Source organism: Streptomyces sp. NPDC033165, assembly GCF_055577965.1.
This window is the reverse complement of sequence record NZ_JBVIPK010000002.1, coordinates 222,105-333,959: the sequence shown is the minus strand read 5'-3', so window position 1 is coordinate 333,959 and position 111,855 is coordinate 222,105. Positions and strand designations below refer to the sequence as shown.

At 69.8% G+C, this 111,855-nt stretch carries 114 protein-coding genes and 4 tRNA genes (2 of these 118 running past the window's edge); 31 read left to right on the top strand and 87 right to left on the bottom strand.

The features are described from left to right. Positions 1-186, top strand: the 3' portion of a protein-coding gene (locus ACZ5WC_RS05915) for a PIN domain-containing protein (protein ID WP_468539649.1). The gene continues 225 nt to the left of window position 1, outside the view; only the last 186 of its 411 coding nucleotides appear in the window; the start codon falls outside the window, past its left edge; its stop codon occupies positions 184-186. 56 nt (positions 187-242) lie between these two features. Here the strand turns inward: ACZ5WC_RS05915 and ACZ5WC_RS05910 are convergent, their stop codons facing one another. Then, positions 243-1,610, bottom strand: coding sequence for a M14 family metallopeptidase (locus ACZ5WC_RS05910; RefSeq protein ID WP_468539648.1), 1,368 nt, complete (start codon positions 1,608-1,610; stop codon positions 243-245). A 270-nt stretch (positions 1,611-1,880) separates the two neighbouring features. Here ACZ5WC_RS05910 and ACZ5WC_RS05905 point away from each other — a divergent pair, with 270 nt between their 5' ends. After that, positions 1,881-2,333: a DUF5707 domain-containing protein gene (locus ACZ5WC_RS05905; RefSeq protein ID WP_468539647.1), complete on the top strand. Its 453-nt coding sequence runs from the start codon at positions 1,881-1,883 to the stop codon at positions 2,331-2,333. A gap of 315 nt (positions 2,334-2,648) precedes the next feature. On the opposite strand, the gene ACZ5WC_RS05900 is transcribed toward ACZ5WC_RS05905, so the two are convergent. The 3 genes from ACZ5WC_RS05900 to ACZ5WC_RS05890 all read right to left on the bottom strand — a co-directional run bounded on the left by ACZ5WC_RS05900 (position 2,649) and on the right by ACZ5WC_RS05890 (position 5,749). Next, positions 2,649-3,938 (bottom strand): RNA polymerase sigma factor, encoded by a 1,290-nt coding sequence (locus ACZ5WC_RS05900; RefSeq protein ID WP_468539957.1) that lies wholly within the window; start codon positions 3,936-3,938, stop codon positions 2,649-2,651. 137 nt (positions 3,939-4,075) lie between these two features. Continuing rightward, positions 4,076-4,426, bottom strand: a complete 351-nt coding sequence (locus ACZ5WC_RS05895) for a YciI family protein (RefSeq protein ID WP_096630585.1) — start codon at positions 4,424-4,426, stop codon at positions 4,076-4,078. 378 nt (positions 4,427-4,804) lie between these two features. Then, a complete protein-coding gene (locus tag ACZ5WC_RS05890; protein WP_468539646.1) occupies positions 4,805-5,749 on the bottom strand; it encodes an ArsR family transcriptional regulator in 945 nt (314 codons plus the stop codon). A gap of 199 nt (positions 5,750-5,948) precedes the next feature. Here ACZ5WC_RS05890 and ACZ5WC_RS05885 point away from each other — a divergent pair, with 199 nt between their 5' ends. Together ACZ5WC_RS05885 and ACZ5WC_RS05880 are read left to right on the top strand one after the other, a co-directional pair. After that, positions 5,949-6,890 (top strand): hypothetical protein, encoded by a 942-nt coding sequence (locus ACZ5WC_RS05885; protein ID WP_468539645.1) that lies wholly within the window; start codon positions 5,949-5,951, stop codon positions 6,888-6,890. Between the two features lie 99 nt (positions 6,891-6,989). Beyond that, positions 6,990-7,445: a hypothetical protein gene (locus tag ACZ5WC_RS05880; protein WP_468539644.1), complete on the top strand. Its 456-nt coding sequence runs from the start codon at positions 6,990-6,992 to the stop codon at positions 7,443-7,445. A 102-nt stretch (positions 7,446-7,547) separates the two neighbouring features. Here the strand turns inward: ACZ5WC_RS05880 and ACZ5WC_RS05875 are convergent, their stop codons facing one another. After that, entirely contained in the window at positions 7,548-8,552 is a 1,005-nt protein-coding gene (locus tag ACZ5WC_RS05875) for a hypothetical protein (protein WP_468539643.1), read from the bottom strand. 329 nt (positions 8,553-8,881) lie between these two features. Beyond that, the gene (locus ACZ5WC_RS05870) at positions 8,882-9,301 is read right to left on the bottom strand and encodes an ATP-binding protein (protein WP_468539642.1); all 420 of its coding nucleotides are present in this window, start codon (positions 9,299-9,301) and stop codon (positions 8,882-8,884) included. A gap of 138 nt (positions 9,302-9,439) precedes the next feature. Here ACZ5WC_RS05870 and ACZ5WC_RS05865 point away from each other — a divergent pair, with 138 nt between their 5' ends. The 5 genes from ACZ5WC_RS05865 to coaA all read left to right on the top strand — a co-directional run bounded on the left by ACZ5WC_RS05865 (position 9,440) and on the right by coaA (position 13,500). Beyond that, positions 9,440-10,282, top strand: coding sequence for a helix-turn-helix domain-containing protein (locus tag ACZ5WC_RS05865; RefSeq protein ID WP_468539641.1), 843 nt, complete (start codon positions 9,440-9,442; stop codon positions 10,280-10,282). Further along, positions 10,279-10,470, top strand: a complete 192-nt coding sequence (locus ACZ5WC_RS05860; RefSeq protein ID WP_468539640.1) for a DUF397 domain-containing protein — start codon at positions 10,279-10,281, stop codon at positions 10,468-10,470. Before ACZ5WC_RS05865 ends, ACZ5WC_RS05860 begins: the two co-directional genes overlap by 4 nt. 143 nt (positions 10,471-10,613) lie before the next feature. Beyond that, positions 10,614-11,249 carry an RNA polymerase sigma factor gene (locus ACZ5WC_RS05855; protein WP_468539639.1) on the top strand — a complete coding sequence of 212 codons (636 nt, stop codon included), beginning with the start codon at positions 10,614-10,616 and terminating at the stop codon, positions 11,247-11,249. Then, complete coding sequence (locus ACZ5WC_RS05850) at positions 11,237-12,244, top strand: CU044_5270 family protein (protein WP_468539638.1); 1,008 nt, start codon at positions 11,237-11,239, stop codon at positions 12,242-12,244. Before ACZ5WC_RS05855 ends, ACZ5WC_RS05850 begins: the two co-directional genes overlap by 13 nt. Before the next feature lie 260 nt (positions 12,245-12,504). After that, the gene (gene coaA, locus ACZ5WC_RS05845) at positions 12,505-13,500 is read left to right on the top strand and encodes a type I pantothenate kinase (protein WP_468539637.1); all 996 of its coding nucleotides are present in this window, start codon (positions 12,505-12,507) and stop codon (positions 13,498-13,500) included. A gap of 79 nt (positions 13,501-13,579) precedes the next feature. Here coaA and ACZ5WC_RS05840 read toward each other — a convergent pair whose 3' ends face one another. The 7 genes from ACZ5WC_RS05840 to ACZ5WC_RS05810 form a co-directional block, all read right to left on the bottom strand. After that, positions 13,580-15,787: a bifunctional serine/threonine-protein kinase/ABC transporter substrate-binding protein gene (locus ACZ5WC_RS05840; RefSeq protein WP_468539636.1), complete on the bottom strand. Its 2,208-nt coding sequence runs from the start codon at positions 15,785-15,787 to the stop codon at positions 13,580-13,582. Between the two features lie 29 nt (positions 15,788-15,816). Then, positions 15,817-18,126 carry a bifunctional serine/threonine-protein kinase/ABC transporter substrate-binding protein gene (locus ACZ5WC_RS05835; protein WP_468539635.1) on the bottom strand — a complete coding sequence of 770 codons (2,310 nt, stop codon included), beginning with the start codon at positions 18,124-18,126 and terminating at the stop codon, positions 15,817-15,819. Positions 18,127-18,259: 133 nt separating this feature from the next. Beyond that, entirely contained in the window at positions 18,260-19,078 is an 819-nt protein-coding gene (locus ACZ5WC_RS05830) for a hypothetical protein (RefSeq protein WP_468539634.1), read from the bottom strand. A gap of 311 nt (positions 19,079-19,389) precedes the next feature. Next, positions 19,390-20,748, bottom strand: coding sequence for a phosphoglucosamine mutase (gene glmM / locus ACZ5WC_RS05825; RefSeq protein WP_468539633.1), 1,359 nt, complete (start codon positions 20,746-20,748; stop codon positions 19,390-19,392). A gap of 263 nt (positions 20,749-21,011) precedes the next feature. Further along, on the bottom strand, positions 21,012-21,548 hold the full coding sequence (gene rpsI / locus ACZ5WC_RS05820) for a 30S ribosomal protein S9 (RefSeq protein WP_398863346.1): 537 nt from the start codon (positions 21,546-21,548) through the stop codon (positions 21,012-21,014). 44 nt (positions 21,549-21,592) lie between these two features. Beyond that, positions 21,593-22,036, bottom strand: a complete 444-nt coding sequence (rplM, locus tag ACZ5WC_RS05815; RefSeq protein ID WP_096625076.1) for a 50S ribosomal protein L13 — start codon at positions 22,034-22,036, stop codon at positions 21,593-21,595. A 232-nt stretch (positions 22,037-22,268) separates the two neighbouring features. Then, the gene (locus ACZ5WC_RS05810; RefSeq protein WP_468539632.1) at positions 22,269-23,888 is read right to left on the bottom strand and encodes an ABC-F family ATP-binding cassette domain-containing protein; all 1,620 of its coding nucleotides are present in this window, start codon (positions 23,886-23,888) and stop codon (positions 22,269-22,271) included. 66 nt (positions 23,889-23,954) lie between these two features. On the opposite strand from ACZ5WC_RS05810, the gene ACZ5WC_RS05805 reads away from it, so the two are divergent. Further along, complete coding sequence (locus tag ACZ5WC_RS05805; RefSeq protein WP_468539631.1) at positions 23,955-24,806, top strand: hypothetical protein; 852 nt, start codon at positions 23,955-23,957, stop codon at positions 24,804-24,806. A 70-nt stretch (positions 24,807-24,876) separates the two neighbouring features. Here the strand turns inward: ACZ5WC_RS05805 and truA are convergent, their stop codons facing one another. The 31 genes from truA to rpsJ form a co-directional block, all read right to left on the bottom strand. Continuing rightward, a complete protein-coding gene (truA, locus tag ACZ5WC_RS05800) occupies positions 24,877-25,731 on the bottom strand; it encodes a tRNA pseudouridine(38-40) synthase TruA (protein ID WP_468539630.1) in 855 nt (284 codons plus the stop codon). A gap of 88 nt (positions 25,732-25,819) precedes the next feature. Then, positions 25,820-26,323 (bottom strand): 50S ribosomal protein L17, encoded by a 504-nt coding sequence (rplQ, locus tag ACZ5WC_RS05795; RefSeq protein ID WP_030578028.1) that lies wholly within the window; start codon positions 26,321-26,323, stop codon positions 25,820-25,822. 189 nt (positions 26,324-26,512) lie between these two features. Next, a complete protein-coding gene (locus ACZ5WC_RS05790; RefSeq protein ID WP_003966937.1) occupies positions 26,513-27,535 on the bottom strand; it encodes a DNA-directed RNA polymerase subunit alpha in 1,023 nt (340 codons plus the stop codon). 137 nt (positions 27,536-27,672) lie between these two features. Beyond that, positions 27,673-28,077, bottom strand: coding sequence for a 30S ribosomal protein S11 (gene rpsK, locus ACZ5WC_RS05785; RefSeq protein ID WP_003956432.1), 405 nt, complete (start codon positions 28,075-28,077; stop codon positions 27,673-27,675). 104 nt (positions 28,078-28,181) lie between these two features. Further along, positions 28,182-28,562, bottom strand: a complete 381-nt coding sequence (rpsM, locus tag ACZ5WC_RS05780; protein ID WP_003966938.1) for a 30S ribosomal protein S13 — start codon at positions 28,560-28,562, stop codon at positions 28,182-28,184. A gap of 196 nt (positions 28,563-28,758) precedes the next feature. After that, complete coding sequence (gene rpmJ, locus ACZ5WC_RS05775; protein ID WP_003956441.1) at positions 28,759-28,872, bottom strand: 50S ribosomal protein L36; 114 nt, start codon at positions 28,870-28,872, stop codon at positions 28,759-28,761. 59 nt (positions 28,873-28,931) lie between these two features. Further along, positions 28,932-29,153, bottom strand: a complete 222-nt coding sequence (gene infA / locus ACZ5WC_RS05770) for a translation initiation factor IF-1 (RefSeq protein ID WP_003956442.1) — start codon at positions 29,151-29,153, stop codon at positions 28,932-28,934. Positions 29,154-29,344: 191 nt separating this feature from the next. Continuing rightward, complete coding sequence (map, locus tag ACZ5WC_RS05765) at positions 29,345-30,181, bottom strand: type I methionyl aminopeptidase (RefSeq protein ID WP_096625066.1); 837 nt, start codon at positions 30,179-30,181, stop codon at positions 29,345-29,347. Between the two features lie 137 nt (positions 30,182-30,318). After that, positions 30,319-30,978 (bottom strand): adenylate kinase, encoded by a 660-nt coding sequence (locus tag ACZ5WC_RS05760; RefSeq protein WP_311121055.1) that lies wholly within the window; start codon positions 30,976-30,978, stop codon positions 30,319-30,321. Then, complete coding sequence (gene secY / locus ACZ5WC_RS05755; protein WP_468539629.1) at positions 30,978-32,291, bottom strand: preprotein translocase subunit SecY; 1,314 nt, start codon at positions 32,289-32,291, stop codon at positions 30,978-30,980. Before secY ends, ACZ5WC_RS05760 begins: the two co-directional genes overlap by 1 nt. Before the next feature lie 391 nt (positions 32,292-32,682). Further along, entirely contained in the window at positions 32,683-33,138 is a 456-nt protein-coding gene (gene rplO / locus ACZ5WC_RS05750) for a 50S ribosomal protein L15 (protein ID WP_003966942.1), read from the bottom strand. A gap of 1 nt (position 33,139) precedes the next feature. Beyond that, the gene (rpmD, locus tag ACZ5WC_RS05745; protein WP_003966943.1) at positions 33,140-33,322 is read right to left on the bottom strand and encodes a 50S ribosomal protein L30; all 183 of its coding nucleotides are present in this window, start codon (positions 33,320-33,322) and stop codon (positions 33,140-33,142) included. Continuing rightward, entirely contained in the window at positions 33,322-33,927 is a 606-nt protein-coding gene (gene rpsE, locus ACZ5WC_RS05740) for a 30S ribosomal protein S5 (RefSeq protein ID WP_096625060.1), read from the bottom strand. Before rpsE ends, rpmD begins: the two co-directional genes overlap by 1 nt. A 47-nt stretch (positions 33,928-33,974) precedes the next feature. Then, a complete protein-coding gene (gene rplR / locus ACZ5WC_RS05735; RefSeq protein WP_015610732.1) occupies positions 33,975-34,358 on the bottom strand; it encodes a 50S ribosomal protein L18 in 384 nt (127 codons plus the stop codon). A gap of 2 nt (positions 34,359-34,360) precedes the next feature. Next, positions 34,361-34,900, bottom strand: coding sequence for a 50S ribosomal protein L6 (gene rplF, locus ACZ5WC_RS05730; protein WP_096625058.1), 540 nt, complete (start codon positions 34,898-34,900; stop codon positions 34,361-34,363). A 21-nt stretch (positions 34,901-34,921) separates the two neighbouring features. Next, entirely contained in the window at positions 34,922-35,320 is a 399-nt protein-coding gene (gene rpsH / locus ACZ5WC_RS05725; RefSeq protein WP_003966947.1) for a 30S ribosomal protein S8, read from the bottom strand. A 224-nt stretch (positions 35,321-35,544) separates the two neighbouring features. Next, positions 35,545-35,730, bottom strand: coding sequence for a type Z 30S ribosomal protein S14 (locus ACZ5WC_RS05720; protein WP_003948630.1), 186 nt, complete (start codon positions 35,728-35,730; stop codon positions 35,545-35,547). 2 nt (positions 35,731-35,732) lie between these two features. Then, the gene (gene rplE, locus ACZ5WC_RS05715) at positions 35,733-36,290 is read right to left on the bottom strand and encodes a 50S ribosomal protein L5 (protein WP_006126888.1); all 558 of its coding nucleotides are present in this window, start codon (positions 36,288-36,290) and stop codon (positions 35,733-35,735) included. Next, positions 36,290-36,613, bottom strand: coding sequence for a 50S ribosomal protein L24 (gene rplX / locus ACZ5WC_RS05710; RefSeq protein ID WP_003966949.1), 324 nt, complete (start codon positions 36,611-36,613; stop codon positions 36,290-36,292). Before rplX ends, rplE begins: the two co-directional genes overlap by 1 nt. A 2-nt stretch (positions 36,614-36,615) precedes the next feature. After that, on the bottom strand, positions 36,616-36,984 hold the full coding sequence (gene rplN / locus ACZ5WC_RS05705) for a 50S ribosomal protein L14 (protein ID WP_003966950.1): 369 nt from the start codon (positions 36,982-36,984) through the stop codon (positions 36,616-36,618). 105 nt (positions 36,985-37,089) lie between these two features. After that, positions 37,090-37,377, bottom strand: coding sequence for a 30S ribosomal protein S17 (gene rpsQ, locus ACZ5WC_RS05700; RefSeq protein WP_096625056.1), 288 nt, complete (start codon positions 37,375-37,377; stop codon positions 37,090-37,092). After that, positions 37,377-37,601, bottom strand: coding sequence for a 50S ribosomal protein L29 (rpmC, locus tag ACZ5WC_RS05695; protein ID WP_003966952.1), 225 nt, complete (start codon positions 37,599-37,601; stop codon positions 37,377-37,379). Before rpmC ends, rpsQ begins: the two co-directional genes overlap by 1 nt. Continuing rightward, positions 37,601-38,020 (bottom strand): 50S ribosomal protein L16, encoded by a 420-nt coding sequence (gene rplP / locus ACZ5WC_RS05690; RefSeq protein ID WP_003966953.1) that lies wholly within the window; start codon positions 38,018-38,020, stop codon positions 37,601-37,603. Before rplP ends, rpmC begins: the two co-directional genes overlap by 1 nt. A gap of 5 nt (positions 38,021-38,025) precedes the next feature. Next, a complete protein-coding gene (gene rpsC / locus ACZ5WC_RS05685) occupies positions 38,026-38,862 on the bottom strand; it encodes a 30S ribosomal protein S3 (protein WP_096625054.1) in 837 nt (278 codons plus the stop codon). Beyond that, positions 38,862-39,209, bottom strand: coding sequence for a 50S ribosomal protein L22 (gene rplV, locus ACZ5WC_RS05680; RefSeq protein ID WP_004571827.1), 348 nt, complete (start codon positions 39,207-39,209; stop codon positions 38,862-38,864). Before rplV ends, rpsC begins: the two co-directional genes overlap by 1 nt. A gap of 42 nt (positions 39,210-39,251) precedes the next feature. Beyond that, the gene (gene rpsS / locus ACZ5WC_RS05675; RefSeq protein ID WP_387853870.1) at positions 39,252-39,533 is read right to left on the bottom strand and encodes a 30S ribosomal protein S19; all 282 of its coding nucleotides are present in this window, start codon (positions 39,531-39,533) and stop codon (positions 39,252-39,254) included. 12 nt (positions 39,534-39,545) lie between these two features. Continuing rightward, complete coding sequence (rplB, locus tag ACZ5WC_RS05670) at positions 39,546-40,382, bottom strand: 50S ribosomal protein L2 (RefSeq protein ID WP_003966957.1); 837 nt, start codon at positions 40,380-40,382, stop codon at positions 39,546-39,548. Between the two features lie 38 nt (positions 40,383-40,420). After that, complete coding sequence (gene rplW / locus ACZ5WC_RS05665) at positions 40,421-40,744, bottom strand: 50S ribosomal protein L23 (protein ID WP_014154589.1); 324 nt, start codon at positions 40,742-40,744, stop codon at positions 40,421-40,423. Continuing rightward, positions 40,744-41,394, bottom strand: coding sequence for a 50S ribosomal protein L4 (gene rplD / locus ACZ5WC_RS05660; protein ID WP_096625052.1), 651 nt, complete (start codon positions 41,392-41,394; stop codon positions 40,744-40,746). The genes rplW and rplD overlap by 1 nt, the downstream gene beginning before the upstream one ends. A gap of 4 nt (positions 41,395-41,398) precedes the next feature. Further along, the gene (gene rplC, locus ACZ5WC_RS05655; protein WP_003966960.1) at positions 41,399-42,043 is read right to left on the bottom strand and encodes a 50S ribosomal protein L3; all 645 of its coding nucleotides are present in this window, start codon (positions 42,041-42,043) and stop codon (positions 41,399-41,401) included. A 14-nt stretch (positions 42,044-42,057) separates the two neighbouring features. Next, positions 42,058-42,366, bottom strand: coding sequence for a 30S ribosomal protein S10 (gene rpsJ, locus ACZ5WC_RS05650; protein WP_003948644.1), 309 nt, complete (start codon positions 42,364-42,366; stop codon positions 42,058-42,060). A gap of 576 nt (positions 42,367-42,942) precedes the next feature. Between rpsJ and ACZ5WC_RS05645 the strand changes: the two genes are divergently transcribed. The 4 genes from ACZ5WC_RS05645 (at position 42,943) to ACZ5WC_RS05630 (ending at position 47,722) form a co-directional block, all read left to right on the top strand. Then, complete coding sequence (locus ACZ5WC_RS05645) at positions 42,943-43,410, top strand: peptidoglycan-binding domain-containing protein (protein WP_468539628.1); 468 nt, start codon at positions 42,943-42,945, stop codon at positions 43,408-43,410. Positions 43,411-43,611: 201 nt separating this feature from the next. Then, positions 43,612-44,622, top strand: a complete 1,011-nt coding sequence (locus ACZ5WC_RS05640; protein WP_468539627.1) for an ArsR/SmtB family transcription factor — start codon at positions 43,612-43,614, stop codon at positions 44,620-44,622. A 168-nt stretch (positions 44,623-44,790) separates the two neighbouring features. Beyond that, positions 44,791-46,851: a PIG-L family deacetylase gene (locus tag ACZ5WC_RS05635; RefSeq protein WP_468539626.1), complete on the top strand. Its 2,061-nt coding sequence runs from the start codon at positions 44,791-44,793 to the stop codon at positions 46,849-46,851. Positions 46,852-46,996: 145 nt separating this feature from the next. Further along, positions 46,997-47,722, top strand: a complete 726-nt coding sequence (locus tag ACZ5WC_RS05630; RefSeq protein ID WP_096625044.1) for a S1 family peptidase — start codon at positions 46,997-46,999, stop codon at positions 47,720-47,722. Between the two features lie 87 nt (positions 47,723-47,809). On the opposite strand, the gene ACZ5WC_RS05625 is transcribed toward ACZ5WC_RS05630, so the two are convergent. The 4 genes from ACZ5WC_RS05625 to ACZ5WC_RS05610 all read right to left on the bottom strand — a co-directional run bounded on the left by ACZ5WC_RS05625 (position 47,810) and on the right by ACZ5WC_RS05610 (position 55,489). Next, on the bottom strand, positions 47,810-48,409 hold the full coding sequence (locus ACZ5WC_RS05625) for a response regulator transcription factor (protein WP_468539625.1): 600 nt from the start codon (positions 48,407-48,409) through the stop codon (positions 47,810-47,812). Further along, positions 48,406-48,621 carry a hypothetical protein gene (locus ACZ5WC_RS05620; protein WP_468539624.1) on the bottom strand — a complete coding sequence of 72 codons (216 nt, stop codon included), beginning with the start codon at positions 48,619-48,621 and terminating at the stop codon, positions 48,406-48,408. The genes ACZ5WC_RS05625 and ACZ5WC_RS05620 overlap by 4 nt, the downstream gene beginning before the upstream one ends. 143 nt (positions 48,622-48,764) lie before the next feature. Continuing rightward, complete coding sequence (locus ACZ5WC_RS05615; RefSeq protein ID WP_468539623.1) at positions 48,765-49,277, bottom strand: hypothetical protein; 513 nt, start codon at positions 49,275-49,277, stop codon at positions 48,765-48,767. Between the two features lie 2 nt (positions 49,278-49,279). Further along, the gene (locus tag ACZ5WC_RS05610; protein WP_468539956.1) at positions 49,280-55,489 is read right to left on the bottom strand and encodes a DNRLRE domain-containing protein; all 6,210 of its coding nucleotides are present in this window, start codon (positions 55,487-55,489) and stop codon (positions 49,280-49,282) included. 261 nt (positions 55,490-55,750) lie between these two features. On the opposite strand from ACZ5WC_RS05610, the gene ACZ5WC_RS05605 reads away from it, so the two are divergent. Continuing rightward, positions 55,751-56,959 (top strand): sensor histidine kinase, encoded by a 1,209-nt coding sequence (locus ACZ5WC_RS05605; RefSeq protein WP_468539622.1) that lies wholly within the window; start codon positions 55,751-55,753, stop codon positions 56,957-56,959. Positions 56,960-57,072: 113 nt separating this feature from the next. Here the strand turns inward: ACZ5WC_RS05605 and tuf are convergent, their stop codons facing one another. The 4 genes from tuf to rpsL form a co-directional block, all read right to left on the bottom strand. After that, positions 57,073-58,266, bottom strand: a complete 1,194-nt coding sequence (tuf, locus tag ACZ5WC_RS05600; RefSeq protein ID WP_311121050.1) for an elongation factor Tu — start codon at positions 58,264-58,266, stop codon at positions 57,073-57,075. 160 nt (positions 58,267-58,426) lie between these two features. Beyond that, positions 58,427-60,556 carry an elongation factor G gene (fusA, locus tag ACZ5WC_RS05595; protein ID WP_468539621.1) on the bottom strand — a complete coding sequence of 710 codons (2,130 nt, stop codon included), beginning with the start codon at positions 60,554-60,556 and terminating at the stop codon, positions 58,427-58,429. A gap of 38 nt (positions 60,557-60,594) precedes the next feature. Then, positions 60,595-61,065 (bottom strand): 30S ribosomal protein S7, encoded by a 471-nt coding sequence (gene rpsG, locus ACZ5WC_RS05590; RefSeq protein WP_003966970.1) that lies wholly within the window; start codon positions 61,063-61,065, stop codon positions 60,595-60,597. Positions 61,066-61,067: 2 nt separating this feature from the next. After that, the gene (gene rpsL, locus ACZ5WC_RS05585; protein ID WP_003948652.1) at positions 61,068-61,439 is read right to left on the bottom strand and encodes a 30S ribosomal protein S12; all 372 of its coding nucleotides are present in this window, start codon (positions 61,437-61,439) and stop codon (positions 61,068-61,070) included. Positions 61,440-61,904: 465 nt separating this feature from the next. Here rpsL and ACZ5WC_RS05580 point away from each other — a divergent pair, with 465 nt between their 5' ends. Then, positions 61,905-62,174 carry a hypothetical protein gene (locus ACZ5WC_RS05580; protein WP_468539620.1) on the top strand — a complete coding sequence of 90 codons (270 nt, stop codon included), beginning with the start codon at positions 61,905-61,907 and terminating at the stop codon, positions 62,172-62,174. A gap of 103 nt (positions 62,175-62,277) precedes the next feature. On the opposite strand, the gene ACZ5WC_RS05575 is transcribed toward ACZ5WC_RS05580, so the two are convergent. From ACZ5WC_RS05575 to ACZ5WC_RS05530, 10 genes are all read right to left on the bottom strand, one after another. Next, a complete protein-coding gene (locus ACZ5WC_RS05575; protein WP_096625030.1) occupies positions 62,278-66,177 on the bottom strand; it encodes a DNA-directed RNA polymerase subunit beta' in 3,900 nt (1,299 codons plus the stop codon). 98 nt (positions 66,178-66,275) lie between these two features. Beyond that, the gene (rpoB, locus tag ACZ5WC_RS05570; RefSeq protein WP_311121049.1) at positions 66,276-69,761 is read right to left on the bottom strand and encodes a DNA-directed RNA polymerase subunit beta; all 3,486 of its coding nucleotides are present in this window, start codon (positions 69,759-69,761) and stop codon (positions 66,276-66,278) included. 618 nt (positions 69,762-70,379) lie between these two features. Beyond that, positions 70,380-70,763, bottom strand: coding sequence for a 50S ribosomal protein L7/L12 (rplL, locus tag ACZ5WC_RS05565; RefSeq protein ID WP_468539619.1), 384 nt, complete (start codon positions 70,761-70,763; stop codon positions 70,380-70,382). An 84-nt stretch (positions 70,764-70,847) separates the two neighbouring features. After that, complete coding sequence (gene rplJ, locus ACZ5WC_RS05560; RefSeq protein WP_096625024.1) at positions 70,848-71,405, bottom strand: 50S ribosomal protein L10; 558 nt, start codon at positions 71,403-71,405, stop codon at positions 70,848-70,850. A 286-nt stretch (positions 71,406-71,691) separates the two neighbouring features. Next, entirely contained in the window at positions 71,692-72,609 is a 918-nt protein-coding gene (locus ACZ5WC_RS05555; RefSeq protein ID WP_468539618.1) for an SCO4651 family lipoprotein, read from the bottom strand. A 173-nt stretch (positions 72,610-72,782) separates the two neighbouring features. After that, complete coding sequence (gene rplA / locus ACZ5WC_RS05550) at positions 72,783-73,505, bottom strand: 50S ribosomal protein L1 (protein WP_096625020.1); 723 nt, start codon at positions 73,503-73,505, stop codon at positions 72,783-72,785. Positions 73,506-73,585: 80 nt separating this feature from the next. Then, the gene (rplK, locus tag ACZ5WC_RS05545) at positions 73,586-74,020 is read right to left on the bottom strand and encodes a 50S ribosomal protein L11 (RefSeq protein WP_003967000.1); all 435 of its coding nucleotides are present in this window, start codon (positions 74,018-74,020) and stop codon (positions 73,586-73,588) included. Between the two features lie 176 nt (positions 74,021-74,196). Next, positions 74,197-75,051 carry a transcription termination/antitermination protein NusG gene (gene nusG / locus ACZ5WC_RS05540; RefSeq protein WP_468539617.1) on the bottom strand — a complete coding sequence of 285 codons (855 nt, stop codon included), beginning with the start codon at positions 75,049-75,051 and terminating at the stop codon, positions 74,197-74,199. Positions 75,052-75,124: 73 nt separating this feature from the next. Next, positions 75,125-75,412: a preprotein translocase subunit SecE gene (gene secE / locus ACZ5WC_RS05535; protein WP_468539616.1), complete on the bottom strand. Its 288-nt coding sequence runs from the start codon at positions 75,410-75,412 to the stop codon at positions 75,125-75,127. 106 nt (positions 75,413-75,518) lie between these two features. Further along, positions 75,519-75,591 (bottom strand) — tRNA-Trp (locus tag ACZ5WC_RS05530). A gap of 212 nt (positions 75,592-75,803) precedes the next feature. Here ACZ5WC_RS05530 and ACZ5WC_RS05525 point away from each other — a divergent pair. Both ACZ5WC_RS05525 and ACZ5WC_RS05520 read left to right on the top strand, forming a co-directional pair. Then, entirely contained in the window at positions 75,804-77,030 is a 1,227-nt protein-coding gene (locus ACZ5WC_RS05525) for a pyridoxal phosphate-dependent aminotransferase (RefSeq protein ID WP_468539615.1), read from the top strand. Positions 77,031-77,164: 134 nt separating this feature from the next. Then, positions 77,165-78,178: an adenosine deaminase gene (locus ACZ5WC_RS05520; RefSeq protein ID WP_468539614.1), complete on the top strand. Its 1,014-nt coding sequence runs from the start codon at positions 77,165-77,167 to the stop codon at positions 78,176-78,178. Here the strand turns inward: ACZ5WC_RS05520 and ACZ5WC_RS05515 are convergent. Continuing rightward, positions 78,171-78,761, bottom strand: coding sequence for a TetR/AcrR family transcriptional regulator (locus ACZ5WC_RS05515; RefSeq protein WP_468539613.1), 591 nt, complete (start codon positions 78,759-78,761; stop codon positions 78,171-78,173). The two genes, ACZ5WC_RS05520 and ACZ5WC_RS05515, sit on opposite strands and share 8 nt — an antisense overlap. 99 nt (positions 78,762-78,860) lie before the next feature. Here ACZ5WC_RS05515 and ACZ5WC_RS05510 point away from each other — a divergent pair, with 99 nt between their 5' ends. Then, positions 78,861-79,496 carry an NAD(P)-dependent oxidoreductase gene (locus ACZ5WC_RS05510; RefSeq protein WP_468539612.1) on the top strand — a complete coding sequence of 212 codons (636 nt, stop codon included), beginning with the start codon at positions 78,861-78,863 and terminating at the stop codon, positions 79,494-79,496. A 22-nt stretch (positions 79,497-79,518) separates the two neighbouring features. Here the strand turns inward: ACZ5WC_RS05510 and ACZ5WC_RS05505 are convergent, their stop codons facing one another. The 8 genes from ACZ5WC_RS05505 to ACZ5WC_RS05470 all read right to left on the bottom strand — a co-directional run bounded on the left by ACZ5WC_RS05505 (position 79,519) and on the right by ACZ5WC_RS05470 (position 84,337). Further along, positions 79,519-80,574: a UDP-N-acetylmuramate dehydrogenase gene (locus ACZ5WC_RS05505; protein ID WP_468539611.1), complete on the bottom strand. Its 1,056-nt coding sequence runs from the start codon at positions 80,572-80,574 to the stop codon at positions 79,519-79,521. 71 nt (positions 80,575-80,645) lie between these two features. After that, the gene (locus ACZ5WC_RS05500) at positions 80,646-82,094 is read right to left on the bottom strand and encodes an MFS transporter (protein ID WP_468539610.1); all 1,449 of its coding nucleotides are present in this window, start codon (positions 82,092-82,094) and stop codon (positions 80,646-80,648) included. Between the two features lie 100 nt (positions 82,095-82,194). After that, complete coding sequence (locus ACZ5WC_RS05495; protein WP_468539955.1) at positions 82,195-82,743, bottom strand: TetR/AcrR family transcriptional regulator; 549 nt, start codon at positions 82,741-82,743, stop codon at positions 82,195-82,197. A gap of 143 nt (positions 82,744-82,886) precedes the next feature. Then, positions 82,887-83,315 carry a MaoC family dehydratase gene (locus ACZ5WC_RS05490; RefSeq protein ID WP_468539609.1) on the bottom strand — a complete coding sequence of 143 codons (429 nt, stop codon included), beginning with the start codon at positions 83,313-83,315 and terminating at the stop codon, positions 82,887-82,889. Beyond that, the gene (locus ACZ5WC_RS05485) at positions 83,315-83,767 is read right to left on the bottom strand and encodes an FAS1-like dehydratase domain-containing protein (RefSeq protein ID WP_468539608.1); all 453 of its coding nucleotides are present in this window, start codon (positions 83,765-83,767) and stop codon (positions 83,315-83,317) included. The genes ACZ5WC_RS05490 and ACZ5WC_RS05485 overlap by 1 nt, the downstream gene beginning before the upstream one ends. Positions 83,768-83,892: 125 nt before the next feature. Beyond that, positions 83,893-84,057 carry a 50S ribosomal protein L33 gene (gene rpmG / locus ACZ5WC_RS05480; protein ID WP_003956487.1) on the bottom strand — a complete coding sequence of 55 codons (165 nt, stop codon included), beginning with the start codon at positions 84,055-84,057 and terminating at the stop codon, positions 83,893-83,895. Between the two features lie 89 nt (positions 84,058-84,146). Further along, a tRNA-Met gene (locus tag ACZ5WC_RS05475) sits at positions 84,147-84,219 on the bottom strand. Between the two features lie 45 nt (positions 84,220-84,264). Then, positions 84,265-84,337 (bottom strand) — tRNA-Thr (locus ACZ5WC_RS05470). A gap of 368 nt (positions 84,338-84,705) precedes the next feature. Between ACZ5WC_RS05470 and ACZ5WC_RS05465 the strand changes: the two genes are divergently transcribed. Both ACZ5WC_RS05465 and ACZ5WC_RS05460 read left to right on the top strand, forming a co-directional pair. Further along, entirely contained in the window at positions 84,706-86,004 is a 1,299-nt protein-coding gene (locus ACZ5WC_RS05465) for an amidohydrolase family protein (protein ID WP_468539607.1), read from the top strand. A 34-nt stretch (positions 86,005-86,038) separates the two neighbouring features. Next, the gene (locus tag ACZ5WC_RS05460) at positions 86,039-86,695 is read left to right on the top strand and encodes an NAD(P)H-binding protein (protein ID WP_468539606.1); all 657 of its coding nucleotides are present in this window, start codon (positions 86,039-86,041) and stop codon (positions 86,693-86,695) included. Between the two features lie 116 nt (positions 86,696-86,811). On the opposite strand, the gene ACZ5WC_RS05455 is transcribed toward ACZ5WC_RS05460, so the two are convergent. After that, a tRNA-Tyr gene (locus ACZ5WC_RS05455) sits at positions 86,812-86,893 on the bottom strand. Positions 86,894-87,125: 232 nt separating this feature from the next. Between ACZ5WC_RS05455 and ACZ5WC_RS05450 the strand changes: the two genes are divergently transcribed. The 3 genes from ACZ5WC_RS05450 to ACZ5WC_RS05440 all read left to right on the top strand — a co-directional run bounded on the left by ACZ5WC_RS05450 (position 87,126) and on the right by ACZ5WC_RS05440 (position 88,979). Beyond that, positions 87,126-87,614, top strand: a complete 489-nt coding sequence (locus ACZ5WC_RS05450; RefSeq protein WP_468539605.1) for a YajQ family cyclic di-GMP-binding protein — start codon at positions 87,126-87,128, stop codon at positions 87,612-87,614. A 162-nt stretch (positions 87,615-87,776) separates the two neighbouring features. Beyond that, on the top strand, positions 87,777-88,295 hold the full coding sequence (locus ACZ5WC_RS05445; RefSeq protein WP_468539604.1) for a methylated-DNA--[protein]-cysteine S-methyltransferase: 519 nt from the start codon (positions 87,777-87,779) through the stop codon (positions 88,293-88,295). Positions 88,296-88,298: 3 nt separating this feature from the next. After that, positions 88,299-88,979, top strand: a complete 681-nt coding sequence (locus tag ACZ5WC_RS05440) for an alpha-ketoglutarate-dependent dioxygenase AlkB family protein (protein WP_468539603.1) — start codon at positions 88,299-88,301, stop codon at positions 88,977-88,979. A gap of 42 nt (positions 88,980-89,021) precedes the next feature. On the opposite strand, the gene ACZ5WC_RS05435 is transcribed toward ACZ5WC_RS05440, so the two are convergent. The 14 genes from ACZ5WC_RS05435 to ACZ5WC_RS05370 all read right to left on the bottom strand — a co-directional run bounded on the left by ACZ5WC_RS05435 (position 89,022) and on the right by ACZ5WC_RS05370 (position 102,077). Then, positions 89,022-89,294: a GlsB/YeaQ/YmgE family stress response membrane protein gene (locus ACZ5WC_RS05435; RefSeq protein ID WP_096624990.1), complete on the bottom strand. Its 273-nt coding sequence runs from the start codon at positions 89,292-89,294 to the stop codon at positions 89,022-89,024. Positions 89,295-89,629: 335 nt separating this feature from the next. Beyond that, entirely contained in the window at positions 89,630-90,022 is a 393-nt protein-coding gene (locus ACZ5WC_RS05430) for a YccF domain-containing protein (protein ID WP_468539602.1), read from the bottom strand. After that, the gene (gene htpX / locus ACZ5WC_RS05425; protein ID WP_468539601.1) at positions 90,019-90,882 is read right to left on the bottom strand and encodes a zinc metalloprotease HtpX; all 864 of its coding nucleotides are present in this window, start codon (positions 90,880-90,882) and stop codon (positions 90,019-90,021) included. The genes ACZ5WC_RS05430 and htpX overlap by 4 nt, the downstream gene beginning before the upstream one ends. Before the next feature lie 230 nt (positions 90,883-91,112). Continuing rightward, a complete protein-coding gene (gene mscL, locus ACZ5WC_RS05420) occupies positions 91,113-91,580 on the bottom strand; it encodes a large conductance mechanosensitive channel protein MscL (protein ID WP_468539600.1) in 468 nt (155 codons plus the stop codon). Positions 91,581-91,685: 105 nt separating this feature from the next. Beyond that, on the bottom strand, positions 91,686-93,275 hold the full coding sequence (locus ACZ5WC_RS05415) for an NADH-quinone oxidoreductase subunit N (protein ID WP_468539599.1): 1,590 nt from the start codon (positions 93,273-93,275) through the stop codon (positions 91,686-91,688). Further along, positions 93,272-94,936: an NADH-quinone oxidoreductase subunit M gene (locus ACZ5WC_RS05410; protein WP_468539598.1), complete on the bottom strand. Its 1,665-nt coding sequence runs from the start codon at positions 94,934-94,936 to the stop codon at positions 93,272-93,274. Before ACZ5WC_RS05410 ends, ACZ5WC_RS05415 begins: the two co-directional genes overlap by 4 nt. Next, a complete protein-coding gene (locus ACZ5WC_RS05405; protein WP_468539597.1) occupies positions 94,933-96,933 on the bottom strand; it encodes an NADH-quinone oxidoreductase subunit 5 family protein in 2,001 nt (666 codons plus the stop codon). Before ACZ5WC_RS05405 ends, ACZ5WC_RS05410 begins: the two co-directional genes overlap by 4 nt. After that, a complete protein-coding gene (nuoK, locus tag ACZ5WC_RS05400) occupies positions 96,930-97,304 on the bottom strand; it encodes an NADH-quinone oxidoreductase subunit NuoK (RefSeq protein ID WP_096624978.1) in 375 nt (124 codons plus the stop codon). Before nuoK ends, ACZ5WC_RS05405 begins: the two co-directional genes overlap by 4 nt. Then, entirely contained in the window at positions 97,304-97,990 is a 687-nt protein-coding gene (locus ACZ5WC_RS05395) for an NADH-quinone oxidoreductase subunit J family protein (RefSeq protein ID WP_468539596.1), read from the bottom strand. Before ACZ5WC_RS05395 ends, nuoK begins: the two co-directional genes overlap by 1 nt. Further along, positions 97,987-98,574: a NuoI/complex I 23 kDa subunit family protein gene (locus tag ACZ5WC_RS05390; RefSeq protein ID WP_468539595.1), complete on the bottom strand. Its 588-nt coding sequence runs from the start codon at positions 98,572-98,574 to the stop codon at positions 97,987-97,989. The genes ACZ5WC_RS05395 and ACZ5WC_RS05390 overlap by 4 nt, the downstream gene beginning before the upstream one ends. Beyond that, positions 98,571-99,542 carry a complex I subunit 1/NuoH family protein gene (locus tag ACZ5WC_RS05385; RefSeq protein ID WP_096624974.1) on the bottom strand — a complete coding sequence of 324 codons (972 nt, stop codon included), beginning with the start codon at positions 99,540-99,542 and terminating at the stop codon, positions 98,571-98,573. Before ACZ5WC_RS05385 ends, ACZ5WC_RS05390 begins: the two co-directional genes overlap by 4 nt. Beyond that, positions 99,539-100,924, bottom strand: coding sequence for an NADH-quinone oxidoreductase subunit C (locus ACZ5WC_RS05380; RefSeq protein ID WP_468539594.1), 1,386 nt, complete (start codon positions 100,922-100,924; stop codon positions 99,539-99,541). Before ACZ5WC_RS05380 ends, ACZ5WC_RS05385 begins: the two co-directional genes overlap by 4 nt. After that, positions 100,921-101,670, bottom strand: a complete 750-nt coding sequence (locus ACZ5WC_RS05375) for an NADH-quinone oxidoreductase subunit B (RefSeq protein WP_468539593.1) — start codon at positions 101,668-101,670, stop codon at positions 100,921-100,923. The genes ACZ5WC_RS05380 and ACZ5WC_RS05375 overlap by 4 nt, the downstream gene beginning before the upstream one ends. Continuing rightward, the gene (locus tag ACZ5WC_RS05370; protein WP_468539954.1) at positions 101,661-102,077 is read right to left on the bottom strand and encodes an NADH-quinone oxidoreductase subunit A; all 417 of its coding nucleotides are present in this window, start codon (positions 102,075-102,077) and stop codon (positions 101,661-101,663) included. The genes ACZ5WC_RS05375 and ACZ5WC_RS05370 overlap by 10 nt, the downstream gene beginning before the upstream one ends. 195 nt (positions 102,078-102,272) lie before the next feature. Here ACZ5WC_RS05370 and ACZ5WC_RS05365 point away from each other — a divergent pair, with 195 nt between their 5' ends. From ACZ5WC_RS05365 to ACZ5WC_RS05345, 5 genes are all read left to right on the top strand, one after another. Beyond that, positions 102,273-103,445: a sensor histidine kinase gene (locus ACZ5WC_RS05365; RefSeq protein ID WP_468539592.1), complete on the top strand. Its 1,173-nt coding sequence runs from the start codon at positions 102,273-102,275 to the stop codon at positions 103,443-103,445. Between the two features lie 230 nt (positions 103,446-103,675). Beyond that, positions 103,676-105,037, top strand: a complete 1,362-nt coding sequence (locus ACZ5WC_RS05360; protein WP_468539591.1) for a sensor histidine kinase — start codon at positions 103,676-103,678, stop codon at positions 105,035-105,037. A gap of 536 nt (positions 105,038-105,573) precedes the next feature. Beyond that, a complete protein-coding gene (locus tag ACZ5WC_RS05355) occupies positions 105,574-106,233 on the top strand; it encodes a LuxR C-terminal-related transcriptional regulator (RefSeq protein WP_468539953.1) in 660 nt (219 codons plus the stop codon). A 428-nt stretch (positions 106,234-106,661) separates the two neighbouring features. Then, a complete protein-coding gene (locus ACZ5WC_RS05350; protein WP_468539590.1) occupies positions 106,662-108,626 on the top strand; it encodes a 2-oxoacid:acceptor oxidoreductase subunit alpha in 1,965 nt (654 codons plus the stop codon). Next, positions 108,619-109,692, top strand: a complete 1,074-nt coding sequence (locus tag ACZ5WC_RS05345) for a 2-oxoacid:ferredoxin oxidoreductase subunit beta (protein WP_468539589.1) — start codon at positions 108,619-108,621, stop codon at positions 109,690-109,692. The genes ACZ5WC_RS05350 and ACZ5WC_RS05345 overlap by 8 nt, the downstream gene beginning before the upstream one ends. 70 nt (positions 109,693-109,762) lie before the next feature. Here ACZ5WC_RS05345 and ACZ5WC_RS05340 read toward each other — a convergent pair whose 3' ends face one another. Beyond that, positions 109,763-110,098 (bottom strand): winged helix-turn-helix transcriptional regulator, encoded by a 336-nt coding sequence (locus tag ACZ5WC_RS05340; RefSeq protein WP_468539952.1) that lies wholly within the window; start codon positions 110,096-110,098, stop codon positions 109,763-109,765. 235 nt (positions 110,099-110,333) lie between these two features. Here ACZ5WC_RS05340 and ACZ5WC_RS05335 point away from each other — a divergent pair, with 235 nt between their 5' ends. Both ACZ5WC_RS05335 and rarD read left to right on the top strand, forming a co-directional pair. Next, positions 110,334-111,194, top strand: coding sequence for an SDR family oxidoreductase (locus ACZ5WC_RS05335; RefSeq protein ID WP_468539588.1), 861 nt, complete (start codon positions 110,334-110,336; stop codon positions 111,192-111,194). 225 nt (positions 111,195-111,419) lie between these two features. Continuing rightward, a protein-coding gene (gene rarD / locus ACZ5WC_RS05330) for an EamA family transporter RarD (RefSeq protein ID WP_468539587.1) crosses the window boundary here: on the top strand, positions 111,420-111,855 show its beginning. It continues 569 nt past the right edge of the window; 436 of the gene's 1,005 nt are visible here — the first part of the coding sequence; the start codon lies at positions 111,420-111,422; its stop codon lies beyond the right edge, outside the window.

The window sequence follows — 111,855 nt, the reverse complement described above, 5'->3', positions numbered from 1 at the left end:
ATCGCCTCGGTCCAGCACCGCATGGCGCGCGCCGGGCAGCACCGCAGCGCCTCCGCCGTGGACCTCGTCATCGCGGCCACGGCGGCCCATCACGGCCTGACGGTCCTTCATGACGACCTCGGCTACCGCACGGTCGCCCGGCACGCCCCGGACCTCGGCGAGCACAGCGTTCACGACGTGGCCTGAGACTCCGGCGCGGGCACGTGCCGGGCCCGCACCGGAGCAGGGCCGACTGCGGCCCGTCACGTGCAGTACTGCGCCTCCTTGCCGATCGACCGGTACATGCAGTCAGCGTTCTCGATCAGTTGCAGCACCGCGTCCCGGTTGCGGGAGGTCTCGCGCTCGATGACCTCGTCGGGCGGGTAGAAGCCGCCGCTCCACGAGGAGCGCGGGTACATCTCGAAGGTGTAGCCGAAGATCCGCTGCGAGCCCCACAGCCAGTCGTCGATCGAGCCGTCGGTGATGTAGAGGTCGCTGGACTGCTCGGCGGTGTACCCGTTGCTCGCCGCCATCTTGCGGCCCACCGCGGCGAACGCGTTGCGGTCGTCGGCGGTCATGCCGGGGGCCGTGTCGGCGTAGGTGTAGCCGTACGGCCAGAGCACCAGCTCGCTGTACGTGTGGAAGTCGATGGCCGCCGTGATCTGCTGCTTGCCGCCGACCACGCGACTCCGTACGAAGTCCGACACGACCCTCGTCTCCGGCGCGGACTCGGGGCCCGTACCCCGGTACGTCGCCGAGGAGGGGCTGGAGGAGGAGCCGCCGCAGCAGCCCCACTTGTAGGCCCAGTTGCGGTTGAGGTCGGTACCGACCGCGCTGGAGCCGGCGTTGGGCTGCCGGTTCTTGCGCCAGCTGCGGTACGAGCCGGTGGCGATGTCGTACTCGCCGCCGTCCGGGTTCATGTCCGGGATGATCCACAGCTCGCGCCCGTCGACGGCCCGGGTGATCCGGGAGTCGGAGCCGTAGCCCTCGGCGAACTCGCGGAGCAGGTAGAGGGCCATCTCGACGGTCAGGTGCTCGCGGGCGTGCTGGTGGGCGGTGAACAGCACCTCGGGCTCGGCCTCGTCGGTGCCGACGTTGTCGCTGATCTTGATCGCGACGATGTCCCGGCCCTGGTAGGTCTTCCCGATGACGCGCTTGCTCATGATCGAGGGGTTGGCGGCGACGCGCGCGTCGATCGCCGCGGTCATCTCGGCGTAGTTGTGGTAGCGGGAGTCGGCGGGCGGGAAGTCCCGGACCCCGGCGCCGTCCGCCGCGTGCGCCCCGGCGCCCGGGGCGGGCAGGGCCTCCAGTACGTGACCGAGCGCCCGGAGCTTCCCGGCCTGGGCGGTGTCCGCGGTGATGACGATGCCGTGGTCGTGCACCTCGTCGATGGAGACGCCCGTGCGGGCGATCCCGGTGCGGGCGGCGGGGGTGACGCGCCCGGTGATCTCGTACTGGAGCGTCCGCTCGTCGGCGGCGACGGCGGCGTTCGGTGCGGGGGTCTCGGCGGTGGCGACAGCGGTCGCCGGGGCGGCGAGGGCGAGGGCGAGCAGGACGGCGAGGGCGGCGTTGCGCCGGGTTTTCGTCGGCCGGGTTCTCGGCCGGGATGCCCGTGTGGTGACGAGTCGCATGCGGCAGTCTCCTGAGTCCGTCGGGGTGGGGGGTGGAGCTGTGCGACGGGCACAGGATGAGGGCCATGTCATGGACGGGTCAAGACTCGCATTCCGGCCATGATTCCCCCGCCCCCACCGAACACACCCTCATACGGTCATACGGTCGTACGAGCCACTGAGTACGACGAATGAGTACGTGCGCTCACGCCCCAGGCGCCCCTGCCGCACCACCATGGGCTCAGCGCCACCGACCACGGCGCCGACCGGACCACCGTCGAAGGAGCCCCCATGCCGAAGCGTGCCGTCACCATCTCCGCCCTCGCCGGTGTCACCCTGCTCGCGGGGGCGGGCGCCTACGCCTTCGCCGCCGAGGCCAGGAGCACCGGCCCCGAGGTGACGCGAGCCTCCGTCGCGTACGTCGCGCCCGGCGCGGGCCGGGACGGCTCGCTCACCTTCACCGCCGAGGTGGCCGACGACTCCGGCGTCCGGGACCTGAAGGTGCTGGCCTGGCCCGCGAGCGTGGCGCCCGCCCCGAGCGCCGAGGAGATGGCCCACGTGGAGTCGGCCACCTGCGAGCCGGCCGGCGCCGAGACCGCACGCTGCACGTACACCGCGAAGGTCACCGCCGCCGACGCGGCCGAGTCCCCGAAGGGCGCCTGGAACGTGGCGGTCCTGGCCTCCGCCAAGGACGGCGGCAGGACGTTCGCCCCGAAGGCGGCGGACTTCACGGTCGAGGGCTGAGCCGCGCGGTACGCGGTTGGGGTTACGGCGACGAGCGCGAACCCGCCGGGCCAAGGCAAGCGCGGACCCACCGGGCCAAGGCAAGCGCGGACCCACCGGGCCAAGGCAAGCGCGGACCCACCGGGCCAAGGCAAGCGCGGACCCACCGGGCCAAGACAGGCGCGGACCCGCCGCCCAGAAAGGCGCGGCCCCGCCGACCCAGACAGGGCGCGGCCCCACCGCCCCAGACAGGCGCGGCCACGACCCGAGATCCGCGCGGGCCCACCCACCCGAGCAAGTACAGCCACCGCCTCAGGCCCGCGCGGGCCCACCCGCTCAAGCAGGCGCGGGCCCGTCCCGCCCCTCCCCCAGCTTCCGCCTCAGTGCCGCCCGCTCCGGCTCGGTGCCCGCCAGCTCCAGCGCCTCCCGGTACGCCACAGCCGCCTCTCCACCCCGCCCCAGGCGGCCCAGCAGGTCACCCCGCGCCACCACGTACGGCGAGTACGCCCGCAGCCTGGGCTCCCCCGCCAGCGCGTCCAGCAACGCGAGACCGGCCCCCGGCCCGTCGCGCATCGCCACCGCGACGGCGCGGTTCACCGCCACCACGGGAGACGGGGTGAGGGTGAGCAGCACGTCGTACAGGGCCACGACCTGCGCCCAGTCCGTGGACTCCACGTCCGTCGCCTCGTCGTGCAGGGCGGCGATCGCGGCCTGCACCCCGTACGGCCCGGCCGGCCCCCCGGTCAGCGCCCGCACCACCAGCGCCCGCCCCTCCTCGATCATCGCCCGGTCCCAGAGCCCCCGGTCCTGGTCCTCCAGGAGCACCGGCTCCCCCTCCGGACCGGTCCGCGCCCCGCGCCGGGCGTGGACGAGGAGCAACAGTGCGAGGAGCCCGGCGCTCTCCCGTTCGGCGGGGAGCAGGCGGCGCAGTATCCGGGCCAGCCGGATCGCCTCCTCGGCCAGGTCCAGCCGCTGGAGCCGGGGGCCGGAGCTGGCCGCGTACCCCTCCGTGAAGACCGAGTAGACGACCTGGAGCACCCCGGGCAGCCGGTCCGGCAGTTCGTCGGGGCCGGGCACCCGGAACGGAATCCGGGCCTCGCGGATCTTCTTCTTCGCCCGCACGATCCGCTGGGCCATGGTCGCCGTCGGTACGAGGAAGGCCCGCGCCACCTCGGGGGTGGTGAGCCCGGCCAGGCAGCGCAGGGTGAGGGCGGTACGGTCCTCGGCGGCGAGGGCGGGGTGGGCACAGGTGAAGAACAACTGGAGCCGCTCGTCCGGCAGTTCACCGAGCCCGGTCGGGGCTGCGACGGCCTCCGCCCGGTCCGCGTCGGCCTGGAGGACGGCGAGCCGGGCGGCGTACGCCCGGTCCCGCCGCAGCCGGTCCACGGCCCTGCGCCGCGCGGTCGTCAGCAGCCAGGCCCCGGGCCGGGCGGGGACGCCCTCGGCCGGCCAGTGGCGCAGGGCCGCCTCGATGGCCTCGGAGGTCACCTCCTCGGCCAGATCGAGATCCCCGAACCGGCGCACGAGGGAGGCGAGCAACAGCCCGCGCTCCTCCCGGAAGACCGCCTCGACGGCAACCCTGGCCTCAACGCCCTCAGCCTCCTCCCGGGAACCCCGGGCACCCAGGGAATCCTGGTACCCCTGGGGACCTCGGGAGTCCTGGGTATCCCGGGCACCTTGGGCACCCCGGGCATCCCCAGCCGCCCGGGCATCCCCAGCCGCCCGGCCCTCTCCCGGAACCGCGTCCTGGCCCGCCACCGTTCTCAGCCCCCGAAGTCCGCGACCGGCCGGACGACGACCGAGCCGCCGTCCCGCGCACCGGGACAGCGGGCGGCCCAGTCGAGGGCGGCATCCAGGTCCGGCACATCGATGACGAGGAACCCGCCCAGCAGCTCCCGCGTCTCCGCGAACGGCCCGTCCGTCACGGTCCGCTCCCCGGTCGGCGAGACCCGCACGGTGGTCGCGGTCACGAGGTCGGCCAGCGACTCCCCGGAGACGAGAATCCCCGCGTCGCGTACGTCCTTGTCGTACGCCATCCAGTCCTCCACGGTGCACTGCGGCGCCCCGCCCTGCTCGTCGACGGCCCCGCTGTGGATCAGCAGCATGTACTTCATGGTCCGACTCCTGTCGCCTGTGTGTCGCGTGTGCCGCGCCCGCCGTGCGGGTCGCCCTACACGATGACGACGAACGGGACCGGGCCCGATCGACACGCCGCCAGGATGTTTTTCAGGCCTCCGGATCGCGACGGGATTCGGAGGCCCTCCGCTCAGCCCTTCCCTTGGCAGACCCGGACGGTGAGGTGGCGGGGGTCGGCGAGCGGGGGCGGTTCGGCGGCCACGCGCTCGTGCCGCCCCAGCGTGAGAAGGAGCCTGACACACTCGCCTGCCGCCGACAGCCGCAGCGCGGCGAGCGGCCGGCCGCTCCGGCCGCGTAGGCCCTGTTGTCGCACCGGGTGGCGACGTAGTGGCGGTTGCGGCGTGAGTAGCCGGCAGTCACTGCCGTGCGGAGCCGCCTCGGGCCGCCCGAGTCGCGGCACGCAGCACGGCTGCCCCCGCAGGCGTCAGGCAGTGGAGCACGTTCGCCCCGTTCCGGCTGCTGGTGACGAGCCCCGCGTCGCGCAGTGCCGTGGCGTGCCTGCTGGCCGACGAGGCGGACACGCCCGCCGCGCGAGCGATCTCCCCGGTCGTGGCGCCGACCGCGGCGGCGACCAGAGCGACGGCACGAGCGCGGCCCAGTAACGCGGTCAGCGACGCCGTACCGGACAGGTCCGCGAATTCCGGTCCCGCCGCGGAGGCGGGCGGCTCGTAGCACACCGGATAGCAGACGACCGGTGGCAGGTCCGGAGACGCGAGGCTGATCGGGTTGTTCCAGGAGAAGTACGAGGGGGCCAGGGTCAGCCCGCGGCCGCCGAGATGCAGGTCGCGGTCCTCGGCGGGATAGTCGAGGTGCAGGACGGGGCTGCTCCAGCGCATTGTGGACCCGAGCCTGCTGAGCATGCCCTCGGTTCCGCCGTCCAAGAGGTCACGGCCGCGTGCGGTTCGCTCGGCCTCGACGCCGGCCCGCACCTCCTCCTCGTACGGAGCGATGACCGCTTCGTGATACGCCTTCAGGATTCCGGCGAATTCCCTGCGTGCCGTCGGCTCGGCCAGCCGCGGGGCCCAGGATGGCGCTCCGACGGTCCTGTCGAGGATGGCCACCTCACTCAGCACCTGCCGGGGCGAGGTGGCGAGGATCGCCTCCAGCCCCGCGTCCAGCCCTCCGCCGGATGCGGCCGGAGTCAGAAAGTCCGGGAAGTAGACGCCCTTGGGAAACATCGGCAGGAGCACGGTGCGCAGGGTGCTCTCCAGCCCCTTGTCCTGCAGCCGGTGGCGTGCGGTGCGGTACCAATGTGCGTACGCCCAGCGACCCCGTCGCGTCTGGAATCGCTGCAGGCTCATCGCGATCTCCCACAGCGGATCGGGCCCGCTGGTGAACCGTGTCCTGGCGAGGTCAGCATCGCCGAAATGAATGCGGAGCAATTCATTCCCCCCGGATGAGCTCAGTATTTGCGGTCCACTGCAAGAGCGTGGCCAACCGCGCATCTCTGGGCAATCGTAGAACGCGCAGGGCACCGGAGGCATCGGGGAGAGTTCCGAAATGAAGCGAGCGTCAGCAGCCGCATGCACGGCCGCATTGATCGTGGTGGGTGCGGTGGCAGGCTGCACCACAAACGGGAACGACCCTTCTGCGCACGACGGTTCACAGCAGGACATCGCGTCCACGAACGCCACGGGCGAGGCCAGGGAGCTGACGGACGCCGAGCAGATCCTGGTCCAGCGTGCGGAGCAGCTCCTCGTCAAGAAGTGCATGGAGAACGAGGGCTTCCGTTACTGGGTGGGGCCGATGCCGACCGTCGACGACCTCAAAGGCGGCGGGTACATGGTGACCGACGTCGCCTGGGCGAAGAAGCACGGATACGGCAGCCGACTTCAGGAGAAGGTGCAGGAAGCCCAGCGGAACGACCCCAACCACAGCTACGCCAACGCGCTCCCCGAAAAGGACCGCATCCGGTACGGCGAGACCCTGGAAGGCACCCCGTCGAGCGGCATGCTGACCGCCGAACTACCCGGGGGCGGCACCGTCAGAACACCCGATGCCAGCTGCCAGGTCGACGCCAAGCAGCAGCTCTACGGGGACTTCGCGACCTGGTTCCGGGCCGAGAAGACAGCCACCAACCTGTCCGGCCTGTACGTGCCGGACCTCCTCGACGACAAGCGCTTCGTGAGTGCGGTCGAGAAGTGGTCGACATGCATGGCCAAGGCGGGCCACGCATACGCCGACCCGCCGGCGATCCGCGAGGAACTGCCCGAACTCGCCGAAGGCCAGGACCCGGACGAGGCGTTCGCCATCGAGGTTGACCTGGCGGTCGCCGAAGCCACCTGTGCCACCAGCTCGTCCCTGTCCGAGACTGCCCGCACGCTCGAAGCCGAGTACCGCGACAGGAAACTCGGGCGCTACAGCGAGGACATCGCCGCGTACCAGCACATGAGCCTCACCGCACTGGCCCGGGCCGAGGACATCACGGACTCGACGGCCTGACACCGCCCCGGCCCGACCGGCCCGGGCCCACCGCCTTCCGCGGCACCCTGCCGCGGGACACCCGCCCAGCACACACCACCGCACAAGGAGTGATTCACCATGCGCAAAATCCTGGCCACCGCCGCCACCCTCAGCCTCGCGGGCCTCGGCGCGATCGTCCCCGCGACCAGCGCTCAGGCGGCGTCCGCGGCGTGCGACACCGCCTGGCGGAACGGGGGATCTGGTTACGTCTTCGCCTACAACTTCACCAACTGCAGCGGCTACTTCGGCAAGGCCAGCGGCAACGACTCGAACTGGGGCGACTCCGCCGGCGGATTCCAGGGCTCCGACAACAACAAGGCATCGTCGATCGTGCACAAGGGCACGTCCGGGATGGCCGTGAAGGTCTACAGCGGAACGGGCTACTCCGGCGGGCACACCTGCCTCAAGAAGTCCGAGTACTACATGAGCAGCCTCATCGGTCACACGTACAACAACGGCGTATCCGTAAACAACACCATCAGCTCCCACCAGTGGGTGTGGGAGTCCTCCTGCAGCAAGTTCCTGGACTCCTGACCCGACCGTCCTTCCGCGCGGCTGACCTCGCGCGCCCCCTCCATGGCCTGCCGGCCTACCGTCGGCAGGCCATGGGAACCGGCCCGGCGATCCCAAGGAACGTCATACGCCGATGAGAGACCTTTCGGAGGCGCACGCACGGGCCTCGCGGCATTCCCCGCAGCACCCCGGCGTCTGCGACCGGAACGCCCGGTCACAGGCGTCGCAGGTCTGGAGGGGCACGATCGGCGCGGCTACGGGCAGGGGCGGCGGGAGGAGCGCGGTCAGCCGGTGGCGCAGCAGCTTCGCCGGGTACCTGAGCGGTACGGGCGGATCGTCGGTGAGCGCCTCCCGTACCGCATCGGGCCGCATCCCCCGCTCCAGCCAGGCCGCGACCCCGGGAACGAGCCGCCGGACATCCTCCTCGGAGAGGACGAACAGCGGCGCGGTACGCCGGAGCCCGGCCAGCAGGTCGGCCGCCGCCGCGTTCAAGGCCTCGGTGGGGCGGCACGGACCGGGCAGCGGCGGCCGCTGCTGCCGGGGCGCGGTGGGCGGCGGCACGAGCCGGGGCGCGGGAGCGGGGACAGGCTCCTCCGGTACGGGCGCGGGCCCAGGGGCATGTACGGGCCCGGACCCGGCCCCGGGATCAGGCACCGGTACGAGAACGGGCACCGGCTCACGTACGGGCACGGGTTCCAGCTCACCCACCGGCCCACGCGCCGGTACGGCTTCGGGCTCCGGCTCCCCCGCCCGCGCGGGCGCGGCCCCCACTGCTCCCCGGTCCGCCGCGTCCGGGTGGTTGTAGAACACCGTGCGCGTGGCCAGCCTGCCGCCCTTGACACGTTCCAGGACGCGGCTGAGGAATCCGTGCTGTTCCAGCTCGCGCAGGGCGGCGGCGATGCGGGTCTCGCTCTCCGGGAAGATCGCGGCGAGTGCCTTGATGCCGACCCGCCACCCGTCCGGCAGCGACTGGATGTGGGCGCCGAGGCCGATCGCCACCAGGGACAGGCCCCGGTGCTGGGAGAGCCGGTTGGAGACGATCGTGTATCCGTCGGTCAGGCGGATGTTGAAGTGGACGACGCCGGAGTACGGGGCGCGCGAGGGCGCGCTAATCTGCTGGGTACCCATCAGGAAGCTCCTACTTCCTCGGTGGTCAGGCCTTCGGTCGGGATGCCAGTCCCGGCCGGGGGCCGTCTCATGTCTGCGGTTGTGGTCAGCGCGAGCATATGCCCGCCAACAGGGCGAAAATCCAGCCCGGTTGGCACACTTCACCCGTGTGAGTGAGACGCCTCGCGCGTACTGACGCGGGCCCACACAGGGTTGGGTCGGGTTATTTCTCCCGTACTCAAAGACGGGTACTTAAAAGCTTTTACGTCGTGGGCCACCGGGACGCGGTCCACCGCGACCCGGTCACCCCCGCCCCGGCACCCCCACCCCGTCCCACCGGGTCGGGGCTGTCACGATCCGGTGAGCGCCACCTCCGCCCAGACCGTCTTGCGCGGGAACGGCCCGTGCTCCGTACCCCACCGCACCGACAACGCCTCCACGAGCAACAGCCCGCGCCCGCCCTCGGAATCGCCGGACGGCTCCCGCTGCACCGGGTCCCGGTCACCCCGGGTGTCGGCGACCTCGATCCGCAACACGTCGCCGTACACGCTCAGCAGGATGCGGAAGTCCCGCCCGGGGACGTACCCGTGCAGCGCCGCGTTGTTCGCCAGCTCCCCGATGACGAGGCTCGCGTCCTCCAACGGCAGGCCCCATGAGCGCAGTTGCTCGGTCGCCAGCAGACGGGCGAGCCGGGCGCCCCGGCGGGTGGCGGAGAGCTGGACGGCGAACTGTCCGGTGCGCGCCCTCGGGTGGGTGATTTCTTGGTTCATGTCACTCAGCGTGGCCGCGCGAATCTACTCTGAGAAGTATTGGCACGGGTACGGACTGTCACTGTCCCTGGTGTGTACAGCCCCGTCCCGTTCGTACGGTGTCCGCGCGCGGACACACGGCTGGAAGCGGGTCGGCAGATGGCTGACGGAAACGAAGAGGACCAGGAGTTCGGCCTGGAGGACGACTCGGGCGCGGTCATCGCGGCGGTCGGCCGGCAGGTCAAGCTGTGGCGCGAGGCGGCCGGCCTGCGCGCCGCCGAACTGGGCACGGCCATCGGGTACAGCGAGAACCTCGTCTTCAAGGTCGAGGGCGGGCGGCGCATCCCGAAGCCGGAGTTCCTGGACCGGACGGACGACGTCGTGGGTGCGGGCGGCAAGATCGCGGCGATGAAGAAGGACGTGGAGGAGGCCCGGTATCCGAGGAAGGTCCGCGACCTGGCGAAGCTGGAGGCGGAGGCGGTCGAGTTCGGCTCGTACGCGAATGGCGTGATCGACGGGCTGCTCCAGACCGAGGAGTACGCACGCGCTCTGTACGCGCAGCGGCGGCCCGCGTACAGCGAGGACGACATCGAGCGCCTGGTGGCCGCGCGCATGGCTCGGCAGGTGGCCTTCGACCGGCGGCCCGCACCCCTGCTCACCTTTGTCCAGGAGGAGTCGACCCTCCGGAGGCGCACCGGGGGCAGAATGGTCCTGCGACGCCAGCTCGAACACCTGCTTGACCTGAGCCAGTTGCGGCATGTCGAGATCCAGGTCATGCCGATGGAGGCGGAGGAGCACGCGGGTCTCGGCGGTTCGCACCGCATCCTTAAGCTCAGGGACGGAAAGACCGTCGGGCTCAACGAGGTTCAGCTCATCAGCGGGCTGATCGCCGATCCGAGGCAGGTGCAGATCCTGGAGATGCGCTACAACCTGATCCGGTCGCAGGCCCTCACGCCCCGGCTGTCGCGGGAATTCATCGAGAAACTGCTGGGAGAGACATGAGCGCCACCGAGCTGAACTGGTTCAAGAGCAGCTACAGCACCAACGACGGCCCCTCCTGCGTCGAGGTCGCCACCGCCCCCGCCACCATCCACGTACGCGACTCCAAGCAGCTCCCCACCGGCGGCCCGCACCTCGGCTTCGGCCAGGCCGCCTGGGCGGACTTCGTCACGTACGCGGCGGAGCGCTGAACCACCTCCGTACCGGCCACGTCGGTGGGGCGTGGCCGGGCAACGGGTGAAAGATCAAGAAGTACCGCCAAGCGTGAACCTTTCCGGCCGCCGCGGGCAACAGGGGTGACAGCCACACCGACCGACACACCCCTGGAGGCGCAGTGACCGGACCACCTCCGGCACGCCCCACCCACGGTGCCGACGACGCCGACGTCATCGCCCAGTCCCTCGACCAGCCCGAGCTGTTCGCCGGGCTCTACGACCGGCACGCCCCGGACATCCACCGCTACGCCGCCCGTCGGCTCGGTGAGGGCCCGGCGGACGACATCACGGCGGAGACGTTCCTCATCGCGTTCCGCACCCGGGACCGCTACGACACGGCCCACCGGCTGGCCCGGCCCTGGCTGTACGGCATCGCCGCCAACCTGATCGGCAAGCACCGGCGTACCGAGGTCCGCGCGCTGAAGGCGCTGGCCCGGACGGGCCACGACCCGGTGGCCGCGTCCTGGAGCGACCGCGCCGACGACCGGATCGCGGTGCAGGCCCCCCTCGCCGGGGCGCTGGCCAAGCTCTCTCCCGGCGACCGACACGTCCTGCTGCTCGTCGCCTGGGCGGACCTCGGCTACCAGGAGGTCGCCGAGGCGCTCCGGATACCGCTCGGCACGGTCAGGTCCCGGCTGAACCGGGCCCGCCGCAAGGTCCGCGAGGCTCTGAGCACCGATCCCGCGTTCACCTCGGCGCTCGACCCGTCGCCCATCACGACCGGACAGGAGCTGAACCCGTCATGGACGAAATGACCCAGCTGCGGGAGCTGCGCGCCGACGCCCCCGTACCCGACCGGGCCACCCTCGCCCCCGGCCGTCAGCGCCTGGCCGACACCGTCGCGGGCAGGGGCCGCCGAACCCTCGCCCAGCGGCTGCGGGGCGACTGGCGGATCGCCTCGCTCGGCACGGTCGTGGCGATCACCGCGGCGGCCCTGTTCCACACCCAGGTCGTGGACACCTCGGCCCCCCGCCCCGCCGGTCCGGCGACCGTCGCGGGCGACCTCGATCTGTCGAGCCCGGCCGCCGCCCTGAACCGGGCGGCCGACTACCTGGAGCAGCAGGAGGTGCCTCCGGAGCCGCGCGACGACCAGTGGATCTACACCCGCGTGGTGGACGGCAATTCCCAGACCTCGGAGGCGCTGGAAGAGATGCCGGAGGAGGTCGCCGGTCGGCTGGCCGAGCAGTTCGGCCCCGACCAGTGGGTCCCGTACGACGACAAGGCCGCCGAGAACGACGAGTCCGACACCGACCACCGCACCGCCCGCGAGTCCTACCGGATCGCCGCCGCACTGCCGGAGGACCCCAAGGCACTGCTCGCGAAGCTCCGCGAGACGTTCCCCTCCTGGGACGCGTCCGGGGGAGCGCCCGAGACCGAGGACGCACACAGCTTCCGCGCTCTGTCCGTCCTGCTGGGGTCGTACCCGCTCCCGCCCGACGCGCTGGCCCGGATCTACCGGGCGATGGCCACGGTCGGCGGCGTCGAAGTCACCGGCCACCTGATCCGGGACGCCTCCGACCGCGAGGTCATCGCCGTGACCCGTGAGTACGAAGGGGGCAACAGCCAGCGCGAGATCCTCATCGACCCCGTGGACTACAGCTACGCGGGAGAACGCGATGTCGTCACCAGGACGCACAGGATTCCCGGGCCCAACGGCCTCGAACCCACGGTCCAGAAGCGCGGCGACGTCCTGATCGACATCGCGAGGACCAAGGCCGCCGTCGTCGACGCCAAGGGCCAGAAGCCCTGACCGTGCGACGTACACCCCCGGCCCCGGGCCCGGTGTCCGCCGCAGGGGAGCGGATACCGGGGCCGTGAGGGGCTGGGGGCCTCCCGAGCTTGGCGCGCGGCACGCGGGGCGCGGGGCACTGGGCACTGGGCACGGGGCACGGGGCACGGGGCACCAGGCACTGGGCACGGGGCCTGCATGCCCGTCCCGGGGCACGGGCCCGACACCCACGTGACCGACCCCACCCCCCGCTCCGTTCAGACTCCCGCAACAATGAACGTGTGATCACTTCACCCGCACGGAGCCCGCAGCGCCGCACCGAGCATGCGCCGACCCCCTACGTCGACCTCTCGCGCGACGAGTGGAGCGCCCTGCGGGACAAGACCCCGCTGCCGCTGACCGCCGACGAGGTGGAGCGGCTGCGGGGGCTCGGTGACGTCATCGACCTGGACGAGGTGCGGGACGTCTACCTGCCGCTCTCCCGGCTCCTCAACCTGTACGTCCAGGCCACCTCCGGGCTGCGCGGCGCGCTGAACACCTTCCTCGGGGACGCCGGGAACGGGCACGGGGAGCAGCGCGGCACCCCGTTCGTCATAGGGGTCGCGGGCAGTGTCGCCGTCGGCAAGTCCACCAGCGCCCGTATCCTCCAGGCGCTGCTGGCCCGCTGGCCGGAACACCCGCGCGTGGAGCTGGTGACCACGGACGGGTTCCTGCTGCCGATGAAGGAGCTGCGGGCGCGCGGGCTGACCTCGCGCAAAGGGTTCCCGGAGTCGTACGACCGGCGGGCGCTGACCCGGTTCGTCGCGGACATCAAGGCGGGCAAGGACGAGGTGACCGCGCCCGTCTACTCGCACCTGATCTACGACATCGTCCCCGGTGAGCGGCTCACCGTCCGCCGCCCGGACATCCTCATCGTGGAGGGGCTCAACGTCCTCCAGCCCGCCCTGCCGGGCCGGGACGGGCGCACCAGGGTCGGGCTGGCGGACTACTTCGACTTCAGCGTGTACGTGGACGCGCGCGCCGACGACATCGAGACCTGGTACCTCAGCCGCTTCCGCAAGCTGCGCGCCACGGCGTTCCAGGACCCGTCCTCGTACTTCCGCAAGTACACCCAGGTCTCCGAGGAGGAGGCGCTGGAGTACGCGCGCACCATGTGGCGGACCATCAACAAGCCGAACCTGCTGGAGAACGTGGCTCCGACGCGCGGCCGCGCCACCCTGGTCCTCCGCAAGGGGCCGGACCACAAGGTCCAGAGGCTCTCCCTGCGCAAGCTCTGACAGGCTCGCGTACACCGACCGGGTCACGTACACCGACCGGGGCACGGCCTGACGCGCCGCGGCGGAGCACCGGACGTGCTCAGCTGTCCCCGAGTCCTCCGAGGTAGCGGAAGCGGCCGTCCTCCACGCGGATGAGGAACGCGTTGTCCTCCTGCACCGGCGCCGCAGAACCTTCCCGGAAGGTGAACGTCTTCGACACGCCACGGTGGGAGGTCCGGGGCAGCCGGCGGGCCAGGGCGCGGCGCTCGGCGTTCTGCTCGCCAAGTGCGCGCACGGCCTCAGTGATCAGGTGAACCGTGTCGAACGCCTCTGCGGCGTAAGGGGCGGGCGGATCGCCGTAGCGCTTTCGGTGAGCTGCGGTGAAGGCCCTGGCCTCGGGCTTGCCGGTCGCGTCGACGACGGCCGAGCTCAGCACCCATCCCTCGGCGGCCGCTCCGGCCTGCTCGGGGAACCCGGGGTCGAGCAGCGCCTGTGTGCCGAGCCTGGCCCCGGTGAATCCCCGCTGCCGCAGCGCGCGGGCGAACCGGGCGCCCCTGGCACCACGGCCGCCGAACACCAGTGCGTCAACCTCGTCGTCGAGGAGCTTCCCGGCCAAGGGCCCGAAGTCCTCGGTGCTCGTCTCGGCGGTGTGCCGCACCAGTCCGTGTCCGCCGGACTCCATACCTCGCTGGATGCCCTGGAGGACGTCCCAGGAGTGGTCACCCTCGGCCTCGTCGTGAACCAGTGCGGTCCGCCGGGCGCCGACCTCGCCGACCAGGTGGGCGATCAGCACCAGTGCCGCCTCCGCGTCCGTGGCGCGGGTCCGCAGATAGGCGGTGTGCTCGGTGGACGACACCTCTGAGGTGCCCACCGAGACGGATACCAGGGGGAGCTGGGCGGCGCTGTAGGTGCCGACGGCCGCTTTGCAGGTGGTGCCGGTGGTCGGGCCGACCACGGCGAGGACCGAGCGGGCGGCGGTCAGCTCCTCGGCCACCTCCACGGCCCGCGCGGGGTCTCCGGCATCGTCACGGACGGTCAGCGCCAGAGTGAAGGGGCGGTCGGGGCCCGCGTTGAACTGCTCGACGGCGAGCCGGGCGCCCCGTTCCTGAGCCTTGCCGGTGGCGGCGTCCGGCCCGGAGAGGTCGGCGTGCACGGCGATCGTGTGGCGCGGGACCCGCGACGGCCCAGGGCCGGTGTCGCGCTGGTCCACGAGGCCGCGCCAGAGGGCGAATCCCCCGGCCGCCAGCACCGCGCCGCCCGCCGAGGCGACGGTCAGGAAGCGCCGGCGGGTCGGGGTGGCGGGGTCGGGCCGCTCCGGCGGGGCGGGGTGTTCGGGGACGGAGTGTTCGGGGGCGGCGGCCGGGCCGGGCGGGGGGTCTCCCGGCTGCGGCGTCCCGGTGGCGGTGGGGTCGTCCTTCTTCGGCCGGGATATCTCCGTCGGCGGGATTCCCGGAAGGTCGAGCATCGCCGCCGCACGGGCGGTGACCAGGCGGAGAACCGGCTCCGGGAGCCATCCGGGGCCCGGAGCCGTCGCCTCGCCCGGGAGGAGACGACTCCGCAGCCCGGCGGCGTCGGGGCGCCGCTCGGGGTCCTTGGCCAGGCACTCCTCCAGTAGGGGGCGCAGCTCCTGCGGCACTCCGTCGAGGTCCGGCGCGTCATGCACCGTGCGGTACAGCAGCACTGCCGGGGGGCCCGAGCCGAAGGGACGCCGTCCGGTCGCCGCGAAGGCCAGGACGCAGCCCAGCGAGAAGATGTCACTGGGCGGGCCGATCCGCGGGCCCTGGGCACGCGCCTGCTCGGGGGAGAGGAAGCCCGGCGACCCGACCACCACGTTGTGGGCCGTCAGCGCGGTGTCGTCGAGCGCACGGGCGATACCGAAATCGATCAACCGCGGCCCGTCCAACGCCAACAGAATGTTCGCCGGCTTCACATCACGATGCACCAACCCCGCACCATGCACCGCCACCAACGCCTCCGCGACCATCCCCCCCAACGCCGACACCGCACCCACCGGCAACGCCCCACACCCCACCACCGCCTCCTGCAACGACGGACCCGCCACGAACGGCGTCACCAACCACGGCCGCATCGCCCCCACATCCGCATCCGTCACCGCCACAGCCCACCGACTCACCACCCGACGAGCCGCCCCCACCTCCCGCACAAAACGCTCACGAAACCCCACATCACCCGCACACTCTGCCCGAACAACCTTCAACGCAACCAAACCACCACCAACAGAACGCCCCAAATACACCACCCCCATCCCACCCGCACCCAACCGCCCCAACAACCGATAACCCCCCACCCACACGGGATCACCCACACCCAGGGGCTTCACAGCTGCCCGATCACGCCGACCACGTCACCGAGGAACCTGAACCCGCCGCCCTCGACGCGGTGGAGGAACATCCCGCTGTTCTCCCGGGTGATGTGGAACCGTCCGGTCTTCTCGTCGATCTCCAGGCGTTTGGTGATGCCGGGGCGGTCGGCCCTGCGCAGCCGCTCCAGCAGGCGTTCCCGGTCGATGGCGGTGTCACCGGACGAAGCACGCGGGGAGGGCCTGCCGCTGGGCGAAGCGGCCGGGGAGCCGCCGCCACCGGCGATGTCGCGCAGGCTGTCCGCCACCAGGCCGACGACGTCGTAGGCCTCCGCCGCGTACGGGGCGGGCGGCGCGCCGAAGCGCCTGCGGTGGGCTGCTGCGAACGTCGCCGCCTCGCCCTTCGCTGTCGCGTCAATCGTGGCGGACGTGATCAGCCACCCCTCGGCCGCATCGCCCGCCCGCTCCAGGAAGCGTGGGTCGAGGGCGAGTTCGGTCGCGATGCGCGGGCCGGTGAATCGCCGCCTGCGCAGCTCCTTCGCCGCGCTCGCGGCCGCGGCCCAGGACCCGGTGAACACCACCGAGTCCACCTTCTCCGCCAGCATGTGAGCGACCACGGGAGCGAAGTCCTCGGTACCGGCGGGCACCACGCGCGGAACCACCTCCTGCTTCTTCCGCAGGGCGGTGAGCGCGATCTGGGTGATCTGCTGGCTGTAGAGGTCGACGGTCCGGTCGGTGATCACACCGGTTCGGCCGATGTCGGGCGCCGCCTCGCCGTAGAGGCCGATCGCCCACCCCTGACCGCCGGTGGTGGGGCGGGTGTGCAGATAGGTCGCGTGCGGGGTGACGCTGGAGAAGTTCACCTGGGCGGAGACGGAGAGCAACGGCAGCAGCGCCTCGTCGTACACCCCGACGACCGCGCTGACGGCCTCGTCCGTGGTCGGCCCGATCACGGCGAGCACAGAACGGTCGGCGGCGAACTCCTCCGCCACACGCACCGACCGTTCCGGGCCGTCGGCGTCGTCGAGAGCCCTGACCTTCAGCCGGAACGGCTGACCTTCACGAGCGTTGAACTCGGCTACGGCCAGCTCCACGCCGCGCTGCTGTGCACGCCCTGCCCGGCGGTGCTCGCCGGTCAGGGCGGCCTGCACCCCGATCGTGTACGTGCGTGGGGCAACGCCGTCCGCGCCCGTGGCGGCGCCGGGCGACCGCAGCAGCCTCCACGCGCCCAGCCCGCCCCCGGCGGCCAGCACCGCGCCACCCGAGACGACGGTCAGAAAGCGGCGACGGCTGGGCCCGGCGGGGGTCGGGCCGTCCACGCCCCTGGTGGTCTCGGCCGCCTGCGCCGCCCGTTCGGCCGCGGCCCGCTCATTCCCTCCGGGCGTCACGCCGCCGTCGACGGGCGCCGCCGGGTCGACGGTGGTGCGCTCGACGTCGGGCAGGGCGAGCATGGCGGCGGCCCGCTCCGCGACCAGCTGGGTCACCTGCTCCGGCAGCCAGGCCGCCACCTCGCCCTGTGGCGTGTCCTGTGCCCACTCGGTGACGATGTCCGCCGGGCGGGGCCGGGCCTCCGGAGCCTTGGCCAGGCATCGTTCCAGCAGGGGGCGTAACTCCTGCGGCACCCCGTCGAGGTCCGGCGCGTCATGCACCGTGCGGTACAGCATGGCCTCGGGAGCTCCGCTGCCGAACGGGGGTCGCCCGGTCGCCGCGTAGGCCAGGACGCAGCCCAGCGAGAAGACATCACTGGGCGGGCCGATCACGTCGGCGTCCGCCCGCGCCTGCTCGGGGGAGAGGAAGCCCGGTGACCCGACCACCACATCGGTCGAGGTGAGCGCGGTGTCGTCGGGGGCTCGGGCGATACCGAAATCGATCAACCGCGGCCCGTCCAACGCCAACAGAATGTTCGCCGGCTTCACATCACGATGCACCAACCCCGCACCATGCACCGCCACCAACGCCTCCGCGACCATCCCCCCCAACGCCGACACCGCACCCACCGGCAACGCCCCACACCCCACCACCGCCTCCTGCAACGACGGACCCGCCACGAACGGCGTCACCAACCACGGCCGCACCGCCCCCACATCCGCATCCGTCACCGCCACAGCCCACCGACTCACCACCCGACGAGCCGCCCCCACCTCCCGCACAAAACGCTCACGAAACCCCACATCACCCGCACACTCCGCCCGAACAACCTTCAACGCAACCAAACCACCACCAACAGAACGCCCCAAATACACCACCCCCATCCCACCCGCACCCAACCGCCCCAACAACCGATAACCCCCCACCCACGCCGGATCCCCCACACCCAACGGCTCCATCACAGACTCCCCGTCGTCATCGTCCCGGCTGTCCCGGCCCCGCCTGCCCCTACGGCCGCCGACGCGTCCACCTGCGCGGGCGTGGCACCGGGCCGGACCGCCCCCGCCCGTAAGTCCGTCGTCGCCCGCGCGGTCATCGCAGCTCCCTCCGGACATCGGTGAGCATGCTGCCCAGCGCCTTGGAGCCGGTGGCGCTGACGGTCTTCGCGTCGTAGCCGTCGGCGCCCTTGACCGATACCGCGAACACCACCGATCCGACGCGGTTCGCCGCCCAGAGGTAGGGGTGTGGGCCGCCGTGTTCGGCACCTGTGTACTGGCCGACCTCGAAGACGGAGTCCTCGGCGTCGTGGAAGACCGGTTTCTCCCCCAGCGACATGAGCGAGGTGACGCGTTCGCCACGGCGGGGCCGCTGGTCGGGGCACCGCAGCGCGTCCTCCAGAAACGTCGCCATCGCCGCGTCGGCATGCGCGGAGGTCCGGTAGACGGTGACATGAGCGGTCACCCGCAGCGGGCCCCCGCCGGAAACCTCGCCGGGCACTTCACTCGACCGCGACAGCCCGGCCAGTACCTCGTGCGGCAAGGCCTCGCGCTGCCAGCGGCAGGACCGGTCCAGCACCGGCACGGTCCGCGGTGCGCTCTCGTAGGGTTTCTGCCGGACGAAGTCGGCGCCGAGCACGTCGGGTTCGGCGGCAACGGCACGCGCGAGCGCCAGGGCCTCCTCGAAGGTGCCCGGCAGGCGTTCAGGGGCGGGCGGCTCCGCCGACCCCGACGGTTGCGGACCCTTGCTCCCGGGCGACGGCACGGAAGTCCCCGAGTCGACCCCCGCCCCGGCGGCGGGTGCCGCCGCTTCCCCGTCGTCCGGCCTGTCCGCCCCACCGGACGAGCACCCCACCACCAGCGTGATCACGGCCACCGCTGCACAGGCGCAGCGGGCCCCCCGTCGACGAGCCACCGTCGCTCCTCCCGATGCGCAACTGAGGCAGACGCTCTCCCCGCCTCGCCATCGTCCCACTGAGAAGCACGCGTTGAGGGCGGAACGCGGTTCCCGCGGCTCCGTCCGGTGGCGTCGGCGCTCTGCCGTACGGATCGGCCCCGCGGGTGCCCGTGTGCGGGCCATCGCCCTCCGCGGACCGCGGGCGACCCCACGCGGGCGACCCGCTCATCCGCACACGGGCAACCCCACGCGGGGCAACCGTCGGCCATGTGTGCCCGCCCCGCCGGCCGGCCCGCCCCGCGCCGGCCGGTGGTCGTCGGCTCGGAGGCTCAGCCGAGCGCCGACTTCACCACATCGGCCAGCCGGCCCGCCACCGCGCGCGCCTGCTCGATGTCGGCGGCCTCGACCATGACCCGTACCAGCGGCTCCGTACCCGACTGGCGCAGCAGTACGCGCCCGGAGGAGCCCAGCTCGCGCTCCGCCTCGACGACCGCCGCGGCCAGTTCGGGCGAGGTGGTCACCCGGGACTTGTCGACGTCCGGGACGTTGATGAGCACCTGCGGGAGGCGCTGCATGACCCCGGCCAGTTCGGCGAGGCTGCGGCCGGTGGCGGCGACCCGGGCCGCCAGCATCAGGCCGGTCAGCGTGCCGTCGCCGGTCGTGGCGTGGTCCAGGACGATGACGTGGCCGGACTGCTCGCCGCCCAGCGCGAAGCCCTCGGCCTTCATCGACTCCAGGACGTACCGGTCCCCGACCGCCGTCTGGACGAGCCGGATGCCCTCGCGCTCCATGGCGATCTTGAAGCCGAGGTTCGACATCACGGTGCCGACAACGGTGTCCTTGCGCAGCTGCCCGGCCTCCCGCATCGCGAGGGCCAGAACGGCGAGGATCTGGTCGCCGTCGACCTCCTCGCCGGTGGCGTCCACGGCGAGGCAGCGGTCGGCGTCGCCGTCGTGCGCGATGCCGAGGTCGGCGCCGTGCTCGACGACGGCGGCGCGCAGGAGGTCCAGGTGGGTCGAGCCGCAGCCGTCGTTGATGTTCAGGCCGTCCGGGTCGGCCCCGATGGTGACGACCTCGGCACCGGCCCGCGCGAACGCCTCGGGCGAGACCCGGGCGGCGGCGCCGTGCGCCTCGTCCAGGACGACCTTCAGTCCGTCGAGCCGGTTGGGAAGGACGCCGATGAGGTGGGCGATATACCGGTCGAAGCCCTCCGTGTAGTCGGTGACCCGGCCCACGCCCGCGCCGGTCGGACGGCTCCACGGCTCACCGGTGCGGTGCTGCTCGTAGACCGTCTCGATCCGGTCCTCCAGCTCGTCGGCCAGCTTGTGGCCGCCGCGCGCGAAGAACTTGACGCCGTTGTCCGGCATCGCGTTGTGGCTGGCGGAGAGCATGACGCCGATGTCCGCGCCGAGCGCGCCGGTGAGATGCGCCACGGCGGGGGTCGGCAGCACGCCGACGCGCAGCACGTCCACCCCGGCGCTGGCCAGGCCCGCCACGACGGCGGCCTCCAGGAACTCCCCGGACGCCCGCGGATCCCTTCCGACCACGGCGGTCGGGCGATGGCCCGCGAAGGTTCCCGCCTCGGCGAGTACGTGCGCCGCGGCGACCGACAGCCCGAGCGCGAGCTCAGCTGTCAGATCGGCGTTGGCGACACCGCGTACTCCGTCCGTACCGAAGAGTCGTCCCACTGGTGTCCTCCGAAAGTGCTCCGAAACCACAAACCACAGCAAAGCAAAGCAAATGAATGCCACGAAGAATGCAAAAAGGCAGGTCGGATGCCGTGACGCGGCCGACCTGAGAGAGGTGCGCGGCGGCGTTCACCGGCCTGCCGTCCCGTGCGGGCAGATGAACGTCTCATGCCGTTATACGCCCGCAAGGGCCGATAAACGAACGCCCCAGCAGCACGGAGTGTGCCGCCGGGGCGAACGTGACAGTCGAGCAGGCGCGATGTTTAGCGCTTGCTGTACTGCGGGGCCTTACGGGCCTTCTTGAGACCGGCCTTCTTGCGCTCGACCGCACGGTCGTCGCGGGAGAGGAAGCCGGCCTTCTTCAGCGTGGCGCGGTTGTTGTCCACGTCCGCCTCGTTCAGCGCGCGGGCCACGCCGAGGCGCAGGGCACCGGCCTGACCGGAGACGCCGCCACCCGAGATGCGGGCGATGACGTCGTAGCGGCCGTCGAGCTCAAGCACCTTGAAGGGCTCGTTGACTTCCTGCTGGTGCACCTTGTTGGGGAAGTAGTCCTCAAGGGTGCGACCGTTGATCTTCCACTTGCCGGTGCCCGGAACGATCCGGACGCGGGCGATGGCGTTCTTGCGGCGGCCCAGGCCGGCCGCGGGCTGCGGGTCACCGAAGCGGCCCGCGAGGGACTCGCTGGTGTACTCGCCCTCGACGGGAACCTCCGACTCGAAGGTGGTCACCTCGGCGAAGGTCTCTTCGCCCTCGGTGCCCACCGTGTCGCCGGTGGTCGTCTCAACAGTGGTCTCGGCCACGATTCTCCTCAGATCTTTCTGTATGTCTTAGGGGGTGGCCGGAACTACTGCGCGACCTGGGTGATCTCGAACGGGACCGGCTGCTGAGCAGCGTGCGGGTGCTGGTCGCCCGCGTAGACCTTGAGCTTCGAGAGCATCTGACGGCCCAGGCTGTTCTTGGGGATCATGCCCTTGATGGCCTTCTCGACGGCCTTCTCGGGGTTCTTCGAGAGGAGCTCGTCGTAGCGCACCGAACGGAGACCGCCCGGGAAGCCCGAGTGGCGGTACGCCATCTTCTGGGTCTTCTTGTTGCCGGAGAGGTGAACCTTCTCGGCGTTGATGATGATGACGAAGTCGCCCATGTCCATGTGGGGGGCGTAGATCGCCTTGTGCTTGCCTCGGAGGAGGTTCGCGGCCGTGGTGGCCAGACGGCCCAGGACGATGTCCTGAGCGTCAATGATGTGCCACTGGCGAGTGACATCGCCGGGCTTGGGGCTGTACGTACGCACTTCGTAGCCTTCGCTTCTTCAGTGGATGGGGTCCATACACACGACACCTCTGAAGCGATCATGCAGCTGGGGCACACAATGCCGGGAACACTGCCCGTATGCGAGCCACTGGTAACTGCTCCAGAGAACCTACGCAATGGCCTCGCATGAGAGCGACGCAGCCAACACGTATAACAATCGTCGACACTACCCGCCCCGCCCCGGATGGGTCAAAACGCGCCGACCGCCGAGGTCACCGCGCCCGCTGCACCCTCCGCTCGTCCCACACCGGCTCCGCCGTCTCCCGGACCACCCCGTCCGAGCCGAAGACCAGATACCGGTCGAAGGACTTCGCGAACCACCGGTCGTGCGTGACGGCCATCACCGTGCCGTCGTACACCTCCAGGCCGTCCTGCAACGCCTCCGCCGACTCCAGGTCCAGGTTGTCCGTCGGCTCGTCCAGGAGCAGCGCGGTGGTGCCCGCCAGCTCCAGGAGCAGGATCTGGAACCGCGCCTGCTGCCCGCCGGACAGCCGCTCGAAGGCCTGGTCGCCCTGCCGCTCCAGCTCGTACCGGCGCAGCACCCCCATCGCCCCGCCCCGGTCCTTGGCATGCTCCGACCAGAGGATCTCCACCAGCGTCTTGCCCAGCAGCTCCGGGTGCGCGTGCGTCTGGGCGAAGTGGCCCGGCACGACCCGCGCCCCGAGCTTCCACTCCCCCGTGTGCGCCACCGGCTCCCCCGCCAGCAGCCGCAGGAAGTGCGACTTGCCCGACCCGTTGGAGCCGAGGACCGCGACCCGCTCCCCGTAGTAGATCTCCAGGTCGAACGGCTTCATCAGGCCGGTCAGCTCCAGGCCCTCGCAGGTCACCGCCCGCACCCCGGTCCGCCCGCCGCGCAGCCGCATCCTGATGTCCTGCTCGCGCGGCGGCTCGGGCGGCGGGCCCGCCTCCTCGAACTTCTTGAAGCGGGTCTGCATCGCGTGGTAGCGGTTGGCCATGTCGGGGCTGTTCGCCGCCTGCTGCCGCATCCGCAGGACGAGCGCCTTCAGCCGGGCGTGCTCCTCCTGCCAGCGCCGCAGCAGCTCCTCGAACCGCGCGAACCGCTCCTTGCGCGCCTGGTGGTAGGTGGCGAAGCCGCCACCGTGCACCCATACGTCGCTGCCCGCCGCGCTCGGCTCGACGCTGACGATCTTCTCGGCGGCCCGGGAGAGCAGCTCCCGGTCGTGGGAGACGAAGAGGACCGTCTTACGGGTCTCCTTCAGCTTCTCCTCCAGCCACCGCTTGCCCGGCACGTCCAGATAGTTGTCCGGCTCGTCGAGCAGCAGCACCTCGTCGGGCCCGCGCAGCAGCGCCTCCAGCACCAGCCGCTTCTGCTCACCGCCGCTGAGCGTACGCACCTCGCGCCACTGCGCCTTCTCGTACGGCACGCCCAGCGCGGCCATGGTGCACATGTCCCAGACGGTCTCGGCCTCGTAGCCGCGCGCCTCGGCCCAGTCGCTGAGCGCCTGCGCGTACGCCATCTGCGCGGCCTCGTCGTCGACGGTGAGGATCTTCTCCTCGGCCGCGTCGACCGCCTTCGCCGCCTCCCGGATGCGTGGCTGGGAGACGGAGACCAGGAGGTCCCGTACGGTCCGCTCGTCCCGCACCGAGCCCACGAACTGCGGCATCACACCCAGCCCGCCGCTCACCGAGACCGTGCCGCCGTGCGGCTGGAGCTCCCCCGCCAGCAGCCGCAGCAGCGTCGTCTTGCCCGCCCCGTTCGCCCCGACGAGGGCGACGACGGCTCCGTCGGCCACCCGGAACGAGGCGTCGCCGAGCAGCACCCGCCCGTCCGGTAGGTAGTACTCCAGGTGGCCCGCTTCGAGATGTCCCATACCGAGCATTGTCACGGTCGGCGAAGCCCTGGCCCAACCGGATTATCCAAGCCCTAAACTGCGCGCATGAGCTTTGGGCAAGGGGGGGCCTCCTGGGGGCCCGGGGGCGGCGGGACTCCGGACTGGGCGGCGCTGGCGGAGGAGTCCGCGGCGCGCTCCCGCCGCAGGAAACTGATGATGATCGGCGGCGGCGTGGTCGCCACCGTGGCGATCGGCGCGATCGTGACGACGGCCGTCGTCACCACGAACGGCGGCGGCAAGGGCGACTCCGACAGGAGCGCGAGCCAACTGCCCGCCCCCGCCGAGCTCCCCGAGGACACCTCGGCGCCCGCGCCCTCCTTCTCCTCGGTCGCACCGCCGCCCCCGCCGGACCCCAAGGACTACATATCCAGCGCCGCCAAGGACAAGGCGCCGATCACCGTCGAGGGCTTCTTCCCCGGCAAGAAGCTCACCATGGGCGACCGCGTCCACCTCAAGGGCGCGACGAACCGCACCACGAACTGCGCGTCGGGCACCCAGGGCGCCCTCGGCGCGATCCTCACGAACAACGGCTGCCGGCAGCTCATCCGCGCCACCTACCGCAAGGACGGGGTGGCCGTCACCGTCGGCATCGCCGTCTTCGACACGGAGGCCCGCGCGAAGAAGACCGTCGACCAGGCCGAGGGCGGCCTCGCCTCGCTCAGCGGCGGAGGCATCGACACCTTCTGCCGGGGCGGCACGGTCTGCCGGCGCACCACCAACTCCTACGGCCGGTACGCCTACTTCACCGTCGGCGGCTTCCTCGACGGCAAGCGGGTCACCACCGCGGACAAGAACGTGTTCGCGGTCGGCGACGACCTCACGGACTTCACCTTCCGCCAGATCCACCGCCGGGGCCAGCTCCAGGCCTCCCAGGCGGCCGCGGACCCCAACGGCTGACCGCCCCGCCCGCGGAAGAACGCCGACTCCCGGGCCCGCGCCCGGGAGTTCACCGCTCAGCAGCAGCCGCTCAGCAGCACCCCGCCCCCGGCAACGTCCGCACGTTCCGCGCCTCTTCGGCCCGGGCCGCCAGCAAATCGTCCGCCGGGTACGCCACTTCCTCCAGCGTCAGCCCGTGCGGCCGCACCACGTGCACCCCGGGGTCGCGCACCTTCGCCGCGAGCACCTCGGCGGGCCAGTGGGCCGGACGCCGCCCGTCGCCCACGAACAGCGCCGCCCCGATCAGCGCCCGCACCATGTTGTGGCAGAACGCGTCCGCCTGCACGGTCGCGGTCAGGACCCCGGAAGCCTCCTCCCGTACCCAGCTGAACTTCTGGAGCGTACGGATGGTGGTCGCCCCCTCGCGCTTCTTGCAGTACGCCGCGAAGTCGTGCTCCCCCACCATCGGCGCGGCCGCCTCGTTCATCGCGTCCACGTCCAACGGCCGCTCGTGCCACAGCACATGGCCCCGGAGCAGCGGATCGACCCCGCCGGGCCGGTCGCCGACCCGGTAGGCGTAACGCCGCCAGAGCGCGGAGAAGCGGGCGTTGAACCCTGCCGAGGCCGGGGCCGCCCGCCAGATCCGTACGTCCCGGGGCAGCCGCCCCGCCAGCCGCCGCAGCAGCTTCTCCTCGTGCTCGGCCCACACCTCCTCCGGCAGGTCCACGTGGGCCACCTGGCCGCGCGCGTGCACCCCGGCGTCCGTGCGGCCCGCCACCGTCAGGTCGTACGTCACGGCGGAGCGGGTCACGGTCCGCAGCGCATCCTCGATCTCCCCCTGCACCGTGCGCCGGCCGGTCTGCTTCGCCCAGCCGGAGAAGTCCTTGCCGTCGTAGGACAGGTCCAGCCGCACCCGTACGAAACCGGGCTCCGCCTCGTCACTCACCGCGTCATCCTCTCAACTCCCCTGGTCAGCAGAACGGGCCCGCACCGCCCCGAAGGGTGATGCGGGCCCGTCCCGTGGTCGCCAGGGCTCAGGCGTCCTTCGACTCCGCGTCGTCGGCCGGCTTGGCGTCCTCAACGGACTCGGCCGCGGGGGCCTCGTCCTTCTTGAGGGCGTCTTCCTTGACCGCGCGCTTCGTGGCGGCCTCGGCCTCACCGGTGGCCTGCTGGGCCACGGTCAGCGCCTCGACCAGCTCGATGACCGCCATCGGAGCGTTGTCGCCACGACGGTTGCCGATCTTGGTGATACGGGTGTAACCACCGGGGCGGTTCTCGTACCGGGGAGCGATCTCGGTGAAGAGCGTGTGGACGACGCTCTTGTCCGTGATCGTCTGGAGCACCAGGCGACGGTTGTGGATGTCGCCCTTCTTCGCCTTGGTGACGAGGCGCTCGGCAACCGGACGCAGGCGGCGGGCCTTGGCCTCGGTCGTCGTGATGCGGCCGTGCTCGAACAGCGACTTCGCCAGGTTGGCGAGGAGCAGACGCTCGTGCGCGGCGCTGCCGCCCAGACGGGCACCCTTTGCGGGACGCGGCATGGTGATTCTCCTTGTGTGCTGCACCGGCCGTATCAGGTACCGGTGTCAGTTCCCGTGAGGCGGACGCCTCCCGGAAGTCGTACGCGCCGGCGGGCTCGGTGTTTCGAGCCCGCCCGGCGATTGAGGACGAAGCCTCAGCCCCGGCCCGGAGGCACCCTCAAAAACCGGGCGCCCCCAGCCGGGAGGCGATCAGTACTGCTCGGTCTCCACGAAACCGGCGTCCGCGTCGTCGTCGGCGCCGAAGGCGTCGGCGGCGGCGGTCGGGTCGAAGCCGGGAGGCGAGTCCTTCAGCGCGAGGCCCATACCGGCCAGCTTCGCCTTGACCTCGTCGATCGACTTCGCACCGAAGTTGCGGATGTCGAGCAGGTCCGCCTCGGAACGGGCCACGAGCTCACCCACGGAGTGGATGCCCTCGCGCTTGAGGCAGTTGTACGAACGGACCGTGAGCTCCAGCTCCTCGATCGGCAGAGCCAGATCGGCGGCGAGCGCGGCGTCCGTCGGGGACGGGCCCATGTCGATGCCCTCGGCGTCGATGTTGAGCTCGCGCGCCAGACCGAACAGCTCGACCAGGGTCTTACCGGCCGACGCCATGGCGTCACGGGGACGCATGGCCTGCTTGGTCTCGACGTCGACGATCAGCTTGTCGAAGTCGGTACGCTGCTCGACACGGGTCGCCTCGACCTTGTACGTGACCTTGAGCACCGGCGAGTAGATGGAGTCGACCGGAATCCGGCCGATCTCCTGGCCGACCTGCTTGTTCTGGACGGCGGAGACGTAGCCGCGACCGCGCTCGACGGTCAGCTCCATCTCCAGCTTGCCCTTGCCGTTGAGCGTGGCGAGAACGAGGTCGGGGTTGTGCACCTCGACACCGGCCGGGGGCGCGATGTCGGCGGCGGTGACCAGACCCGGGCCCTGCTTGCGCAGGTACATCACGACCGGCTCGTCGTGCTCCGAGGAGACGACCAGCTGCTTGATGTTGAGGATGAGGTCGGTGACGTCCTCCTTGACGCCCGGCACGGTGGTGAACTCGTGCAGGACACCGTCGATCCGGATGCTGGTGACAGCGGCACCGGGGATCGAGGAGAGGAGCGTACGGCGGAGGGAGTTGCCGAGGGTGTAACCGAAGCCCGGCTCCAGCGGCTCGATCACGAACCGGGAGCGGAACTCGTCGACGACCTCTTCGGTCAGCGACGGACGCTGAGCGATAAGCATGTGGTGATCCTTCAGTCGTGGGCACCCACTATTTGATGCCCGACAGATGTAACAAGGGTACGGGCGGTGCGCCCCCTATGAGGCGCACCGCCCGGACCCGGCGCTACTGACGCACGGCCGTCACCGGCCGTCGCGGATCAGACGCGGCGACGCTTCGGCGGACGGCAGCCGTTGTGCGGCGTCGGGGTGACGTCCTGGATCGAACCGACCTCCAGGCCGGTGGCCTGGAGCGAGCGGATCGCGGTCTCACGGCCGGAGCCGGGACCCTTGACGAAGACGTCGACCTTGCGCATGCCGTGCTCCTGCGCGCGGCGGGCGGCCGACTCGGCGGCCATCTGCGCGGCGAAGGGGGTGGACTTGCGCGAGCCCTTGAAGCCGACGTGGCCGGCGGAGGCCCAGGAGATCACGTTGCCCGAGGGGTCCGTGATCGAGACGATGGTGTTGTTGAACGTGCTCTTGATGTGCGCGTGGCCGTGAGCGACGTTCTTCTTTTCCTTGCGACGCACCTTCTTGGCTGCGCCCTGACGACCCTTGGGGGGCATGTCTTGACTCCAGATGGAGAGGGGAGGTGATCGGTCCTACAGCGAAGACCGCTGGTTGCTGCGGTGGTCCGGCGAACCGGATTACGCAGTGCGTCCGCTGAGGACTACTTCTTGCCCGGCTTCTTCTTACCGGCGATGGCGCGACGCGGGCCCTTGCGGGTACGCGCGTTCGTGCTGGTGCGCTGACCGTGGACGGGCAGACCACGACGGTGGCGAATGCCCTGGTAGCAGCCGATCTCGACCTTGCGGCGGATGTTCGCCTGGACCTCGCGGCGGAGGTCACCCTCGGTGCGGAGGTTGGCGTCCACGTGCTCGCGGATCTTGACGAGGTCTTCCTCGGCCAGGTCGCGAACGCGGGTGTTCGGGTTCACGCCGGTGCTGGCGAGGATCTCCTTGGACCGGGTGCGCCCGATGCCGAAGACGTAGGTGAGGGCAACCTCCACGCGCTTTTCGCGCGGGATGTCAACACCTGAAACGCGTGCCATTCAATGGCTCCAGTTGTTAGATCGGGGGTCTTCCGCAGTGCCACTCCCGACCGCCGACCGCCCTCTTGAGGAACGGTGGTACGTCCGGGTCCCCGGCCCCCGCCGGAGGTGTCGTCAGCCGTGGCTTGGACGGGCTCTGCGTATGTACGTATTACGTGCGTCGCGCGAAGAACTGCGAGATGCAGGCGGTCGTGCGTCAGCCCTGGCGCTGCTTGTGGCGCAGGTTGTCGCAGATGACCATGACCCGACCGTGACGGCGGATCACCTTGCACTTGTCGCAGATCTTCTTGACGCTCGGCTTGACCTTCATGGGATGTCAGGTTCTCCGGGTCAGTGCCATCACCCGCCGAAACGGGGTGCCGGCAAGATCTACTTGTAGCGGTAGACGATCCGGCCACGCGTCAGGTCGTACGGAGAGAGCTCCACCACGACCCGGTCATCCGGGAGAATACGGATGTAGTGCATCCGCATCTTGCCGCTGATGTGCGCCAGGACCTTGTGACCGTTCTGGAGCTCCACCTTGAACATTGCGTTCGGGAGGGACTCGATCACGGTGCCCTCAATCTCGATGGCACCTTGCTTCTTGGCCACGCTTCGCCTTTCGAATCGGCTACCTTGATCGACTCTCGCGATCCCTTGCCCTAACTGCGGACACACGGATGCACCAGAGCCGACGAGTCAGTCTACGTCAGCGGACTCCAAAAGACGAATCCGTCAAGTTTGCCCAGCTGGAATGATCCTTAGACCTGCTGGATGGGTCGCATCGGCGCAGTGGGGCGCGGTCAGCCCAGGGGGTCCGGAGCCGCCTCGATTCCGTACTCCGCGAGCTTCGCCCTGCCGCAGTCCGGGGCGGTCAGGACCAGCGGCCCCTGCTCGGTCAGCGCGATGGAGTGCTCCCAGTGCGAGGACCAGGTCCCGTCCGTCGTGATGACCGTCCAGTCGTCGCCCAGGGTCTCCGTCTGCGCCGTACCGAGCGAGACCATGGGCTCGATCGCCAGGCAGACGCCCGGGACCAGCTTGATGCCCTTGCCGCGCTTGCGGGAGACGTAGTTCAGCAGGTGCGGGTCCATGTGCATCTCGGTGCCGATGCCGTGGCCGCCGAAGTCCTCGATGATCCCGTACTTCCCGGTCGCCGGGCGGGGCTGGCGGCGGATGTAGGTCTCGATCGCCCTGGAGATGTCGACGAGGCGGTTGTTCGCCTTCATCGCGGCGATCCCGGCCCACATCGACTCCTCGGTCACCCGGGAGAGCTCGACCAGCTCCGGAGCGTGACCGGTGCCCACGAAGGCGGTGTACGCGGCATCGCCGTGCCAGCCGTCCACGATGGCCCCGGCGTCGATCGAGATGATGTCGCCGTCCTTGAGGACCGTCTTCTCGTCCGGGATGCCGTGGACGACGACCTCGTTGACCGAGGTGCAGATGGTCGCGGGGAACCCGCCGTACCCGAGGAAGTTCGACTTCGCTCCGTGGTCGGCGATCACCTTGCGGGCCACCTGGTCCAGGTCCTTGGTGGTGGCCCCGGGCACGGCCGCCTCACGGGTGGCGGCGTGAATGGCAGCGACCACCAGGCCCGCCTCACGCATCTTCGCGATCTGCTCGGGGGTCTTGATCTGCACCATTGCTCGGCGCCTCTCTGCATCGACGGTGACGGGTACGGCTGGGGCTGCGGCGTATTCAACGATACGGGCGCAAGCAGTCGGCCGCGGCGCCCTGAGGCGCCGCGGCCGGCTTGCACAGCGGGTGGTACGGGGGGCGCTCAGCCCTCGGAGGGCTTGTTCAGCGCCTCCATCGCGCGGGCGGTCACCTCGGTGACCTTGCCGAGCGCGGAGATGGTCACCACCAGGCCCTGGGCCCGGTAGTAGTCGATGATCGGCTCGGTCTGCGAGTGGTAGACCTCCAGCCGGGTCCGGACCGTCTCCTCGCTGTCGTCGTCCCGCTGGTACAGCTCGCCGCCGCAGGTGTCACAGACACCCTCGGTCTTCGGCTTGTTGTACGTCGCGTGGAAGACGTGCGCGCTGTCGTTGCGGCAGATGCGGCGGCCCGCGATCCGCTTCACGACCTCATCCTCGGGGACCTCCAGGTCGAGGACCGCGTCGAGCTTCACGCCCTCGTCCTTGAGCATCACGTCAAGGGCTTCGGCCTGGCCCACGTTCCGCGGGAAGCCGTCCAGCAGGAAGCCGTTCACGGCGTCGGGCTGGGACATGCGGTCCTTGGCCATCCCGATGGTGACCTCGTCCGGCACCAGCTGGCCCGCGTCCATGTAGGCACGGGCCTGCTTGCCAAGGTCGGTGCCCTGGCTGATGTTGGCGCGGAAGAGGTCGCCCGTGGAGATGTGCGGAATCGACAGGTTCTCGGCAAGGTACGCAGCCTGCGTTCCCTTGCCGGCACCCGGAGGCCCGACGAGGACGATTCGCATCAGCGGAGGAACCCTTCGTAATTGCGCTGCTGGAGCTGACTCTCGATCTGCTTCACGGTTTCCAGACCCACACCCACGATGATGAGGATGCTCGTCCCGCCGAACGGGAAGTTCTGGTTCGCACCGCCGAAGCCTGCCAACGCCATCGTCGGCACCAGAGCGATCAGGCCCAGGTACAGCGAGCCCGGCCAAGTGATCCTGTTGAGCACATAGCTCAGATACTCGGCAGTAGGTCGACCTGCCCGGATACCCGGGATGAAGCCACCATACTTCTTCATGTTGTCGGCGACCTCGTCGGGGTTGAACGAGATGGCCACGTAGAAGAAGGCGAAGAACACGATGAGTACGAAGTACGTCGCGATGTAATACGGGTGGTCACCCGTCACGAAGTTGTCCTGGATCCAGGTCGCCCAGCCCGCCTGGGAGTTGGAGAACTGGACGATCAGCGCCGGGATGTAGAGCAGCGACGAGGCGAAGATGACGGGAATCACACCCGCCTGGTTCACCTTCAGCGGGATGTACGTGGACGTACCGCCGTAGGACCGGCGTCCGATCATGCGCTTCGCGTACTGCACCGGGATGCGGCGCTGGGCCTGCTCGACGAAGACGACGAGGCCGACCATCACGAAGCCGATGAGGATGACGGTGCCGAACTCGATCCAGCCGTCGGCCAGCTTGCCGCTCTCCTTGATGGCCCACAGGGCGCCGGGGAACGTGGCGGCGATCGAGATGAACATCAGGATCGACATGCCGTTGCCGATGCCGCGGTCGGTGATGAGCTCGCCGAGCCACATCACGGCGGCCGTGCCGGCGGTCATCGTCAGGACCATGATGATCGTGGTGAAGACCGACTTGTCCGCGACGATCTGGTTGGCCACGGAGCAGTTCTGGAACAGCGCCCCGCTCCGGGCGGTGGCGACGAGGCCGGTGCCCTGGAGGACGGCCAGAGCCACCGTCAGGTAACGCGTGTACTGCGTGATCTTCGCCGTGCCGGACTGCCCCTCCTTCTTGAGGGCTTCCAGGCGCGGGATCACGACGGTCAGCAGCTGGAGAATGATGCTGGCCGTGATGTACGGCATGATGCCGAGCGCGAAGATGGTGATCTGCAACAGGGCGCCACCGCTGAACATCTGCATCAGACCGAGGAGGCCACCCGAGTCGGCCTGGTCGATGCATTGCTGCACCTTCGCGTAGTCGACCCCGGGAGACGGGATGTGTGCCCCGAGCCGGTAGATCACGATGATGCCGAGCGTGAAGAGCAGCTTCTTGCGCAGGTCGGGCGTCTTGAACGCTCGGGCGAACGCGGTGAACACGGTGCCTCCTGCGACCCCCGCGCTATGCGTCAGAGGCGACGGGTCTGGATGGGACTGGACGGGATCGGATACAAGGCAGCCCTACATCGTAAGGAGGCCACAAAAGATTAACGGCGCCACCCTACCCGGCCCAGCGCTGAGCAGGAAACACGCGCTGCCCTCCGGTGCAGCGCCCATCACCCGCGCCACGCCGGGAAAGAGCGGCGAAGCCACACCAATGGGGACGTCAGCGTCATCGGGCTCCCCCATCACCGGTACAGGCAACACCCGTTCAACCTTTCCCGAGGCTTTACGGTTCCCGTACAGCGGCACGAAAGGCCCGGGCACGCGGAAAAGCCTGGCCGGCCGCCTCCGAAGAGGCGGCCGACCAGGCTCAGTTCTGTCCCGCGGCTCAGACGAGCTCGGTGACCGTACCGCCGGCGGCGGTGATCTTCTCCTTGGCGGAGCCGGAGACGGCGTCAACCGAAACCTGGAGCGCCACGGAGATCTCGCCCTGTCCGAGGACCTTGACGAGGTGGTTGTTGCGCACGGCACCCTTGGCGACCAGGTCGGCCACCGTGACCTCTCCACCCTCGGGGTAGAGCGTCGCGAGCTTGTCCAGGTTCACGACCTGGTACTCCGTGCGGAACGGGTTCTTGAAGCCCTTGAGCTTCGGGAGACGCATGTGGAGGGGCATCTGGCCACCCTCGAAGCGCTCCGGAACCTGGTAACGGGCCTTCGTACCCTTGGTACCACGGCCTGCGGTCTTACCCTTGGACGCCTCACCACGACCCACACGGGTCTTGGCGGTCTTGGCGCCCGGGGCAGGCCGGAGGTTGTGGGCCTTCAGCGGGCTGTTCTCCGCCATGTCAGTCAACCTCCTCAACCGTCACGAGGTGGCGGACGGTGTGCACCATTCCGCGGAACTCGGGGCGGTCCTCCTTGACAACCGAGTCGTTCAGGCGCTTGAGCCCGAGCGAACGCAGGGTGTCGCGGTGGTTCTGCTTGCTGCCGATGTACGACTTCGTCTGCGTGATCTTGAGGCGAGCCATTACGCACCCGCTCCCGCACGTGCACGCAGCAGAGCCGCGGGGGCGACGTCCTCAAGGGGCAGACCGCGGCGAGCCGCGATCTCCTCGGGACGCTGCAGGCCCTTGAGGGCCGCCACGGTCGCGTGCACGATGTTGATCGCGTTGTCGGAGCCGAGCGACTTCGACAGGATGTCGTGAACGCCGGCGCACTCCAGAACGGCGCGCACCGGGCCACCGGCGATAACACCGGTACCGGGGGAAGCAGGCTTCAGCAGGACGACGCCCGCAGCCTTCTCGCCCTGGATCGGGTGAGGGATGGTGCCCTGGATGCGGGGGACCTTGAAGAAGTTCTTCTTGGCCTCTTCGACACCCTTGGCGATGGCCGCGGGAACTTCCTTGGCCTTGCCGTATCCGACACCGACGGTGCCGTCACCATCGCCCACCACGACCAGCGCGGTGAAGCTGAAGCGACGACCACCCTTCACAACCTTGGCGACGCGGTTGATCGCGACGACGCGCTCGACGTACGCGGTCTTCTCGGCGGCGCTGGCGCCACCGTCACGGCCCTTCCGGTCCCGCCGCTCGCCGCCACCGGCACCGCTTCCGCGGCGCTGGGGTCCAGCCATTGGATTTACCTCTCTCTGTTACGTCCGCTGTGCGTAGGAACCGGGGCTTAGAACTTCAGCCCGGCTTCACGGGCGGCGTCAGCCAGAGCGGCAATCCGCCCGGCGTACTGGTTACCACCGCGGTCAAACACGACGGCCTCGACGCCTGCGGCCTTGGCACGCTCGGCGACCAGGGCGCCGACCTGCTGGGCCTGGGCGCTCTTGTCGCCCTCGCCACCACGGATCGAGGTGTCCAGGGTCGACGCCGACGCGAGCGTGTGGCCCGCGATGTCGTCGATGACCTGGGCCACGATGTGGCGGTTGGAACGCGTCACGACCAAGCGGGGACGCTCCGGCGAACCGGAGATGTGCTTGCGGACGCGGATGTGCCGCCGCTTGAGAGCGGCACGCTTGTAAGCGTCGCCCTTGGCGATCTTCACACCGTATGCCATGGCTACTTACCAGCCTTTCCGACCTTGCGGCGGATGACCTCGCCCGCGTACTTGACGCCCTTGGCCTTGTACGGGTCGGGCTTCCGCAGCTTGCGGATGTTGGCGGCTACCTCGCCGACCTTCTGCTTGTCGATGCCCTCGACGCTGAGCTTCGTGGGCGACTCGACCTTGAAGGTGATGCCTTCCGGAGCCTCGATGAGGATCGGGTGGCTGTAGCCCAGGGCGAACTCCAGGTTGGAGCCCTTCGCCTGGACGCGGTAACCGACACCGCTGATCTCGAGCGCCTTGGTGTAACCCGTGGTCACGCCGGTGATCATGTTCGCCACCAGCGTGCGGGACAGGCCGTGGAGGGCCTTGTTCTGACGCTCGTCGTTCGGGCGGGTGACGTTGAGAACGCCGTCCTCGCCCTTGGAGACCTCGATCGGCGCGGCGACGGTGTGCGTGAGGGAACCCTTGGGGCCCTTCACGGCGACCGTACGGCCATCGATGGTGACGTCCACACCGGCGGGAACCTGGATGGGGAGCTTGCCGATTCGCGACATGAGCTTTCCTTCCTTTCCCGACTACCAGACGTAGGCGAGGACTTCCCCACCTACGCCCTTCTTGCCTGCCTGCTGGCCGGTCAGGAGACCGTGGGACGTGGAGATGATCGCCACGCCCAGGCCGCCGAGGACCTTCGGCAGGTTGGTGGACTTCGCGTAAACACGCAGACCCGGCTTCGAGATCCGCTTGATGCCGGCGATCGAGCGCTCGCGGTTCGGGCCGAACTTCAGCTCAAGGACGAGGTTCTTGCCGACCTCGGCGTCCTCGACCTTCCAGCCGGTGATGAAGCCCTCCTGCTGGAGGATCTCCGCGATGTGCGACTTGATCTTGCTGTGCGGCATCACGACGGAGTCGTGGTACGCCGAGTTCGCGTTACGCAGACGCGTGAGCATGTCTGCGATGGGATCAGTCATGGTCATGAATTGGCCTTCGGCCTCTCTCGCCGGGGTTTCCTGTATGCACCATCCCTCTCCCCACTCAGTGGCGGGACGGGTGCGGTGCGGGGACCTACGGCGTAGTAAGTCGGTCTTGGGCGGCAGGCGCCCAACCCTTCAAGCCTACGGCATGAAAGGCGGGGCTCCTGCCGACCAGATGCTTACCGAGAGTCTCCGGGTACTTCCAACGCCCAGGGGGCGGAGGAGAGTTACCAGGAGCTCTTGGTCACGCCCGGCAGCTCGCCACGGTGAGCCATCTCACGAAGGCACACGCGGCAGAGGCCGAACTTGCGGTAGACGGAGTGGGGCCGGCCGCAGCGCTGGCAGCGGGTGTACCCGCGAACGCCGAACTTCGGCTTACGGGCGGCCTTAGCGATCAGAGCCTTCTTCGCCACGGTCAGTTCTCCTTGAACGGGAAGCCGAGGTGACGAAGGAGGGCACGACCCTCGTCGTCGTTGGTCGCCGTGGTGACCACGGTGATGTCCATGCCCCGGACCCGGTCGATCTTGTCCTGGTCGATCTCGTGGAACATGACCTGCTCCGTGAGACCGAAGGTGTAGTTGCCACGGCCGTCGAACTGCTTCGGCGACAGACCACGGAAGTCACGGATACGCGGCAGCGCGAGCGACAGCGTACGGTCCAGGAACTCCCACATCCGGTCACCGCGGAGGGTGACGTGGCAGCCGATCGGCTGGCCCTCGCGCAGCTTGAACTGCGCGATGGACTTGCGGGCCTTGGTGACGGCCGGCTTCTGACCGGTGATCGTGGTGAGGTCGCGAACGGCCCCGTCGATCAGCTTGGAGTCGCGGGCGGCGTCGCCCACACCCATGTTGACCACGATCTTGACCAGACCGGGAACCTGCATGACGTTCTCGTACGAGAACTCCTCACGCAGCTTGCCGGCGATTTCCTCGCGGTAGCGCGTCTTGAGACGCGGCGCAGTGGTGGCAGTCATCAGATGTCCTCACCGGTCCGCTTGGCAACGCGGATCTTGTTGCCCTCGTCGTCAAAGCGGTAGCCGACGCGGGTGACAACCTTGTTGCCGTCCTTCTCCACGACCAGCTGCACGTTGCTGACGTGAATGGGGGCCTCGGTGGTGACGATGCCACCCGTCTGCGAGCCGCGAGCCGTCTGACCGGCCTTGGTGTGCTTCTTGACCCGGTTGACACCCTCGACGAGGACGCGGTCCTGAGCGGGGTAGGCCACGATGACCTTGCCCTGCTTGCCCTTGTCCTTACCGGTGATGACCTGAACCAGGTCGCCCTTCTTGATCTTCATGCTTACAGCACCTCCGGCGCGAGCGAGATGATCTTCATGAACTTCTTCTCGCGCAGCTCTCGGCCCACGGGGCCGAAGATGCGGGTGCCGCGGGGGTCGCCGTCGTTCTTCAGAATGACGGCGGCGTTCTCGTCGAAGCGGATGTACGAGCCATCCTGACGACGACGCTCCTTGACGGTGCGAACGATGACGGCCTTGACGACGTCACCCTTCTTCACGTTGCCACCGGGGATCGCGTCCTTGACGGTGGCGACGATGACGTCACCGATACCCGCGTAGCGGCGACCCGAGCCACCGAGAACACGAATGGTGAGAATTTCCTTCGCACCCGTGTTGTCGGCGACGCGCAGTCGCGACTCCTGCTGGATCACGTCTATCTCCTGATCGTCTGCCGGTTCCCGGCGGGTGCCTCTCCGTTACCGGGGAGGCACCTCACCGAGCCTGGCGGAACTGACCTGAGGGAAACCCCTCAGGAATTACTTGGCCTTCTCGAGGATCTCGACGATGCGCCAGCGCTTCGAGGCGGACAGCGGACGCGTCTCCATGATGAGGACACGGTCGCCGACGCCGGCGGAGTTCTGCTCGTCGTGGGCCTTGAGCTTGTTCGTACGGCGGATGACCTTGCCGTACAGCGCGTGCTTCACGCGGTCCTCGACGGCGACGACGACGGTCTTGTCCATCTTGTCGCTGACGACCAGACCCTCACGGGTCTTGCGGAAACCGCGGTCGATCTTGCTGGTCTCAGTCACAGTCTTCTCGCTCATCAGGCGCTCTCCACCGTCTCGATGCCCAGCTCGCGCTCGCGCATCAGGGTGTAGATCCGGGCGATGTCCTTACGGACGGACTTGAGCCGGCCGTGGTTCTCGAGCTGGCCCGTCGCCGCCTGGAAGCGGAGGTTGAACAGCTCTTCCTTGGCTTCGCGGAGCTTGTTGAGGAGCTCCTCGTCGCCCAGCTCGCGCAGCTCGGACGCCTTGGTACCGGCCGACATCACGACTCACCTGCCTCGCGCCGAACGATCCGGCACTTCATCGGAAGCTTGTGAGCAGCGCGGGTAAGCGCCTCACGAGCAATCTTCTCGTTCGGGTAGGACAGCTCGAACATCACCCGACCCGGCTTGACGTTCGCGATCCACCACTCGGGAGAACCCTTACCGGAACCCATGCGGGTCTCGGCAGGCTTCTTCGTCAGGGGACGGTCCGGGTAGATGTTGATCCAGACCTTGCCGCCACGCTTGATGTGACGGGTCATCGCGATACGAGCGGACTCGATCTGACGGTTCGTCACGTACGCCGGGGTCAGCGCCTGGATGCCGTACTCGCCGAACGCAACCTGCGTGCCACCCTTGGACATACCGCTGCGCTTCGGGTGGTGCTGCTTGCGGTGCTTGACCCTACGGGGGATCAGCATTTCGGTCAGGCCTCCGTTCCGGTGCTCTCAGCAGCCGGAGCAGCGGCGGTAGCGTCGGCCTTGGGGGCCTCGGCTGCCGGAGCCGACTGCTGCGGCTTACGGCCGCGACCGCCACGCTCGCCACCACGGCCACCGCGGCCGGCCGGGCGGTCAGCGCCGCCACGAGCCGGACGGTTACCGGCGCGGGCCGCGGCGTTCTCGGCGCGAACCTCGGCGATGTTCTTGACGTCGCCCTTGTAGATCCAGACCTTCACGCCGATGCGGCCGAAGGTCGTCTTGGCCTCGAAGAAGCCGTAGTCGACGTTCGCGCGGAGCGTGTGCAGGGGCACACGGCCCTCGCGGTAGAACTCCGAGCGGGACATCTCGGCGCCGCCGAGGCGACCGCCGCACTGGATCTTGATGCCCTTGGCGCCGGCCTTCATCGAGCTCTGCATGCTCTTACGCATGGCACGACGGAAGGAGACGCGGGAGGAGAGCTGCTCGGCGACGGCCTGGGCCACCAGCTGAGCGTCCACCTCGGGGTTCTTGACCTCAAGGATGTTCAGCTGGACCTGCTTGCCGGTCAGCTTCTCCAGCTCGCCGCGGATGCGATCGGCCTCGGCGCCGCGGCGACCGATGACGATGCCCGGACGGGCGGTGTGGATGTCAACGCGGACGCGGTCGCGGGTGCGCTCGATCTCGACCTTCGAGATGCCGGCCCGCTCCATGCCCTTCGTCATCATGCGACGAATGGCGACGTCTTCCTTGACGTAGTCCTTGTACAGCTTGTCGGCGTACCAGCGGGACTTGAAGTCCGTGGTGATGCCGAGCCGGAACCCGTGCGGGTTTACCTTCTGGCCCATTACCGGGTTCCTTCCTTGCTGCTGACGACCACGGTGATGTGGCTGGTCCGCTTACGGATCCGGTAGGCCCGGCCCTGAGCACGCGGACGGAACCGCTTCAGGGTCGGACCCTCGTCCACGTACGCCTCGCTGATGACCAGCGAAGAGGCGTCGGTGTGGTCGTAGTTGTGTGCAGCGTTGGCAATGGCGCTGTCCAGCACCTTGCCAACCGGCACGCTCGCGGCCTGCGGGGCGAAACGCAGGACCGCCTGAGCCTCCGTGGCATCCATGCCACGGATGAGGTCCACCACGCGGCGGGCCTTCATGGGCGTGACGCGGATGTACCGCGCCTGGGCCCTGGCTTCCATGGTTGTCCCTTCGGTGTAAGTCATAGTCGTTTCCACCCCGCGCTAGCGGCGCTTCGACTTCCGGTCGTCCTTGACGTGGCCGCGGAAGGTGCGAGTCGGCGAGAACTCGCCGAGCTTGTGGCCGACCATCGACTCGGTGACGAACACCGGGACGTGGATCTTGCCGTTGTGCACCGCGATGGTGTGACCCAGCATGGCCGGGACGATCATCGAGCGACGGGACCAGGTCTTGATGACGTTCTTGGTCCCCGCGTCGTTCTGTACGTCCACCTTCTTGAGGAGGTGGCCGTCGACGAAGGGCCCCTTCTTGAGACTGCGCGGCATCTAAACCCGCTCCTAGCGCTTCTTGTTCGTCTTGCGGCGGCGGACGATGTACTTGTTGCTCGCCTTCTTGGGAGAACGAGTACGACCCTCCTTCTGACCCCACGGCGAGACCGGGTGGCGACCACCGGAGGTCTTGCCTTCACCACCACCGTGCGGGTGGTCAACCGGGTTCATCGCGACACCGCGGACGGTCGGGCGAACGCCCTTCCAGCGCATGCGGCCGGCCTTGCCCCAGTTGATGTTCGACTGCTCGGCGTTGCCGACCTCGCCGATCGTCGCGCGGCAGCGCGCGTCGACCAGGCGGATCTCACCCGACGGCATACGAAGGTGGGCCATGGTGCCCTCCTTCGCCAGCAGCTGCACGGAGGCACCCGCGGAACGGGCGAACTTCGCGCCGCCGCCGGGCCGCAGCTCGATGGCGTGGATGGTCGTACCGACCGGGATGTTGCGCAGCGCCAGGTTGTTGCCGGGCTTGATGTCGGCGGTCGGACCGTTCTCGACACGGTCACCCTGCGACAGGCCACGGGGAGCGACGATGTAACGCTTCTCGCCGTCCGCGTAGTGCAGCAGCGCGATGCGCGCGGTGCGGTTCGGGTCGTACTCGATGTGCGCGACCTTGGCCGGCACGCCGTCCTTGTCGTGACGACGGAAGTCGATCACTCGGTAGGCGCGCTTGTGGCCACCGCCCTGGTGGCGAACGGTCACACGACCGGCGTTGTTACGGCCGCCCTTGCTGTGCAGGGGGCGGACCAGCGACTTCTCCGGCGTGGACCGCGTGATCTCGACAAAGTCGGCGACGCTGGAGCCACGACGGCCCGGGGTCGTCGGCTTGTACTTGCGGATACCCATTTCTCAGTCCTCGTCCGATTCCGGACGACTCGACCTCACTAGGAGGTCGGGCCGCCGAAGATGTCGATACGGTCGCCCTCGGCGAGGGTCACGATGGCGCGCTTCGTGTCGGCGCGCTTGCCGAAGCCGGTCTTGGTGCGCTTGCGCTTACCCTGCCGGTTGATCGTGTTGACCCCGGTGACCTTGACCGAGAAGACCGCTTCCACGGCCTGCTTGATCTGGGTCTTGTTGGAGCCGGGCGCGACGATGAACGTGTACTTGTTCTCGTCGAGCAGCGCGTAGCTCTTCTCGGAGACCACGGGCTTGACGAGAACGTCACGCGGGTCCGAGTACGTCTTGCTGGTAACGGTCGCCTCGCTCATCAGGCGTCGCTCCCTTCGGTCTCAGCGGTCTGGGGGCCAGACACGAAGGACTCGAAGGCGGCCTGGGTGAAGACCACGTCGTCAGAGACGATCACGTCGTACGTGTTGAGCTGGCCCGGCTCCAGGATGTGCACCTGGGGCAGGTTGCGCGCGGACAGCCACGCGGCCTCGTCGGCGCGGTCGACGACCAGGAGCAGGTTCTGGCGCTCCGAGATCTTGCCGAACAGCGTCTTGGCGGCCTTCGTGGAGGCGGCACCCTCGACCACGCCGGTGACGACGTGGATACGGGAGTGACGGGCCCGGTCGGAGAGGGCACCGCGCAGGGCGGCGGCCTTCATCTTCTTCGGGGTCCGCTGCGAGTAGTCACGCGGCTGCGGGCCGTGGACGACGCCACCACCGGCGAACTGCGGGGCGCGGGTCGAACCCTGACGGGCGCGGCCGGTGCCCTTCTGGCGGTAAGGCTTCTTACCACCACCGCGGACTTCACCGCGGCGCTTGGTCTTGTGCGTGCCCTGACGGGCAGCCGCCAGCTGAGCGACAACGACCTGGTGGATCAGCGGAACGCTGGTCTTCGCGTCGAAGATCTCCGCGGGGAGGTCGACGGTACCGGCCTTGTCGCCTGCCGGCGAAAGGATGTCAATGGTGCTCATTACCTCAAGCCCCCTTGGCCGCGGTACGGACCAGGACGAGGCCGCCGTTCGGACCGGGGACCGCGCCCTTGATGAGGAGCAGACCCTTCTCCGCGTCAACCGCGTGGATGGTCAGGTTCTGGGTGGTGACGCGCTCGTTACCCATGCGGCCCGCCATGCGCATGCCCTTGAAGACACGCCCAGGGGTGGCGCAGCCACCGATGGAACCGGGGGAACGGTGCTTGCGCTGGGTGCCGTGCCCGGCGCCGAGGCCCTTGAAGTTGTGACGCTTCATGACACCGGCGAAGCCCTTGCCCTTGCTCTTGCCCGTGACGTCAACCTTGACGCCGGACTCGAACACCTCGGCAGTGACCTCCTGGCCCAGCGTGTACTCGCTGGCGTCAGGGGTGCGGAGCTCCACCAGGTGGCGGCGCGGGGTGACGTCGGCCTTGGCGAAGTGACCCTTGAGGGGCTTGTTCACCTTGCGCGGGTCGATCTCGCCGAAGGCGATCTGGACCGCTTCGTAGCCGTCGCTGTCGTTCGTACGGACCTGCGTCACGACGCACGGCCCGGCCTTGACGACGGTCACCGGGACGACCCGGTTGTTCTCGTCCCAGACCTGGGTCATGCCGAGCTTCTCGCCCAGGACGCCCTTGATGTTCTTGCTCATCTCGGCCCGTCCCCTCAGAGCTTGATCTCGATGTCGACGCCCGCCGGGAGGTCGAGGCGCATCAGCGAGTCAACCGTCTTCGGCGTGGGGTCGAGGATGTCGATGAGGCGCTTGTGCGTGCGCATCTCGAAGTGCTCGCGAGAGTCCTTGTACTTGTGCGGCGACTTGATGACGCAGTACACGTTCTTCTCAGTGGGCAGCGGCACCGGGCCCGCGACCGACGCACCAGTGCGGGTCACCGTCTCGACGATCTTCTTCGCCGAGGAGTCGATGACCTCGTGGTCGTAGGCCTTGAGCCGGATGCGGATCTTCTGTCCCGCCATGGCTACTAGTAGTCCTGTCTCTCGTAACGCTCTGGAACCCAGGGGCTCTCTGGACTCCTCCTCCGACCCACGCGGTCGGGCGTGTCGCATCCCCTCTACGAAAATCTCCCTAAGGAGATCCCAACCAAGGGGGTGCGGACCCTGAGACCGCGGAACCGGGGGCGGAACACCCACCGGGTGCCTGGCCGGCGCCCTGCTTTGCTTCCCGGAAGATTCCCGTACGTCCGGCCCATACAGGGCCGACGAGTACTGTGGGACTCGCTTCCGGTCCTCCCGGCGGGAGGCGCGCAGCATTGACACTCAACCGAGCAACCTGGTCAGTGTGCCATACGGGGCGCGGGCCTGGCCAATCGAGTCGGGAATCCTACCCCGAGCGAGCGCGTACTCAAACGCGGGCGCGCATCCGGCGGGTCCCCCGCCCCGGCCGCTATTCGGAATATCAGCCTCCCCCCTGGTGTCCAGGGCTTTTCGGACGGCGCCGAAAACCCTGGCCGGTGCCTCCCCGGCTTCGCGATGCTCAGGACCGAGACGGCCCGGGAACACGAGCCCGGCCGCACCGGAACCCTTGGGGTACGCATGCGACAGAAGACCTTGGCGAGGACGCTGGTCAGCCTCACCGCAGCCGTCGGGATCGCCGCCGGAAGCCTGGCCGGCGCGGGCACCGCCTTCGCGGCTCCCGTACCGAAGGCCCCGTCGGCGGCGAGCGCCGATGTGGGGGCGCTCGCGGTGGTCAACCTGGGCCTGAGCACGGCACAGGCCCAGAACGTGCAGCGCGCGCTGAAGGCCCGCTGGGGCTACGGGGGCAGCATCGACGGGAAGCTCGGCCCCAACAGCTGGAAGGCGATGCAGCGCTTCCTCAAGAAGAAGCACGGCTACACCAGCGGGATCGACGGGATCGTCGGCACGGGCACGGTGAAGGCCCTCCAGCGCTTCCTCAAGAAGCACTACCAGTACAACGACAGCATCGACGGGGTGGCCGGACCGAACACCCAGGCGGCCTTCAAGCGGATGGCCGGGTTCTGCCCCAGCGGCTGCCTGCTCTGACCTGCCCCGCAGCACCACCTGTCCGCCCGGCCCGCAGCACTCCGCGGGCCGGGCGGACGCGTTCCCCGAATCCCCCGCTCCCCGAAAAGAAGCCCGGCGCCCCCTCGCGCCGCTTTGCCCCGCCCACCGCCCCGCCGCCAGCATGGCAAGGCAAGGCTTGCCGTACTGAACCGGCGAGGTCCAGGCAATCGGGGGGAACACATGCTCCGCATCCACTTCACCGACGCCGACCTGGCCAGGACCCGCGTGGCCGCCGGGCCCGACCCGCTGTGGGAGATCTGCGCGAGCCTGCACCGGTTCCAGAGCCGCCACGGCCGCTGGGCCTACGCCGACTGGTACCGCACGGCCCGTGACCGGCTCCAGGCCCAGCACTTCACCCGCACCCTGCGCACCTTCCTGCTGCCCCTGGTCCCCCGGGCCGCCTACTTCCCCGACTTCCTGACCCCGCGCGAGGCCGCCGAAGGGCTCGACAGCGGGCTGGAAGCCATCCTGGCCGCCCCGCCGAGCCGGGTCCGGGACGAAGTGGACATCCTCCGCCGCACCAGCGGAGCCCCCGCGTGGGCGCCCCGGCTGGCCGAGCCGGGTATGCGCAAGGAGCTGGTCGGGGCGATGCGGACCTACTACGACACCGTCATCGCGCCGCACGGCGAGCACGCCCTGGCCCGGGTCGAGGCGGAGCGGTCCGCCCGCGCCCGCGCCGTGCTCGACCACGGGGCCGAGGGGGCGCTCCGGGGGCTGGGGCCCTGCCTGCGCTGGCAGCGCCCCGTCCTGCACGCCGCCTACCCCGAGGACCGCGACCTGCGTCTGGACGGCCGCGGTCTCCTCCTCGTCCCGTCGTACTTCTCCTGGGGCAACCCGGTGAGCCTCGCCGAGCCGACGCTCGAACCGGTGCTGTTCTACTCGCTCAGCCACGAGCCCCACCACTCCACGCTCCCCGGGGACCTCGGCTCCGGCGCGTCCCTGGCGACGTTGCTCGGGCGCACCCGGGCCGCCGTCCTGCGCGCCGCCGCCAACGGCGCCACCACCGGCGAGCTGGCCCGTTTCGCCGGCGTCTCCGCGTCGTCCGCCAGCCAGCACGCCACCACGCTCCGGGACAACGGCCTGATCGTCAGCCACCGCCACGCCTCCTCCGTCCTGCACACCCTCACCCCGCTCGGCGCCGCCCTGCTGCGCGGCAGCACGGGCGCGCGGCCGACCGCGCCCACCTCCTGACGGCGGCTGCGGGAGGGCGGCGTCCGGCGGCAGGGCGATCCACGTCACTCCCGCGCGCCCGCGCACAACCCCGCCGCGCCGTTCTCCGTCTGACCCCTCGCACAGACGACAGACGCAGGACAGGGCAGTCATCCCGCCCGCTGCGGGGGAAGCGGACGGAGTACGCGCGTGACGGATCGACCTGCCCTGCCCCGAATACCGGTCGCACGGCGCACGCTCCTCCTCACCGCGACCGCGACCGCCGCGCTCGCCGGGTGTTCCCTGCCGGCTCCCCGCCGCCGGAACCCCGCACCCGACCCGGCTCCCGGCCTGGCCATAGCGAGTGCCCGGCGGGCCCTGGTCATGCAGCTCCTCGCCCACCCCGACGACGACCTGTACTTCATGAACCCGGACACCCGTGAGGCGCTCGACGCCGGGACGCCGGTGGTCTGCGTGTACCTCACGGCGGGCGAGGCCGACGGCCGCAACAAGATTCCCGGGGCCCCGCGCCCGGCCCCCGACCGGGCCGCGTACTCCTCCGCCCGGCACCAGGGCCTGCGGCAGGCGTACGCCGAGCTGCTCGGGCTCGACCGGTTCACACCCTGGCGCAAGTCCGTGCTCTCCCTGCACGGCGGACACCGGGCCGAGGTGAACGTCCTGACCGACGGGGCGCGCCGGGTCGAGCTGGTCTTCCTGAACACCGCGATGCACACCGGGCGCGGCCGCCTCGGGCTGCCCAGCCTCTGGCAGGACCGCCGGCTGGAGCTGCGGACCGTCGTCGCCGAGGACTCGCCGCTGGAGCGGGCCGGTTCGTACACGTACGAGGGTCTGATCGACGTCCTCGTCGGACTGCTGGAGCGGTACCGGCCCACCCTCGTGCACACGCTCGACCCCGATCCCGACCTCCAGTTCAGCAGCGAGTACGAGCGCCGCCGGGACAGCGAGCAGCGCGGGTACTCCGACCACGCGGACCACACCGCCGCCGGGTGCTTCGCCTGGGCGGCCCTGATCCGCTGGGTGGCGAGGGCGACAGGGCGCGGGGAGCCGGTGCCCGGGTTCGTCGTGGCCTCGTTCCGGGGGTACTACAACCGGCACTGGCCCAAGAACCTGCCGCCCGCGGTGCTGGAGCGGAAGGCCGCGCACCTGGTGCCGTACGGCGGGGCGCCCGACTGGGAGTGCGGCAATCCGTCGGGCTGCGGGGACTACAACGTCGGCGGCGACCGCCCGCTGACCAACAGGAAGGGCTGGGTCCGCTCCACTCACCACCGCTATCCGGGCCCCCGGGCCGTCGTCGCCACCGAACCGGACGGGCGGCTCGCCGTGTACGGGGTGCTGGGGCTGCGGGCCGTGCGCTGGAGCGAGAGTGCCCCCGGCAGCGGGGTCCTGGAGGGGCCCCGGGACCTCGGCGGCGGGCCGCTCGCCCCGGTGCTGGGCGGGGCGAGCACGGCGGACGGGCGGCAGCTGCTGTTCGGGCTGCGGTTCGCGGAGCTCGGCGGCCACGGCTCGGGCAACGAGCGCGAGATCGTGCTTCTGGAGCAGGCCTCGCCGGAGGGCCCCTTCCGCGCCTGGCGGGGGCTCGGCAACCCGGCGCGCGGCCGCGACCACGGCCGCCGCATCGGCATACCGGTCGCCGTGGCCGCCCCGGACGGCCGGGTCCACCTCTTCGTACGCGACGCGGAGAAGGGGATCAGCACCCGGGTGCGCGACGCGGTCACCGGCGGCTGGAGCCCCTGGCGCGACCTGGGCGGCGGCGAGGTGCAGGACGGGCTCACCGCGACGGTGGACCGGGCCGGGCTCGTCCACGTGTACGCGGCCGGGCGCGAGGCGGTGCACCACTGGACCCAGGACTCCCCCGGCGACGGGCTCACCGCCCGCGCCCCGCTCACCGGCTCCCCCGTCCCCTCCCACGCCCCCGCCGCCCTCCCCGCGCCGGACGGGTCCGTGGAGCTGTACTACCGGGCCGCCGCGAAGGCCGGTCTCACCGCGGTGAACAGCGAGAACGCACCCCGCTTCGCCGGCTACGGGCCGGTGGCCGCCGCCCCCTCCCCCGGCGGCCCGGTCCTGCTCGGCCGGTCCGCGGAGGGCCGCATCCAGCTGCGTACCGCCGAAGGCACCGCCGTACGGTCCCGGGGGCCCGTCGCCCTGGACGGCGCCGCCCTCCACCTCGGCGCGCCGAACGGCCGCCCGGCCGCCGTCGGTTTCGGGCCGGACGCGGCGCCCTGGGTATGGCGCCCCTGGAGCACGGCATGACAGCCTGACGCACCGTCAATATCCGTTCCATAGCGCGGCGTTATGGCCAAACGTTAGTACCCCGGCCCACCGCGCTCCGGCACCCTGTTGCCCACCATCCCCCACGGACACGCCCACCCAGCGTGTCGCGCGAAACGAGGCAACCATGCGCATAGCCAGGTTAGTGCCCGCGCTCGCCGCAGCAGCGGCCTGTGTTCTCGCCCTCTTCGCACCTACCGCGGCGGCCGCACCCGCCCCGCCGCTCCAGGACACCCCGCCCCCGACCGCCCAGATCATCGGCGGCGGCTACGCCCAGAACGCCCCCTGGGCCGCGCGTCTGTTCTCCAACGGCCGCGAGACCTGTTCGGCGACGATCATCGCGCCGACCTGGATTCTCACCGCCAGGCACTGCGTCACCGGCGGCGGTCTGTCGTTCCGCATCGGCAGCCTCGACCAGCACAGCGGCGGCGTGGTGGCGAACGGCGTCCAGACCTACACCCACGGCTCGGACCTGGCCCTCGTCCGGCTGGACCGTTCGGTGCAGACCACCTACTCCCGCCTCGGCCAGCCGGGCACGGTCCGCGTCGGCCAGAACGTGCAGGTCTGGGGCTGGGGCGCCACCTCCCGGTGCGGCTCCGAGGCCAACTGCCAGTCCCGCTACCTGAAAGTCGCCAATGTGACGGTGACCCACGGCTGCGGTGACGCGTACGGCGGCTCGGCGATCTGCGCCCGCCGCGGCAACGGCATCACCGCCGGCGGCGACTCGGGCGGCCCGATGACGCTGAACGGCATCCAGGTCGGCGTGGCCTCCACCAGCGACCGGCAGACCACGACCGCGTACACGAACGTCACCGCGTACCGCTCCTGGATCCAGTCCATCGCGGGCGTCTGACCGCACCCCTTGAGCCGTAGGGCCCCCGCACCTCGCCACCCTGAGGTACGGGGGTCCTGCGCGTGCGGGTGGCTCGCGTGCGGGTGGCTACAGCCATCCGTTGTGCCCGGCGATGCGCAGCGCGTCGACGAGGGTACGGGCGTGGAGCTTCCCGACCGCCGACGAGAGCCGGTTGCGTACGGTCCCCACGCTGAGGAACAGCTCGGCGGCGATCTCCCGGGAGTGCGCTCCCCCGGCGGCCAGCCGCAGGGCTTCCGTCTCCTTGTCGGTGAGCGGACTGGGCCCGTCCGCCTCCCCGTGCATCCGGGGGTCGATGACCCGGCCGCCCGCGACGATCCGCCGGATGGCGTCGGCGGTCTGCGCCGGGGTGGCGCTCTTGAGCAGATATCCGGCGGCCCCCGCCGCCAGCGCCCGCCGCAGATGGCCGGGGCGGTCGAGCGCGGTCAGCATCAGCGTGCGGCAGCCGGGCAGGGTCTGTGCCAGCCGGGTGGCGACGGCTATCCCGTCCACCCCGGGCAGATCGATGTCGAGCAGCGCCACATCCGGGCGCAGCTGCTCCGCCTCGGCGAGCGCGGCCGGGCCGTCCGCCGCCTGGCCGACCACCCGGATGCCGAGCTCCGCCGACAGGAGTGCCGCCAGGCCGGACCGCACGACGTCATGGTCGTCGACCACCAGCACCCTGATCACAGGCCCGATTGTCGCAGACTCCCCCCGGCCTTCCGGGCGGCTTGGGCCTCAAGCACGCCCCGGCGTACGAGCCGGGCCGCCACCACGGAGCCGATCAGGGCCGGCAGGAACAGCGTCAGCACCCACGGGCCCGCGAGCACCGAGGTCGCGACGGCCGCCGCGTACACCACGACTGCCACCGCCCGGGCCGCCCCGATCTCCATCTGCGCCACCCTCGCCGCCTTCCGCGTCCCCGCCGTTTCCCGTGCGCCGATCCGATCACGACAGGGCGGGCGGAGCGAGTGACATCTTCACGTGCCCCGGACGGGCCGCACCCCGGCACGGGCCTCAGGGGCCGTGCCGGGGTGCGGGAGCGTCAACGACGCGGTCGTTCGCGGCCGTCGCGCCCAGGCGGCACAACAGGCCACACGGCGGGCGACAGGAGCGCGAAGGCGGTCACCGCGCCGGCCATGACCAGGAACGGGACCCCGGTCAGGTAGTCGCCCACGGCGGAGAGCAGCCGGCCGGGCGGGGCGCCCTCGACGAGGGTGCCCACCGCCAGGGTCAGCAGGCCGACCGCGACGACGGTCGCCGCGAGCACCGCCAGGAGGGTGCCCAGCCGCGCCACCACCCCGGCGGGCCGCAGATCCCGGTCCGGTCCGACGAGTACGGGCGTGAGGCTCGGCGCCGCGAACGGGCGGACCACGACGAGCCCGGCGAAGAGCACGTACTGCCACCAGGTGACGTGGTCGGCGATCTGCTCGGCGAGGCCGATGCCCCTGGCGGCGGCGGCACTGGACAGCACCACCCACACGATCCAGGCAGTGGCCGCCGCGTGGGCCATCCGGTTGGCGAGCCGCGCTCCGCGCGCCCGCTCGGTTGTGTCCATCCCTACCCCCTGCACCGACCGCGCGCGAAGCGCCACAGTCCGATCCCCGCACCCATGGTGGTGGTGCCGCTGACATATTTCGACGTTCCACCGTAGGAGCCCGCCAGGGCCCCGCCGCCGGCCCACTTCGCCGCGCAGCTCGCCGCGCCACGGTAGCGCGGGCTGACGTAGCGGGTGAACGTCCTCCTGCGGGGAGCGGCACGCCGGACGTTGCGCACCGTGCGTGCGGCGCGGACCACCCGGTAGGCGCGGTAGGCGCGTACGCCCCAGGCCACCGCTCCGACGCCGGGGATGAAGCCGGCGGCGGTGAGCGCGATGTCCCACTTGTGCTTCTTGACGAAGCGCTTGGTCTTGCGCCAGGCCTTCTTCCAGCTCCACTTCCCGTCCAGGTCGAACCGGTTGAGCGGATCCGCGTGCGCGTACTCGTAGGCGTTCAGGTTGCCCCCGTACACCGGGTCCACCGACAGGAACCGACCGGTCGCCGGGTTGTAGAGGCGTACACCCATGAGCGTGAGGCCGGTCAGCGTCTCCGTCGAGCGCTGCTTGGCGCCGAGCCAGGTGTAGCGGGTGGCTTCCTGGCCCTCGCGGGGGTTGCCGTACTCGTCGCTGTCCAGGGCGACGGGAGCCCGGTCCGCGTCCAGCGGGAGCTGGAGGGCCACGTCACCGTGGACGGTGGAGAGCTGGAGCACGGTGTCGCCGGTCTTGGACGTGGTGGCCGCGAGGTCGCCCGAGGCGGCCTCGACATTGCGGCTCAGCGCACCGGTCCCGGTGTCCTCCACGATCCAGCGCGGGTTGTCGCCGTCGCTGTCGTAGTGGTTGAGCTTGGCGCCGGTGCGGGTCCAGGTGGAACCGGAACCCGTCTCGACCGTCCAGGAGCGGAAGCGCAGTCCGGCGTCGAGCTGCCAGGTCTGACGCTGCGCGCCGGCCGTCTGCTGGTGTACCAGGTCGTTGGCGTAGTAGCCGATGCTGCTGCCCGGAAGCTTGGTGGTTCGGCCGAAGGCGTCGTAGGTGTGGCCGGACCCGATGAGCCGGTCGGCGCTGTCGTAGGTGTACTCGGTGGAGGTTGCTCCCGTGGAGGTGCAGTCGGCGCCGGGGTCGGCGGCCGACGTGGTCAGGGACGTGCGGTTGGCGCGCTTGTCGAAGGTGTAGGCGCGGCGGGTGCAGACCTCACCCGCCGTGTCGTCGACACCGGTCAGCCGACCGGTACGGTCGTAGCGGTAGGTCTGGCTGGACCAGCCCTGGTGGCCGGTGACCTGACCGTGGACGGACTCGCCGACCCGGTCGCTGAAGACGGTCGTACCGTCGCTGTCCCGGGTGTAGACGCGCGAGGCGGTGGAACCGGTGGTGTCCTCGGTGACGCTCAGCGTGTAGCCGCCCGGCAGCTTCTCGGTGGCGACCGATCCGTCGGCGTCGTACGTCGCGGAGAAGGACCCGGCGACCGAGTCCGTGGTCCGCGTGGCCAGACCGCGCGGCTCGGCGGCGTGGTCGTAGGTGTACGTCACGGTGGACGGGACCGAGTCGGTGACCTTGACCTGGCGGTCGAGCAGGTCGTACTCGGTCTTCGTGACACCGCCGTCGGCGTCGGTGTAGGAGATCAGCCGACCGAGCTGGTCGTACGCCTTGGTGACCGTTCCGCCGGTGGGCGAGATGACCTTGGTGACCTGTCCGGTGGCCGCGTCGTACTCGGTGGTGGTCTCCGGGACCTCCTGTCCGAGGCCGCCCGCGATCTTCGAGAAGACCGGCCGGCCGGCATCGTCGTACGTCGTCGTGGTCGTCCGGTGCACCCCGCCGACCTCGTCGGTGACGGTGGCCGGGTTGCCCCAGCGGTCGTACTCCACGGTGGTGTTCACCAGCTTGTTCGGCTGAGAGCCACCGCCGGTGATGTCACCCGCCGGTCCTGTCCAGCACACCCGGTCCGCCCACTCCGGGCGGCCCTTGCACCAGCCGCTGCCGGTGGCCGACCAGTACTCGGTGATCCGGGTGGCGGCATCGCCGCCCGTACCCCCGGGCAGCACCTGGGAGGTGACCCGGCCCTGGGCGTCGTACCCGGTAGTCGTGGTCAGGTCGAGACCGCCGGCGTCCTTGGTGGTGAGCGTGGGCAGGCCCTTGGCCCAGTCGTACTGGACGGACTCGACCCGCTTCTCCCCCATCGCGGAGTAGTAGTCGCGGACCCGCGCGCCGGTGACGCTCAGGGTGACCTGGTCCCGGACTGTGGCCGTGCCGTCGGTCGGGCGGCCCTCGTCGTACTCCTTCACCGTCCACGACCGGGCCGGAACCGAGGTACCGGCCTCGACCAGGACGGTGCTCCCTTCCTTGAGGTCCTCGGTCAGGTCCACCCGCCTGATCGGGCCGAACTCCTCCAGCTCCCGCGCCCCGCGCTCGTCGTAGACGGACGTCGTGGAGAGCAGGTGCGCCCGCTCGGCCGAGGCGCGCCCGATGATGCCGAGGTCGGTGAGGACGTGGCGGTCGTCCGCCGTGGCGCCGAGCGCCAGCGCCCGGTTTCCCGCGGTCAGCTCACGGACGGTGTTGCCGAAGCGGTCGTACTCGGTGGCCGAGATGTGGCCGCCGGGCGTGGCCGAGTTGACCGTACGGCCGGAGGCGTTGAGATAGGTCACCGCGGCCCGGCGGTATCCGCCGGAGGCCAGGTCGGCGCCGTCGTGCGAGGCCGGGACGGTGTCGGCGGGGAAGACCGCGGTGGCGTCCGTGGGATGGTCGAGCTGGCCCCAGGCCGCCACGGAGGTCGCGCCCATGGCGTACGGAGCCTTGGCTCCGGTGAGTGGGACCCCGTAGACGACGCTCGTCACCGCGTTGCCCTCGACCGTGTCGGCGGTTCCCTGCTTGAGGGCCTGGCGCGAGGACGTGAGCAGCATGCCGTCGCCGGGTGCCGTACCGGCTCCGGCGTTGCCGTAGGTGAAGGTGTACGGGAGCTGGCTCTGCTGCTGGAGCCAGGTGACCCGGCCCCCGTAGTAGGCGTACTGCGTCTGGGAGGCCTGGCTCAGGCGGGGGTCCCACTGCTGACGCAGGCTGCCGTTGGAGTCGTAGCGGTAGGTGGCGACGGCGGTGGCCGTGGCGGCGGACGCGCCGGGGCTGGTGGTCCAGGCGCGGATCTCACGGACCTGGCCGGTGAAGTCGCCGAACTGGGCGTTCGTCTCCGTGCCGGTGGCCGTGGTGGTGGTCGCGTAGACGAACTCCAGGACCTTGCAGCCCTTGGTGGCCGGTGACGTCTCGCAGGCGGCCGTAGTGGCGGCCGAGGTGGGCGCGATGATCCGCTTGGGGCGAGCCAGCTTCTTGCCGCCGACCGTGACGGTCTCGGAGATCACCTTGGTGGTGGAGTTGGCGAGACCGTCGAAGAGAGTGGTGCTGACCTGCCAGGTGGTCGCCGCCGCGTCCGCCTTGGCGAAGGTCGTGACCGTCCCCTCGGTGTCGGAGAGTGTGAACGTGCCGCTCACGCTGCTTTTCAGGGTCAGGTCCTCGGAGCCAGGCTCCGGGACCCACCCGCTCTTCGCCGCGTTCGCGGTGAAGTGGATCGCGTCACCCTCCTCCAGCACCACGTCGACCGCCGTGTCGGAGACGCGCCGGACGTGGCTGTAGTCGGACTCGGTGGCCTCGGCGGCGGTGCCGGAGACCCACTCCTTGCCGAAGATCGCGGCCTGCCCCTCCTGGTCGGCGCCCCGGTTCGGGGTGCGCGAGGCGGCCGTACGCGACACCGACAGGTCGAAGAGCGACACGTCGGTCTCGGAGAGCGTGTAGTTGCCGGTGAGCAGATTGACCGAACCCGGACCCACCTCGGTGGTGGCCGCGCCGTCCGCGTTGCGGTCGACGACCGCGGTCAGCGGCACGGTGCTGCTGGTGGCGGAGTTCGGGCCGGTGAAGTCGGCCTTGAGCTGGATGGTGCCGTCCGGGTCGACGGTGCTGGTGGCGTTCCACACCAGCGGGGCGTTGCGGCCGTTGGTCAGCGGGACCGGCCAGGCCGTCAGCGCGCTGCCGCCGGAGGTGACGTCTCCGACGGGGATCCGCACCCAGGGGTCGGCCTCGGAGCGGCGCCAGGAGAAGGTGACGGCGTTGTACTTGCCGGCCTCGGCCTCGGCGACCAGCGGCAGCCGGCGCGCGGTCCGCTCGCCCTCCGAGGGCTGGACGAAGCCGCCCGAACCGGCGTGGAAGAGGTACTCCACCGCCTCGGACTTGTTGTCTGCCCTGTCGACCGACCGCACCTGCAGCGTGTGGCTGCCGTTCTTCGGCGGGGTGACGGTGATCGCCTTGTTCGCGGTGGAACCGCCGGTGGTGACCTTGGTCCAGGTCACGCCGTCGAGGGACCACTCCAGCCAGTTGTGGTCGGACCCGCTCGGCGGGGTGACCGTGAAGACGCCCGGCTGCCCCTCGCCCTTGACCCACTGGCCGGGCGGATAGTCCGTGGAGGCGATCTTCGTCGGGGCGGACGGCGCCTTGGTGTCGACCCTGAAGGTCTTCCAGGCCGACCAGCCGGTGTTGTAGTGCGTACCGTCATAGGGGCTCGTACGGAACTTGTACGTCTTCCCCTCGGCCAGCACCCCGGACGGCACGGTCACCGAGGCGGGCTGCCCGGAGGGCACGGACTTCGACACGATCGGGCTGCCGACCTGCTTGTCGGTGGCACTGTCGAAGATCTGGAAGGTGCCGTTGACCCTGTCCCCGTCCGCGTCGACGAAGGTGTCGCGCAGGGTCGGCGTCAGGGTGTTGGCCATGTAGACGCCCGCGTAGGAGAAGAACGGCGGACCAGCCTCCTGCTTGGTGCCCGTACGCGGCCGGAAGTTGTACGTCACCGACAGCTTCGGCGGGTTCTTCGCGGCGTTGGCGGAGTTCACCCGCTTCCACTGGGCGACCGCGGTCTCGCTCTTGGCCCGTATGCCCATGTGGCCCCGGGTGGCCTTGGCCGACGCCCACTCCTGGGCCAGCGTGGTCACGTTCGCGTTGATCCAGCCGTCCGGCTGGGACGTGCAGGCGGTGTTGCCCCGCGTCTCGGTGGATTCGGCCTTCAGCGCGGTCATCGTCGGCCGGTTGGTCCACCGGCTGGCCGTGGACGCGGCGGGCGAGGACCAGACCTGCCACGGCTGGGCGGCGCAGGTGGTGTTCGCCGAGTGGAAGTTCCACAGGCTCAGCTTGGCGCTGGAGACCAGGGCGTCGGCGATCGGCGCGGTGTTCCAGGTGATGAAGGACTGGGCGGTACGGGGTGTGCCGTTCGCATTCGTCGTACCGGGGTTGCCGAAATCCAGCTCCACATCGGTGGACCAGTCGCGGGTCTCGCCCTGCTGGACGTACGTGTCGAAGACGTTCGACAGCGACGAGGTCGACGGGTCGACCGTCACCGGGTACTTCGTCTCCGGGTCGGCGAGGAACTCCGCGTCCGGGGTGACGACCAGATCGACGGCCCCCTTCCGCTTCACCACCTTCATCGCCACCGGCACCCGGCGGGTGTGCTCGCCGGAGACCTTGTCGACGGTGGCGTCCCACATCACCGGCGCGGGCATCACGGCCCGTTTGCCGTTCTTCCGGTCGGTGAACAGCACGCTGCCGTCGGGCTGCTCCTTCGCCTTCAGGCCCTTGGCCTTGAGCGGCAGGGTGTACGTGTATCCGGCGGCCGGGCGCTTCTTGATCTCGACGTACTGCTCGAAGCCCGTACGGGTCGCCTCGACGACGACGTCCGCGCCCGGCAGCGCCTCGGGGTAGGTGGCACGCGTCCCGTCCAGCTCGGGAGCGGGCAGTCCCCCCTTCCACTGGAGCGTGATCCGCTCGTCGCCCTCGCCGAGGGTCACCAGGTCGCGTGCGGGGGCCCGGTCCGCCTCGCGCACCGAGCGCGGCAGCGCACCGCCCTTGCCCGCCATGCTCAGACCGTTCGGGTGGGCCTTGGCCTCGACACCGTCGGCGGTCTCGCGGAGTTCGACGTCGATGTCGGTCCACGCACCGCCCTCCTCGAAGCGGACCGGGCCCGCCGACAGTTCGGTGGTGAGCGAGCCGTCCTTGTTCACCCACGTCGTGGAGGTCTCGGTGCGCTCGGACAGCGCCTCGACCCGCTTGCCGTAGAGCTTTGCGGCGACCTTGGCCGAGAGGATGTCCGCGGCCTCGCCCGGCCCCTCGGGCGCCTGCTTCGCGGCGGCCGGGGCCGTCGGCGCCTGCCGGGTATGGGCCACGGCCTGGCCGCTCTCGGTGATCAGGGCGGTCTCGACCGCGAGGACCATGGCGGCTCCGAGGGCGATCCGCGGCAGAAGCCGTCTTCGCCGGTGCAGGGCCAGCGATGAGCCCTCCCACGCGTCAGCGGGAGGTATGCGCTCCGACACTGTCAGCAACTCTCTGTTGTAGCGGGCACAGAACAGAGGCGATCCAAGCAAGCGGGCCGGGGCCGGAGAAGTGAAGGTTTCACGAAGTACGCGGAGTTTCCGGGCCGGTCGGCGCGTCCCCGCACCTCGGACGGCTCCGATCTCCTCCCCGGCTGAGGAAGAATGGCCCGTACAGCAAACGAGGCGTGGAACGCGACGTCGGGGGGACACATGCGGCGGAAGGCACGCCGGGGAACGGGCGCGCCACAGGGCGCGGGCGTGGCCATCGGGGCCCTGGTCGTGCTGGTGCTCGGGTCGCTCGCCCTGGTCGCCCTGGACGTGGCGGCCTCGCCGCTCAACAAGCGGACGGTGGTCGCCGGTCTGACCGTTCTGGTGCTGATGCCCGCGGTCATGCTGGGCCAGTACGCACCGCCGCCGTACCGGCTGCCCTACCGCTGGCGGTGGGGGCTGCTGCTGGTGCAGGCGGTCCTCACCTATCTGCCGCTGCTGCTCTTCCACTACCGGTGGCTGGGTCTGCTGGGCTTTCTCGCCGGGGCCGTACTGCTCACCCTGCCGCCGAACGCCTCGGTGCCGATCGCTCTGGCGGTGGGGGCGAGCGGACCTTTGCTGGCCGCCACCGGTCTGATCATCACGAACCGGAGCCCGCTCAACGTCCTGCTCGGTACGGCGGTCACGGCGAGCACAGTGTTCGCCGTCGCCCATTTGCCCCTGCTCTCGGCCCGGCTGCACAGCAGCAGGGAGCACGCGGCGCACCTCGCGGAACAGCGGGAACGGGCCCGGATGCGCCAGGACCTGCACGACCTGGTCGGCTCCTCGCTCGCCGCGATCGTGGTCCAGGGGGAGACGGCGCTGCGCGAGAAGGTCCCCGGGCGTGAGGGGGTCGGGGGTGAGGGGGCCCGAGCCGCGCTCGTCGACATCCTGGGGCTGGCCCGGCGCCTCCACGACGATGTACGGGCGATCAGCGGCCCCGGCCCCGGAGACTTCTCGCTCGCCGACGAGCTGGCTCGCGCCCAGCGGGTCCTGACCACGTCCGGGACAGCCGTACGTACCGCGCTGCCGCCCCGGGTCGAGACCGGACCGGCCACCGCCGAGTGCCTGCGGGCGGTCCTGCGCGAAGCCGTGGGCAACGTCCTCCAGCACAGCCGGGCGTCCCGGTGCGAGATAGAGCTGCGGGCGGACGGGGCCGAGGTGCGCCTGACCGTACGGAACGACGGCGTGGCCGTGACAGCGGACGTCCGCACCGACCCGCCGTCCCGGCGCGGCAAGGGCCTGACCGGGATGCGGAGCCGGACCCTCGCCCTCGGAGGAACGTTCCACGCCGCCGCCGAGGGCACCTCGTTCACCGTCACCGCCGCGCTGCCCGCCCGTTGAGGCCGCCGCTCAGGAGCCGCCCGCACATGGCAAAGGGCCCCCGCCTCTCTTCCGAGAGACGGGGGCCCTTCGTGCAGCTCAGTGAGCCACCAGGTCCAAGGACCAAGCAGAAACTACTTGATGATCTTGGTGACCTGGCCGGCGCCCACGGTCCGGCCACCCTCACGGATGGCGAACTTCAGGCCCTCTTCCATGGCGACCGGCTGGATCAGCGCGACGTCCATGAGGGTGTTGTCACCCGGCATGACCATCTCGGTGCCCTCGGGAAGGGTCACAACGCCCGTCACGTCCGTGGTACGGAAGTAGAACTGCGGGCGGTAGTTGTTGAAGAAGGGGGTGTGACGGCCACCCTCGTCCTTCGACAGGATGTAGGCCTGGGCCTGGAACTCGGTGTGCGGCGTGACCGAACCGGGCTTGATGATGACCTGGCCGCGCTCGACGTCCTCGCGCTTGATGCCACGGAGGAGCAGACCGACGTTCTCACCGGCCTGGCCCTCGTCGAGCAGCTTGCGGAACATCTCGATGCCGGTGACCGTGGTGGTGGTCTTCTCGGTCTTGATACCGACGATGTCGACGGTCTCGTTGACCTTCAGGACACCACGCTCGATACGGCCGGTGACGACCGTACCGCGACCGGTGATCGTGAAGACGTCCTCGATCGGCATGAGGAACGGCTTCTCGACGTCACGCTCGGGCTGCGGGATGGACTCGTCGACAGCCTTCATCAGGTTGAGGACGGACTCACCCCACTCCTTGTCGCCCTCAAGCGCCTTGAGCGCCGAGACCTTGACGACCGGAACGTCGTCGCCCGGGAACTCGTACTCGGAGAGGAGCTCACGGACCTCAAGCTCGACGAGCTCCAGGATCTCCTCGTCGTCCACCATGTCGGCCTTGTTCAGGGCGACGACGATGTACGGAACGCCGACCTGGCGGGCCAGGAGCACGTGCTCCTTGGTCTGCGGCATCGGGCCGTCGGTGGCGGCGACCACGAGGATGGCGCCGTCCATCTGCGCGGCACCCGTGATCATGTTCTTGATGTAGTCCGCGTGACCCGGGCAGTCGACGTGCGCGTAGTGACGCGACTCCGTCTGGTACTCGACGTGCGCGATGGAGATGGTGATACCGCGCTGGCGCTCCTCGGGAGCCTTGTCGATCTGGTCAAAGGCCGAGGCCTCGTTCAGGTCGGGGTACGCGTCGTGCAGCACCTTGGTAATGGCGGCCGTGAGGGTCGTCTTACCGTGGTCGATGTGACCGATGGTGCCGATGTTGACGTGCGGCTTAGTCCGCTCGAACTTCGCCTTCGCCACTGGGTCCTCCTGTGGAGTGGTTCTGTACGCCTTGCTTCATCGGCGCCAGGTGATCTTTGCTGGGATGCCGGTGCCGGGGGCATTCGCCGCATTGCTTTCGCTCTGCGAAGAATGCCCTACCGGGCTCCGGTGACAAGCCTAAAGCGTGAGCTCGGGAGAGTTACTCGCCCTTGGCCTTCGCGATGATCTCCTCGGCGACGTTCCGCGGAACCTCGGCGTAGGAGTCGAACTGCATCGAGTAGCTTGCGCGACCCGAGGTCTTGCTGCGGAGGTCTCCGACGTAGCCGAACATCTCCGAGAGGGGCACGAGGCCCTTCACGACGCGAGCGCCGCTGCGCTCCTCCATGGCCTGAATCTGGCCACGGCGGGAGTTGAGGTCGCCGATGACATCGCCCATGTAGTCCTCGGGCGTGGTGACCTCGACGGCCATCATCGGCTCCAGGAGCACGGGAGAGGCCTTGCGGGCACCCTCCTTGAACGCCTGCGAACCGGCGATCTTGAAGGCGAGCTCCGAGGAGTCGACCTCGTGGTAACCACCGTCGATCAGGGTGACGCGAACGCCGACCATCTCGTAACCGGCCAGGATGCCGAACTGCATGGCTTCCTGAGCACCCGCGTCCACCGAGGGAATGTACTCACGGGGGATGCGGCCACCGGTGACCTTGTTGACGAACTCGTAGGAGGCGTCGCCACCCTCGATGGGCTCAAGGGCGATCTGCACCTTCGCGAACTGGCCGGTACCACCAGTCTGCTTCTTGTGCGTGTAGTCGATGCGCTCGACGGCCTTGCGGATCGTCTCGCGGTACGCGACCTGGGGCTTGCCGACGTTCGCCTCGACGCGGAACTCGCGCTTCATGCGGTCGACGAGCACCTCAAGGTGAAGCTCGCCCATACCACCGATGATGGTCTGGCCGGTCTCCTCGTCGGAGTGCACCTGGAAGGAGGGGTCCTCCTCCGAGAGGCGCTGGATGGCGACACCCAGCTTCTCCTGGTCACCCTTGGACTTCGGCTCGATGGCGACCTGAATGACCGGCGCCGGGAAGTCCATGGACTCCAGGATGACCGGGTTCTTGTCGTCGCACAGCGTCTCACCGGTGGTGGTCTGCTTGAGACCCATGACGGCGATGATGTCGCCGGCGCCCACCGATGCGATCTCCTCACGCTTGTTCGCGTGCATGCGGTAGATCTTGCCGATGCGCTCCTTCTTGCCCTTGACGGAGTTCAGCACCGCGGTGCCGGCCTCCAGGCGACCGGAGTAGATCCGGACGAAGGTGAGCTTACCGAGGTGCGGGTCGCTCGCGATCTTGAACGCCAGGCCGGAGAACGGCTCGTCGTCCGAGGGCTTGCGCTTGACGACAACCTCGGGGTCCTTGACGTCGTGGCCCTCGATGGCCTCGACGTCCAGGGGGGAAGGCAGGTAGCGGACGACCGCGTCGAGCAGGGGCTGGACGCCCTTGTTCTTGAACGCCGTGCCACAGAACACCGGGGTGACGGTGACGGAGTCCGCGCCGCCCTTCGATGCCAGGGTGATCCGGCGGATCGCCTCGTGCAGCTGCTCCTCGGTGGGCTCGTTGCCCTCCAGGTACAGCTCCATCATCTGGTCGTCGTTCTCGGCCACGGCCTCAAGGAGCTTGCCGCGCCATTCCTCGGCGGCCTCCTTGTGCGTGTCCGGGATCTCGACGGTGTCGTACATCTCGCCCTTGGCGGCCTCGTCCGACCACACGAAGGCCTTCATCGACACGAGGTCGACGACGCCCTTGAAGTCGGCCTCAGCGCCGATGGGGAGCTGCATGACCAGCGGAACCGCACCGAGGCGGTCGATGATCATGTCGACACAGCGGTGGAACTCGGCACCGGTGCGGTCGAGCTTGTTGACGAAGCAGATACGCGGAACGCCGTAGCGGTCCGCCTGGCGCCACACGGTCTCGGACTGCGGCTCGACGCCCGCGACGCCGTCGAACACGGTGACAGCACCGTCGAGGACGCGGAGCGAACGCTCCACCTCGACGGTGAAGTCGACGTGACCCGGGGTGTCGATGATGTTGATCGTGTGGTCAACATCGTTGAGCGGCCAGTGGCAGGTCGTCGCGGCGGACGTGATCGTGATGCCGCGCTCCTGCTCCTGCTCCATCCAGTCCATCGTGGCAGCGCCGTCGTGGACTTCACCGATCTTGTAGCTCACACCGGTGTAGAAGAGGATCCGCTCAGTGGTGGTCGTCTTGCCCGCGTCGATGTGGGCCATGATCCCGATGTTGCGGACCTTGGCCAGGTCAAGCGAAGTGGTGGCCATAAGGCTCAATCTTCTCTCGGTCTCGATGGGGGTAGCGACTACCAGCGGTAGTGCGCGAAGGCCTTGTTGGACTCGGCCATCTTGTGGGTGTCCTCGCGCTTCTTGACCGAAGCGCCGAGGCCGTTGGAGGCGTCGAGCAGTTCGTTCATGAGGCGCTCGGTCATGGTCTTCTCGCGGCGGGCGCGGGAGTAGCCGACGAGCCAGCGCAGAGCGAGGGTGGAGGCGCGACCGGGCTTGACCTCGATCGGCACCTGGTAGGTGGCGCCACCGACACGGCGGGACTTGACCTCAAGCGAGGGCTTGACGTTCTCAAGCGCGCGCTTCAGCGTGATGACCGGGTCGTTGCCGGTCTTCTCGCGGAGGCCTTCCATGGCGCCGTACACGATCCGCTCGGCGGTGGAACGCTTGCCGTCGAGGAGGATCTTGTTGATCAGCGAGGTGACAAGAGGAGAGCTGTAGACCGGGTCGATGATGACCGGGCGCTTCGGGGCGGGGCCCTTACGAGGCATTCTTACTTCTCCTTCTTGGCGCCGTAGCGGCTGCGGGCCTGCTTGCGGTTCTTGACACCCTGGGTGTCAAGGGAGCCGCGGATGATCTTGTAGCGAACACCCGGCAGGTCCTTCACACGGCCACCACGCACGAGCACGATGGAGTGCTCCTGCAGGTTGTGTCCCTCACCCGGGATGTAGGCCGTGACCTCGATACCGGAGGTCAGACGCACACGCGCGACCTTACGGAGGGCCGAGTTCGGCTTCTTCGGGGTGGTCGTGAACACACGCGTGCAGACGCCGCGGCGCTGGGGCGAACCCTCAAGCGCGGGCGTCTTGTTCTTCTCGACCTTGTCCTGCCGGCCCTTCCGGACCAGCTGCTGGATCGTAGGCACTACTTCTCCGGTTTCTGTGTGCCGTTCGTGAAACTAACCTGGAACATCGCCGACCCACGCGGTCGGGTGTGTCGAATACTGCAGACCCCCGCCCGATGAGGCGGAAGAGGCGCAGATTGCGGTGGCTACTGACGGACTCGCCGTGCGGTTGATGGACACGCACCCGAGCCCAGGCACACCCCAGGCACAAGGCTTGAGCGTACCTACCTCACGCACTTGGGTCAAAACAAATGCTGTCCACGCCGGCACGCCCGGGCCGCCGACCACCTGTGACGGCCTTCCCCGGCTGCCGGACGGCGGCTTGCGCCATTGCCGGATCCCGGCAATCACACGGTACGGAAACAGCGGCATTACGGCCTGCCGCAGCATCTCACCATGCCGGACAATGCGGTCAGCCAACCAGACCGACTGGCCCCGGACCGGCCCGACCGGACCCCGGACCAGCCCGGCCCAAGGAGGTCCCACATGACAGCCGACCACCGTGAGCCCGTATTCCAGGCACCGAGCGCGCTCGACACCGACGTCAGTCTGGCCGTCATCGAATACGGTGACGCCGCTTCCGCCTACGCCCCGGCCATGACCGCCCCCGGACTGCCGCAGTCCGTCGTCGACGACTACGCGATCGTCATCGACGTCCTGGCCCTGGCCCGCAAGGTCCCGCTGCCCGACGTGCCCCCTCTGCTGGCCGTGGGCACCCGGGCCCTGCTCCGGGTCCACCACGCGCTGCTCGGCTGAGCCAGGCCGTCCCGGAGCCCCGGGACGGCACAACGCCTGAGGGAGGTCACCCCGGAACGTTCCGGAGTGACCTCCCTCAGGCGTTCAAGCGACAGTCGCTCGCTTACTGGTTGTACGGACCGTAGTCGTAGTCCTCCAGCGGAACGGCCTGGCCGGAGCCGGTGCCGAACGGCGAGTAGTCGATGTCGTCGTAGCCGACGGCCGAGTACATCGCGGCCTTGGCCTCCTCGGTCGGCTCCACCCGGATGTTGCGGTAGCGGGACAGGCCCGTACCGGCCGGGATGAGCTTACCGATGATGACGTTCTCCTTGAGGCCGATGAGGCTGTCGGACTTGGCGTTGATCGCCGCGTCCGTCAGAACTCGGGTCGTCTCCTGGAAGGAGGCGGCCGACAGCCAGGACTCCGTCGCGAGCGAGGCCTTGGTGATACCCATCAGCTGCGGACGGCCGGAGGCGGGGTGACCGCCCTCGGTGACCACACGACGGTTCTCGGTCTCGAACTTCGACCGCTCGACCAGCTCGCCCGGAAGCAGCTCCGCGTCGCCGGACTCGATGATCGTCACACGGCGGAGCATCTGCCGGATGATGATCTCGATGTGCTTGTCGTGGATCGACACGCCCTGCGAGTTGTAGACCTTCTGGACTTCGCCGACCAGGTGGACCTGGACCGCACGCTGGCCGAGGATGCGCAGCACGTCGTGCGGGTTGGTGGCACCCACGGTGAGCTTCTGGCCCACCTCGACCGCGTCGCCCTCGCCCACGAGCAGACGGGCACGCTTCGAGATCGGGAACGCCGTCTCGTCGCTGCCGTCGTCCGGGGTGACGACGAGCTTCTTGGTCTTCTCGGTCTCCTCGATCCGCACGCGGCCCTTGGCCTCGGAGATCGGGGCGACACCCTTCGGCGTACGGGCTTCGAAGAGCTCGACGACTCGGGGCAGACCCTGGGTGATGTCGTCACCGGCCACACCACCGGTGTGGAAGGTACGCATCGTCAGCTGGGTACCGGGCTCACCGATGGACTGGGCGGCGATGATGCCGACCGCCTCGCCGATGTCGACCAGCTTGCCGGTGGCGAGCGAGCGTCCGTAGCAGAAGGCACAGGTGCCGACCGCGGACTCACAGGTCAGGACCGAACGGGTCTTGACCTCCTCGACGCCGGCGCCCACCAGGGCGTCGATCAGGACGTCACCGAGGTCGACGTTGGCAGGCGCGATGACCTTGCCGTCCACCACGACGTCCTCGGCGAGCATGCGGGCGTAGACCGAGGTCTCGACGTCGTCCGTCTTGCGGAGCACGCCGTCGGCGCCCTTGACCGCGATCTTCAGCTTCAGGCCGCGGTCGGTGCCGCAGTCCTCCTCGCGGATGATCACGTCCTGCGAGACGTCCACCAGACGACGGGTCAGGTAACCCGAGTCGGCGGTACGCAGGGCGGTGTCCGCCAGACCCTTACGGGCACCGTGCGTGGAGATGAAGTACTCCAGAACGGTGAGGCCCTCACGGAAGGACGCCTTGATCGGACGCGGGATGGTCTCGTTCTTCGCGTTCGACACCAGACCACGCATACCCGCGATCTGACGCATCTGCATCATGTTTCCTCGGGCACCCGAGTCAACCATCATGAAGATGGGGTTCGTCTTCGGGAAGTTCGCGTTCATCGCCTCGGCAACCTCGTTGGTCGCCTTGGTCCAGATCGCGATGAGCTCCTGCGTGCGCTCGTCCTTGGTGATCAGACCGCGCTCGTACTGCTTCTGGACCTTCTCGTCCTGCTCCTCGTAGCCCTTGACGATGGCCTTCTTGGCCTCGGGCACGACGACGTCGGAGATGGCCACGGTGACGCCCGAACGGGTCGCCCAGTGGAAGCCCGCCGCCTTCAGGTTGTCGAGCGTCGCCGCCACGATGACCTTGGGGTAGCGCTCGGCCAGGTCGTTGACGATCTCGGAGAGCTGCTTCTTGCCCACCGAGTAGTCGACGAACGGGTAGTCCTCGGGCAGCAGCTCGTTGAAGAGCGCGCGGCCCAGGCTTGTCCGCAGCCGGAAGGTGTCACCCGGCTGGTACTCGGGCTCGCCCTCCTCGGCGACCGGCGGCACCCAGCCACGCGGCGGCATCGTGCCGACCGGGAAGCGGATGTCGACCTTCGCCTGGAGCGAGAGCTCGCGGGCGTCGAAGGCCATGATCGCCTCGGCCGTGGAGCCGAAGGACCGGCCCTGGCCCTTGACCTCGCGCTCGGTCTCGTCCGTGGTGAGGAAGAAGAGACCCAGCACCATGTCCTGGGTCGGCATGGTGACGGGACGACCGTCGGCCGGCTTCAGGATGTTGTTCGAGGACAGCATCAGGATGCGGGCCTCGGCCTGCGCCTCCGCGGAGAGCGGCAGGTGCACGGCCATCTGGTCACCGTCGAAGTCCGCGTTGAACGCGGTGCAGACGAGCGGGTGGATCTGGATGGCCTTGCCCTCGACCAGCTGCGGCTCGAAGGCCTGGATGCCGAGGCGGTGCAGGGTGGGCGCACGGTTCAGCAGCACCGGGTGCTCGGCGATGACCTCTTCGAGGACGTCGTACACGACGGTGCGGCCACGCTCGACCATGCGCTTGGCCGACTTGATGTTCTGCGCGTGGTTCAGGTCCACCAGGCGCTTCATCACGAACGGCTTGAAGAGCTCCAGCGCCATCGCCTTCGGCAGACCGCACTGGTGCAGCTTGAGCTGCGGACCGACGACGATCACGGAACGCGCGGAGTAGTCCACACGCTTGCCGAGGAGGTTCTGACGGAAACGGCCCTGCTTGCCCTTGAGCATGTCGCTCAGGGACTTCAGCGGGCGGTTGCCGGGGCCGGTGACCGGACGACCGCGGCGGCCGTTGTCGAACAGCGCGTCGACGGCCTCCTGGAGCATGCGCTTCTCGTTGTTCACGATGATCTCGGGGGCACCGAGGTCGAGAAGGCGCTTCAGGCGGTTGTTGCGGTTGATCACACGGCGGTACAGGTCGTTCAGGTCGGAGGTCGCGAAGCGGCCACCGTCCAGCTGCACCATCGGACGCAGGTCCGGCGGGATGACCGGCACGCAGTCCAGCACCATGCCCTTGGGCTTGTTGCTGGTCTGGAGGAACGCCGAGACGACCTTGAGACGCTTGAGCGCACGGGTCTTCTTCTGGCCCTTGCCGGTGCGGATGATCTCGCGGAGGCGCTCGGCCTCCTCGTCGAGGTCGAAGGACTCCAGGCGCTTCTGGAGCGCCGCGGCGCCCATGCAGCCGTCGAAGTACGTGCCGAAGCGGTCACGCAGCTCGCGGTAGAGCAGCTCGTCGCCCTCAAGGTCCTGGACCTTGAGGTTCTTGAAGCGGCTCCACACCTCGTCGAGGCGGTCGATCTCGCGCTGCGCACGGTCGCGCAGCTGCTTCATCTCACGCTCGGCGCCTTCGCGCACCTTGCGGCGCACGTCCGCCTTGGCGCCCTCGGCCTCCAGCTCGGCCAGGTCGGTCTCAAGCTTCTTGGCGCGGGCCTCCAGGTCGGAGTCACGGCGGTTCTCGGTCTGCTGGCGCTCGACGGAGACGTGTGCCTCCAGGGACGGCAGGTCGCGGGTACGACGCTCCTCGTCCACGAACGTGATCATGTACGCGGCGAAGTAGATGACCTTTTCCAGGTCCTTCGGCGCGAGGTCCAGCAGGTATCCGAGGCGCGAGGGGACGCCCTTGAAGTACCAGATGTGGGTGACGGGAGCGGCAAGCTCGATGTGGCCCATCCGCTCACGACGCACCTTGGCGCGAGTGACCTCGACGCCGCAGCGCTCACAGATGATGCCCTTGAAGCGGACACGCTTGTACTTGCCGCAGTAGCACTCCCAGTCCCGGGTCGGACCGAAGATCTTCTCGCAGAAGAGTCCGTCCTTTTCGGGCTTGAGCGTGCGGTAGTTGATGGTCTCCGGCTTCTTCACTTCGCCGTGCGACCAGGTCCGGATGTCGTCCGCGGTGGCAAGGCCGATCCGCAGCTCGTCGAAGAAGTTGACGTCGAGCACTTGTCGTCAATCCCTCTTTCGGGGTCTCGTCTCAATCAATGGTCTGAACGGGTCCGGGGAGGGCCGGCCGCCTCGGGGAGAGGCGGCCGGCCGGCCCGTCAGACCTCTTCGACGCTGCTCGGCTCGCGCCGGGACAGGTCGATACCGAGCTCCTCCGCCGCGCGGAAGACGTCCTCGTCCGTGTCGCGCATCTCGATGGACATGCCGTCCGAGGACAGCACCTCCACGTTGAGGCAGAGCGACTGCATTTCCTTGATGAGCACCTTGAAGGACTCGGGAATGCCGGGCTCGGGGATGTTCTCGCCCTTGACGATGGCCTCGTAGACCTTCACGCGGCCGGTCACGTCGTCGGACTTGATCGTCAGGAGCTCCTGGAGGGCGTATGCGGCACCGTATGCCTCAAGGGCCCACACCTCCATCTCACCGAAGCGCTGTCCACCGAACTGAGCCTTACCACCCAGCGGCTGCTGCGTGATCATGGAGTACGGGCCGGTCGAACGGGCGTGGAGCTTGTCGTCGACCAGGTGGTGCAGCTTGAGGATGTACATGTACCCGACCGAGACCGGGTCCGGGAACGGCTCGCCGGAGCGGCCGTCGAACAGCTTGGCCTTGCCGGAGGGCTGGACCAGGCGGTCGCCGTCGCGGTTGGGGATCGTGGCCTCGAAGAGACCGGAGATCTCGTCCTCGCGCGCACCGTCGAAGACGGGCGTGGCGACGTTGGTGCCGGGGGCGACCTGGTCGGCGCCGATGGCCTGCAGGCGCTTGGCCCACTCGTCACCGAGGCCGGAGACGTCCCAGCCGCGGCTGGCGAGCCAGCCGAGGTGGATCTCCAGGACCTGTCCCGGGTTCATTCGGGACGGGACACCCAGCGGGTTGAGGATGATGTCGACCGGGGTGCCGTCCTCCAGGAACGGCATGTCCTCGATCGGCAGGATCTTCGAGATGACGCCCTTGTTGCCGTGACGGCCGGCGAGCTTGTCACCGTCGGTGATCTTGCGCTTCTGCGCGACGTAGACGCGGACCAGCTGGTTCACGCCCGGCGGCAGCTCGTCGCCCTCTTCGCGGTCGAAGACGCGGACGCCGATGACCTTGCCGATCTCACCGTGCGGCACCTTCAGCGAGGTGTCGCGCACCTCGCGCGCCTTCTCACCGAAGATCGCGCGGAGCAGGCGCTCCTCGGGGGTCAGCTCGGTCTCACCCTTGGGCGTGACCTTGCCGACGAGGATGTCGCCGGCGACGACCTCGGCACCGATCCGGATGATGCCGCGCTCGTCGAGGTCTGCGAGGACCTCTTCGGAGACGTTCGGGATGTCCCGGGTGATCTCCTCCGGGCCGAGCTTGGTGTCACGGGCGTCGACCTCGTGCTCCTCGATGTGGATCGAGGAGAGGACGTCGTCCTGCACGAGGCGCTGCGACAGGATGATCGCGTCCTCGTAGTTGTGACCCTCCCACGGCATGAACGCCACGAGCAGGTTCTTGCCGAGGGCCATCTCACCGTTCTCGGTGGCCGGTCCGTCGGCGAGCACCTGGTCGGCGACGATCCGGTCGCCCTCGGCGACGACGACCTTCTGGTTGACCGAGGTGCCCTGGTTGGAGCGCATGAACTTGGCGATGCGGTACGTGGTGTACGTGCCGTCGTCGTTCGTGACGGTGATGTAGTCCGCGGAGACCTCCTGGACCACACCGTCCTTCTCGGCCTTGAGCACGTCACCGGCGTCGGTGGCACAGCGGTACTCCATGCCGGTGCCGACGAGCGGGGCCTCCGACTTAATCAGCGGCACCGCCTGACGCATCATGTTCGCGCCCATGAGGGCACGGTTGGCGTCGTCGTGCTCCAGGAAGGGGATCATCGCGGTGGCGACGGACACCATCTGGCGCGGCGAGACGTCCATGTAGTCGACGTCCGTGCCGGGCACGTAGTCGACCTCTCCGCCGCGGCGGCGGACCAGGACGCGGGGCTCGGTGAAGCGCAGCTCGTCGGAGAGGGTCGCGTTCGCCTGGGCGATGACGAAGCGGTCCTCCTCGTCGGCCGTGATGTAGTCGACGTCGTCGGTGACCTGGCCGTCGACGACCTTGCGGTACGGCGTCTCGATGAAGCCGAACGCGTTGACGCGGCCGTACGAGGCGAGCGAACCGATCAGACCGATGTTCGGGCCTTCGGGGGTCTCGATCGGGCACATGCGTCCGTAGTGGGACGGGTGCACGTCTCGGACCTCGAAGCCGGCCCGCTCACGGGAGAGACCACCCGGGCCAAGAGCCGACAGGCGGCGCTTGTGGGTGAGACCCGACAGCGGGTTGTTCTGGTCCATGAACTGCGACAGCTGGCTGGTGCCGAAGAACTCCTTGATGGAGGCGACGACCGGCCGGATGTTGATCAGGGTCTGCGGCGTGATCGCCTCGACGTCCTGGGTGGTCATGCGCTCACGCACGACGCGCTCCATCCGCGCCAGGCCCGTGCGGACCTGGTTCTGGATGAGCTCGCCGACGTTGCGCAGACGACGGTTGCCGAAGTGGTCGATGTCGTCGGTCTCGACGACGATCTCCCGGCCGGACTCACCGGTCGTCTCGGTCTCACCGGCGTGCAGCTTGACCAGGTACTTGATGGTCGCGATGACGTCGTCGGTGGTGAGCACCCCGGCGTCCAGCGGCTCATCGGCGCCGAGCTTCTTGTTCACCTTGTAGCGGCCGACCTTCGCGAGGTCGTAGCGCTTCGGGTTGAAGTAGAGGTTCTCAAGCAGCGTCTGAGCGGCCTCGCGCGTCGGCGGCTCGCCCGGACGCAGCTTGCGGTAGATGTCGAGCAGCGCGTCGTCCTGGCCCTGGGTGTGGTCCTTCTCCAGGGTGGCGCGCATCGACTCGTACTCGCCGAACTCCTCCAGGATCTGCTCGGTGCTCCAGCCGAGCGCCTTGAGGAGGACGGTGACCGACTGCTTGCGCTTGCGGTCGATGCGGACACCGACCATGTCGCGCTTGTCGATCTCCATCTCCAGCCAGGCACCCCGGGAGGGGATGATCTTGGCGGAGAAGATGTCCTTGTCGGACGTCTTGTCGATGGAGGAGTCGAAGTAGACACCCGGCGAGCGGACCAGCTGCGACACGACGACACGCTCGGTGCCGTTGATGACGAAGGTGCCCTTGTTGGTCATGAGCGGGAAATCGCCCATGAAGACCGTCTGGGACTTGATCTCGCCGGTCTCGTTGTTGGTGAACTCGGCCGTGACGAAGAGCGGCGCGGCGAACGTGAAGTCGCGCTCCTTGCACTCGTCGATCGAGTTCTTCGGGGGCTCGAAGCGGTGGTCGCGGAACGTAAGCGACATCGACCCGGAGAAGTCCTCGATCGGTGAGATCTCCTCGAAGATCTCCTCCAGGCCGGACTTGGTGGGGACGTCTTGTCCACTGTCCAGAGCAGCCTCGACGCGAGCCTTCCATGCGGCGTTGCCGAGGAGCCAGTCAAAGCTCTCGGTCTGCAGCGCGAGGAGGTTCGGAACCTCGAGGGGCTCCTTGATCTTTGCAAAAGAGATGCGCAGCGGGGCGGTGCTGGCACCGTTGTTCGTATTCGCGGTCGAGGCGTTGCGCGAGGCGGCCAAGAGGGGGTCCTTCCGAGGGCTCGGACTCACTACGCGCGTACCGGTCCCACTCTGGACACATAGACAGACCGTTCCGAATCGGTCGCAATACGACCAGGTCGGAGGGGGTCGGCCATCGGTGCTTCAGCGTGGGCATGCCCCTGGTGACGGGCAGGAGGCAGCTAACAGGCAGCGCAAAGGGTCAGTGTAGCCAAGCGGCACACTGATGTCCAGTCGGGGTTCTCAGAGACCCACGTTGCTCTCAACAGCTGTTCTCAACACCTATGGCTAGCCCTCGCGCGGGGTGCGCACTTCCTTACTGCCCTCTTCACTCTCGATCCATGCCTCGGATACGGATCGAAGTGATGACGCGTCCTGAGAATTGCGCGCCGCGTCCGGTTCGTCAAGGCCCACCGGTCCGTACGGACCTCCAGGAGCCTTCACCGGCCACCGCCGGAAAGCCCTCGGAACGCCCCTGAGGGGCCCGCGAGAGGCGTACGGCGAAGATCACCCTACTCGCCGTCGGCGGAAGAGCAAGGCAGCCGCCACGGGTACGCCGAAGGGCGACCACCCGGATGGGTGATCGCCCTTGGCTGCGGCCGCGTGACGCGACCGGGGAGTCCGTGGACTCCCGGGGTGTTACTTGACCTCGACGGAAGCGCCGGCGGCCTTGAGGGACTCGGCAGCCTTCTCGGCGGCCTCCTTGGCGACCTTCTCGAGGACCGGCTTCGGGGTGCCGTCGACGAGGTCCTTGGCCTCCTTCAGACCCAGCGAGGTCAGCTCACGCACGACCTTGATGACCTGGATCTTCTTCTCGCCGGCGCCGGTGAGGATGACGTCGAACTCGTCCTGCTCGGCAGCGGCCTCGGCGGCCGGGACACCCGGGCCCGCGATGACGGCAGCGGCCGGGGCGGCGGCGGTGACGTCGAACTTCTCCTCGAAGGCCTTCACGAACTCGGAGAGCTCGATGAGGGTCATCTCTTCGAACTGCGCGAGCAGGTCGTCCTGGGACAGCTTCGCCATGATAGGCGTCCTTCCACTATTCGGCAGGTGCCGGATGTATATGTCGGCGGGCGTACGTGGAGCCCGCTGGACCGCTGAGCGTGATTACTCGGCGGCCTCGGCGGGAGCCGGCGTACCGGCACCGCCCTGCTCTTCCTTCTTGGCACGAAGCGCTTCCGCGGTGCGGACGAACTTCGACGGGAGAGCCTGGAAGAGCGCGGCAGCCTGAGACTGCTTGCCCTTCATGGCACCTGCCAGCTTGGAGAGCAGAACCTCGCGGGACTCAAGGTCCGCGAGCTTCTTGATCTCATCGGCGGACAGCGCCTTACCGTCAAGGACACCGCCCTTGATGATGAGGTTCGGGTTGTCCTTGGCGAAGTCACGAAGACCCTTCGCCGACTCCACCGGGTCACCGGTGACGAAGGCAACCGCCGTCGGACCCGAGAACAGGTCGTCCAGCGTGTCGATCCCGGCCTCGTTGGCCGCAATCTTGGTCAGCGTGTTCTTCACCACGGCGTACTGGGCGTTCTCACCGAGCGAACGGCGCAGCTCCTTGAGCTGTGCCACGGTGAGACCCCGGTACTCGGTCAGCACAGCGGCGTTCGAGCTGCGGAACTGGTCCGTCAGCTCGGCTACCGCGGCAGCCTTGTCGGGCCTTGCCATGAGCGTCGGCCTCCTTCCGGGTGATGAGGACCGCTCAGAAGGGGCCGGGAAAGACGAAACGCCCCAGCACAAGTGCCAGGGCGCGGCTCGACCGAACAGAGTCCGGGAGCGTTCCACAGTCACCTGCGCAGGTCGTCCGATCCAATCGGAACCTTCGGTCGCCGTCCCCCTTGCGAGAGCACAGCGACGACCAGCGGTCTTTGGCTTCCTGGTGAGAGTACGCGACCGGATGCGGGACGGGCAAATCCGTCCCCGCTCGTCCCTTACGGGAGGTCTTCGGGAAGGCTCAGGAGGCGCCGACTCCGGCGCCGCCCGGCTGCTTCAGCATCTCTGTGAAGTCCACCGTGTCCGAGGCCGACGGCTTCTGCTGGGGTACGTCCGTGCCGTAGTCGCTGTAGAAGAGCGTCGAATTGAACGCTCCGGTCTTCATCTCACCGCGCTCGGTCTTCTTCACCAGCAGGTCGTCCTTGTCGACCCAGATGTCGACGGTCTGGGTGGTGACCCCGGCCAGCGCCAGCTGCTCCTTGAAGTCGGCCAGCTGCTCGGCGTCCAGGTTGCTGTTCTTCGCGGTCAGCTCGGCGACGTCGACCGTGCCGGAGTAGTGCGTCGTGGAGACCCCGCGGACGTCCTCCTGGCCGACCTTCTTCACGTCACCGGAGGCCAGGAGCGCCTTCACGCCCTGCTCGGGCGTGCTGTTCTGGATCTGGTCCTGCATGACGTCGCCGGCGGCCCCGCCCAGGGCGGCCAGGTCCTTGTAGGAATACCGGACCCAGTGCTTGCCCCCGGCCTTGGCCGCGAAGGCGTCGCCCATGTTGGCGTAGTACTCGTCCTTGAAATAGCGCGCCCGGACCGGCCCGTCGCCGCCGGCCTGCTTCAGAGCGTCGCCCATGGTGCCGCCGGTGTACGTGATGGTCATCTCGCCGGAGAGACCGTCGGCCCAGCCGATGGTCCCGGACTGCTTCATCGACATGGTCTCGCCCATGTCCATGGTGCCCTCGACCTTGGCCGACTGGGCGCCGCCCGTCTTCTTCTGCACCTGCTTCAGCGCGGCGACCGGGCTCGCCTTGGCGACGGCGCCCGCCTTGTCCTTGCCGGAGCCGCTGGAGCCCCCCGAGCCGTCGGAGCCACTGCAGGCCGCTATCGACGTCAGCGCCGCGGCAGCAGCCAGCGCCGTACCCATGCGTCGTGCCGTGCTCGTCCTCATGGAATCGGTCCACCCCTCGTATCGTCTGCTCGTCCCCCGCACAACAGTCGCACAGGGCACTGACAGGCATAGGTCCTTACGGATACGAGGACGGGCCCCGCACCTCGAAAGGTTGCGGGGCCCGTACACATAGTGCACGCGTGTGACGCGGCTTACCCGGTGAGCGCGGTGGCTCAGACGGCGGCCGGGTCCTCCTCGACGAGGAGGTTGCGGGTGCGGTTGGCGTCCAGCGGGATGCCGGGGCCCATCGTGGTGGCCAGCGTGGCCTTCTTGATGTAGCGGCCCTTGGCGGCGGACGGCTTCAGACGGAGGATCTCCTCCAGCGCCGCTGCGTAGTTCTCCACCAGCTTGGTCTCGTCGAAGGAGACCTTGCCGATGATGAAGTGCAGGTTCGAGTGCTTGTCGACGCGGAACTCGATCTTGCCGCCCTTGATGTCGTTGACAGCCTTCACGACGTCGGGGGTGACGGTGCCGGTCTTCGGGTTCGGCATCAGACCACGCGGACCGAGCACGCGGCCCAGGCGGCCGACCTTGCCCATGAGGTCCGGGGTGGCGACGACGGCGTCGAAGTCCAGACGGCCCTTCGCCACCTCGTCGATGAGCTCGTCGGCGCCGACGATGTCGGCTCCGGCGGCTTCCGCGGCCGCAGCACGGTCACCGGTCGCGAAGACCAGGACCCGGGCGGTCTTGCCGGTGCCGTGCGGGAGGTTCACGGTGCCGCGGACCATCTGGTCGGCCTTGCGCGGGTCGACACCCAGGCAGAAGGCGACCTCGACGGTGCCGTCGAACTTCGTGGAGGCGGTGTCCTTGGCGATACGGACGGCCTCAAGCGGGGCGTAGTTGCGCTCCCGGTCGATCTTGGCGTCCGCAGCGCGGAGGTTCTTGCTGCGCTTCACTTCTACTCCTGTGGTTTCAGAGTGTGGAGTCGTGGTGCGGACCAGCGCTTGGTCCTACCACTGAGGGCTACGGGGCTGAATCAGCCTTCGACCGTGATGCCCATGGAGCGGGCGGTGCCGGCAATGATCTTCGACGCGGCGTCGAGGTCATTGGCGTTCAGGTCGGGGAGCTTCGTCGTGGCGATCTCGCGGACCTGGGCGGCCGTCAGCTTGGCGACCTTGGTCTTGTGCGGCTCGCCGGAGCCCTTGTCCACACCCGCGGCCTTGAGGATCAGCTTGGCGGCCGGCGGAGTCTTCGTGACGAAGGTGAAGGAACGGTCCTCGTAGACCGTGATCTCCACCGGCACGACCATGCCACGCTGCGACTCGGTCGCGGCGTTGTAGGCCTTGCAGAACTCCATGATGTTGACGCCGTGCTGACCGAGCGCGGGGCCGACCGGCGGGGCCGGGTTCGCCGCACCGGCGTTGATCTGGAGCTTGATAAGCCCCGTGACCTTCTTCTTCTTGGGAGGCATTGCTCTCTCCGGGTCCTAGTGAGAGTGTTTCGCCGCCGATTCCGGTCATCCGGATGGAGGCATACCGCACAACGATAACGGGTATAGCTGTGCGACCAAAAACCAAGCAGGTCAGAGGGGCTGCGAAACCCCTCTGACCTGCTTGGTAGGCGTGTGTCCAGAAAGCGGCGGAGCCGCTAGTTCTTCTGGATCTGGTCGAAGCTGAGCTCGACCGGGGTCTCGCGGCCGAAGATCTCGACGAGGCCCTTGACCTTCTTCGAGTCGGCGTTGATCTCGTTGATCGTGGCCTGGAGCGTCGCGAACGGGCCGTCGGTGACGGTGACCGAGTCGCCCACCTCGAAGTCCAGCACCTGGACCTCGACCTTGCGGGACGGCGCGGGCTTGCCCTCGGCCTCGGCGGCCTCGCGGGCTGCCTTCTCCTCGGCCTCCGGGGCGAGCATCTTGACGATCTCGTCCAGGGTCAGCGGGTACGGGTCGTAGGCGTTGCCCACGAAGCCGGTGACGCCGGGCGTGTTGCGCACGACGCCCCAGGACTCGTTCGTCAGGTCCATGCGCACCAGGACGTAGCCGGGGAGCTTGTTCTGCCGGACGTTCTTGCGCTCGCCGTTCTTGATCTGGACGATCTCTTCCTCGGGCACTTCGGCCTGGTAGATGAAGTCCTCGACGTTGAGCGAGACGGCGCGCTGCTCCAGGTTGGCCTTCACGCGCTTCTCGTAACCGGCGTACGTGTGGATGACGTACCACTCGCCGGGGAGACCGCGGAGCTCGTCACGCAGGGCGGCGACGGGGTCGACGGGGGCGGCCGGCTCAGCGGCTTCCTCGTCGGCGCTCTCGTCCTCGTCCTCGACCGCCTCGGCGGCCTCGTTCTCGACGGCCTTGCCGGCCTCGACAGCCTCTTCCTCGGCTGCTTCGGCAGCGGCCTCGGCCTGGTCCGGGGAGTCAGCAGCCTCAACGACGTCGAGCTCGTCCTTGGCGGACTCGGAGGAGCCAGCCTCGGGCTCGACGGCGTCGTTCAGGTTCGGGTCAGACACGATGGCTGCTTCTTCCTGGATACAAAGGGGTGGAACGTGCGAAAGGGGCGCCGGTCGGACGCCCTTCGCGGGATCAGCCGAAGACGTATTTGACGACCCGCGCGAATCCCATGTCGAGAACGGTAACGATACCGATCATGACGACAACGAAGACGATCACCACGGTGGTGTACGTCGTCAGCTGGCTACGGGTCGGCCAGACGACCTTGCGGAGTTCGGCGACGATCTGGCGGTAGAACAGCGCGAGACGGCCCAGAGGGCCCTTCTTGCCGCGCTTGCCGCCCTTCCGAGTCTTCTTCTTCGACTCGGGAGCTTCATCATCGGCATCAGGCATGTCGATGGAGCCCACGGCGTCCGTCACGCTACTCACCTGATTCCGGGTCGTGGCCGTGCCGCGCCCGGTGGAGCCGCACGGCTGTGCAATGAAGTACGTACATGCGCACACATCCTGGCGAAGGAGTGTGTAGCAGGGCCGGAGGGACTTGAACCCCCAACCGCTGGTTTTGGAGACCAGTGCTCTACCAATTGAGCTACGACCCTTTGTGGTTTCCACCAACCTACCGCATCTTTCCCGGTGACCGGGTGCAGGAACGGCGCGGTTGGTGAAGGCCAACGACAGGTGAGTGTACGTGCTCGGGGCCGCTGCGTCGAACAGACAACTACCGACCGGTCCTGTCCGGTTCCTGTCCGAGTGCTGTCCGGTCCCTGAAACGCGTGCGCCGAGGACTTTTCCGGTCTGCGAGCATGGCCCCATGAGCGCTGCAACTTCCCCGTCCGAGCGCCGGGTCTCCGCCCGCATCGGCGCGATCTCCGAGTCCGCGACCCTCGCCGTCGACGCCAAGGCCAAGGCCCTCAAGGCCGCCGGGCGGCCGGTGATCGGCTTCGGCGCGGGCGAGCCCGACTTCCCGACCCCCGACTACATCGTCGAGGCCGCGGTCGAGGCCTGCCGCACCCCGAAGTACCACCGCTACACCCCGGCCGGCGGGCTCCCCGAGCTCAAGGCCGCCATCGCGGCGAAGACGCTGCGCGACTCCGGCTACGAGGTCGAGGCCGGCCAGATCCTGGTGACCAACGGCGGCAAGCAGGCCATCTACGAGGCCTTCGCCGCGATCCTGGACCCGGGCGACGAGGTCATCGTCCCCGCCCCGTACTGGACCACCTACCCCGAGTCGATCCGGCTCGCGGGCGGTGTCCCGGTCGAGGTCGTCGCCGACGAGACCACCGGCTACCGGGTCTCCGTCGAGCAGCTGGAGGCCGCGCGCACGGAACGGACGAAGGTCGTCCTGTTCGTCTCGCCGTCCAACCCGACCGGTGCCGTCTACAGCGAGGCCGACGCCGAGGCGATCGGCCGCTGGGCCGTCGAGCACGGCCTGTGGGTGCTCACCGACGAGATCTACGAGCACCTCGTCTACGGCGACGCGACCTTCACCTCGCTCCCGGCGCTCGTCCCGGAGCTGCGCGACAAGTGCATCGTCGTCAACGGTGTCGCCAAGACGTACGCGATGACCGGCTGGCGGGTGGGCTGGATCATCGGCCCGAAGGACGTGGTGAAGGCCGCGACCAACCTCCAGTCGCACGCCACCTCGAACGTCTCCAACGTCGCCCAGGTCGCCGCGCTCGCCGCCGTCTCGGGCCCGCTGGACGCCGTCGCCGAGATGCGTACCGCCTTCGACCGCCGCCGCAAGCTGATCGTGCGGATGCTCAACGAGATCGACGGCGTGCTCTGCCCGGAGCCCGAGGGCGCGTTCTACGCCTACCCGTCGGTGAAGGGGCTGCTCGGCAAGGAGATCCGCGGCAGGCGCCCGGCCGACTCGGTCGAGCTGGCCGCCCTGATCCTGGACGAGGCCGAGGTCGCCGTCGTTCCGGGCGAGGCCTTCGGCACGCCGGGCTATCTGCGCCTGTCCTACGCCCTGGGCGACGACGACCTGGTCGAGGGCGTCTCGCGGATCCAGAAGCTGCTGGGCGAGGCCAAGGCCTGACAGAGCCCCACCGCCCACGGGGAGTGCTCCCGCCGCCGGAATCCACTCCGGCGGCGGGGGCACTTTTTGTTCGACCGGCACCCCAAACGGGAAAGCGGCTACCGCTCCGGCCCACCGTGCGGCAGGATCTTCCGATGGAGCGTGATGTACGTCTGTTGCCCAAGGCCCACCTGCACCTGCACTTCACCGGGTCGATGCGGCCCACCACCCTGCTCGAACTGGCCGACAAGTACGGGGTCCACCTCCCGGACGCCCTGACCGGCGGCGAGCCGCCCAAGCTGCGGGCCACCGACGAGCGCGGCTGGTTCCGTTTCCAGCGGCTCTACGACATCGCCCGGTCCTGCCTGCGGTCCCCCGAGGACATCCACCGCCTGGTCCGCGAGAGCGCCCAGGAGGACGTCGCGGACGGTTCGGGCTGGCTGGAGATCCAGGTCGACCCCACCTCGTACGCCCCGCTGCTCGGCGGGCTGATCCCGGCCATCGAGATCATCCTCGACGCCGTGGACAGCGCCTCCCGGGACACCGGCCTGGGCATGCGCGTGGTGATCGCCGCCAACCGGATGAAGCACCCGCTGGACGCCCGGACCCTGGCGCGGCTGGCCGTGCGGTACGCCGACCGGGGCGTCGTGGGCTTCGGGCTCTCCAACGACGAGCGGCGGGGGATGGCCCGCGACTTCGACCGGGCCTTCGCCATCGCGCGGGACGGCGGCCTGCTGGCGGCTCCGCACGGCGGCGAGCTGGCCGGGCCGTCCAGTGTGCGCGACTGCCTCGACGACCTGGACGCCTCGCGCATCGGCCACGGCGTCCGGGCCGCCGAGGACCCCCGGCTGCTGCGCAAGCTCGCCGAGCGGGGGGTGACCTGCGAGGTCTGCCCGTCGTCCAATGTGGCGCTCGGCGTCTACGAGAAGCCCGCCGACGTCCCTCTGCGCACCCTGTTCGACGCGGGCGTGCCGCTGGCGCTGGGGGCGGACGACCCGCTGCTGTTCGGTTCGCGGCTGGCCGCCCAGTACGAGCTGGTGCGCCGGCACCACGGCTTCACCGACGAGGAGCTGGCCGAGCTGGCGCGCCAGTCGGTACGGGGGTCGGCGGCGCCCGTCGACGTACAGGAGAAGCTGCTGTCGGGGATCGACGACTGGCTGGCTAGCTGATTCCGGCCAGCAGGGTGCGGGCGATCGCGGTGGCGAACTCGTCCAGGGGCTGCGGGGGCGTGCCGCCGGGGAGCGTGGAGTAGGCGAAGGCCCGCTGGGCGCAGGCGCCGAGGAGCAGAGAGGCGGCGGCGTAGGTGTCGGCGTCCGCCCGGATCCGGCCCGCGTCCTGTTCGGCGCGCAGGTAGGCGTCGAGCTGCTGGATCGGGCGGTGGGGGCCGGTCCCCAGGTCTCGCATGCCCTGCTCGTGGCGGTGCTTGAGCTGGGGTTCGGCGTACAGGGAGGCGGCCATCGGGAAGGTCTGCTCGTAGAACAGGGCGGCCTGCCGGGCGATGTCGGTGAGGTGGTCCTCGATGCCGCCCTCTCCGGCGACCAGGCCGCTCAGCAGGTTTCCGAGCCTGGGCAGCCGTTCGGCGAGGACGGTGACGAACAGCTCCTCCTTGCTGCTGAAGTGCTTGTAGAGCGCCGCCTCGGAGCAGTCGGCCGCCCGGGCGATCTCCTTGGTGGTGGTCCGGGCGAGGCCGATGGAGAGCATCAGGTCGTGGGCCGCGTCGACGATCCGGACGCGGGCGGGCTTCTGGTCCATGGGCGCTCCAAGCGGGCGTGGGCCCGGGCAGTGTTGACGATCACACGGGGTTCGTCCACCCTAGAGGTTAGTGAACACTCACCCACCGAGGGGCAGGCCATGAGACTGACCGTGTTCGGAGCGACCGGCGGTGTCGGCCAGGAGATCGTGGGGCAGGCACTGGCGGCGGGCCACGAGGTGACGGTCGTGGTCCGCGATCCCGCGGGGCTCCCGGAGTCCCTGGCGGGTGCCGCGCTGCACTCGGCCGTCCCGCTGGACGACGCGGCGGCGGTGCGGGGCGCGGTGGCCGGGCGGGACGCGGTGCTGTCCGGGCTGGGTGCGCGCGGCCGGAGGGCGAACGGGATCGCCGAGCGGCTGACCGGGCGGATCCTGGCGGCGATGGAGGCCGAGGAGGTGCGGCGGCTGGTGGTGGTGAGCGCGGCGCCGGTCGGACCCGAGGCGGTGGGAGATCCGCTGATGGACCGGCTGACGCGCAGGGCCATCGGGGCGATTCTGTCGGATGTGTACGCGGATCTCGCCCGGATGGAGGCGGCGCTGGCCCGCAGTGCGGCGGACTGGACGTCGGTACGGCCCCCGAAGCTGACGAACGGTCCGCGCAGGGGGGTCTACCGGCGGGTGGTGGGCGGTACGCCGCGCAGCGGCCGGTCGATCTCCCGGGCCGATGTGGCCCACGCGATGCTCGCGGTGCTCGACGACCCGGGGACCGTGGAACAGGGCGTGGGCATCGCCTACTGAGCGGCTGCCGGGCCCGTACGGCTCACAGGCTGACGCCGACCGTCACCGGCTCGTTGACGAGGGTGACGCCGAAGGCGTCGTGGACCCCGGCGACGACTTCGCGGGCCAGGGCCAGCAGGTCTTCGGTGGTGGCCGTGCCCCGGTTGGTGAGGGCGAGGGTGTGCTTGGTGGAGATCCGGGCGGGGCCGCCGCCGTAGCCCTTGGTGAATCCGGCGCGGTCGATCAGCCAGGCCGCCGACGTCTTGGTGCGGCCGTCCCCGGCGGGGAACGCCGGGGGCGTCACGTCCGGGCCGAGGCGGTCGCGGACCCGGGCGAGGAAGTCCTCGTACGCGGCCGGTTCGAGGATCGGGTTGGTGAAGAAGGACCCCGCCGACCAGGTGTCGTGGTCCTCCGGGTCGAGCACCATGCCCTTGCCGGCGCGGAGCTTCAGCACGGTTTCCCGGGCCGCCGACGCGGCGACGCGTTCGCCCTGTTCGACGCCCATCGCCCTGGCCGTTTCGGGGTACCTCAGGGGCGCGGAAAGGCCGGCGGCCTCTTCCAGCTCGAATCGGACACGGAGCACCACGAAGCGGTCGGGTTCCGCCTTGAAGCGACTGTGGCGGTACGAGAAGGCGCACTCCGCGTTCGGAATCGTCACGGTCTCCCGGGTTCGCCGGTCGTAGGCGACGACCTCCGTGATCGTGGAGGACACCTCCTGCCCGTACGCCCCGACGTTCTGGATCGGCGTCGCACCGGCGGAGCCGGGGATACCCGCCAGGCATTCGATGCCCGCGAGGCCCGCCTCGACGGTCCGGGCGACGGCGTCGGTCCACACCTCACCGGCGGCCAGCTCCAACGACGCACCGGAGAGCGTGAACCCCTTGGTGGCGATGCGCACCGCGGTGCCGTCGAAGCCCTTGTCCCCGATGACCAGGTTCGAGCCGCCGCCGATCACCAGCAGCGGGGTGCCGCTGTCGTCGGCCTCGCGCACGGCGGCGACCACCTCGGCGTCGGTCGTGGCCGTCAGCAGCCGGGCGGCGGGGCCGCCGAGCCGGAAGGTGGTCAGGGGGGCGAGGGGGGCGTCGTGAAGTTCCTGCACGGGGACAAGAGTACGGTCCGTGGCTCCGCCCCCCGTGCGGGCCACGGACCGTGCGCCTCCCCCACCCGGGCTCAGACGGTCACCGCGTCCCGTTCTGCGGCATCCCGCGTCGCCGGGGCCCGGGCGGGCCCGGCCGCACTGCGGCGGCCCGGGATCAGGAGCGCGACGAGCGCGCCCAGGGCCACCGCTCCGGCCCCGATCCAGAGCGCGGGAACGGTGCCGTCCGCGAACAGCCGCGGCGAGCCGTAGCCGCCCCGCGCGGCGAAGACCGAGGCGAGGACCGCGACTCCGAGCGCACCGCCGACCTCCCGGAGCGCGTTGTTGGCCCCGGAGGCGATGCCCTGTTCCCCGGCGCGGACGCTGGACAGCACGAGGCTCGCGGCCGGCGCGAAGTACATCGCCATGCCGACCCCGCCGATGACCAGGGCGGGCAGCTGGGCGGCGTAACTCACGTCCGGTTCGACGACCACGGCGAACAGGGTCAGCCCGAGGGCCTGGAGCGCCAGCCCGGCCACCACGACCGGCCGTCCCCCGAAGCGGTCGGAGAGATACCCGGCGAGCGGGGCGACGAGGATCGGCATCCCGGTCCAGGGCAGCATCCGCAGACCGGCCTCGGTGGGCGAGTGCCCCAGCCCGTTCTGGAGGAACTGGCTGAGCAGGAAGATCGACCCGAACATCCCGAAGAACATCAGCAGGCTCGCCACGTTGATCCCGAGGAAGGCCCGGCCCCGGAAGAACCGCATCGGCAGCATCGGGTTCTCCGCCCGGTTGCCGTGGTGCACGAACAGGCCGAGCAGGGCCGTGCCCGCGATCAGCCCGGTCAGGACGAGAGGGCTGGTCCACCCGTGGCTCGCGGTGTTGACCAGGGCGTAGACGATGCCGAAGAGGCCCGCGCTGACCAGGACCGTGCCGCGGATGTCCAGTGGCGCTCTGGGCGCGTACGACTCGGTGAGCCGCAGCCGGGCCAGCGGCAGCAGCACCAGGCCGAGCGGCACGTTCAGCCAGAAGATCCACTGCCAGGAGATGTGCTCGGTCAGCGCACCGCCGATCAGCGGCCCGCTGGCCACGGCCACACCGTTCACCGCGCCGAAGAGGCCCAGCGCCGCGCCCCGCCGCTCGGGCGGAACGGCGGCACCGATCAGGGTGAGCGTCAGCGGCATCATGATCGCCGCGCCGACGCCCTGGACCGCCCGGAACGCGATGAGCTCCCCGATGCCCGGTGACAGGGCGGCCGCGGCGGAGGCGGCCGTGAAGACGCCGAGGCCGACCAGGAACAGCCGCCGCCTGCCGAACCGGTCCCCGAGCGCCGCGCCGAGCATCAGCAGCACGGCGAAGGTCAGGGTGTACGCGTTCACCGTCCACTCCAGCTCCTCCAGCCCGCCGCCGAGGCTCTCGCGGATGGAGGGAAGGGCGGTGGTGACGACGAGGTTGTCCAGGGCCGCCATGAATCCGGCGACGCTGGTGATGACGAGGGTCCAGACCGCTCTTCCGCGGTCCGCCGTGCCGTGCTGCTCGTTCATTTCTCCCCCTGCTGATCAGTTCCCGCTGATCAGGCCTGATATTAGTTATTGATCACTAACTTCTGCGGACAGAAATCCGGGCGGCCCCGGAGCGCGCTGTTCACTCGGTGGGCCCGGCCGAGACGTAGAACCCCGACCAGACACGGTGATCGGCCGGGAAGCCGAGCGAGCCGAGCGTGTTGATGAGCATCCCGTAGGCCAGGAACGTCGTCGTCTCGCTCTCGTCGGCTCCGAGCGCGATGTGGACGTCGTCCCACATCCGCACCCAGGCCGCTCGCAGGGACTCGCCGAACGCATGGTCCCCGGCGGCCTCCGCCACGGCGACGGCCGCGTACATCTGCATCTGCATCATCAGCTTCTCGCCGTCGTCGACGATCAGCCGCTGGTACGCCGCGGCCATGGCATGCAGCGCCTCCTCCCCCTCCAGCCCCTTCGAGGCCTCCGCGAACACCTGGCGGGTGTCCTCCAGGCAGCGTTCGGCGGCGGCGAGGAACATGGCCTGCTTGTTGGGGAAGAGCCGGAAGAGGTAGGGCTGCGAGACGCCGACCCGCCGGGCGATCACCTCGGTGGACGTGCCGTTGTAGCCACCGCGGGCGAACTCCGTGATCGCCGCCCGGACGACGCTCTCGCGCCGCTCCTCCGCACTCATCCTGACCATGAAGATAAGTTATTGCTCAATCACTAACTTGGTCAAGCGGTCAGAGGGACCAGGACGAAAGTAAGGGGCGCCTCTCACAGAGGGCACCCCTTACCGGCCCGGGACGCTCCCCGGGCGCACGACCGGCGTACGCCTCAGGCGAGCCGCACGACGGCGCGGGACAGCCCCAGCACCTTCTTCTCGTCGCACATGGCCACCAGGTCCACGCGAACCAAGTTGTCCTCCAGCTTGGCCCCGACCTTGGCGCTGACCTCGATCAGCGCGCCCTCGTCGTCGTTGGGCACGACGACCGGCTTGGTGAACCGCACCCCGTAGTCGACGACCGCGCCCGGATCGCCGGCCCAGTCCGTGACCACGCGGATCGCCTCGGCCATCGTGAACATGCCGTGCGCGATCACATCCGGCAGCCCGACCTCGCGCGCGAACTTCTCGTTCCAGTGGATCGGGTTGAAGTCGCCCGACGCACCCGCGTACTGCACGAGCGTCGCCCGCGTCACCGGGAACGACCGCGCGGGCAGTTCCGTACCGACCTCGACCGACTCGTAAGAGACCTTCGCCGTCATCACGCCTCCTCGGCGGCGCGCGCCACCAGCTTCGTCAACGCCGTCACGACCAGCTCACCGGCCTCGTCGTGCACATCCCCGCGGATGTCCAGAACATCGTTGCCCGCCAGGGACTTGATGCTCTCGATCGTCGACGTGACCGTCAGCCGGTCCCCCGCCCGCACCGGACGCACGTACGAGAACTTCTGGTCACCGTGCACCACCCGGCTGTAGTCCAGGCCCAGCTGCGGGTCCTGCACCACTTCCCCGGCGGCCCGGTGGGTGATCGAGAAGACGAAGGTGGGCGGCGCGATCACGTCGGGGTGGCCCAGTGCGCGGGCGGCCTCCACATCGACGTAGGCCGGATGGGCGTCGCCCACCGCCTCGGCGAACTCTCGGATCTTCTCCCGGCCGACCTCGTACGCCGGGGTGGGCGGATAGGTCCGCCCCACGAAGGACTGGTCGAGCGCCATGAGCTCGCTACCTCCTGATGGAAAGACGTGGAAAGACGAAGCGGGGGCGCCCCCGTGCGGGGGACGACCCCGTACAACGACACGAGGCCGCCCCCAGAGGGGACGGCCTCGTGTACGAGCCTGATTCAGCGCGTTTCGCGGTGCGCGGTGTGCGAGTTGCAGCGCGGGCAGTGCTTCTTCATCTCAAGACGGTCCGGGTTGTTACGCCGGTTCTTCTTGGTGATGTAGTTCCGCTCCTTGCACTCCACGCAGGCCAGCGTGATCTTCGGGCGGACGTCGGTGGCAGCCACGTGAGTGCTCCTTGGACGGACGGATGGACGGATGAACGCATAAAAGAGTAGCCGATCGAAGGACCGACCCAACAATCGGCTACCGTTAGTAGCGGTGACCGGACTTGAACCGGTGACACAGCGATTATGAGCCGCTTGCTCTACCGACTGAGCTACACCGCTTTGACGATGAGTCACCCCGCCGAAGCGGGGTTTCCCCATCACCAGAGCCCCAATGCGGAATCGAACCGCAGACCTTCTCCTTACCATGGAGACGCTCTACCGACTGAGCTATTGGGGCGAGCGATGAAGACATTACACGGTCCTGGGCCGGTTGCCCAAATCCGTTTCGGTAGCGTCCCCCGGGCCCCTCTCCGGCCCCGCCCACACCCCCTGATCAGGCCTTGATCCAGCCCGCATCGCCTTCCGGACCGGACGTCGCCCGGGGCCGGAAAAGGCCCACCGGTACGACTATTGCGCTCCTCCCGGAAGCCGCCGTGCCAGGCGTCGCGGACCCGGCCATGATCGACGAGACCCCGGAAGGCGTCCCGCCGGCCAGCCGGCACGACCGGCAGGACGCCCCCTGCGACAAGACACCCCTCAAGACCCGGCCCACTACTCCGCGTGATCTTGCACCCCGCCCCCTTAACACCCCCTTTCAGGAGCGCGATGCCCGACAGCCAGCCGCGGCGGCCCGACGACAACGCGCCCGACAGCGCCGACGCGGCCACCACCGCCGACACCCCCGCCCTCGTCCTCAGCGGCGCCCGCCTCACCGACGGCCGCACCGTCGACGTACGCCTCAGCGGCAGCCGCATCGAGGCCGTCGGGACCCCGGGGAGCCTCACCGGCCGGGGCTCCCGCATCGACCTCCGGGGCTATCTCCTGCTCCCCGCCCCCGCCGAACCCCACGCCCACAGCGACACCGCGCTCACCGCGGACAGCGCGGCCCCCGACAGCCCCGGGCCCGCCTCCCACCGCACCGAGGACATCCAGCGCCGCGCCACCGAGGCGGCGCTCCTCCAGCTCGGCCACGGCGCGACCGCCCTGCGCACCCACGTCCGCATCGGCGACGTCCAGGGCCTCGCCCCGCTCGAAGCCGTCCTACAGGCCCGGCGCTCCCTGCGCGGCCTCACCGACCTCACACCCGTCGCGGTCCCCCGCCTGCTCACCGGCATCGCCGGGGCGGACGGCCTCGCGATGCTCCGCGACGCGGTGAAGATGGGCGCTGCGGTCGTCGGCGGCCGCCCCGACCTCGACCCGGACCCCATCGGCTACACCGAGGCCGTCCTGGAGGTCGCCGCCGAGCACGGCTGCCCGGTGGACCTGCACACCGACGCCGACGACCCCGCCCGGCTGGGCCGGCTCGCCGCCATGGCCGCCGGACTGCGCCCCGGCGTCACGCTCGGCCCCTGTTCGGGACTGGCCCATCTGCCCCTGGACATCGCCGCCCGCGCCGCCGACCAGCTCGCCGCCGCCGGGATCACCGTCGTCTGCCTGCCCCAGGGCGGCTGCACCGGCGCGGAACGCCGTACGACCGCCCCCGTACGCCTCCTGCGCTCCGCCGGCGTACGCCTCACGGCGGGCAGCGGGGCGCTGCGCGACACCGCGAACCCGGTCGGCCGCGGCGACCCCCTCGAAGCGGCGTACCTCCTCGCCTCGCAGATCGGACTGCGCGCCGAACAGGCGTACGCGATGGTCTCCGCCACCGCCCGCGCCGCCCTCGGTCTGCCCAGCGTGTACGTCGAGGCGGGCTTCCCGGCCGAACTCCTCGCCGTACGGGGCGAACGGCTCTCCGCCGCACTCTCCCTCGCCTACAGCCGCATCGTCATCCACCGCGGCCGCGTCGTCGCCCGCACCAGCGCCGTACGCGAGTACTGCGACTCCGATCCGGACTCCGACGCCGCCACGGGCCCCGGCCTCCCGCGCCAGGGGCGACCCGACTCCGGTACAGGGCCCAGGAACTGAGCGGGAGGCTGCCTCCGGGCGTACGGTCGGAGGTATGCGCATTGTCATCGCAGGTGGACACGGACAGATCGCACTGCGGCTGGAGCGGCTGCTCGCCGCACGCGGGGATGAAGCCGTAGGGATCATCCGCAACCCCCAGCAGAGCCAGGACCTCATCGAAGCCGGCGCCCAACCCGCCGTGCTGGACCTCGAATCGGCCACCGTCGAACAGACCGCGGAGGTCCTGCGCGGCGCCGACGCGGCCGTCTTCGCGGCGGGCGCGGGGCCCAACAGCGGCACCGCCCGCAAGGACACCGTCGACCGCGCCGCGGCCGTGCTGTTCGCCGACGCGGCCGAGGCGGCGGGCGTCCGCCGCTACGTCGTCGTCTCCTCCATGGGCGCCGACCCCGAACACCCCGGCGACGAGGTCTTCGACGTCTACCTGCGGGCCAAGGGCGCCGCCGACGCCGACGTGCGCTCCCGTACCGCGCTGGACTGGACGATCCTGCGCCCCGGCATGCTCACCAGCGACGCCGGCACCGGGCGGGTCCTCCTCGCCGCGTCGACGGGCCGCGGCCCCATCCCCCGCGACGACGTGGCGGCCACGCTGCTGGAGCTGCTGGACACCCCGGCGACGGCGGGCCTCACCCTGGAGGCGATCTCGGGGAACGTGCCGGTCGCGGTGGCCGTGAAGGACGTCGCGGGCAACTGACCGGGGTCCGGGCCGGGGTCCGGAAAGGCCCGCAAGGCCCCCTTGCCGGCCCCCGGAAAGGCCACGGCAACGAGGAAGCCCCCGACCAGAAGGACTGGTCGGGGGCTTCGTTCGCGTGGCGGCGCCAGGGTTCGAACCTGGGTAGGCTGAGCCGGCAGATTTACAGTCTGCTCCCTTTGGCCACTCGGGCACACCGCCTCGAACGACGCGTCGGATCTCGTGCTGATCTCCTTGGCGACGACGTAAACAATACCTGATGGCCAGGGGTGCTCCGCCACCCGATTGTTCCGCAGCCGGAGGGGACGGTCCTTGGGCCCTCCCGTTCGGGTCGGACCGGATCCCGGCCCCCGCGGAGCCCCGTATGGCCCGAACGGAAGGGCCTAGGCTTTGCGCTGTAACCCCCAGCATTCGACGCAAGGAGCCACACGTCATGGCCGACTCCAGTTTCGACATCGTCTCGAAGGTCGAGCGGCAGGAGGTCGACAACGCCCTCAATCAGGCCGCCAAGGAGATCTCCCAGCGTTACGACTTCAAGGGCACGGGCGCCTCGATCGCGTGGTCGGGCGAGAAGATCCTGATGGAGGCGAACGGCGAGGAGCGCGTCAAGGCCATCCTCGACATCTTCCAGTCCAAGCTGATCAAGCGCGGCATCTCGCTGAAGTCGCTGGACGCCGGTGAGCCTCAGCTGTCCGGCAAGGAGTACAAGATCTTCGCCTCGATCGAGGAAGGCATCTCCCAGGAGAATGCCAAGAAGGTGGCGAAGACGATCCGCGACGAGGGCCCGAAGGGCGTCAAGGCGCAGGTCCAGGGAGACGAGCTGCGCGTCAGCTCGAAGAGCCGGGACGACCTCCAGGCCGTTCAGGCGCTCTTGAAGGGCAAGGACTTCGACTTCGCGATCCAGTTCGTGAACTACCGGTAGTCGACCGCACCGTGGGGGCACCCCGTCGAGATCGGCCTCGACGGGGTGCCCTCTCCGTTTCCGGCCCTGGGCGTGATGTCCGAATACCGCCAGTGGCCGGACGGCGGGGAGGCGCAGACTGGTCGTACGGATCGGGGGCGAACAGCGAGGCGGGACGACGGCATGACGACGATCTACGCGCGGGTGGACAGCCCGCTGGGCGAGTTGCTGCTGGTCGGCGAGGTGCCGGGCGGCGACGGTGCGGCCGGGGGCACGGGGGTCCGGTTGCGCTCGCTGTCGGTACCCGGGCAGAAGGGCGGGGCGGTCGTCCAGGACGGATGGCAGCACGCCCCTGAGGCGTTCACGGAGGTCACCGGGCAGCTGGAGGCGTACTTCACGGGGCGTTCGACACGCTTCGACGTGGCGTTCGCCCAGGGTGTGGGTACGGAATTCCAGCGCCGGGTCTGGGAGGTGCTGGAGTCGATCCCGTACGGCAGGACGGTGTCCTACGGGGAGGTCGCCGCGCAGGTCGGGGCGTCGGGCGCCGGGGTGCGTGCGGTGGGCACGGCGATCGGGCGCAATCCGTTGCTGGTCGTCCGCCCGTGCCACCGGGTGATCGGGGCGGACGGGGCCCTGCGGGGGTACGCGGGCGGGCTGGAGCGGAAGAAGTTGCTGCTGGGGCTTGAGGGTGCGGTGGGCTGAGCCGTGACCCGTGAGGTTCCGCAGGCATCGGACGGGCTCTTCCGACGGCCGCGGAGGGTTGTCGCGCCGGGCGCCGTGCATGTGCCGGAGTGGCTGCCGGTGGAGCGGCGGGCCGAACTGGTGTCGGCGTGCCGGGAGTGGGCGCGGGGTCCGGTTCCGCTGCGGCAGACGGTGCTGCCGGGTGGCGGGGTGATGTCGGTGCGGACGGTGTGCCTGGGGTGGCACTGGCAGCCGTACCGGTACGCGCGTACGGCGGACGATGTGAACGGCGCCCGGGTGGCAGCGTTCCCGGACTGGCTGGCCGATCTGGGGCGGGCGGCGGTGGCCGAGGCGTACCAGGACGAGCATGCGGCGGAGGCGTTCGCTCCGGATACCGCGTTGATCAATTTCTACGACGACGCCGCACGGATGGGGATGCACCAGGACAAGGAGGAGCGGTCGGGTGCTCCTGTGGTGTCGTTGAGCATCGGGGCGACGTGCGTGTTCCGCTTCGGGAACACGGAGGGGCGTGGACGGCCCTACACGGACGTGGAGTTGGCGTCCGGCGATCTCTTCGTCTTCGGCGGGCCGTCGCGTTACGCGTTCCACGGGGTGCCGAAGGTGTACGCGGGATCGGCCGACCCTGCGGCGGGAATGCGGGTCGGCCGATTGAACCTCACGTTGCGCGAGACCGGACTGAGCTGACCGGCGTACGGCATGGGGCTGGCGGCGGGCTGACGGCGTGCGTCAGCGGCGTTCGCGGGAGTTGCCGAACAGCAGCCGGTAGGCGATGAGCAGGACCAGCGAACCGGCGATGGCGGCGAGCCAGGTCGCCGTGTCGTAGAAGTCGTTGCTGATGGGGCGGTCGAGGAAGTGGCTGGAGAGCCAGCCTCCGACGAAGGCCCCGGCGATGCCGATGAGGGTGGTGCCGATGATGCCGCCCGGATCGCGTCCCGGGAGGAGGATTTTGGCTATGACTCCGGCGACCAGCCCGAGAATGATCCAACTGATGATGCCCATGTCGCTGCACCTACCCCTTGCTTCGTCCTGAAACCCAAGACGCGACGGGCAGGTGTTCGGTTGCACAGCGGCTCGGCAGGGCGGCCCTCCGCAGAGCGGCATCCCCCGGGGCGGTCTTCCGCAGGGAAGCACCCCCCAGGGCGGCCTTCCGCAGGGCAGCCTCCCTCACGACGGCCTCCAGTACGCGGATGTCGTCGGCGTCCTTCTCGGCGATCGGCCGGAGCCGGCGGGCCGTGCGTTGTCTGTCCACGGCGGTCGACGCTGTGCGGTCACTCTGGGATGGTCAGCCGGATTCTTCGTCTCCGCCCCGGCCTGTGGCACGCGGCCGTGCCGGACTAGCGGGTGGCGAAGGGCTGGTCCGTCGGAACGATCTCCTTGCCGAAGGGCATGAGGGAGACCGGGATCAGCTTGAAGTTGGCGATGCCCAGCGGGATACCGATGATCGTGATGCACAGGGCGATACCGGTGGTGATGTGGCCGAGGGCGAGCCACCATCCGGCGAGGATCAGCCAGAGGACGTTCCCCACGCAGGAGGGCGACCCGGCGTCCCTGCGGTCGACGACGGTGTAGCCGAACGGCCAGAGCGCGTAGACGCCGATCCGGAAGGCAGCCAGGCCGAAGGGGATGCCGATGATCGTGATGCAGAGCAGGACGCCCGCGAGCAGATAGCCGAGGAACATCCAGAAGCCGCAGAGGATGAGCCAGATGACGTTCAGGATGGTTTTCACGGGCGATGACCTGCCATCTGTTCTAGTCGGGCGATGCGCTCCGCCATCGGCGGGTGTGTCGAGAACATTCTCGCCATCCCCTGACCGGGCCGGAAGGGGTTCGCGATCATCATGTGGCTCGCGGTCTCGATCTTCGGCTCGGGCGGCAGCGGCAGCTGCTTCGTCCCGGCGTCCAGCTTGCGCAGGGCGCTGGCGAGGGCGAGCGGGTCCCCGGTGAGCTGGGCCCCGGAGGCGTCGGCCTCGTACTCACGCGAGCGGCTGACGGCGAGCTGGATGACCGAGGCGGCGAGCGGCCCCAGAATCATGATCAGGAGCATGCCGAGCAGGCCGGGGCCCTCGTCGTCGTTGGAGCGGCCCACCGGGATGAGCCAGGCGAAATTGACCAGGAACATCACGACGGAGGCGAGGGCTCCGGCCACGGACGAGATGAGGATGTCCCGGTTGTAGACGTGGCTCAGCTCATGGCCGAGGACACCGCGCAGCTCGCGTTCGTCGAGGATCTGGAGGATGCCCTCGGTGCAGCAGACGGCGGCGTTGCGCGGATTGCGGCCGGTGGCGAACGCGTTGGGCGCCTGCGTCGGGGAGATGTAGAGGCGCGGCATGGGCTGTCGGGCCGCCGTGGAGAGCTCGCGGACGATGCGGTAGAGCTGCGGGGCCTCGAATTCGCTGACGGGGCGGGCCCGCATGGCCCGCAGGGCCAGCTTGTCGCTGTTCCAGTACGCGTACGCGTTGGTGCCCAGGGCCACCAGGAGCGCGACGAACAGGCCGGTGCGTCCGAAGAAGCTGCCGATGACGATGATGAGTGCGGACAGTCCCCCGAGGAGTACGGCGGTCTTCAGCCCGTTGTGCCGGCGGTGCACGGTACGCCCTCCAAGTGGTGCAGCAGGGGAACCCTTTGCATGGTGGTGCTCCACTCCCCAGTGGAGCCTCCCGTACTGGTCAACGCCAGGCGACAGGAGCTAGTTCCCTTGTGCGTGCGGTCGGAGGGCGGGGCCGGGCGGCGTGTTCAGGCCGGTCCGGCCCCCGGGCCCGTACGGGATGGCACTGGGCCGTACGGGTGGCGGGGCGTCCTGCTTGTGGTGCGGTGGGGTCAGTGCTGCTGGACGGGGAGCTTGGTGAGGGAGAGCGCCTCGGAGTCGGGCTCGACCTCACTGGTGCAGTGACCGCAGCGGGAGGCGACGGCGGGGATCTCGCTGAAGCAGCGGGGGCAGTCGCGGAGGGCGGCCTTGATGTTGACGGCCTCCTCTTCCTCCTCCTTGGTGAAGCGGTTCTGCACCTTGGCCATGGGAACCACGACGCAGAAGTAGAGGACCGCGGCGGTGATCAGGAAGGCGATGGCGGCGCTGATGAAGAGGCCGTAGGGGAACTCCACTCCGTCGATCTCGTAGGAGGCCTTGCTGAAGTCTCCGGTGCCGCGGGTGGCGAGGCCGATCAGCGGGGTGATGAAGGCGTTGCTGAAGCCCGTGACGACAGCGGTGAAGGCGGCCCCGACCGCGAGCCCGATCGCCATCGAGATGACGTTTCCGCGCAGGATGAAGTCCTTGAACCCGTTCAGCACTGCTCTCTCTCCTCGTGTCCTGGTACGTCTTCGCCGTGTACGTGACGTACGCAGCCAAGACCTTGCCCTGAGCGGGCACACCCGGGCAAACCGATCTTGCGGGCGTCAGAAGAGGTTGACCGCGGCGAAACGCAGGACCAGCTGCGGGGCTCCGGAGAGGAGGATTCCGGCGGCCGCGGTGAGGACGAGCGCAGTGGTGAGCGGGGACGGAGCAAGGAATCGGCGGGCCTCGGAGGCCGGAATTCCGGTGGTCCGCGGGGTGCGGGCCCCGGCCGATTCCACCGTGGTTTCCGGCGTACGGAACAGGATCGCGGTCCACCGAAGGTAGTAATAGAGCGCGATCACCACGTTGACGGCCATGACCACGGCGAGCCAGCCGAGCCCCGCGTCGACGGCCGCCGAGAAGACCGCGACCTTCGCGAAGAGGCCGATGATGCCGGGCGGCAGTCCCGCCAGGCAGAGCAGGAAGAAGCCGAGGGCGAGGGCGGCGAGGGGCCGGGTCGTGTAGAGGCCCCGGTAGTCGGCGATGCGGTTGCCGGGATGCGCGCGGGCCACGAGGGCGGCGACGGCGAACGCGCCCAGGTTCACGACGGCGTACATCAGGGCGTACGCGACGGTGGAGCCGATCTGCTCGTCGCTGGAGTACGCGGCGGCCGCGATCGGGACGAGCAGGTAGCCGGCCTGGGCGACGGAGGACCAGGCGAGGAGCCGGACGGCACTGCGGGCGCGGGTGCCGTCCTGGCGGAGGGCGGCGACGTTCCCGACGGTCATGGTGAGCGCGGCGAGGACCGCGAGGGCGGGGCCCCAGACGTCGGCGTAGGAAGGGAACGCGATGACCGTGACCAGGATGATCCCCGAGAAGCCGACGGCCTTGCCGACGACGGAGAGGTAGGCGGCGATCGGGAGGGGCGCGCCGATGTAGGTGTCGGGGACCCAGAAGTGGAAGGGCGCGGCGGCGGTCTTGAAGGCGAAGCCGACGAGGGTGAGGGCGATGCCGGTCTTGGCGAGGGTGTCGAGCACCGGGGGCACGTCGGCGAGGCGGTCGGCGATCTCGGTGAGGTGCAGTGTGCCGGTGGTCGCGTACACGAAGCTGACGCCGAGCAGCATGACGGCGGTGGCGACGACGGACGAGAGGAAGAACTTCAGCGCCGCTTCGGAGGAGCGGCGGTCACCGCGCTTGATGCCGACGAGGGCGAAGGCGGGCAGTGAGGCGACTTCGAGGGCGACGACGAGGGTGGCGAGGTCGCGGGAGGCGGGCAGGAGTGCGGCGCCCGCCGCGGAGGCCAGGAGCAGGAACCAGTACTCCCCTACGGGGAGTCCGCGCGTGTCGTCGAGGGAGAGCAGGACGGTGAGGAACGCGCCGCCGAGGACGAGGGCCTGGATGACGAGGGTGAAGTGGTCGGCGGTGTAGCTGCATGCCTGGGTGCCGGTGGTGACGCAGAAGGTGGAACGGTCACCGGCGCGCATGGGGATCAGGAGTACGAGGGCGGCGGCCAGCGCGGCGAGGGTGCCGTAGCCGAGAAGCCCTTTGCGGTGCGCGGGCAGGAACAGGTCGGTGACGAGGACGAGCAGGGCGGCCAGGGCGGTGAGGGCGGGGGGCGCGATGGCGAGCCAGTCGATGGTCTGGACGACGCTGGGGGCGGTGTCGGCCGCCGCGGCGAGGGCGCCCGGGGCGGTGCTGAGGTCCGCGGTCACGACTTGCCTCCTGCGAGGAGCTTCTGCACGGCCGGGTCGGTGAGGCCGAGGAGGACGGCGGGCCAGAGCCCGGCGAGGACGGTGAGGGCGGCGAGCGGGGTCCAGGCGGCGGCTTCGTAGCTCTGGATGTCGGCGAGCTGCGGGGTGGCGGCCGGCCGGGCCCCGGCGGTGCCGGTCGGCCGGGCCGCGTCGGCCGTCTGCGGGGACGGGGCGCTGGGCGAGAGCTGGGAGTGGGGCGTGTGCTCGCCCATGCAGACGCGGCGGACGACGATGAGCATGTACGCGGCGGTGAGCAGGGTGCCGAACGCGCCGATGGCCATGAAGGTGCGGAACGCGGGGCGGCTGAGGCCTTCGGCGGGGCTGTACGCGCCGAACAGCGTCAGCATCTCGCCCCAGAATCCGGCAAGTCCGGGCAGGCCGAGCGAGGCGACGGCGGCGAACGCGAGAAGCGCGCCGAGGCGGGGGGCGCGGCCGTAGAGAGCGGCTCCGGTGGCGCCGGCGAGGGTGTCGAGGTCGGCGGTCCCGTAACGGTCCTTGACGGCGCCGACCAGGAAGAACAGCAGGCCGGTGATGAGTCCGTGGGCGATGTTGGCGAAGAGCGCGCCGTTGACTCCGGTGGGGGTCATGGTGGCGATGCCGAGCAGCACGAAGCCCATGTGGCCGACGGAGGAGTATGCGATGAGCCGCTTGAGGTCGCCCTTCGCGCCGGTACGGGCCAGGGCCAGGCAGGCGAGGGATCCGTAGACGATGCCGACGACGGCGAACGCGGCGAGGTAGGGCGCGAAGGTGCGCATGCCGTCGGGGGCGATGGGGAGCAGGATCCGGACGAATCCGTACGTTCCCATCTTCAGCAGGACGCCCGCGAGGAGCACGGACCCGACGGTGGGGGCGGCGGTGTGGGCGTCGGGGAGCCAGCTGTGCAGGGGCCACATCGGGGTCTTCACGGCGAGGCCGATGCCGATCGCGAGAACGGCGATGACCTGCACGGATGCGGTGAGGCCACGGCCGTTGTCAGTGGCGAGTGCCACCATGTCGAAGGTGCCGCTCTTCAGTCCGATGAGGAGGAGGCCCAGCAGCATGACGACCGAGCCGAGCAGCGTGTAGAGGATGAACTTCCAGGCGGCGGCCTGCCGCTGGTCACCGCCCCAGCGGGCGATGAGGAAGTACATCGGGATGAGGACCATCTCGAAGGCGAGGAAGAAGAGCAGCAGGTCGAGGACGGCGAAGGTGGCGAGGGTGCCGGATTCCAGGACGAGGACGAGGGCGACGAAGGCCTTCGGCGAGGGGCCCGCGGGCGGCTTGAAGTAGCTGTACAGCGCGCAGAGGAAGGTCAGCAGCGCGGTCAGGAGCAGGAGGGGGAGCGAGATGCCGTCGATGCCGAGGTGGATGCGGACGTCGAGCGCCGGGATCCAGCTGATGTCGGTGGTCGCCTGCATCGTGGCGGGGTGGTCGTGGTCGAAGCCGACGGCCAGGACGATCGCGGCGATGAGCACGGCGCCGGTGACGGTCACGCTGTGGCGGAGCACGGCCTGGTCGGGGTTCTTGCCCTTGAGCCCGGGCGGGGCGGGAAGCAGGGCCGCGACGGCGCCGAGGAGCGGGGCGACGACGACGAACGCGAGAAGGAACTGCATCACGGACGGGCTGATATCGATCACGGTCACGACCCCGCGTTGACGTTGGCGAAGACGACGGCGGCGATCGCCAGGACGAGGGACCCGGCGAGCAGGGCGCCGACGTAGGTCTGCACGTTGCCGGTCTGGGCCCGCCGGACGGCGGTGCCGAGGAGGCGGGTGGCGGCGCCCGATCCGTTGACATAGGTGTCGACGACCGTGCGGTCCAGGAAGCGGACGAGGCGGGCGGCGGCCTGGACGGGCCGGACGAACAGCGCCGCGTACAGGGCGTCCAGATGGAAGCCGGTGACCGCGTGGCGGTGGAGCGGGCCGAGGAGCAGCCTGCCGGGGTCGGCTGGGTCGGCGGCGTCCGCGATGGTGCCGTAGGCGGCGGTGTGGGACGTCATGGCCTCGGCTTCGACGAGGGCGGGTTCGGCGCCGGGGTGGGCGGCGACGGCGCCGATCGGGGTGCGGGCGGCCAGCGCGGTGGTGTGCCGCCACGCGCCGTAGGTGACGAGGCCGCCGACGAGGGTGACGCCGGTGGACAGGACGGCGGTGGTGAGGGTCGGTGTGAGGGCGTGTCCGTCGAACCAGTCGCCGATCGTGCCCACTGTGAGCCCGAAGGCGATGGTGGGGACGGCCAGGATCCACAGGACGGAGGTCATGGCGGCGGGCTGCCTGCCGTGGTCGGGCACTTCGGCCCCCCGGCCGCGGAAGGCGAGGAGCCAGAGGCGTACGGCGTAGGCGGCGGTGAGGACGGCGGCGAGGAGTCCGCCGACCAGGATCGTCCAGCCCGCGGCGGCCGGGGCGACGGTCCGGTCTCCGAGGGCGGTGTGCTCGGCGGCGACGAGAACGGCTTCCTTGGAGAAGAAGCCGGCGAACGGCGGGATGGCGGCCAGCGCGAGGAGGGCGACCGTCATCGTCCAGTAGGCGTCCGGGATACGGCGGGCGAGGCCGCTCATGCGGGACATGGCGGCGAGTGAGTTGGTGCCCGCGGCGTGGATGACGACACCGGCGGCGAGGAAGAGGACGGCCTTGAAAGCACCGTGCGAGATGAGGTGGAAGACGGCGGCCCCGCGGTCACCTACGGCCAGGGCGCCCGACATGTAGCCGAGCTGCCCGATCGTCGAGTAGGCGAGGACCCGCTTGATGTCGTCCTGGGCGAGGGCGGCGAGCCCGGACCCGATCATCGTGACGGCCGCCATTACGGCGAGGACGACGAGCGCGGCACCGGAGGCGGCGAAGACGGGCAGCAGGCGGGCCACGAAGTAGATACCGGCGGCGACCATCGTCGCGGCGTGGATGAGCGCGGAGACGGGGGTGGGACCGGCCATCGCATCAGGCAGCCACGTGTGCAGGGGGAACTGCGCGGACTTGCCCGCGACGCCCGCGAGGAGCAGCAGCGCGATGAGGGTGGGGTGGTCGAGTCCGCCGGTGGTGACGGCGGCGAGGATCTTGGTGATGCGGAAGCTGCCGGTGTCGGCGGCGAGGGCGAACAGGCCGATCAGGAAGGGGACGTCGCCGAGTTTGGTGACCAGAAACGCCTTGAGGGAGGCGGCGCGGGCTTCGGGCGTCTCCCAGTAGTGGCCGACGAGGAAGTACGAGCAGATGCCCATGATCTCCCAGCCGACCAGGAGCACCATCAGGTCGCCGGAGTAGACGACCAGGAGCATCGCGGCGGTGAAGAGGGAGACGAGGGCGGCGTAGGAGGGGTAGCGGGCGTCGTCGCGGAGGTAGGCCGTGGAGTAGAGCTGTACGCAGGTGGCGACGAGCCCGACGAGGACGGCGACCAGGACCGCGAAGCCGTCCAGGTGGAGGGCCAGGTCGATGGGGACCGAGCCGGTGGGGGTGAGCTGCGTCGCGGCGTCGATGGCGCGTCCGCCGCCCTGGCGGACGGCGACGATCACCGCGATGACGGCTGCGGTCAGCGTCGGGAGGATCGCCAGGGGCCGGACGAAGCCGGGGGCGCTGCGGCCTACGGCGAGTCCGGCGACGGCTCCGAGGAAGGGGAGGAGCGGGACGAGGGCGGCGAGGGTCGTGGTGGTCACGCGGTGGCCTCTGCGTTCGTGGAGTTCCCTGCCGTTTCGGCGTCACCGGCCCCGGCGGTGTCGTGGCTCTCGGCCGTGTCGCGGAGGCGGTCGATGTCGGAGGTGCCCCGGTTGCGGTAGACGGCCAGGACGATCGCCAGGCCGATACCGATCTCGGCGGCGGCGATGGCGATGGTGAAGAGCGTGAGGGCCTGACCGGAGTGGAGGGTGTCGCGGAGCCAGACGTCGAAGGCGACGAGGTTGAGGTTGACGGCGTTGAGCATCAGCTCGACGGACATCAGGACGAGGATCGCGTTGCGGCGGACGAGGACGCCGTAGAGGCCGGTGCAGAAGAGGAGGGCGGCGAGCACGGCGGGATAGGCGAGGTGCATCAGCTCTGCTCCTCCTGCCCGGGCGGAATCCCCCGGTCCGGGGCGGGCTTGTCCGGGGCCGACTTGTCAGGGGCGGACCGGACGGAGGCGTCGGCGTCGTGTTTGCGGGACAGGACGATGGCGCCGACGAGGGCCGCGAGCAGCAGCACGGAGAGCGCTTCGAAGGGCAGGACCCAGTTCCGGAACAGAAAGGCGCCGGTGACCTTCGTGGAGCCCTGGGCCGGTCCTTCGAGGTCGATCCAGGTGGTGCGGAAGGCGTCGACCACGACCCAGACGAGAGCGGCCGCCGCGGCGAGGGCTACGCCGAGAGCGACCCACCGGTTGCCCGAATCGGCGTCCGGGGAACGGCCGATGGGGGCCCGGGTGAGCATCAGCCCGAACAGCAGGAGGACGACGATGGAACCGACGTAGATCAGGACCTGCACCCAGGCGATGAACTCCGCCGTGAGCAGGAGGTACTCGACGGCCAGTCCGCCGAGAGCGACGACGAGCCAGAGGGCGGCGTGCACGAGCTGCTTGGTCGTGACGGTGATGACGGCGGCGCCGAGGGTGGCGAGGCCGACGAGGACGAAGGCGATCTCGACGCCGGACGGGGAGAGGAAACCGGGGTGTTCGCCGGCGGCCAGGGTGTTCGTCACGGCGGTGGACACCGTGCTCAGGGGCGCGCTCGCCGCTGTGGACGTCATGGGGTTCCGCCCTTCTCCTCGGGCCTCTCCGCGGACTTCTCCTCGGACTGTTCCTGCGCGCGTTGGGCGGCGATCTTGTCCGCGGCCTTGCGGGCGGCTGCGACCTCCTTCGGCTCCTCGGCCCCGGGGTCGAGGGCGGGAGGTTCCGGCACGGTCCACATCCACTCGCGGAGCTTGTCGCGCTCGTGGGTGAGTTCGTGGATGTCCGTCTCCGCGTACTCGAACTCGGGCGACCAGAACAACGCGTCGAAGGGGCAGACCTCGATACAGATACCGCAGTACATGCAGAGGGAGAAGTCGATGGCGAAGCGGTCGAGGACGTTCCGGCTGCGCTCGCGGCCGCCGGGGGCGGCGGGTGGCACCGTCTCCTTGTGGGAGTCGATGTAGATGCACCAGTCGGGGCACTCACGGGCGCAGAGCATGCAGACCGTGCAGTTCTCCTCGAACAGCCCGATGACGCCACGGGAGCGGGGCGGGAGTTCGGGCTGTGTGTCGGGGTACTGCGCGGTGACGGACTTCTTCGTCATCGTGCGCAGGGTGACGGCGAGGCCCTTGGCCAGGCCGGATCCGGGGATCGGGGTCACTGGTTGATCGCCACCTTCACGATGCCGGTGAGCGCGATCTGCGCGAGGGCGAGGGGAACGAGGGTGGTCCAGGCGAGCTTCTGCAACTGGTCCTCACGCAGACGCGGGTAGCTGACGCGCAGCCAGATGACGACGAACGCGAGAAGGGCGGTCTTGAGGAGGGTCCAGAGCCAGCCGAGTCCATCGGCACCGAACGGGCCGTGCCAGCCGCCGAGGAAAAGGACTGTGGTCAGGGCGCACAGGATGACGATGCCCGCGTACTCGGCGAGGAGGAACAGGGCGAAGCGCAGCCCCGTGTACTCGGTGTACGCGCCGAAGATGATCTCGGAGTCGGCGACGGGCATGTCGAACGGGGGGCGCTGGAGCTCGGCGAGACCGGCGACGAAGAAGACCAGGGCTCCGGCGATCTGCCAGGGCAGCCACCACCACTCGAACGCGTCGAGGATGCCGGTGAGCGAGACCGTACCGGCCGCCATGGCGACGGAAGCTGCGGCGAGGAGCATCGGCAGCTCGTAGGAGAGCAGTTGCGCGGCGGTGCGGAGGCCCCCGAGGAGGGAGAACTTGTTGGCCGACGCCCAGCCCGCCATGAGCGAGCCGAGGACGCCGATGCCCATGACGGCGAGCACGAAGAAGATGCCCGCGTCAATGGCTTGGACGACCGCGCCCTCGCCGGGGCCGACGGGGATGACCGCGAGGACCAGGAGGTACGGGAGGAGGGCGACGGCGGGGGCGAGCTGGAAGACGCGGCGGTCGGCGGCGGCCGGGACCACGTCCTCCTTCTGCGCGAACTTCACGCCGTCCGCGACGAGCTGGGCCCAGCCGTGGAAGCCGCCCGCGTACATCGGGCCCAGTCGGCCCTGCATATGGGCCATCACCTTGTGCTCGGTCTGGCCCACGAGGAGCGGGGCGACCAGGAACACGCCGAAGACGATGGCCAGGCGGAGGGCGACGTCGAGAACGTCGTTCACTCGGTATCGCCTCCGGCGGGGTGGTCTGGGTCGGGGCTGGGGCTGGGGTCGTCGGGGTCAGGGGGCGCGGTGGGGTGGGGCTTGGCTTCCGGGGTCGGGGCCTCTGGAGTCGGGACCTCCGGGGTCGGGGCCCCTGGACTCGGGGTCTCCGGGGTGGGGGCCTCCGAAGTCGGGCCGCTGCGCGGGGCTTCTCCCGCACCCGCCCCTTCCCGAACCGGAGGCTCCGCCCCCGGGCCCCCGCTCCTCAAGCGCCGGTGAGGCTGAGGGACGTCCGGGAGCGCGGCCTCGGGGTCCTCGAACGCCGGTTGGGCGTCATGCCAAGGGGCGTCTGTGCTGCGCACCCGGGGCGGCGGCGCAGGCGCGGCGCCGGAAGCGTCCGGGGCGGGCCGCTGGCTGGCCGAACCCTCCGACGCGGAACGGGAACGGCGGGCCGGGCGCGCGGCGGGCGCCGAAGGCGTCGCGGGAGCATCCGGCACCGGCCCCTGACCGGCCGAGGCATCCGCCGACGCTCCCGGCTCCGGCCGCTGGCTCGCCGAACCCTCCGACGCCGAACGGGAACGGCGCGGGCGGGTCGCCGGGGGTGGGGGCGAGGGTTCCGGGGCCGGGGCCTCCGCAGGTGCGGGGGCTCCCGGAGAGCTGGGGTCCGTGGTCGGCATGGGGCGTTGGGCGGCGGAGCCCTCACTCGCGCTGCGGGTGCGGCGGGGCGGGCGGTCGGTTGTGGCGCGGGCCCCTCGGGCCGGGCGGGCGGCGGCAGGGGGGAGCTGGCCCTTCAGGGGGCCCCACTCGTTCGGGTCGGGGACGCCGGGCGGGAGCATCGCGCGGCGCTTGGGGCCGCTGTGGCCCTCCGCCGGCTCCCCCGGTTCCTTCGCCCCGGGCCAGGCCTTGGCGACCCGGGCCGCCAGGACGAAGTCCTTGCGCAGCGGGTGGCCCTCGAAGCCCTCCGGCAGCAGCAGCGGGACGAGATGGGGGTGGCCCTCGAAGGAGACGCCGAACATCTCGTGCGTCTCGCGCTCGTGCCACGCCGCGCCCGCGTAGACGTCGATGGCGGTGGGCAGGACGGCCGCGCCGTGCGGCACGGTCGTCCGTACCATCAGCCGCCGGACCGTCCCCGTGCCCAGGGCCGCGACATGGGCGCAGACGCGGAAGCCGACGCCGGGTTCGTCCACGGCGCTGAGCCAGTCGAAGTAGCTGCAGCCAAGCTCGTCGCGGGCGGTCCGCAGGGCGGTGATCCAGGCGGAGGCGGGGACGTCGACGGTGAGCAGGTCGTAGGCCGCCTCCGCTGTGGCCTCCCCGCCGAACAGCTCCGTCACGGCGTCCGGCAGCCGGTCGTAGGCCTCGGCGGCGGACGGTGCGTGCTGCTGACTCTGGTCGTGGTCGGTCATTGCTGCCCCTCCCCCGCTGACGGACCCGGCGTCACGCCTGGCGTCACGCCCGGCGGCGAACCCGGTGGCGTCGGCGCGGCGACCAGGCCGCTGCGCAGGGCTGCGGTGGACGTTCCGCCGCCGGAGTTGCCGGCGACAGCGGCGGTCCCGGCGACCTCCGGTGCGTACCGCTCCGCCAGGGACTCGCGGGCGATCTTCTCCTGGAGCTTGAGGATGCCCTGGAGCAGCGCCTCGGGGCGGGGCGGGCAGCCGGGTACGTACACATCGACGGGGATGATCTGGTCGACGCCCTTGGTGACGGAGTACGAGTCCCAGTAGGGGCCGCCGCAGTTGGAGCAGGCGCCGAAGGAGATGACGTACTTCGGTTCGGGCATCTGCTCGTACAGGCGCTTCACGGCCGGGGCCATCTTGTCCGTCACCGTGCCGGAGACGATCATGAGGTCGGCCTGACGGGGGCCGGGGGCGAAGGGGATCACGCCGAGCCGGATGAAGTCGTGACGCGCCATGGAGGCGGCGATGAACTCGATGGCGCAGCAGGCGAGTCCGAAGTTGAAGACCCAGAGGCTGTAGCGGCGGCCCCAGTTGAGGACCACCTTCATCGGCTCCGGCGCGAGCCGGGAGAGCACGCCGAGGCGCTTCGGCTCGGGGAGAAGCACCGGGTCGGACGGGGGCGCGGGCTGCTGCGATGCGGGCTGCTGCGGCGCGGGCTGCTGCGATGCGGAGGTCGGCCGACTCGTCAGGCCCATGCGAGGACGCCCTTCTTCCATGCGTAGAGCAGTCCCACGGCCAGGAAGCCGAGGAAGATGAACATCTCGATCAGCGTCGTCGCGCCGTATCCGGGAGCCGCGAACACCGTGGCCCAGGGAAACAGGAAGATGGAGTCGACTGCGAAGATCACATACAGGAACGCGTAGACGTAGTAGCGGACCTGAGTGTGCGCCCAGCCCTCGCCGACCGGGTCGACGCCGCATTCGTACGTGAGGAGCTTCTCCGGCGTGGGGACGACGGGCCGCAGGAGGCGACCGGCCCCGAAGGCCACGGCGACGAACAGGACACCGACCAGCGCGAGCAGGCCGATCACCGAGTAGCTCTGGAAGTAATCCGATGCGAGAGCGGTGGGTCCGTCGACCGCCACGCCGGTCACTCCGGTCATGTCCGCCACGTCGGCCACGTCCGCCCCTCGCTCCCTCGTCGCCCGCGCCTGTCCCATATATCTGTACGCACGGGAGTCTAGGGCCTGCTAAACGGAGCGTAAGCAGCCGCGTCGGGCATCAGGTGGGGTTATCCCTACTTCACCCCACCCATGAGCCCCATGGCGTGCGCCGAGGCGGCCCGGCAGGCTGTCGGTATGACCATGACCCCTCCCGTGCCGGGCCCCTCACCCCTGCCACCTGCCCGATTCGCCCTCGACCGGTGGACCTGGCGGGAGGTCGGATATCTGCTCGCCAATCTGCCGCTGGCCGTCGTCGGGTTCGTCTGCACGGTCCTCGTGATCGCTTTCGGTGCGGGCCTGTCCGTCACGGTGGTCGGCCTGCCGCTGCTCGTCGGCGGGCTCCGGGCCGCCCGGCTGCTGGGACGGTTGGAGCGTCGGCGGGCCCGGTCGATGCTGGGCGTACAGGTCGATGAGCCGAGCCCGTTGGCACACGCCCCCCGTGGGGAGGGTGTCTTCAGCCGGTTGTGGTCGGGGCTGAAGGACCCGGTGGGCTGGCGGTCGTTGTTGTACGGGTTCATCCGGCTGCCGTGGGGCGTGCTGACGTTCGCGCTGACGCTGGTGAGCCTGTTCGTGCTGTGGCCGGTGCTCCCCTTCATCACACGAGGGCTGACGACGGTGGACCGGGCCATGGTGCGCGGGCTGCTGTCGCCCTCGGACGAGCTGGAGCGGCGGATCGCGGAGCTGGAATCGGACCGGGGCGTGGTCGTGGACACCGCCGCCGCCGACCTGCGCCGCATCGAACGCGACCTCCACGACGGCGCCCAGGCCCGACTGGTCGCCCTCGCCATGGGCCTCGGGCTGGCGAAGGAGAAGCTGGCGGACGATCCCGAGGCGGCTGCCAGAATGGTCGACGAGGCCCACGGCGAGATCAAGGTGGCTCTCCAGGAGCTGCGCGACCTGGCACGAGGCATCCACCCCGCCGTCCTCACCGACCGCGGCCTCGACGCCGCCCTCTCCGCGATCGCCTCCCGCTGCACGGTCCCGGTCCAGGTGTCGGTGGAGCTTCCCGGGCGGCCCGCGGAGGCGATCGAGGGCATCGCGTACTTCACCGTCTCGGAGCTCCTCCAGAACGTCAGCAAGCACAGCGGCGCGCGGTCGGCCTCCGTCGAAGTGTGGCGTACGGCGGACCGTTTGCTGATCCAGGTCACGGACGACGGGACGGGCGGGGCCCGGATGGACGGCGGTACGGGCATGGCGGGGCTCGCCGAACGGCTGGACGCGGTCGACGGGGTGTTCGTCCTGGAGTCGCCCGAGGGCGGGCCGACCACCGTCACCGCGGAGCTGCCCTGGCGCGACCGAGCCGCCTGAGCGACCTGCCACCTGGGCCACCTGCCGGGGAACGCCCTGGCCTCCCACTCCCATGGGGTGGGGAAAACCCCCGGTCGGATACGGAGAAGGGCCTCATGGTGCGGAATCCACCCGGCCAGCACTCTTGAGGGAGAACGGTCCGCGGTGACTGACGGACCTCTTCGGCACCGCACCAAGCCCCACGTACAGCCCGCTGAGAGACTGAGACAGAGACGGAACGGACGGCACTCATGGCCACGGCATACGGACCGGACACGCGGGACCGGGACCACCACGGTTCCGGCCCCGGCTTCGGGGCGAAGTCCCCGGCCAAGCACTTCCTCCCGGCGCCGCTGCGCGCTCCGCTGGAGGCCCGTGCCTGGCGCGAGCTCCTTTATGTGCTGCTGAGCTTCCCGCTCAGCACGGTGATGTTCGTCTTCGCGGTCACCATGACGTCGCTGAGCGCGGGCCTGCTGATCACCTTCATAGGAATTCCGGTCCTCGCGGCCGGTCTCGCCGTCTGCCGGGGGTTCGGCGCGCTGGAGCGGCACCGGGCGCGCGGGCTGCTGGGGGTGGAGGTCGCTGATCCTGAGCGTGTGCGGGGGAAGACCGGTGGCCCGATGTCGTGGATGGGCGCGGTCCTCAAGAGCGGGGTGTCCTGGCGGCACCTGCTGTACACCCTGCTGCACTTCCCGTGGGCGGTGTTCACGTTCACGGTCGCGGTGGCGTTCTGGACGTACGGCCTGATGGCGCTGACCTATCCGCTGTGGCACTGGATCTTCCCGGTGTTCGTGGGAAGCGACGGCCTCCAGCTGTACGGGGACACCACCCACCGGGAGTATCTGGACTCCCCCGCCGAGCTGGCCCTGGCCGGAGCTCTGGGGCTGGTGCTGGTGCTGGTGGCGCCGTGGATCGTGCGAGGGCTGCTGACGGTGGACCGGCTGATGGTGACCGGTCTGCTAGGCCCGTCCCAGCTGGCCACCCGGGTCTCCGAGCTGGAGTCGGACCGGGGGGTGGTCGTGGACACCGCCGCCGCCGACCTGCGCCGCATCGAACGCGACCTCCACGACGGCGCCCAGGCCCGACTGGTCGCCCTCGCCATGGATCTGGGCCTGGCCAAGGAGAAGCTCGCCGACGACCCGGAGGCCGCCGCGCGGATGGTCGACGAGGCGCACGGCGAGGTGAAGGTGGCTCTCCAGGAGCTGCGCGACCTGGCACGGGGCATCCACCCCGCCGTCCTCACCGACCGCGGCCTCGACGCCGCCCTCTCCGCCATAGCCTCCCGCTGCACCGTTCCCGTGACGGTCGAAGTGGACCTGGAGTCGCGGCCGGCGCAGGCCATCGAGGGGATCGCGTACTTCACGGTCTCGGAGCTGCTCCAAAACATCAGCAAGCACTCGCGGGCGACCCGGGCCACGATCGATGTGTGGCGGGCGGGCGACCGGCTGATGCTCCAGATCACGGACAACGGCCGGGGTGGGGCCTCGGCGTCGTCGGGCAGCGGCCTGGCAGGGCTCACGGAACGGCTGGACGCCGTGGACGGGGTCCTCGTGGTCGACTCCCCGGCCGGGGGCCCGACGACGGTCACGGCGGAGCTGCCCTGGCGCGGCTGACCGCGCGGGCCGCACCCGCACGAGCTGCCCTGCCAAGACCGGTCCGCGAGCCGTCCAGGCAGAACTGAGCCGTCCAAGCCCGGGCCAGGACATCCGGGCCCAGGCCGCCCCCCGCCGACCCATGCCGCACCGGGCACGGCAGGGGCCGCACCGCCCTGGACAGGGCAGAGCCGCAACGGCCAGGACAGGGCAGGGCAGGGCAGGGCCGGAACGGCCAGGACAGGACAGGGCGACTCAGCCCCGTCGCCCGGACCGGTGCGGGCGGACCGGTCCGCCGGGGCCAGTCCGCCGGGACCGCCGTGCGTCTCCTCCCACCCACGTCCTGCCGCCGGGCCTTCGTGCCCGGCAGCAGCGCGTTTCCGGGTGCGTGCACGCCGGTCGGTCAGGGTTATCCACAGGGCCCCCACAGGCGTCCGGGTCCTGGGATGCTGGGACGGTCGGGACGCGGGGCGCAGTGGGCGGGCGCGGCGCGCGCAGTGGCGCGAAAATCGCCGGAACAGTGGGGGAACGACGTCGTGGAGAACGTGGAGAACAGGGTGCGCGTAGTCATCGCCGAGGATTCGGTCCTGCTGAGGGAAGGGCTGACCCGCCTGCTCACCGATCTCGGGCACGACGTGGTCGCGGGGGTCGGGGACGCCGAGGCACTGCTCAAGACCGTGGCGGATCTCGATGCCCGCGAGGAGCTGCCCGATGTGGTGGTGGCCGATGTACGGATGCCGCCGACACACACGGACGAGGGCGTGCGGGCGGCGGTGCGGCTGCGGAAGGACTATCCGGACATCGGGGTCCTGGTCCTTTCGCAGTATGTCGAGGAGCAGTACGCCACCGAGTTGCTGGCGGGCAGCAGCCGGGGGGTGGGGTATCTGCTGAAGGACCGGGTGGCCGAGGTCCGAGAGTTCGTGGACGCGGTCGTTCGGGTGGCTCAGGGCGGCACGGCGCTGGACCCGGAAGTGGTGGCGCAGCTGCTGGGCCGCAGCCGTAAGCAGGACGTGTTGGCGGGGCTCACACCGCGTGAGCGCGAGGTTCTCGGTCTGATGGCCGAGGGCCGGACCAACTCCGCCATCGCCAAGCAGCTCGTGGTGAGTGACGGCGCGGTGGAGAAGCACGTCAGCAACATCTTCCAGAAGCTGGCGCTTTCACCGAGCGACGGGGACCACCGGCGTGTCCTCGCCGTGCTCACCTACCTGAACTCCTAAAACCACCCGCGCCCCCAGGAATCTGACACACTGTCAGATAACCAGGGGACGGGAGCGCACACAACCCTCGGAAGCATTGCGGGAGCGCCGAGGGAGGGCCGTGGAAGCGCTGCGGGGCACTGCGGGAGCGCTCCGGAGGACCACGGGTGTCCGGCGGGCGCGGGCCGGGCAGCCCTGCACACGAGAACCGGGCAGTTCCGCACACGAGAAATCGAGGGACCTAGGACTAAAGACCCAAAGCGGAACGATTCCGTCCCACGATCGGGGGGCTTGCACAAGATGTCAAACCAGGCTAAAAGGGTGTCTCAAAACAGTGTCCACCATATGATCGGTCTCCGGAGGGCGGCCCGTGCGGACGTAGGGTGGCCCCTGGGATCGCCGGCTGGCCGGACGGTTCCGAACCGCCGCCCCAAGGGAGGTCCAGTTCAGTGACGAGCCAGGTCAGTAGCGCGGCAGAGAAGGCCGATGAGGCCAACGACGCCGTCCTCGGGGGCCAGCGTGCCCCCCTGTCAGGTACGACGGGAACGCCGGGCGGCGACGGGAAAGAGGTCCGCCGCCTGGACCGGGTGATCATCCGTTTCGCGGGCGACTCGGGTGACGGGATGCAGCTCACGGGCGACCGGTTCACCTCGGAGACGGCATCCTTCGGCAACGATCTGTCCACCCTGCCGAACTTCCCCGCGGAGATCCGCGCCCCCGCAGGCACCCTGCCCGGGGTCTCCTCCTTCCAGCTCCACTTCGCCGATCACGACATCCTCACCCCGGGCGACGCTCCGAACGTCCTGGTGGCGATGAACCCCGCCGCGCTGAAGGCGAACATCGACGACGTGCCGCGCGGCGCGGAGATCATCGTGAACACGGACGAGTTCACGAAGCGGCCGATGGCGAAGGTGGGGTATGCGACCAGTCCGCTGGAGGACGGGTCGCTGGAGGCGTACAACGTCCACCCGGTGCCGCTGACGACGCTCACGATCGAGGCGCTGAAGGAGTTCGGGCTTCCCCGCAGGGAGGCCGAGCGCAGCAAGAACATGTTCGCGCTCGGGCTGCTGTCGTGGATGTACCACCGGCCGACCGAGGGGACGGAGGCGTTCCTGCGGCAGAAGTTCGCGAAGAAGCCGCAGATCGCCGAGGCGAACGTGGCGGCCTTCCGGGCCGGGTGGAATTTCGGCGAGACCACGGAGGACTTCGCGGTCTCCTACGAGGTCGCCCCGGCCTCCCAGGCGTTCCCCACCGGCACCTACCGCAACATCTCGGGGAACCTGGCTCTGTCCTACGGCCTGATCGCCGCGGGGCAGCTCGCCGACCTGCCGCTCTACCTGGGCTCGTATCCGATCACCCCGGCCTCCGACATCCTGCACGAGCTGTCGCGGCACAAGAACTTCGGTGTGCGGACCTTCCAGGCCGAGGACGAGATCGCCGGGATCGGGGCGGCGCTGGGCGCCGCGTTCGGTGGGTCGCTGGGCGTGACCACGACGTCGGGGCCGGGTGTGGCGCTGAAGTCGGAGACGATCGGGCTCGCGGTCTCCCTGGAGCTGCCGCTGCTGATCATCGACATCCAGCGCGGCGGCCCCTCCACCGGGCTGCCGACCAAGACCGAGCAGGCAGACCTGCTCCAGGCGATGTACGGCAGGAACGGCGAGGCCCCGGTCCCGATCGTGGCCCCGCAGACCCCGGCCGACTGCTTCGACGCCGCGATCGACGCGGCCCGCATCGCCCTGACCTACCGCACCCCGGTCTTCCTGCTCTCCGACGGCTATCTGGCCAACGGTTCCGAGCCGTGGCGCATCCCTGAGACCGACAGCCTGCCGGACCTCACCACCTCCTTCGCCACCGGCCCGAACCACACCCTGGCCGACGGCACCGAGGTGTTCTGGCCCTACAAGCGCGACCCGCACACCCTGGCCCGCCCCTGGGCGATCCCCGGGACCCCCGGCCTTGAGCACCGGATCGGCGGGATCGAGAAGCAGGACGGCACCGGCAACATCTCCTACGACCCGGCCAACCACGACCTCATGGTCCGTACGCGCCAGGCGAAGATCGACGGCATCGAGGTCCCCGACCTCACCGTCGACGACCCGGCCGGGGCCGGCACCCTGGTGCTCGGCTGGGGCTCGACGTACGGGCCGATCACCGCCGCCGTACGCCGGCTCCGCGCCGCCGGGCAGCCCATCGCCCAGGCCCATCTGCGCCACCTCAACCCCTTCCCGAGGAACCTCGGCGAGGTGCTGAAGCGTTACGACAAGGTCGTCGTGCCGGAGATGAACCTCGGTCAGCTCGCGATGCTGCTGCGGGCGAAGTATCTGGTGGACGCCCACAGCTACAACCAGGTCAACGGAATGCCGTTCAAGGCCGAGCAGCTCGCCACAGCTCTCAAGGAGGCCATCGATGCCTGACACCGAGGAACTGCAGCACAACGAACTGCTGCAGCTGGTGCCCAAGGCCGAGGCGAAGCAGTCCATGAAGGACTTCAAGTCCGACCAGGAAGTGCGCTGGTGCCCCGGCTGCGGCGACTACGCCGTTCTCGCCGCCGTGCAGGGGTTCATGCCCGAGCTGGGCCTGGCCAAGGAGAACATCGCCTTCGTCTCCGGCATCGGCTGCTCCTCCCGCTTCCCGTACTACATGAACACCTACGGGATGCACTCCATCCACGGCCGTGCCCCCTCCATCGCCACCGGACTGGCCACCTCGCGCCGGGACCTGTCGGTATGGGTGGTCACCGGTGACGGCGACGCGCTCTCCATCGGCGGCAACCACCTCATCCACGCCCTGCGCCGCAACGTCAACCTGAAGATCCTGCTGTTCAACAACCGGATCTACGGCCTGACGAAGGGCCAGTACAGCCCCACCTCCGAGATCGGCAAGATCACCAAGTCGACGCCGATGGGTTCGCTCGACGCGCCGTTCAACCCGGTCTCCCTCGCCATCGGGGCGGAGGCGACCTTCGTGGCGCGGACGGTCGACTCCGACCGCAAGCACCTCACGAGCGTGTTGCGCGCGGCGGCCGAGCACCCCGGCACAGCGCTGGTGGAGATCTACCAGAACTGCAACATCTTCAACGACGGTGCGTTCGAGGTGCTCAAGGACAAGGAGCAGGCGACCGAGGCGGTCATCCGGCTTGAGCACGGGGAGCCGATCCTGTTCGGCGCCGAGGGGTCCAAGGGCGTCGTCCGCAACCAGGCCACCGGTGATCTGGAGGTCGTCGCGGTCACCGACGAGAACCGTTCGCAGGTCCTCGTCCACGACGCCCACGCCGACTCCCCCACCACGGCGTTCGCGCTGTCGCGGCTCGCCGACGCCGACACCCTGCACCACACCCCCATCGGGGTGCTGCGCAGCGTCCAGCGGCCTGTCTACGACACTCTGATGTCCGACCAGCTCGACAGCGCGGTGGACCGCGACGGCAAGGGCGACCTCGGCGCGCTGCTCGCCGGGAACGACACCTGGACGGTCATCGGCTGAGCGCCGCCGTCACCACGGGCACCCAGGGCCCGGACCGTTCCTCGCCGCGCACCACCACGGGCGGCGGGAGTCAGGTCCGGGCCCTGTCGTATGCCTCGCGCGCCGTCTGCACCGCGTCCACCTGGCGTTCGGTCCAGCGGGCGAGCGCCCACACCTGTTCGGCGGCCTCGATGCCGATCGGGGTGAGTGAGTAGTCCACCCGCGGCGGGATCACCGGTTTCGCGTCCCGGTGGACGAAGCCGTCGCGCTCCAGCGTCTGGAGCGTCTGGGCGAGCATCTTCTCGCTGACGCCGCCGACCGTGCGACGCAGCTCGCTGAAGCGGTGCGAACGTTCCAGAAGCGCCGCCAGGACGAGGACGCCCCAGCGGCTCGTCACATGCTCCAGCACCAGCCGGGAGGGGCACATCGGCTGATTGACATCGGGCGTCCTGTGGTTCGGCGACTTGCGGTTCCGCGCCTCATGGTTCAGCAGCTCGCGATGGGGCGGATTGACACCTGTTGCCCTTACTTCCATGCCAGTACCTTACTTCAAAGTTGGTACTTTCTTTTAGTTAGCGCTATCCGTAGGCTCGTCCCAGAAGCGCCAAAGCACAGCAGAAGCGCTATAAGCGGATCGAACCACCGAAATCGGAGCACCCCCCATGAGCATCGTCGTCACCGGAGCCACCGGAGAGCTCGGCCACCTCGTCATCGACTCCCTGCTGACCACGGTCCCGGCCGGCGAGATCGCCGCCGTCGTACGGAACAAGGAGAAGGCCGCCGGGCTCGCTGCCCGGGGCGTCGAGCTGCGCATCGCGGACTACGACCGGACCGAGACGCTGACCGGAGCGTTCCGGTCCGGTGACCGGGTGCTCCTGATCTCCGGCAGCGAGGTCGGCAGGAGGGTGCCGCAGCACACCGCGGTCATCGACGCGGCGAAGGCGGCGGGCGTCGCGCAGCTCGCGTACACCGGCATCCTCGGCGGACCGGACGCGGACTTCACGCTGGCCGACGAGCACAAGGCCACCGAGCAGCTGATCCTGGACTCGGGGCTGCCGTACACCCTGCTGCGCAACGGCTGGTACACCGAGAACTACACCGCCAACCTGGCTCCGGTCCTGGAGCACGGCGCGGTCGTCGCCAACGCGGGCACGGGCCGCGTCGCCTCCGCCCCCCGGGCCGACTACGCCGCCGCCGCGGCCGCCGTCCTGACCGGCGAGGGCCACCTGAACACGGTCTACGAACTGAGCGGCGACACCGCCTGGTCGTTCGCCGAGTACGCCGCGTTGCTGTCCGAGGTGATCGGCAAGAACATCGCGTACAACGACGTCCCGGCGGCCGTGCACCAGGAGATCCTGGTCGGCGCGGGGCTTCCCGAGGGCTTCGCCGCGATCCTCGTCGACGTGGACAAGGCGATCGGGCGCGGGCTGCTCGCCGGGACGAGCGGCGACCTCGCCCGGCTGATCGGCCGCCCGACGACGCCGCTCGCCGAGACCGTACGTACGGCCCTGGCCGGGGCCTGATCACCACCCGGACCTGATCACCGCCTTTGGCCCGGGCGCACCGCGCCCCGCCGCGCCCCGCCGCACCCCGCCGCGCTTCACCACACCCCACCGCGCCCCACCGCACGCGGGGATGTCATGAGTGTTTCCGCGAGACGGCTATGACACGAGGCTCTTCCGGCGCTACCTTCATCCAGTCGGCCAATCCGTCGACGTACAGGTGGACCGGTTTGACCAGGAGGGCCCGTGGAGGGGAAGAACGAGCAGCGGGCAGGTCTGCTGTACGGATTCGGCGCGTACGGGATGTGGGGCCTGGTCCCCCTGTTCTGGCCGCTGTTGAAGCCGTCCGGGGCGATGGAGATCCTCGCCCACCGGATGGTCTGGTCCCTGGGTCTCGTCGGGATCGCCCTGCTCGCGATGCGCCGCTGGGCCTGGATCGGCGAGTTGGCCCGCGACCGGCGAAAGCTCGGGCTGATATCGCTCGCGGCGGCGACCATCACCGTCAACTGGGGCCTCTACATCTGGGCCGTGAACAACGGCCAAGTCGTCGAGGCCTCGCTCGGCTACTTCATCAATCCGCTGGTCACCATCGCCATGGGCGTTCTACTGCTGGGTGAACGGCTGCGGCCGGTCCAGTGGATCGCGGTCACCACCGGCCTGGTCGCCGTGCTCGTGCTGGCGA

Coding starts and splice junctions, on each gene's coding strand:
- rpsK (WP_003956432.1), bottom strand. CDS start 28,077: ATGCCCCCCAAGGGTCGTCAGGGCGCAGCCAAGAAGGTGCGTCGCAAG.
- ACZ5WC_RS05375 (WP_468539593.1), bottom strand. CDS start 101,670: ATGGGCCTGACGAGTCGGCCGACCTCCGCATCGCAGCAGCCCGCGCCG.
- ACZ5WC_RS05460 (WP_468539606.1), top strand. CDS start 86,039: ATGCGCATTGTCATCGCAGGTGGACACGGACAGATCGCACTGCGGCTG.
- ACZ5WC_RS05465 (WP_468539607.1), top strand. CDS start 84,706: ATGCCCGACAGCCAGCCGCGGCGGCCCGACGACAACGCGCCCGACAGC.
- rpsS (WP_387853870.1), bottom strand. CDS start 39,533: ATGCCGCGCAGTCTCAAGAAGGGGCCCTTCGTCGACGGCCACCTCCTC.
- rpsG (WP_003966970.1), bottom strand. CDS start 61,065: ATGCCTCGTAAGGGCCCCGCCCCGAAGCGCCCGGTCATCATCGACCCG.
- ACZ5WC_RS05835 (WP_468539635.1), bottom strand. CDS start 18,126: ATGGAGCCGTTGGGTGTGGGGGATCCGGCGTGGGTGGGGGGTTATCGG.
- rplE (WP_006126888.1), bottom strand. CDS start 36,290: ATGACTGCCACCACTGCGCCGCGTCTCAAGACGCGCTACCGCGAGGAA.
- rpsH (WP_003966947.1), bottom strand. CDS start 35,320: ATGACCATGACTGATCCCATCGCAGACATGCTCACGCGTCTGCGTAAC.
- ACZ5WC_RS05605 (WP_468539622.1), top strand. CDS start 55,751: ATGGCCCGTACAGCAAACGAGGCGTGGAACGCGACGTCGGGGGGACAC.
- rplF (WP_096625058.1), bottom strand. CDS start 34,900: ATGTCGCGAATCGGCAAGCTCCCCATCCAGGTTCCCGCCGGTGTGGAC.
- ACZ5WC_RS05885 (WP_468539645.1), top strand. CDS start 5,949: ATGAAGCGAGCGTCAGCAGCCGCATGCACGGCCGCATTGATCGTGGTG.
- ACZ5WC_RS05810 (WP_468539632.1), bottom strand. CDS start 23,888: ATGGGACATCTCGAAGCGGGCCACCTGGAGTACTACCTACCGGACGGG.
- ACZ5WC_RS05485 (WP_468539608.1), bottom strand. CDS start 83,767: ATGGCGCTCGACCAGTCCTTCGTGGGGCGGACCTATCCGCCCACCCCG.
- rpmC (WP_003966952.1), bottom strand. CDS start 37,601: ATGTCGGCCGGTACCAAGGCGTCCGAGCTGCGCGAGCTGGGCGACGAG.
- ACZ5WC_RS05360 (WP_468539591.1), top strand. CDS start 103,676: ATGGCCACGGCATACGGACCGGACACGCGGGACCGGGACCACCACGGT.
- rplD (WP_096625052.1), bottom strand. CDS start 41,394: ATGAGCACCATTGACATCCTTTCGCCGGCAGGCGACAAGGCCGGTACC.
- ACZ5WC_RS05615 (WP_468539623.1), bottom strand. CDS start 49,277: ATGGACACAACCGAGCGGGCGCGCGGAGCGCGGCTCGCCAACCGGATG.
- rplX (WP_003966949.1), bottom strand. CDS start 36,613: ATGAAGATCAAGAAGGGCGACCTGGTTCAGGTCATCACCGGTAAGGAC.
- ACZ5WC_RS05760 (WP_311121055.1), bottom strand. CDS start 30,978: ATGCGAATCGTCCTCGTCGGGCCTCCGGGTGCCGGCAAGGGAACGCAG.
- rplV (WP_004571827.1), bottom strand. CDS start 39,209: ATGGAAGCCAGGGCCCAGGCGCGGTACATCCGCGTCACGCCCATGAAG.
- rplL (WP_468539619.1), bottom strand. CDS start 70,763: ATGGCGAAGCTGTCCCAGGACGACCTGCTCGCGCAGTTCGAAGAGATG.
- ACZ5WC_RS05490 (WP_468539609.1), bottom strand. CDS start 83,315: ATGACGGCGAAGGTCTCTTACGAGTCGGTCGAGGTCGGTACGGAACTG.
- ACZ5WC_RS05910 (WP_468539648.1), bottom strand. CDS start 1,610: ATGCGACTCGTCACCACACGGGCATCCCGGCCGAGAACCCGGCCGACG.
- rpsE (WP_096625060.1), bottom strand. CDS start 33,927: ATGGCTGGACCCCAGCGCCGCGGAAGCGGTGCCGGTGGCGGCGAGCGG.
- ACZ5WC_RS05875 (WP_468539643.1), bottom strand. CDS start 8,552: ATGGGTACCCAGCAGATTAGCGCGCCCTCGCGCGCCCCGTACTCCGGC.
- ACZ5WC_RS05880 (WP_468539644.1), top strand. CDS start 6,990: ATGCGCAAAATCCTGGCCACCGCCGCCACCCTCAGCCTCGCGGGCCTC.
- ACZ5WC_RS05380 (WP_468539594.1), bottom strand. CDS start 100,924: ATGACCGACCACGACCAGAGTCAGCAGCACGCACCGTCCGCCGCCGAG.
- ACZ5WC_RS05630 (WP_096625044.1), top strand. CDS start 46,997: ATGCGCATAGCCAGGTTAGTGCCCGCGCTCGCCGCAGCAGCGGCCTGT.
- ACZ5WC_RS05500 (WP_468539610.1), bottom strand. CDS start 82,094: ATGAACGAGCAGCACGGCACGGCGGACCGCGGAAGAGCGGTCTGGACC.
- ACZ5WC_RS05890 (WP_468539646.1), bottom strand. CDS start 5,749: ATGAGCCTGCAGCGATTCCAGACGCGACGGGGTCGCTGGGCGTACGCA.
- ACZ5WC_RS05805 (WP_468539631.1), top strand. CDS start 23,955: ATGAGCTTTGGGCAAGGGGGGGCCTCCTGGGGGCCCGGGGGCGGCGGG.
- ACZ5WC_RS05365 (WP_468539592.1), top strand. CDS start 102,273: ATGACCATGACCCCTCCCGTGCCGGGCCCCTCACCCCTGCCACCTGCC.
- rpsQ (WP_096625056.1), bottom strand. CDS start 37,377: ATGAGCGAGAAGACTGTGACTGAGACCAGCAAGATCGACCGCGGTTTC.
- ACZ5WC_RS05870 (WP_468539642.1), bottom strand. CDS start 9,301: ATGAACCAAGAAATCACCCACCCGAGGGCGCGCACCGGACAGTTCGCC.
- ACZ5WC_RS05435 (WP_096624990.1), bottom strand. CDS start 89,294: ATGGGCATCATCAGTTGGATCATTCTCGGGCTGGTCGCCGGAGTCATA.
- rplB (WP_003966957.1), bottom strand. CDS start 40,382: ATGGGTATCCGCAAGTACAAGCCGACGACCCCGGGCCGTCGTGGCTCC.
- rplK (WP_003967000.1), bottom strand. CDS start 74,020: ATGCCTCCCAAGAAGAAGAAGGTCACGGGGCTTATCAAGCTCCAGATC.
- rpsC (WP_096625054.1), bottom strand. CDS start 38,862: ATGGGCCAGAAGGTAAACCCGCACGGGTTCCGGCTCGGCATCACCACG.
- ACZ5WC_RS05510 (WP_468539612.1), top strand. CDS start 78,861: ATGAGACTGACCGTGTTCGGAGCGACCGGCGGTGTCGGCCAGGAGATC.
- ACZ5WC_RS05525 (WP_468539615.1), top strand. CDS start 75,804: ATGAGCGCTGCAACTTCCCCGTCCGAGCGCCGGGTCTCCGCCCGCATC.
- rplO (WP_003966942.1), bottom strand. CDS start 33,138: ATGGCGGAGAACAGCCCGCTGAAGGCCCACAACCTCCGGCCTGCCCCG.
- ACZ5WC_RS05905 (WP_468539647.1), top strand. CDS start 1,881: ATGCCGAAGCGTGCCGTCACCATCTCCGCCCTCGCCGGTGTCACCCTG.
- ACZ5WC_RS05865 (WP_468539641.1), top strand. CDS start 9,440: ATGGCTGACGGAAACGAAGAGGACCAGGAGTTCGGCCTGGAGGACGAC.
- ACZ5WC_RS05555 (WP_468539618.1), bottom strand. CDS start 72,609: ATGAGGACGAGCACGGCACGACGCATGGGTACGGCGCTGGCTGCTGCC.
- rpsM (WP_003966938.1), bottom strand. CDS start 28,562: ATGGCACGCGTTTCAGGTGTTGACATCCCGCGCGAAAAGCGCGTGGAG.
- ACZ5WC_RS05450 (WP_468539605.1), top strand. CDS start 87,126: ATGGCCGACTCCAGTTTCGACATCGTCTCGAAGGTCGAGCGGCAGGAG.
- ACZ5WC_RS05640 (WP_468539627.1), top strand. CDS start 43,612: ATGCTCCGCATCCACTTCACCGACGCCGACCTGGCCAGGACCCGCGTG.
- ACZ5WC_RS05335 (WP_468539588.1), top strand. CDS start 110,334: ATGAGCATCGTCGTCACCGGAGCCACCGGAGAGCTCGGCCACCTCGTC.
- ACZ5WC_RS05395 (WP_468539596.1), bottom strand. CDS start 97,990: ATGACGTCCACAGCGGCGAGCGCGCCCCTGAGCACGGTGTCCACCGCC.
- ACZ5WC_RS05495 (WP_468539955.1), bottom strand. CDS start 82,743: ATGAGTGCGGAGGAGCGGCGCGAGAGCGTCGTCCGGGCGGCGATCACG.
- ACZ5WC_RS05370 (WP_468539954.1), bottom strand. CDS start 102,077: ATGACCGGAGTGACCGGCGTGGCGGTCGACGGACCCACCGCTCTCGCA.
- ACZ5WC_RS05580 (WP_468539620.1), top strand. CDS start 61,905: ATGACAGCCGACCACCGTGAGCCCGTATTCCAGGCACCGAGCGCGCTC.
- ACZ5WC_RS05790 (WP_003966937.1), bottom strand. CDS start 27,535: ATGCTTATCGCTCAGCGTCCGTCGCTGACCGAAGAGGTCGTCGACGAG.
- rplC (WP_003966960.1), bottom strand. CDS start 42,043: ATGAGCAAGAACATCAAGGGCGTCCTGGGCGAGAAGCTCGGCATGACC.
- ACZ5WC_RS05445 (WP_468539604.1), top strand. CDS start 87,777: ATGACGACGATCTACGCGCGGGTGGACAGCCCGCTGGGCGAGTTGCTG.
- rplW (WP_014154589.1), bottom strand. CDS start 40,744: ATGAGCGAGGCGACCGTTACCAGCAAGACGTACTCGGACCCGCGTGAC.
- ACZ5WC_RS05645 (WP_468539628.1), top strand. CDS start 42,943: ATGCGACAGAAGACCTTGGCGAGGACGCTGGTCAGCCTCACCGCAGCC.
- ACZ5WC_RS05610 (WP_468539956.1), bottom strand. CDS start 55,489: ATGGTCCTCGCGGTCGAGACCGCCCTGATCACCGAGAGCGGCCAGGCC.
- rplP (WP_003966953.1), bottom strand. CDS start 38,020: ATGCTGATCCCCCGTAGGGTCAAGCACCGCAAGCAGCACCACCCGAAG.
- map (WP_096625066.1), bottom strand. CDS start 30,181: ATGGTGCAGATCAAGACCCCCGAGCAGATCGCGAAGATGCGTGAGGCG.
- rplQ (WP_030578028.1), bottom strand. CDS start 26,323: ATGCCGCGTCCCGCAAAGGGTGCCCGTCTGGGCGGCAGCGCCGCGCAC.
- rpsJ (WP_003948644.1), bottom strand. CDS start 42,366: ATGGCGGGACAGAAGATCCGCATCCGGCTCAAGGCCTACGACCACGAG.
- fusA (WP_468539621.1), bottom strand. CDS start 60,556: ATGGCCACCACTTCGCTTGACCTGGCCAAGGTCCGCAACATCGGGATC.
- rpmD (WP_003966943.1), bottom strand. CDS start 33,322: ATGGCTCGCCTCAAGATCACGCAGACGAAGTCGTACATCGGCAGCAAG.
- ACZ5WC_RS05520 (WP_468539614.1), top strand. CDS start 77,165: ATGGAGCGTGATGTACGTCTGTTGCCCAAGGCCCACCTGCACCTGCAC.
- ACZ5WC_RS05340 (WP_468539952.1), bottom strand. CDS start 110,098: ATGTGCCCCTCCCGGCTGGTGCTGGAGCATGTGACGAGCCGCTGGGGC.
- rplJ (WP_096625024.1), bottom strand. CDS start 71,405: ATGGCAAGGCCCGACAAGGCTGCCGCGGTAGCCGAGCTGACGGACCAG.
- ACZ5WC_RS05345 (WP_468539589.1), top strand. CDS start 108,619: ATGCCTGACACCGAGGAACTGCAGCACAACGAACTGCTGCAGCTGGTG.
- ACZ5WC_RS05515 (WP_468539613.1), bottom strand. CDS start 78,761: ATGGACCAGAAGCCCGCCCGCGTCCGGATCGTCGACGCGGCCCACGAC.
- rpmJ (WP_003956441.1), bottom strand. CDS start 28,872: ATGAAGGTCAAGCCGAGCGTCAAGAAGATCTGCGACAAGTGCAAGGTG.
- rplR (WP_015610732.1), bottom strand. CDS start 34,358: ATGGCATACGGTGTGAAGATCGCCAAGGGCGACGCTTACAAGCGTGCC.
- ACZ5WC_RS05850 (WP_468539638.1), top strand. CDS start 11,237: ATGGACGAAATGACCCAGCTGCGGGAGCTGCGCGCCGACGCCCCCGTA.
- nuoK (WP_096624978.1), bottom strand. CDS start 97,304: ATGCACCTCGCCTATCCCGCCGTGCTCGCCGCCCTCCTCTTCTGCACC.
- ACZ5WC_RS05860 (WP_468539640.1), top strand. CDS start 10,279: ATGAGCGCCACCGAGCTGAACTGGTTCAAGAGCAGCTACAGCACCAAC.
- ACZ5WC_RS05895 (WP_096630585.1), bottom strand. CDS start 4,426: ATGAAGTACATGCTGCTGATCCACAGCGGGGCCGTCGACGAGCAGGGC.